The sequence below is a fragment of the Devosia sp. 63-57 genome (assembly GCF_001899045.1).
Lineage (GTDB): Bacteria > Pseudomonadota > Alphaproteobacteria > Rhizobiales > Devosiaceae > Devosia > Devosia equisanguinis.
The window spans coordinates 172,211-284,149 of sequence record NZ_MKUY01000003.1; the positions used below are offsets into that span (position 1 = coordinate 172,211).

General features: G+C 62.1%; 116 protein-coding genes, 5 tRNA genes and 1 pseudogene (1 of these 122 running past the window's edge). 34 read left to right on the forward strand and 88 right to left on the reverse strand.

Going from position 1 to position 111,939, the window contains the following annotated elements; all coding sequences use genetic code 11:
- The 8 genes from nuoE to msrA all read right to left on the reverse strand — a co-directional run.
- Positions 1–457 carry the 5' portion of an NADH-quinone oxidoreductase subunit NuoE gene (gene nuoE, locus BGO80_RS00805; protein ID WP_286718146.1) on the reverse strand. 851 nt of this gene lie to the left of the window's left edge, so only the first 457 of its 1,308 coding nucleotides appear in the window; it begins with the start codon at positions 455–457; its stop codon lies off the left edge, out of view.
- Positions 457–1,647 carry an NADH-quinone oxidoreductase subunit D gene (locus tag BGO80_RS00810; RefSeq protein ID WP_286718148.1) on the reverse strand — a complete coding sequence of 397 codons (1,191 nt, stop codon included), beginning with the start codon at positions 1,645–1,647 and terminating at the stop codon, positions 457–459. The genes nuoE and BGO80_RS00810 overlap by 1 nt, the downstream gene beginning before the upstream one ends.
- Positions 1,647–2,264: an NADH-quinone oxidoreductase subunit C gene (locus tag BGO80_RS00815; protein ID WP_126151864.1), complete on the reverse strand. Its 618-nt coding sequence runs from the start codon at positions 2,262–2,264 to the stop codon at positions 1,647–1,649. The genes BGO80_RS00810 and BGO80_RS00815 overlap by 1 nt, the downstream gene beginning before the upstream one ends.
- Before the next feature lie 8 nt (positions 2,265–2,272).
- A complete protein-coding gene (locus BGO80_RS00820) occupies positions 2,273–2,854 on the reverse strand; it encodes a NuoB/complex I 20 kDa subunit family protein (protein WP_126151865.1) in 582 nt (193 codons plus the stop codon).
- Positions 2,845–3,210, reverse strand: a complete 366-nt coding sequence (locus BGO80_RS00825) for an NADH-quinone oxidoreductase subunit A (protein WP_126151866.1) — start codon at positions 3,208–3,210, stop codon at positions 2,845–2,847. Before BGO80_RS00825 ends, BGO80_RS00820 begins: the two co-directional genes overlap by 10 nt.
- Before the next feature lie 342 nt (positions 3,211–3,552).
- Positions 3,553–4,092, reverse strand: a complete 540-nt coding sequence (locus BGO80_RS00830; RefSeq protein ID WP_126151867.1) for an outer membrane protein — start codon at positions 4,090–4,092, stop codon at positions 3,553–3,555.
- Positions 4,093–4,413: 321 nt separating this feature from the next.
- Positions 4,414–4,959 carry an outer membrane protein gene (locus BGO80_RS00835; protein ID WP_126151868.1) on the reverse strand — a complete coding sequence of 182 codons (546 nt, stop codon included), beginning with the start codon at positions 4,957–4,959 and terminating at the stop codon, positions 4,414–4,416.
- Between the two features lie 233 nt (positions 4,960–5,192).
- Positions 5,193–5,927: a peptide-methionine (S)-S-oxide reductase MsrA gene (msrA, locus tag BGO80_RS00840; RefSeq protein ID WP_126151869.1), complete on the reverse strand. Its 735-nt coding sequence runs from the start codon at positions 5,925–5,927 to the stop codon at positions 5,193–5,195.
- A 567-nt stretch (positions 5,928–6,494) separates the two neighbouring features.
- On the opposite strand from msrA, the gene BGO80_RS00845 reads away from it, so the two are divergent.
- Both BGO80_RS00845 and BGO80_RS00850 read left to right on the forward strand, forming a co-directional pair.
- Positions 6,495–6,920, forward strand: coding sequence for a hypothetical protein (locus BGO80_RS00845; RefSeq protein ID WP_286718160.1), 426 nt, complete (start codon positions 6,495–6,497; stop codon positions 6,918–6,920).
- On the forward strand, positions 6,920–7,603 hold the full coding sequence (locus tag BGO80_RS00850; protein WP_286718163.1) for an SOS response-associated peptidase: 684 nt from the start codon (positions 6,920–6,922) through the stop codon (positions 7,601–7,603). The genes BGO80_RS00845 and BGO80_RS00850 overlap by 1 nt, the downstream gene beginning before the upstream one ends.
- Here BGO80_RS00850 and BGO80_RS00855 read toward each other — a convergent pair.
- Together BGO80_RS00855 and BGO80_RS00860 are read right to left on the reverse strand one after the other, a co-directional pair.
- Entirely contained in the window at positions 7,600–8,151 is a 552-nt protein-coding gene (locus tag BGO80_RS00855; RefSeq protein WP_286718166.1) for a hypothetical protein, read from the reverse strand. The genes BGO80_RS00850 and BGO80_RS00855 overlap by 4 nt on opposite strands.
- Positions 8,152–8,154: 3 nt before the next feature.
- A complete protein-coding gene (locus tag BGO80_RS00860) occupies positions 8,155–8,304 on the reverse strand; it encodes a hypothetical protein (RefSeq protein ID WP_286718168.1) in 150 nt (49 codons plus the stop codon).
- Positions 8,305–8,356: 52 nt separating this feature from the next.
- Between BGO80_RS00860 and BGO80_RS00865 the strand changes: the two genes are divergently transcribed.
- Positions 8,357–8,611: a hypothetical protein gene (locus BGO80_RS00865; RefSeq protein ID WP_286718172.1), complete on the forward strand. Its 255-nt coding sequence runs from the start codon at positions 8,357–8,359 to the stop codon at positions 8,609–8,611.
- A 317-nt stretch (positions 8,612–8,928) separates the two neighbouring features.
- Here BGO80_RS00865 and BGO80_RS00870 read toward each other — a convergent pair whose 3' ends face one another.
- The 33 genes and pseudogenes from BGO80_RS00870 to BGO80_RS01030 form a co-directional block, all read right to left on the reverse strand.
- Positions 8,929–9,600 carry a response regulator transcription factor gene (locus BGO80_RS00870; RefSeq protein ID WP_286718175.1) on the reverse strand — a complete coding sequence of 224 codons (672 nt, stop codon included), beginning with the start codon at positions 9,598–9,600 and terminating at the stop codon, positions 8,929–8,931.
- Positions 9,601–9,801: 201 nt separating this feature from the next.
- On the reverse strand, positions 9,802–10,131 hold the full coding sequence (locus BGO80_RS00875; RefSeq protein WP_286718178.1) for a hypothetical protein: 330 nt from the start codon (positions 10,129–10,131) through the stop codon (positions 9,802–9,804).
- A complete protein-coding gene (locus tag BGO80_RS00880) occupies positions 10,118–10,477 on the reverse strand; it encodes a hypothetical protein (RefSeq protein ID WP_286718181.1) in 360 nt (119 codons plus the stop codon). The genes BGO80_RS00875 and BGO80_RS00880 overlap by 14 nt, the downstream gene beginning before the upstream one ends.
- A 92-nt stretch (positions 10,478–10,569) precedes the next feature.
- The gene (locus tag BGO80_RS00885; protein ID WP_286718184.1) at positions 10,570–11,079 is read right to left on the reverse strand and encodes a hypothetical protein; all 510 of its coding nucleotides are present in this window, start codon (positions 11,077–11,079) and stop codon (positions 10,570–10,572) included.
- 89 nt (positions 11,080–11,168) lie between these two features.
- Entirely contained in the window at positions 11,169–11,954 is a 786-nt protein-coding gene (locus tag BGO80_RS00890; RefSeq protein WP_286718186.1) for a peptidoglycan recognition protein family protein, read from the reverse strand.
- Between the two features lie 108 nt (positions 11,955–12,062).
- Positions 12,063–12,443 carry a hypothetical protein gene (locus BGO80_RS00895; protein ID WP_286718188.1) on the reverse strand — a complete coding sequence of 127 codons (381 nt, stop codon included), beginning with the start codon at positions 12,441–12,443 and terminating at the stop codon, positions 12,063–12,065.
- A 331-nt stretch (positions 12,444–12,774) separates the two neighbouring features.
- A complete protein-coding gene (locus BGO80_RS00900) occupies positions 12,775–13,287 on the reverse strand; it encodes a hypothetical protein (RefSeq protein ID WP_286718189.1) in 513 nt (170 codons plus the stop codon).
- A gap of 16 nt (positions 13,288–13,303) precedes the next feature.
- A complete protein-coding gene (locus tag BGO80_RS00905; protein WP_286718191.1) occupies positions 13,304–14,269 on the reverse strand; it encodes a DUF7483 domain-containing protein in 966 nt (321 codons plus the stop codon).
- Positions 14,269–14,946 (reverse strand): hypothetical protein, encoded by a 678-nt coding sequence (locus tag BGO80_RS00910; RefSeq protein WP_286718193.1) that lies wholly within the window; start codon positions 14,944–14,946, stop codon positions 14,269–14,271. The genes BGO80_RS00905 and BGO80_RS00910 overlap by 1 nt, the downstream gene beginning before the upstream one ends.
- A 10-nt stretch (positions 14,947–14,956) precedes the next feature.
- On the reverse strand, positions 14,957–15,403 hold the full coding sequence (locus BGO80_RS00915) for a hypothetical protein (RefSeq protein WP_286718196.1): 447 nt from the start codon (positions 15,401–15,403) through the stop codon (positions 14,957–14,959).
- 51 nt (positions 15,404–15,454) lie between these two features.
- Positions 15,455–16,915, reverse strand: coding sequence for a hypothetical protein (locus BGO80_RS00920; protein WP_286718197.1), 1,461 nt, complete (start codon positions 16,913–16,915; stop codon positions 15,455–15,457).
- Positions 16,916–16,920: 5 nt separating this feature from the next.
- Positions 16,921–17,322: a hypothetical protein gene (locus BGO80_RS00925; RefSeq protein ID WP_286718199.1), complete on the reverse strand. Its 402-nt coding sequence runs from the start codon at positions 17,320–17,322 to the stop codon at positions 16,921–16,923.
- 3 nt (positions 17,323–17,325) lie between these two features.
- On the reverse strand, positions 17,326–18,702 hold the full coding sequence (locus tag BGO80_RS00930) for a phage tail protein (RefSeq protein ID WP_286718202.1): 1,377 nt from the start codon (positions 18,700–18,702) through the stop codon (positions 17,326–17,328).
- A gap of 3 nt (positions 18,703–18,705) precedes the next feature.
- Complete coding sequence (locus BGO80_RS00935) at positions 18,706–20,259, reverse strand: hypothetical protein (protein WP_286718204.1); 1,554 nt, start codon at positions 20,257–20,259, stop codon at positions 18,706–18,708.
- Positions 20,259–24,431, reverse strand: a complete 4,173-nt coding sequence (locus BGO80_RS00940; protein WP_286718207.1) for a phage tail length tape measure family protein — start codon at positions 24,429–24,431, stop codon at positions 20,259–20,261. Before BGO80_RS00940 ends, BGO80_RS00935 begins: the two co-directional genes overlap by 1 nt.
- A 27-nt stretch (positions 24,432–24,458) precedes the next feature.
- Positions 24,459–24,731: pseudogene (locus BGO80_RS00945) on the reverse strand (phage tail assembly chaperone); the annotation flags it as partial.
- A gap of 29 nt (positions 24,732–24,760) precedes the next feature.
- Entirely contained in the window at positions 24,761–25,219 is a 459-nt protein-coding gene (locus tag BGO80_RS00950; protein WP_286718214.1) for a phage-derived protein YdaY family protein, read from the reverse strand.
- Positions 25,194–25,409 (reverse strand): hypothetical protein, encoded by a 216-nt coding sequence (locus BGO80_RS00955; protein ID WP_286718217.1) that lies wholly within the window; start codon positions 25,407–25,409, stop codon positions 25,194–25,196. Before BGO80_RS00955 ends, BGO80_RS00950 begins: the two co-directional genes overlap by 26 nt.
- A gap of 5 nt (positions 25,410–25,414) precedes the next feature.
- Positions 25,415–26,341 (reverse strand): phage tail tube protein, encoded by a 927-nt coding sequence (locus tag BGO80_RS00960; protein WP_286718220.1) that lies wholly within the window; start codon positions 26,339–26,341, stop codon positions 25,415–25,417.
- A 32-nt stretch (positions 26,342–26,373) separates the two neighbouring features.
- Complete coding sequence (locus tag BGO80_RS00965; RefSeq protein WP_286718223.1) at positions 26,374–26,784, reverse strand: phage tail terminator-like protein; 411 nt, start codon at positions 26,782–26,784, stop codon at positions 26,374–26,376.
- 2 nt (positions 26,785–26,786) lie between these two features.
- Positions 26,787–27,386, reverse strand: a complete 600-nt coding sequence (locus tag BGO80_RS00970) for a hypothetical protein (RefSeq protein ID WP_286718226.1) — start codon at positions 27,384–27,386, stop codon at positions 26,787–26,789.
- On the reverse strand, positions 27,383–27,709 hold the full coding sequence (locus BGO80_RS00975; protein WP_286718229.1) for a hypothetical protein: 327 nt from the start codon (positions 27,707–27,709) through the stop codon (positions 27,383–27,385). The genes BGO80_RS00970 and BGO80_RS00975 overlap by 4 nt, the downstream gene beginning before the upstream one ends.
- Positions 27,706–28,308 (reverse strand): head-tail connector protein, encoded by a 603-nt coding sequence (locus tag BGO80_RS00980; RefSeq protein WP_286718231.1) that lies wholly within the window; start codon positions 28,306–28,308, stop codon positions 27,706–27,708. The genes BGO80_RS00975 and BGO80_RS00980 overlap by 4 nt, the downstream gene beginning before the upstream one ends.
- Before the next feature lie 2 nt (positions 28,309–28,310).
- Positions 28,311–28,805: a hypothetical protein gene (locus BGO80_RS00985; RefSeq protein ID WP_286718233.1), complete on the reverse strand. Its 495-nt coding sequence runs from the start codon at positions 28,803–28,805 to the stop codon at positions 28,311–28,313.
- Between the two features lie 54 nt (positions 28,806–28,859).
- Positions 28,860–29,372, reverse strand: coding sequence for a hypothetical protein (locus BGO80_RS00990; RefSeq protein ID WP_286718236.1), 513 nt, complete (start codon positions 29,370–29,372; stop codon positions 28,860–28,862).
- 75 nt (positions 29,373–29,447) lie between these two features.
- Complete coding sequence (locus BGO80_RS00995; protein ID WP_286718239.1) at positions 29,448–30,932, reverse strand: phage major capsid protein; 1,485 nt, start codon at positions 30,930–30,932, stop codon at positions 29,448–29,450.
- A gap of 99 nt (positions 30,933–31,031) precedes the next feature.
- A complete protein-coding gene (locus tag BGO80_RS01000; RefSeq protein ID WP_286718242.1) occupies positions 31,032–31,775 on the reverse strand; it encodes a head maturation protease, ClpP-related in 744 nt (247 codons plus the stop codon).
- Entirely contained in the window at positions 31,723–33,024 is a 1,302-nt protein-coding gene (locus tag BGO80_RS01005) for a phage portal protein (protein ID WP_286718245.1), read from the reverse strand. The genes BGO80_RS01000 and BGO80_RS01005 overlap by 53 nt, the downstream gene beginning before the upstream one ends.
- Positions 33,021–34,736 carry a terminase large subunit gene (locus tag BGO80_RS01010; RefSeq protein ID WP_286718247.1) on the reverse strand — a complete coding sequence of 572 codons (1,716 nt, stop codon included), beginning with the start codon at positions 34,734–34,736 and terminating at the stop codon, positions 33,021–33,023. Before BGO80_RS01010 ends, BGO80_RS01005 begins: the two co-directional genes overlap by 4 nt.
- Positions 34,736–35,209, reverse strand: coding sequence for a helix-turn-helix domain-containing protein (locus BGO80_RS01015; RefSeq protein ID WP_286719585.1), 474 nt, complete (start codon positions 35,207–35,209; stop codon positions 34,736–34,738). Before BGO80_RS01015 ends, BGO80_RS01010 begins: the two co-directional genes overlap by 1 nt.
- Positions 35,210–35,293: 84 nt before the next feature.
- On the reverse strand, positions 35,294–35,653 hold the full coding sequence (locus BGO80_RS01020) for an HNH endonuclease (RefSeq protein ID WP_286718250.1): 360 nt from the start codon (positions 35,651–35,653) through the stop codon (positions 35,294–35,296).
- Positions 35,654–35,747: 94 nt separating this feature from the next.
- Positions 35,748–36,350, reverse strand: coding sequence for a hypothetical protein (locus BGO80_RS01025; RefSeq protein ID WP_286718252.1), 603 nt, complete (start codon positions 36,348–36,350; stop codon positions 35,748–35,750).
- Positions 36,351–36,756: 406 nt separating this feature from the next.
- Positions 36,757–38,601 carry a DNA primase family protein gene (locus tag BGO80_RS01030; RefSeq protein WP_286718255.1) on the reverse strand — a complete coding sequence of 615 codons (1,845 nt, stop codon included), beginning with the start codon at positions 38,599–38,601 and terminating at the stop codon, positions 36,757–36,759.
- Between the two features lie 10 nt (positions 38,602–38,611).
- On the opposite strand from BGO80_RS01030, the gene BGO80_RS01035 reads away from it, so the two are divergent.
- A complete protein-coding gene (locus BGO80_RS01035; protein WP_286718256.1) occupies positions 38,612–39,352 on the forward strand; it encodes a hypothetical protein in 741 nt (246 codons plus the stop codon).
- Between the two features lie 2 nt (positions 39,353–39,354).
- Here the strand turns inward: BGO80_RS01035 and BGO80_RS01040 are convergent, their stop codons facing one another.
- Genes BGO80_RS01040 through BGO80_RS01065 form a run of 6 tightly spaced genes read right to left on the reverse strand, consistent with a single transcriptional unit; the run spans position 39,355 to position 44,059 of the window.
- Positions 39,355–40,533, reverse strand: coding sequence for a DUF7146 domain-containing protein (locus BGO80_RS01040; protein WP_286718258.1), 1,179 nt, complete (start codon positions 40,531–40,533; stop codon positions 39,355–39,357).
- The gene (locus BGO80_RS01045; protein WP_286718261.1) at positions 40,533–40,712 is read right to left on the reverse strand and encodes a hypothetical protein; all 180 of its coding nucleotides are present in this window, start codon (positions 40,710–40,712) and stop codon (positions 40,533–40,535) included. Before BGO80_RS01045 ends, BGO80_RS01040 begins: the two co-directional genes overlap by 1 nt.
- Positions 40,709–40,927, reverse strand: a complete 219-nt coding sequence (locus tag BGO80_RS01050) for a helix-turn-helix domain-containing protein (protein WP_286718264.1) — start codon at positions 40,925–40,927, stop codon at positions 40,709–40,711. Before BGO80_RS01050 ends, BGO80_RS01045 begins: the two co-directional genes overlap by 4 nt.
- Positions 40,924–41,103 carry a hypothetical protein gene (locus tag BGO80_RS01055; protein ID WP_286718267.1) on the reverse strand — a complete coding sequence of 60 codons (180 nt, stop codon included), beginning with the start codon at positions 41,101–41,103 and terminating at the stop codon, positions 40,924–40,926. The genes BGO80_RS01050 and BGO80_RS01055 overlap by 4 nt, the downstream gene beginning before the upstream one ends.
- Positions 41,104–41,111: 8 nt before the next feature.
- Positions 41,112–41,423, reverse strand: a complete 312-nt coding sequence (locus BGO80_RS01060; protein WP_286718269.1) for a hypothetical protein — start codon at positions 41,421–41,423, stop codon at positions 41,112–41,114.
- On the reverse strand, positions 41,420–44,059 hold the full coding sequence (locus BGO80_RS01065) for a DNA methyltransferase (RefSeq protein ID WP_286718272.1): 2,640 nt from the start codon (positions 44,057–44,059) through the stop codon (positions 41,420–41,422). Before BGO80_RS01065 ends, BGO80_RS01060 begins: the two co-directional genes overlap by 4 nt.
- Positions 44,060–44,127: 68 nt before the next feature.
- Between BGO80_RS01065 and BGO80_RS01070 the strand changes: the two genes are divergently transcribed.
- Positions 44,128–44,919 (forward strand): hypothetical protein, encoded by a 792-nt coding sequence (locus tag BGO80_RS01070; protein WP_286718274.1) that lies wholly within the window; start codon positions 44,128–44,130, stop codon positions 44,917–44,919.
- A 17-nt stretch (positions 44,920–44,936) separates the two neighbouring features.
- Here BGO80_RS01070 and BGO80_RS01075 read toward each other — a convergent pair whose 3' ends face one another.
- The 8 genes from BGO80_RS01075 to BGO80_RS01110 all read right to left on the reverse strand — a co-directional run bounded on the left by BGO80_RS01075 (position 44,937) and on the right by BGO80_RS01110 (position 48,606).
- Positions 44,937–45,176, reverse strand: coding sequence for a hypothetical protein (locus tag BGO80_RS01075; RefSeq protein WP_286718282.1), 240 nt, complete (start codon positions 45,174–45,176; stop codon positions 44,937–44,939).
- Complete coding sequence (locus tag BGO80_RS01080) at positions 45,173–46,309, reverse strand: hypothetical protein (RefSeq protein WP_286718285.1); 1,137 nt, start codon at positions 46,307–46,309, stop codon at positions 45,173–45,175. The genes BGO80_RS01075 and BGO80_RS01080 overlap by 4 nt, the downstream gene beginning before the upstream one ends.
- Positions 46,306–46,605: a hypothetical protein gene (locus tag BGO80_RS01085; protein ID WP_286718288.1), complete on the reverse strand. Its 300-nt coding sequence runs from the start codon at positions 46,603–46,605 to the stop codon at positions 46,306–46,308. The genes BGO80_RS01080 and BGO80_RS01085 overlap by 4 nt, the downstream gene beginning before the upstream one ends.
- Entirely contained in the window at positions 46,602–46,802 is a 201-nt protein-coding gene (locus BGO80_RS01090) for a hypothetical protein (RefSeq protein WP_286718290.1), read from the reverse strand. The genes BGO80_RS01085 and BGO80_RS01090 overlap by 4 nt, the downstream gene beginning before the upstream one ends.
- Positions 46,799–47,281, reverse strand: a complete 483-nt coding sequence (locus BGO80_RS01095) for a phage regulatory CII family protein (RefSeq protein ID WP_286718292.1) — start codon at positions 47,279–47,281, stop codon at positions 46,799–46,801. The genes BGO80_RS01090 and BGO80_RS01095 overlap by 4 nt, the downstream gene beginning before the upstream one ends.
- Before the next feature lie 349 nt (positions 47,282–47,630).
- Positions 47,631–47,795, reverse strand: coding sequence for a hypothetical protein (locus tag BGO80_RS01100; protein WP_286718295.1), 165 nt, complete (start codon positions 47,793–47,795; stop codon positions 47,631–47,633).
- A complete protein-coding gene (locus tag BGO80_RS01105; RefSeq protein ID WP_286718297.1) occupies positions 47,792–48,382 on the reverse strand; it encodes a hypothetical protein in 591 nt (196 codons plus the stop codon). Before BGO80_RS01105 ends, BGO80_RS01100 begins: the two co-directional genes overlap by 4 nt.
- Positions 48,379–48,606 (reverse strand): transcriptional regulator, encoded by a 228-nt coding sequence (locus BGO80_RS01110; protein ID WP_286718300.1) that lies wholly within the window; start codon positions 48,604–48,606, stop codon positions 48,379–48,381. The genes BGO80_RS01105 and BGO80_RS01110 overlap by 4 nt, the downstream gene beginning before the upstream one ends.
- Positions 48,607–48,702: 96 nt before the next feature.
- On the opposite strand from BGO80_RS01110, the gene BGO80_RS01115 reads away from it, so the two are divergent.
- The 8 genes from BGO80_RS01115 (at position 48,703) to BGO80_RS01150 (ending at position 52,774) form a co-directional block, all read left to right on the forward strand.
- Positions 48,703–49,023: a helix-turn-helix domain-containing protein gene (locus BGO80_RS01115; RefSeq protein WP_286718302.1), complete on the forward strand. Its 321-nt coding sequence runs from the start codon at positions 48,703–48,705 to the stop codon at positions 49,021–49,023.
- 288 nt (positions 49,024–49,311) lie between these two features.
- The gene (locus BGO80_RS01120) at positions 49,312–49,638 is read left to right on the forward strand and encodes a hypothetical protein (RefSeq protein WP_286718304.1); all 327 of its coding nucleotides are present in this window, start codon (positions 49,312–49,314) and stop codon (positions 49,636–49,638) included.
- A 79-nt stretch (positions 49,639–49,717) separates the two neighbouring features.
- A complete protein-coding gene (locus BGO80_RS01125; RefSeq protein ID WP_286718306.1) occupies positions 49,718–50,167 on the forward strand; it encodes a hypothetical protein in 450 nt (149 codons plus the stop codon).
- Complete coding sequence (locus BGO80_RS01130) at positions 50,167–50,367, forward strand: hypothetical protein (protein WP_286718308.1); 201 nt, start codon at positions 50,167–50,169, stop codon at positions 50,365–50,367. The genes BGO80_RS01125 and BGO80_RS01130 overlap by 1 nt, the downstream gene beginning before the upstream one ends.
- Positions 50,367–50,522 carry a hypothetical protein gene (locus BGO80_RS01135; RefSeq protein WP_286718310.1) on the forward strand — a complete coding sequence of 52 codons (156 nt, stop codon included), beginning with the start codon at positions 50,367–50,369 and terminating at the stop codon, positions 50,520–50,522. Before BGO80_RS01130 ends, BGO80_RS01135 begins: the two co-directional genes overlap by 1 nt.
- A 91-nt stretch (positions 50,523–50,613) precedes the next feature.
- Positions 50,614–51,186, forward strand: coding sequence for a hypothetical protein (locus BGO80_RS01140; RefSeq protein ID WP_286718312.1), 573 nt, complete (start codon positions 50,614–50,616; stop codon positions 51,184–51,186).
- A gap of 144 nt (positions 51,187–51,330) precedes the next feature.
- Positions 51,331–51,588, forward strand: a complete 258-nt coding sequence (locus BGO80_RS01145) for a hypothetical protein (RefSeq protein WP_286718314.1) — start codon at positions 51,331–51,333, stop codon at positions 51,586–51,588.
- Positions 51,581–52,774, forward strand: a complete 1,194-nt coding sequence (locus BGO80_RS01150) for a site-specific integrase (RefSeq protein WP_286718316.1) — start codon at positions 51,581–51,583, stop codon at positions 52,772–52,774. Before BGO80_RS01145 ends, BGO80_RS01150 begins: the two co-directional genes overlap by 8 nt.
- Positions 52,775–52,836: 62 nt before the next feature.
- Here BGO80_RS01150 and BGO80_RS01155 read toward each other — a convergent pair.
- The 7 genes from BGO80_RS01155 to BGO80_RS01185 form a co-directional block, all read right to left on the reverse strand.
- Positions 52,837–52,913: transfer RNA gene (locus tag BGO80_RS01155), tRNA-Asp, on the reverse strand.
- 213 nt (positions 52,914–53,126) lie between these two features.
- Positions 53,127–53,202, reverse strand: a tRNA-Val gene (locus BGO80_RS01160).
- Between the two features lie 133 nt (positions 53,203–53,335).
- Positions 53,336–53,608: an HU family DNA-binding protein gene (locus BGO80_RS01165; protein WP_035079006.1), complete on the reverse strand. Its 273-nt coding sequence runs from the start codon at positions 53,606–53,608 to the stop codon at positions 53,336–53,338.
- Between the two features lie 206 nt (positions 53,609–53,814).
- The gene (gene tet / locus BGO80_RS01170) at positions 53,815–55,014 is read right to left on the reverse strand and encodes a Tet(A)/Tet(B)/Tet(C) family tetracycline efflux MFS transporter (protein WP_286718325.1); all 1,200 of its coding nucleotides are present in this window, start codon (positions 55,012–55,014) and stop codon (positions 53,815–53,817) included.
- Positions 55,015–55,170: 156 nt separating this feature from the next.
- Entirely contained in the window at positions 55,171–56,640 is a 1,470-nt protein-coding gene (locus tag BGO80_RS01175; protein ID WP_286718327.1) for an NAD(P)H-hydrate dehydratase, read from the reverse strand.
- Between the two features lie 219 nt (positions 56,641–56,859).
- The gene (gene glnA / locus BGO80_RS01180; RefSeq protein ID WP_126151872.1) at positions 56,860–58,269 is read right to left on the reverse strand and encodes a type I glutamate--ammonia ligase; all 1,410 of its coding nucleotides are present in this window, start codon (positions 58,267–58,269) and stop codon (positions 56,860–56,862) included.
- 54 nt (positions 58,270–58,323) lie between these two features.
- Positions 58,324–58,662, reverse strand: a complete 339-nt coding sequence (locus BGO80_RS01185; protein ID WP_126151873.1) for a P-II family nitrogen regulator — start codon at positions 58,660–58,662, stop codon at positions 58,324–58,326.
- Between the two features lie 218 nt (positions 58,663–58,880).
- Between BGO80_RS01185 and BGO80_RS01190 the strand changes: the two genes are divergently transcribed.
- The 3 genes from BGO80_RS01190 to tig all read left to right on the forward strand — a co-directional run bounded on the left by BGO80_RS01190 (position 58,881) and on the right by tig (position 60,809).
- A complete protein-coding gene (locus BGO80_RS01190) occupies positions 58,881–59,237 on the forward strand; it encodes a nuclear transport factor 2 family protein (RefSeq protein WP_286718329.1) in 357 nt (118 codons plus the stop codon).
- Between the two features lie 61 nt (positions 59,238–59,298).
- A tRNA-Leu gene (locus BGO80_RS01195) sits at positions 59,299–59,383 on the forward strand.
- 46 nt (positions 59,384–59,429) lie between these two features.
- The gene (gene tig / locus BGO80_RS01200; RefSeq protein WP_126151874.1) at positions 59,430–60,809 is read left to right on the forward strand and encodes a trigger factor; all 1,380 of its coding nucleotides are present in this window, start codon (positions 59,430–59,432) and stop codon (positions 60,807–60,809) included.
- A gap of 100 nt (positions 60,810–60,909) precedes the next feature.
- Here tig and BGO80_RS01205 read toward each other — a convergent pair whose 3' ends face one another.
- The 4 genes from BGO80_RS01205 to BGO80_RS01220 form a co-directional block, all read right to left on the reverse strand.
- Positions 60,910–62,199 (reverse strand): DUF2254 domain-containing protein, encoded by a 1,290-nt coding sequence (locus BGO80_RS01205; protein WP_286718331.1) that lies wholly within the window; start codon positions 62,197–62,199, stop codon positions 60,910–60,912.
- Between the two features lie 67 nt (positions 62,200–62,266).
- Positions 62,267–62,356: transfer RNA gene (locus tag BGO80_RS01210), tRNA-Ser, on the reverse strand.
- 62 nt (positions 62,357–62,418) lie between these two features.
- Positions 62,419–63,390 carry a quinone oxidoreductase family protein gene (locus tag BGO80_RS01215; RefSeq protein ID WP_126151876.1) on the reverse strand — a complete coding sequence of 324 codons (972 nt, stop codon included), beginning with the start codon at positions 63,388–63,390 and terminating at the stop codon, positions 62,419–62,421.
- Complete coding sequence (locus BGO80_RS01220; RefSeq protein ID WP_126151877.1) at positions 63,387–64,337, reverse strand: TerC family protein; 951 nt, start codon at positions 64,335–64,337, stop codon at positions 63,387–63,389. The genes BGO80_RS01215 and BGO80_RS01220 overlap by 4 nt, the downstream gene beginning before the upstream one ends.
- A gap of 268 nt (positions 64,338–64,605) precedes the next feature.
- Here BGO80_RS01220 and BGO80_RS01225 point away from each other — a divergent pair, with 268 nt between their 5' ends.
- Positions 64,606–65,772, forward strand: a complete 1,167-nt coding sequence (locus BGO80_RS01225; RefSeq protein ID WP_126151878.1) for an FAD-dependent monooxygenase — start codon at positions 64,606–64,608, stop codon at positions 65,770–65,772.
- A gap of 58 nt (positions 65,773–65,830) precedes the next feature.
- Here the strand turns inward: BGO80_RS01225 and BGO80_RS01230 are convergent, their stop codons facing one another.
- The 3 genes from BGO80_RS01230 to BGO80_RS01240 form a co-directional block, all read right to left on the reverse strand.
- Positions 65,831–66,589, reverse strand: coding sequence for an invasion associated locus B family protein (locus BGO80_RS01230; RefSeq protein WP_126151879.1), 759 nt, complete (start codon positions 66,587–66,589; stop codon positions 65,831–65,833).
- Positions 66,590–66,740: 151 nt separating this feature from the next.
- Positions 66,741–70,223, reverse strand: a complete 3,483-nt coding sequence (gene mfd / locus BGO80_RS01235) for a transcription-repair coupling factor (protein WP_286718335.1) — start codon at positions 70,221–70,223, stop codon at positions 66,741–66,743.
- Positions 70,220–70,510: an FAD assembly factor SdhE gene (locus BGO80_RS01240; protein ID WP_206437879.1), complete on the reverse strand. Its 291-nt coding sequence runs from the start codon at positions 70,508–70,510 to the stop codon at positions 70,220–70,222. Before BGO80_RS01240 ends, mfd begins: the two co-directional genes overlap by 4 nt.
- A 150-nt stretch (positions 70,511–70,660) precedes the next feature.
- Here BGO80_RS01240 and BGO80_RS01245 point away from each other — a divergent pair, with 150 nt between their 5' ends.
- Positions 70,661–71,173 (forward strand): ClbS/DfsB family four-helix bundle protein, encoded by a 513-nt coding sequence (locus tag BGO80_RS01245; protein WP_286718338.1) that lies wholly within the window; start codon positions 70,661–70,663, stop codon positions 71,171–71,173.
- Between the two features lie 75 nt (positions 71,174–71,248).
- Positions 71,249–73,354, forward strand: a complete 2,106-nt coding sequence (gene recG / locus BGO80_RS01250) for an ATP-dependent DNA helicase RecG (RefSeq protein WP_286718340.1) — start codon at positions 71,249–71,251, stop codon at positions 73,352–73,354.
- 131 nt (positions 73,355–73,485) lie between these two features.
- Here the strand turns inward: recG and glmS are convergent, their stop codons facing one another.
- On the reverse strand, positions 73,486–75,312 hold the full coding sequence (gene glmS / locus BGO80_RS01255) for a glutamine--fructose-6-phosphate transaminase (isomerizing) (protein WP_286718343.1): 1,827 nt from the start codon (positions 75,310–75,312) through the stop codon (positions 73,486–73,488).
- A gap of 3 nt (positions 75,313–75,315) precedes the next feature.
- Positions 75,316–76,668, reverse strand: coding sequence for a bifunctional UDP-N-acetylglucosamine diphosphorylase/glucosamine-1-phosphate N-acetyltransferase GlmU (gene glmU / locus BGO80_RS01260; RefSeq protein WP_286718346.1), 1,353 nt, complete (start codon positions 76,666–76,668; stop codon positions 75,316–75,318).
- 139 nt (positions 76,669–76,807) lie between these two features.
- Here glmU and BGO80_RS01265 point away from each other — a divergent pair, with 139 nt between their 5' ends.
- Together BGO80_RS01265 and BGO80_RS01270 are read left to right on the forward strand one after the other, a co-directional pair.
- Positions 76,808–77,602 carry a hypothetical protein gene (locus BGO80_RS01265; RefSeq protein ID WP_286718348.1) on the forward strand — a complete coding sequence of 265 codons (795 nt, stop codon included), beginning with the start codon at positions 76,808–76,810 and terminating at the stop codon, positions 77,600–77,602.
- Between the two features lie 75 nt (positions 77,603–77,677).
- Positions 77,678–77,752, forward strand: a tRNA-Lys gene (locus BGO80_RS01270).
- A 10-nt stretch (positions 77,753–77,762) separates the two neighbouring features.
- On the opposite strand, the gene BGO80_RS01275 is transcribed toward BGO80_RS01270, so the two are convergent.
- Positions 77,763–79,487 carry an ABC transporter ATP-binding protein gene (locus BGO80_RS01275; protein ID WP_286718351.1) on the reverse strand — a complete coding sequence of 575 codons (1,725 nt, stop codon included), beginning with the start codon at positions 79,485–79,487 and terminating at the stop codon, positions 77,763–77,765.
- 179 nt (positions 79,488–79,666) lie between these two features.
- On the opposite strand from BGO80_RS01275, the gene BGO80_RS01280 reads away from it, so the two are divergent.
- Positions 79,667–79,834, forward strand: a complete 168-nt coding sequence (locus BGO80_RS01280) for a hypothetical protein (protein WP_286718353.1) — start codon at positions 79,667–79,669, stop codon at positions 79,832–79,834.
- Between the two features lie 59 nt (positions 79,835–79,893).
- Entirely contained in the window at positions 79,894–80,421 is a 528-nt protein-coding gene (locus BGO80_RS01285) for a hypothetical protein (RefSeq protein WP_126151887.1), read from the forward strand.
- A gap of 22 nt (positions 80,422–80,443) precedes the next feature.
- Here the strand turns inward: BGO80_RS01285 and map are convergent, their stop codons facing one another.
- The 3 genes from map to tgt are packed head-to-tail and all read right to left on the reverse strand — an operon-like array spanning position 80,444 to position 84,027.
- Positions 80,444–81,199 carry a type I methionyl aminopeptidase gene (gene map, locus BGO80_RS01290; RefSeq protein ID WP_286718358.1) on the reverse strand — a complete coding sequence of 252 codons (756 nt, stop codon included), beginning with the start codon at positions 81,197–81,199 and terminating at the stop codon, positions 80,444–80,446.
- A gap of 4 nt (positions 81,200–81,203) precedes the next feature.
- The gene (pgi, locus tag BGO80_RS01295) at positions 81,204–82,844 is read right to left on the reverse strand and encodes a glucose-6-phosphate isomerase (RefSeq protein WP_286718361.1); all 1,641 of its coding nucleotides are present in this window, start codon (positions 82,842–82,844) and stop codon (positions 81,204–81,206) included.
- Positions 82,845–82,899: 55 nt separating this feature from the next.
- Entirely contained in the window at positions 82,900–84,027 is a 1,128-nt protein-coding gene (gene tgt, locus BGO80_RS01300) for a tRNA guanosine(34) transglycosylase Tgt (RefSeq protein ID WP_126151890.1), read from the reverse strand.
- A gap of 134 nt (positions 84,028–84,161) precedes the next feature.
- Between tgt and BGO80_RS01305 the strand changes: the two genes are divergently transcribed.
- The 4 genes from BGO80_RS01305 to folK all read left to right on the forward strand — a co-directional run bounded on the left by BGO80_RS01305 (position 84,162) and on the right by folK (position 86,505).
- Positions 84,162–84,593, forward strand: coding sequence for a hypothetical protein (locus BGO80_RS01305; protein ID WP_286718365.1), 432 nt, complete (start codon positions 84,162–84,164; stop codon positions 84,591–84,593).
- A 207-nt stretch (positions 84,594–84,800) separates the two neighbouring features.
- Complete coding sequence (gene folP / locus BGO80_RS01310; RefSeq protein WP_286718367.1) at positions 84,801–85,694, forward strand: dihydropteroate synthase; 894 nt, start codon at positions 84,801–84,803, stop codon at positions 85,692–85,694.
- Complete coding sequence (gene folB / locus BGO80_RS01315) at positions 85,691–86,074, forward strand: dihydroneopterin aldolase (RefSeq protein ID WP_286718370.1); 384 nt, start codon at positions 85,691–85,693, stop codon at positions 86,072–86,074. The genes folP and folB overlap by 4 nt, the downstream gene beginning before the upstream one ends.
- Positions 86,074–86,505: a 2-amino-4-hydroxy-6-hydroxymethyldihydropteridine diphosphokinase gene (gene folK, locus BGO80_RS01320; protein ID WP_286718372.1), complete on the forward strand. Its 432-nt coding sequence runs from the start codon at positions 86,074–86,076 to the stop codon at positions 86,503–86,505. Before folB ends, folK begins: the two co-directional genes overlap by 1 nt.
- Before the next feature lie 366 nt (positions 86,506–86,871).
- Here folK and BGO80_RS01325 read toward each other — a convergent pair whose 3' ends face one another.
- From BGO80_RS01325 to crcB, 4 genes are read right to left on the reverse strand one after another with little or no spacing between them, the layout of a single operon-like run.
- Positions 86,872–87,651 carry an ATP12 family chaperone protein gene (locus BGO80_RS01325; RefSeq protein ID WP_286718375.1) on the reverse strand — a complete coding sequence of 260 codons (780 nt, stop codon included), beginning with the start codon at positions 87,649–87,651 and terminating at the stop codon, positions 86,872–86,874.
- Between the two features lie 2 nt (positions 87,652–87,653).
- Positions 87,654–88,319: an HAD family hydrolase gene (locus BGO80_RS01330; RefSeq protein ID WP_286718377.1), complete on the reverse strand. Its 666-nt coding sequence runs from the start codon at positions 88,317–88,319 to the stop codon at positions 87,654–87,656.
- On the reverse strand, positions 88,316–89,305 hold the full coding sequence (locus BGO80_RS01335) for an RluA family pseudouridine synthase (RefSeq protein WP_286718380.1): 990 nt from the start codon (positions 89,303–89,305) through the stop codon (positions 88,316–88,318). The genes BGO80_RS01330 and BGO80_RS01335 overlap by 4 nt, the downstream gene beginning before the upstream one ends.
- Positions 89,302–89,685, reverse strand: coding sequence for a fluoride efflux transporter CrcB (gene crcB, locus BGO80_RS01340; protein ID WP_126152242.1), 384 nt, complete (start codon positions 89,683–89,685; stop codon positions 89,302–89,304). Before crcB ends, BGO80_RS01335 begins: the two co-directional genes overlap by 4 nt.
- A 106-nt stretch (positions 89,686–89,791) precedes the next feature.
- Here crcB and BGO80_RS01345 point away from each other — a divergent pair, with 106 nt between their 5' ends.
- Positions 89,792–90,916: a patatin-like phospholipase family protein gene (locus BGO80_RS01345; RefSeq protein WP_164550490.1), complete on the forward strand. Its 1,125-nt coding sequence runs from the start codon at positions 89,792–89,794 to the stop codon at positions 90,914–90,916.
- Between the two features lie 531 nt (positions 90,917–91,447).
- Here the strand turns inward: BGO80_RS01345 and BGO80_RS01350 are convergent.
- On the reverse strand, positions 91,448–92,770 hold the full coding sequence (locus tag BGO80_RS01350) for a replication-associated recombination protein A (RefSeq protein WP_286718383.1): 1,323 nt from the start codon (positions 92,768–92,770) through the stop codon (positions 91,448–91,450).
- 649 nt (positions 92,771–93,419) lie between these two features.
- A complete protein-coding gene (locus BGO80_RS01355) occupies positions 93,420–94,874 on the reverse strand; it encodes a DegQ family serine endoprotease (protein WP_286718384.1) in 1,455 nt (484 codons plus the stop codon).
- A 273-nt stretch (positions 94,875–95,147) separates the two neighbouring features.
- Between BGO80_RS01355 and BGO80_RS01360 the strand changes: the two genes are divergently transcribed.
- Positions 95,148–96,329, forward strand: coding sequence for a type III PLP-dependent enzyme domain-containing protein (locus tag BGO80_RS01360; RefSeq protein WP_286718385.1), 1,182 nt, complete (start codon positions 95,148–95,150; stop codon positions 96,327–96,329).
- A gap of 181 nt (positions 96,330–96,510) precedes the next feature.
- Here BGO80_RS01360 and BGO80_RS01365 read toward each other — a convergent pair whose 3' ends face one another.
- The 3 genes from BGO80_RS01365 to BGO80_RS01375 all read right to left on the reverse strand — a co-directional run bounded on the left by BGO80_RS01365 (position 96,511) and on the right by BGO80_RS01375 (position 101,672).
- A complete protein-coding gene (locus BGO80_RS01365) occupies positions 96,511–98,619 on the reverse strand; it encodes an SPOR domain-containing protein (RefSeq protein ID WP_286718386.1) in 2,109 nt (702 codons plus the stop codon).
- Between the two features lie 74 nt (positions 98,620–98,693).
- Positions 98,694–100,439 (reverse strand): arginine--tRNA ligase, encoded by a 1,746-nt coding sequence (gene argS, locus BGO80_RS01370; protein ID WP_286718387.1) that lies wholly within the window; start codon positions 100,437–100,439, stop codon positions 98,694–98,696.
- 30 nt (positions 100,440–100,469) lie between these two features.
- Positions 100,470–101,672, reverse strand: coding sequence for a deoxyguanosinetriphosphate triphosphohydrolase (locus tag BGO80_RS01375; RefSeq protein ID WP_286719587.1), 1,203 nt, complete (start codon positions 101,670–101,672; stop codon positions 100,470–100,472).
- Between the two features lie 72 nt (positions 101,673–101,744).
- Here BGO80_RS01375 and erpA point away from each other — a divergent pair, with 72 nt between their 5' ends.
- Genes erpA through xth form a run of 4 tightly spaced genes read left to right on the forward strand, consistent with a single transcriptional unit; the run spans position 101,745 to position 105,196 of the window.
- Positions 101,745–102,098 carry an iron-sulfur cluster insertion protein ErpA gene (gene erpA, locus BGO80_RS01380; protein ID WP_126152201.1) on the forward strand — a complete coding sequence of 118 codons (354 nt, stop codon included), beginning with the start codon at positions 101,745–101,747 and terminating at the stop codon, positions 102,096–102,098.
- Between the two features lie 54 nt (positions 102,099–102,152).
- On the forward strand, positions 102,153–103,259 hold the full coding sequence (locus BGO80_RS01385) for a serine hydrolase domain-containing protein (protein ID WP_286718393.1): 1,107 nt from the start codon (positions 102,153–102,155) through the stop codon (positions 103,257–103,259).
- A 37-nt stretch (positions 103,260–103,296) separates the two neighbouring features.
- Positions 103,297–104,400 carry a serine hydrolase domain-containing protein gene (locus BGO80_RS01390; RefSeq protein WP_286718396.1) on the forward strand — a complete coding sequence of 368 codons (1,104 nt, stop codon included), beginning with the start codon at positions 103,297–103,299 and terminating at the stop codon, positions 104,398–104,400.
- 16 nt (positions 104,401–104,416) lie between these two features.
- Positions 104,417–105,196 (forward strand): exodeoxyribonuclease III, encoded by a 780-nt coding sequence (gene xth, locus BGO80_RS01395; RefSeq protein WP_286719588.1) that lies wholly within the window; start codon positions 104,417–104,419, stop codon positions 105,194–105,196.
- Positions 105,197–105,683: 487 nt separating this feature from the next.
- Here xth and BGO80_RS01400 read toward each other — a convergent pair whose 3' ends face one another.
- On the reverse strand, positions 105,684–106,493 hold the full coding sequence (locus tag BGO80_RS01400) for a tetratricopeptide repeat protein (protein ID WP_164550458.1): 810 nt from the start codon (positions 106,491–106,493) through the stop codon (positions 105,684–105,686).
- A gap of 649 nt (positions 106,494–107,142) precedes the next feature.
- Between BGO80_RS01400 and BGO80_RS01405 the strand changes: the two genes are divergently transcribed.
- On the forward strand, positions 107,143–108,987 hold the full coding sequence (locus BGO80_RS01405) for an ABC transporter ATP-binding protein (protein WP_286718399.1): 1,845 nt from the start codon (positions 107,143–107,145) through the stop codon (positions 108,985–108,987).
- 41 nt (positions 108,988–109,028) lie between these two features.
- Here the strand turns inward: BGO80_RS01405 and BGO80_RS01410 are convergent, their stop codons facing one another.
- A complete protein-coding gene (locus BGO80_RS01410) occupies positions 109,029–111,905 on the reverse strand; it encodes a valine--tRNA ligase (protein ID WP_286718402.1) in 2,877 nt (958 codons plus the stop codon).
- Between the last annotated feature and the right edge of the window lie 34 nt (positions 111,906–111,939).

Consider the following 111,939-nt stretch of genomic DNA (forward strand, 5'->3'; position numbering starts at 1 on the left):
AGATCATGATCATGGGTGCATTGACGCAGGCGCCAAGGCACTCGACCTCTTCCCAGCTCATGGTGCCATCTTCATTGCGATGGTGCGGCTCAGGATGGATCTTGTTCTTGCAGACCTCGATGAGTTCGCCCGCGCCGCGCAGCATGCATGGCGTGGTGCCACAGACCTGCACATGCGCACGCGTGCCGACCGGTGCCAGCTGGAACTGGGTGTAGAATGTTGCCACCTCGAGGACCCGGATATAGGGCATATCCAGCATCTGGGCGACCTTCTCAATGGTCGCGCGGGTGACCCAGCCATCCTGATCCTGTGCCCGCATGAGCAGAGGAATGACAGCTGATTGCTGCCGTCCCGCCGGATAGAGCGCAATGCGCTTTTCGGCCCAGGCCAGGTTTTCAGCATTGAAGGCGAAACTTGCCGGCTGCACCGACTCGTCTGCAAGGCGTCGCGTAGACATCAGCGATCCACCTCTCCGAACACAATATCAATCGACCCAAGGATTGCCGTGACGTCAGCCAGCATGTGGCCGCGGCACAGATGATCCATGGCACTGAGGTGCGCAAAGCCCGGAGCGCGGATGTGGCAGCGATAGGGCTTGTTGGTGCCATCGGAAACCACATAGACGCCGAACTCGCCCTTCGGCGCTTCCACGGCGGCGTAGATTTCGCCAGCGGGCACCTTGTAGCCTTCGGTGTAGAGCTTGAAGTGATGGATAAGCGCTTCCATCGACTGCTTCATCTCACCGCGCTTGGGCGGCACGACCTTGCCATCGCTCGAAGCAACGGGGCCCTTGCCGTCAGGCGCATTCAGCTTGGCCACGCACTGCTTCATGATCGCATTGGCCTGGCGCATTTCTTCCATGCGGATCAGGTAACGATCGTAGCAGTCGCCATGCGAGCCGACCGGCACGTCGAATTCCATTTCGGCGTATGCGTCATAGGGCTGGCTCTTGCGCAGGTCCCAGGCCGCGCCCGAAGCGCGAACCATCACACCCGAAAAGCCCCTGCCCCACGCTTCTTCCAGCGAAACGACACCAATATCGACATTGCGCTGCTTGAAGATGCGGTTCTCGGTCAGAAGCCGATCGATATCGGCGAGCGCCTTGGGGAATTCCTCACAGAAAACGCCAATGTCGTCGACCAGTGCCTGCGGCAGGTCCTGATGGACTCCGCCGGGCCGGAAATAGGCGGCATGCATGCGCGCACCCGAAGCGCGCTCATAGAACACCATCAGCTTTTCGCGCTGCTCGAAGCCCCAGAGCGGAGGGGTCAGCGCGCCGATGTCCATGGCCTGGGTGGTCACGTTCATCAAATGCGCCAGCAGACGACCGATCTCGGAATAAAGCACGCGGATCAGCTGACCACGGCGCGGCACCTCGATGCCGAGCATGCGCTCAACGGCCAGGGCAAAGGCATGCTCCTGGTTCATCGGCGCCACATAGTCGAGGCGATCGAAATACGGCACGGCCTGCAGATAGGTCTTCGCCTCGATCAGCTTTTCGGTGCCGCGATGAAGCAGCCCAACATGCGGATCGACGCGCTCCACCAGCTCGCCATCGAGCTCGAGGATCATGCGCAGCACGCCGTGCGCGGAGGGGTGCACGGGGCCGAAATTGATGGTGAAATTGCGAACGTCGACTTCAGACATCAGTTCTTCGCCTTTTCGTCGCCCGGCAGCACATAGTCGGTGCCTTCCCATGGCGACAGATAATCGAACGAGCGGAATTCCTGGGTCAGCTTGACCGGCTCATAGACTACGCGCTTGCGCTCTTCGTCGTAGCGAACCTCGACAAAGCCCGTCATCGGGAAGTCCTTGCGCAACGGGTGACCGTCAAAACCATAGTCGGTCAGGATGCGGCGCAGATCCGGGTGACCGGAAAACAGCACGCCGTAGAGATCGTAGGTCTCGCGCTCGAACCAGTTCGCACCGGGATAGACGTCGCAGATCGATGGGACTGGCGTCGTGTCATCGGCCTCGAGCTTTATACGGATGCGATGGTTCAGGTGCGGGCTGAGGAAATGATAGACCACATCGAACCGCTGTTCGCGCGCGGGATAGTCCGCACCACAGACGTCGACAAACGCGATGAACCGGCACTTCGGATCGTCGCGGAGGAATGTCGCCACAGAAACGATCGAATCGCGCTGCACGGTCACGGTGAGGTCGCCATACGCCACCTCGAACCCGACGACTGCATCGCCAAGGGCGGATGCAACGTGCTCGCCCAGGGTCACCAACGGATCAACTACTAGTGCTTCGTCCATGACCGGCCCTATCGCTCAATGGTTCCGTCACGGCGAATCTTCTTCTGCAGCAGCAAAATGCCATACAGAAGTGCTTCGGCCGTCGGCGGGCAGCCCGGAACATAGACGTCTACCGGCAGCACGCGATCGCAACCACGCACCACAGAATAGGAATAATGATAGTAGCCGCCGCCATTGGCGCAGCTACCCATCGAAATGACGTAACGCGGCTCTGGCATCTGGTCATAGACCTTGCGCAGCGCGGGAGCCATCTTGTTTGTCAGCGTACCAGCGACAATCAGCACGTCGGACTGGCGCGGCGATGCGCGTGGCGCCGTGCCGAAGCGTTCGATGTCGTAACGCGGCATCGACATCTGCATCATTTCCACGGCGCAACAGGCCAGACCGGTCTGCATCCACATCAGCGAGCCAGTACGGGCCCAGGTGATCAGTTGCGAAACCGTGGTCACGAGGAAGCCCTTGTCGGCCAGCTCGTTATTGACGCCCGTAAAGAACGGATCGTCCGCACCAAAAGGCTTGCCGGTCGCCGGATCAATGGCACCGGTCGGACGCGGGGTAACCAGCGTCGAAGAAGACGGGCTCAATCCCATTCCAGAGCTCCCTTGCGCCATTCATAGATAAAGCCGACGGTCAGCACGCCGAGGAAGATCATCATCGACCAGAAGCCGAACCAGCCCACGTCGTGGAACGCCACGGCCCACGGGAAAAGAAAGGCAACTTCGAGATCAAAGATGATGAAGAGAATCGACACCAGGTAGAACCGGACATCGACCTTCATACGCGCGTCGTCGAACGCATCGAAGCCAGCCTCGAAAGCTGAGACCTTCTCAGGGTCGGGACGTCGGAAAGAAACCAGGAACGGCGCAATCAACAGCGCCAAGCCAATAACGGCAGACAACCCAATGAATAGAACTATGGGCAGGTAATCGCTGAGCAAATCAGTCATGCGGCAGCCTAACGTTCGGTCCAGCAAGGAGCCGGAAGCGCGTGAGCAAAGCAAGCAATTGGGGCGAGCGAGCCGACGCACAGGTGATGCGAAACGGCTTAGACCTTCCCCCATGACGTTTCAAGGGAAAGAAAATATGAGCAAAATAATCATATAACAACTACAGCGGTTCGGCACGGGTTTCCCACAATTGGCTCGCAGGAAGCACATTCTGTTTCGCCACAAGCGCTGTTTTTGGAACGGACAGAAGAATCAACACCCCAAAACCAAAACGGCGAACCGTTGCCGGTTCGCCGAGTTGGGTTGCAAGATTAGACGCCCCGTGTTCCGGGGCGAAGAACCTTAGAAGTGGAAGCTGACGCCCACGGTCGCCTTGGTGGCGTCGAAGAAGTTAGCGTTGTTGTAGTAGCCGAGGCCAACAACCTGACCGCGAACCGAGATGGAATCGGTCACGGCGAATTCAACACCACCACCGAGCTGGTAGATGCCGTTCGAAGCGCCGCCGGTGTTCTCGATGCCGGTACCGCCGATGGCGTACACGAGCACGGAGTCGGTGACGACAGCACCGATACGGGCGTTGATCAGGAACTCGCTGCCGGAGACAGCATTGTTCCACCAGTATTCGCCGGTAGCTTCGACGCCGAGCAGGATCGGGTCAGCCGGGATGAAGTTCACGCCGACATGGCCGCCGATGACGCCATAGGTGGTGCCGTTGAAGAACTCACCGCCGCCCTGGACGCCTGCATAGAGGCCTTCCCAGTTGAAGCCAGCCGGAGCGTAGATCGGCTGCGGGGTGGTCGGGATGATGAGGTCAGCGGCCTGAGCGCCACCGACCATGAGAGCAGCGGCTGCAACGCCGAGCGACAGAGAACGTACAAACATATCTTGCACTCCCAATAGAGTTAACCGTAGTCGGCCGATAGATGCCCCACAGGCGCGCGGCTGACAAGGTGGCAGAAAGCCATTTTCCATAGTGCGGATAAGATTTGATGACCATTTCGGGGCAGGTGTTGCGCGAATGCCCCGCAATTGGTTCAATTTGAGACAAATGCCACTTGCGAGCCGGCGAAATGCGTGCGCCCGGAGGGCCAAGGCGCCCGGATTCCCACCGTCGGCAAACGGAAATCGGGAATCACCACCAATGCAAAACGGCCCCACGAGAATACTCGCGGGGCCGTCTCAGGATGAGAATGACGGTCAGGACTAGAAGTGGAAGTTGGCCCCGACAGTGAACTGATTCTTCGGATTGCCACCCTGATTGGGGAATCCATGCAGATATTGTGCGCGCACCGAGATCGCATCCGTGACGGCGACTTCCACGCCACCACCGAGCAAGAAGTCTTCTTCCGCGGGCGGACCCAGATCGATTCCATAACCACCGGCTGCATAAACGACGACATCGTCTGTGACCACCAGACCGGCACGACCAAGGATCTGGCCATAGCTGGTATCGAGTGCCCCTCCGGTGAGACCATGCACGGCCACTTCGGCGCCAAGCAGATAGAAGTCAAACTGGGCATTCACGCCAGCCTGGATACCCAAGCCATATTGCGTGCCACCTGCGGCACTATCCTGAACGCCACCATAGACACCGGCATAAAACCCGTTCCAGTCAAACCCCGGCTCTTCATAGATCGGCATTTCGACAGGTGTGGACGTTGGGACCGTGATGAGATCGGCTGCCGTGGCGACACCCATGGTTGCGATAGAGGCAATCGCCGATGCGGCGACAATCTTGAACATGCGCATTGCTGTTCTCCTTCGTGCTGGGCCATCTGTTGGGAGGAACGCCGCGCCTCAGCACCAGTTCCCCCCAGGCTTTCAGCGCCCGGAGCGGCGAAATATGGGGTCTCCCCCTGCCCTCGCCATCCGAGCACAGGCCCGGTTTGCCTGGGCTTGCCGGCCAAAAACGGTCTTTGGGAAGGCCATAATATGACGCCAGGCAAGCGTTGCCGGATGGCAACACCTAGACATCGCCTATCTCAAAGCGTCCCGACTAGCACCGGATCAGCGCGGTATTCGGCTGGGAACATGCGCTCGAGCGAATAGATTTTCGGCAGGTCGTGGACCACGATATAGGGCCAGTCCGGGTTCAGCGTCAGGAAGTCCTGATGATATTGCTCAGCCGGATAGAACGCCTTGAAGGGCTCAAGCGTGGTGACGATCGGGCCTTCGAATAGTCCGGTGGCGTCGAGCTGGGCGATATAGGCCCGCGCTACGTCCTCCTGATCCTTGTTCAAAGGGAAAATTGTCGAACGATACTGGGTGCCGTGGTCCGGGCCCTGGTAGTTCAGCTGCGTCGGGTTGTGAGCGACGGAAAAGTAAATCTGCAGCAGCGTGCCGAAGCTGACGACAGAAGGATCGTAAGTGATCTCGACGGTTTCGGCGTGGCCGGTGTCTCCGCGCGTCGTCCGATCATAAGTGGCGGTCTCGGCTGCTCCGCCGGAGTAACCGGACACGGCATTTGTGACACCCTTGACCCGCTGAAACACGCCTTGCACGCCCCAGAAGCAGCCACCGGCCAGCACAGCGACGGCAGTCGGGCCCTTTTCGACCAGGTCCTGATCAGGCGGTGGAATCTCGACCGGCTTTTCCTGGGCAAACGCCGGGCGCGCCAGAAGCGGCATGCCGAGAATCGGCAGAACCGCCATGCCCAGCAGCAATTTGCGTCGGCCCGTAACCAGTGTTGTAAGGGATTCGGAGGAAGCCTCGGCCATGATCAGCACCTTCTGCTCAAACTCAGTTACAGCAGATACGGTAGAAAGGCGTCAAACGTTACAGCGCAACGTGCAGATCACGAGGATATGAAAGTAACAATGACCGCTCGGTCAAAAGCCAACCCGAACCGGAAACTTCAACGGTGAAGGGTGGCGCGAGAGACGGGGCTCGAACCCGCGACCTCCGGCGTGACAGGCCGACACATTCTATTTTGAAGACTATGAGCGGTTTCAACTCACGCTCATACATTATTGGCCTGGCAACGCCTAAAGTTGAAACCGCATTTGCTACCAAGGAGCCTTTGGCACAACTGGCTGTGGTTGCGCTGTCTTGCCCTTGCCAACGCATACCGGGCGCCCGAACTCCCAACCGCAATAATTGACCCGGCCGTCAGCGCGAGCGATGCCGAATGCTGCGTTCGGAGCATTGCACTCAACACAGAAGTAGATTGGAAAGAACGGCCCTGCCCCGGCATTGGTCGGAACGATCTCGCCTGTGGTCATCTGGTACTTGGTGGTCATGTCGTCAGTAGCAATCTGTAGCGGGTGGGAGAATCGCGTGTAATTATGCTTGGCATGGCCCGCGTCCCGAATACAGCAGGCAGCGACCTGACCAATACCCAGCTCGATCGCATGGTTGATGCGCGCTGGGCTGCGGCCCAGCGTAAGCGTATCTACCGCTGGACAACCGACCAGGACGAGACCTCGTCGGATTGCATAATGGTTGGGATAGGCGGCACCAGCGTCGACATGCTGACCGCTGGCCCCTCCTACGTTGAGCCTCAAGCAAGTATCTATTGGTGCTCGCAGATGACTAGGCTGGGGTTTTTCGAAGCGGGCGGCGATAGCGGTCCCTACCCCGTGCTCGAAGCGCTCCAGCAAGCCGACCTCATCGCCAGCCTCATGGGCTATGCGGGCGTGGTGATCCTGCTCAACGAGGCGGGGATATGGCGTCCCGAGTGGGGCATCTTGGCAGAAAACGAGGGTTTGTGATGTGCGGTCGGTTCACCAATGAGATGACCTGGGCGCAGATCCACGCGCTTTATTCGATCCACGACGCGCCGCCGGCAGCAACAAACTCCCGGCCGCGGTTCAATATCGCGCCGACGCAAGAAGTCGATTTCGCGCATCTGGACAAGACCGGCAACATAGAGCTCGATCGCGGCCGATGGTGGTTGGTGCCGTTTTATGCAAAAGAGCTACCAAAGAACGCGATGTTCAACGCTCGGATTGAGAGCGTCGACACCTCTGGCGCGTTCCGGGAGGGCTTCAAGTCGCGGCGCTGCCTTATTCCGGCCGATGGCTATTTCGAATGGACCGTCAGCGAGGAAGACGGCAAGAAAGACCCTTGGCTACTGCAGCTTCCGAGCGCCTTGCCCTTCAGTTTCGCCGGCATATGGGCGCACAACGACAATCTTGGCGTGACCAGTTGCACAATCATCACGGCGCCGGCGGTGCCTGAGATTGCACACATTCATAAGCGCATGCCAATCATCCTCGCTCCAGAGGCCTACCGCACATGGCTCAATACCGAGATCCAGGGCAAGGATGCGAAGACCCTGCTGCTGGACGCGCAAATAGATAGCCAGCTCGAGTTCCACCGAGTGGGCCGAGACGTTAACTCCAGCCGGTACGAGGGGACGGACACCAAGAAGCCGCTCCTCAATTCGCTTTAACGGCGCCGCCGGCGGCGGTATCCGCCCGATATGGCCTCACCCTTTGGCTGGTCTGGTATCTCGCCGCTCTCCCGTCTTCGCGCAAACTCGGAAGATATCTGACGGTAGAGGTTGGAGAGCACAGGATGCTCTGCAGCTATCTCTTCGCCATAGGCTCGGTGGAGGTGCCACATCACCTTGCGAAGGAATTCAGCATCCTCTGCAAAAAGGCTATTCGGCACCGGCTGCACAGGCGCACGCGCCACTACCATCGCCGCCTCTAAGTCGATGTTTCGCGGCGGCTCGGTTTGGACACATCGCCACCATGCGTCTGTGGCCTTGTCCGCAGCGCCTTGCTTGTCGGGCCAGAAGCCATGCTCTGCAAACCATCCATCCCAACGGACGCGCCAAAGCCAGTGCTGAGTGGGCCCATAAGGCAACACGTCGGTGTTGTAGCCGGTGCTGTGAAGGCGAATCTCTGCATAACGCTGCTCATGATCCGTCGCGGTTGGATAGGCGACAAATCTGTCGACTTCCTTGCGCCACTTTAGGCGTTGCAGCTCGCCCATAGGTCACTTCTTTATCGGGCGCTCGACGGACAGCGCTTCTCGCACGACGGCCGGCGGCCAGCCCGTCAGCTTGGCAATGTCCTTTGCATCCAGCCCGGTTTGATGAAGGCGACGTATCCGAACAGCGCGCGGGACTTTGATGGCGATTCCCATTGCGATCTCCACTTGAAAATGTGAGAACGAAATAGGAACACGGAGACCACTCATGTCAACTACCACCACCACCAGATTGATCGTGATGCTGGCGTTTGTCCGCGACGACGAAGGCGAACTGCAGCCTGCTTTTGAAGCGCGAGAATGCCAAAGCGAGGGGCAGGCCAAGCAGCAGGCTCTGCTGGCCAAAAGCAGTGGAAAATACGCTGGCGTAATAGCCTGGTCGCGCGAAGCTAACCTTGTAAATGGAGAGTTTGGTCCGCCAGAACCGATCTTCCAATGGGGTGAAATCCCTCAGATGGAATAGGCCATGAGCGGTTTATTGCCCGCTCAAGACACCTTGCGGAGTCCGCGCCTCAGCACTTCAGATTGAAGCCGCTCAATCCAGTGGGTTGCGATCAGGCTGGGCGAGTGGAGCCGATCAAACGAGTATAGCAGTTGCTCATCCGTCATTTCGGCAACACGTTTGGCCGCCGTGATGTCATCGACGCCAGCGCCAAGGAAATAGCTAACATACTGGTCAACACCCTGATCTGTCATATGCGGACCCGCGAGCAAGAAGGAGTGGGGCACAAGTACAGTACCCGCGGGGTCACAGCAACGTGAAACGAGGTGCCGGCACACTCACATCGTTAATGCGATACGCATGAGGTCGGCTGTGTTGCGCGCGCCAAGTTTTTCCATAACGTGGGCCCTGTGGACTTCGACGGTGCGCGGTGAGATGCCGAGCTCCTTTCCTGCCTGCTTATTGGACCTTCCATTGACCACGCACTGCATTACTTCGCGCTCTCGCGGAGTGAGTTTCTTAAAACCCTTCACTTCGACAGTTACATCGCCACCGGCGACTGCCGGCACAATGTGAACGTCCTTTCGAAGTTCATTACATACTGAGTTCACCAGTAGCTCGCCATCAATCGGCCTTACGAATACGTCCCGAGCTCCCATTTTCATGGCCGACACGGCCAGGCCGATGTCAGACGGGCTGGCCAGCATGATGACTGGCGTTCCAACTTTTAGGGAACGCACGCGGTGAAGAAGGTCTAGGCCACTTTGTTCGCCCACCGACAAGTTAATTATCGCAACATCTGGCCGAAGCCGCTCAAGCGATGCCACGAAATGCGCAGCATCGAGCGAAAACGTAGTTTGAAACCCCTCGAGACGGAACAGTACACTCAACGCCTCGCAGATGCGTGCATCAGGGTCGACTATATGAATCAATCGCTTGGCTAAATCGTGTTTCCGGATTGCACCGTAATAGCTATCTATCCTCTTTGCGACATTCGCTTCCAACCGCATTATTGTCACCTTTCTCAGACCTGAATCAGAAAAGACGAATGAGGAAGATACTAACAGCTATTCTGCGGTCAGAATTTTATCTATCACTAGGGATTTATACTGAGAGAGCTCCCATTTAGAGACTAGTCAGCAGCGGGCTTATGAGCGGCTCCCCAGCAATAGCCTACCCGAGATAAGCAAAAGCGTGCATCAACCGGGCCGCTAGCGCCGCAATTCCCGATCCAGGCGCATCTCTTCGCGGATGCGGTCAATGCCCTTGGCCAGCGCGGCGTGACCTTCGGCGATCTCTTCGCCGGTGCGGCGCAGTTCGCGCAGTTCGCCTGTCAGCTCATCGACAGCCTTGGTCGCCAGCTGCAGCGCTGTCGGATCGACGATGACGGCCGCCACCTGGGCCGACGACTGCGACGAGGCCGGACCTGCCGCCTTGCCGCGCCGCTCGCCCAGCCAGGCGAGGCCGATAATGATGGCGAGGCTGATGCCAAAGGCAATCACGGCCAGGGGCGGCAGCTGGGAGAGATCAGGAAGTGCCACGGCTCTCTCCAGCGTCATGGGATGCGCGATAGATATTGACCAGCTCGAGCACGGCAAAGGCCGGATAGATCGCAAGCCAGGTAGTGACGACGCCCGAAGCCGCGAAGGCGAAGGTCCAGCCCACGAACAGCAGAAAACCGCCACCGGCCGAGACTTGGCGAATGCGCGGCGTGACGTGACGCCGGGCCCCATTGATGATCAGCCCGACAATGCGCATGAGGCCGATGAGCACCATGAACCAGCCGAGCAGGTTTTCGTCTCCGAAAATGGCCCGGAACCCGGCCCATGCGGGCTGGTCGAAGGTTTCGTCGGGCAGGAGCAGGACCATGCCAAGCGCCAGGGTCACGAAGGCCAGAAACCATTCCGGGATGCGAGGGCCGAATCGGTGGGTGATTTGCACCCACAGACCCGGCCCCGCATATGGCGCTTGGCCGCCGGTCATTTCGCCCGGCCGATCAGCGTGTCGCCATTCGGCAGGACAACCGGCAGCTTCGGCGTCAGCAGGCGATCGAGCGCCGCCTTGCCGGCTGCTGTCGCCGGATCGATGCCGAACGTCTGCAGAGCTTCAGGAACAGAGCTTTCGACATAGCCCCTGGCCGTCGAGAGGATGGCTTGCGAAATGACGTTGCCGGGCACCCAGCCCGCCTTCTGCAAGGCATAAAGCACACCATTCATCAGCGCCGATTGCAGCGCCTCACGGTGGCGAGCCTCGATGTCGATGCCGGTCTTGGCCTTGAGCATGGCCACGCCCCAGCCCACCAGCGCTGTAATGAAAAGGCCAAAGGCCGGAACCAGGGCCGTGACCACCTGCTGGATCATCGTCAGCTCGGACGTGACCGTGACGAGCCCATCCTGCGCAAAGGCCGCCACCGGCGCCAGCATGACCGCGCCGATGACGAGGCCGAACATGAGGGCAGCGAACATCGCCGCCTGCTTGAGCAGTCGCATTGTAGTCTCCTGTGATGTTGAGAGGGGTGACACTTCAGTTTTGCGGCCAGAACGACCGCACACTTCAATCGACCTTCGCGGTCGGTAGGCTATGCAGCCAGCTGGCCGAGCGGATCGGCCGGTACGCTGAAGCAGGGGCAGGCCTTGGCGGCATATTCGTTGTGGCCGCTGATGCGGCGGACGCCCTTGTGCCTGGCCACAAGCTCGCGGACCAACCACAGCAGCGAAGCCTGCTGCGCAGCCGTGCGGGTATCCTTGGCCGCCTTGCCATCGGCCGAGGTGCCGCCGATATAGCAAATGCCGATCGTGCCGGTATTGCGGCCGGCGACATGGCTGCCCACCTGGCCCACCGGCCGGCCAAGCATCACCCGACCGTCGCGATAGACGACATAGTGATAGCCGATATCGCTCCAGCCGCGCTGCTTATGCCAGGCGCGGATATCGGCGACGGTGAAATCCTTGCCTTCCGGCGTCGCCGCGCAGTGGAGGATGATTTCAGAGATCGGTCGGGCCGTAACCAGCAGCTGCAGCGTCATTGCATTGGGCGGCAGGTCGCCGCCGTGCGGCCAGGCCGGCACAGCGTTCGGGTCAGGCTGAACGGCTGCCGGCGCCTTCCCCATGGCCGCCTTGTCCGGCTCTGCCCGGCCCGGCTTGGCCGCCTCGGCCGCACGCTTGAGCGCGGTCATGGTCTGCGGCCCGGCTTTGCCATCGACGATGAGGCCAAGCCGCTGCTGCGCCGCGCGCACCGCCTTGTCGGTTTCCCGGCCGAAATGGCCATCGACGGCAATGGGCGGGTCGCCGGATACCTGGTTGATGAGGATCTGCAGAGCGCGCACGGCAGCGCCCCGCGCCTCGAGCTTGAGGAGCGTGGTCAAAAGATTTCTCCAATTTTACGTTTTAGAAGGTCACCTATCGGCGGCGTTTTTGGCGCTGGCACACAAACTGGATAAGTTCGTGCATCTCAGCATCACTGGGCTCGAAGCTCATCGTTGCGCAGGCATCGAGGACCGCAGCACGAATGCTTGTCCCTTCGAGATTTTCGCAATCGTATCGAAGAGCCCGCTCGGATACTTCGCGAAGATGCATGCGGCGCACATAGTATCCCGCCACTGACGAGCCCGGCGCTTGGGCCCGAACACGAACGGCAGGATGCCAACGGTCGAAACAACGAACAGCGCCGGCAGGGCCAGCCACCAGAGCCCGGCGTCCCAGACGCAGTGAGCGAAGGCGACATTGGCCTGGTCGAAGATGGACCAGTCCGTGGTGTCGAACAGGGTCACATCGTGGATATCGCAGCAGTGGCGGATCGAGATGCCGGCGATGATGTCAGGGATGCCGGTGCAGCCGTCCATTGCGGTCAACATGGGCTACTCGACTCTTTGCAAGCACAATGCAAATAATCGGAAGCAAAATAGCCTTTGAGGGACGCTATGCCATCAAAACTGATCTTCGTTATTATGCTTTCTGCATCACTTCTGGGGTGCGCCCACAATAAAAACCAGCAAGTCATGGTGTCACCGCCTGACAAGGTATGCACCGACCCCATCACAGATTGCCCGGTGGTTACCGGAAATGGGGCGGCCGGCAAGTCGACCCAGGCCACGACGCCTCCAGACAAATACTGCTCCGACCCAATCACAAACTGCCCAGACGTGAAGAGCACGAAACCAACGAAGCAGTAAGCGCAGCTCAGCATCACAAAGCCGCCGCGTAAGCCCAGAGATCGTCGAGCTCGCTGGCCTGGAGACCAAGCGCCAGGCGCGCGGCTTCGACCAGCGGGTGATCGCGGCGGTATTCCTGCGAAAATTCCAGCATGGCCGAGGCATGGGCCCAGGCGAGCGGATCATAGGCCTCGGCCTCCGGATCGTTGAGGCTATCCACCCAGGCGCGCAGCGGGACCTCGTGGCCGGTGGCGCGGAGGACGCCCCAAAACTGATAGGGCTTCAGCGTCGGCAACGGCTGCGGTTCGGGCTCTGGAGCGTCTGCCAGATCATGCACAAACTTCACCGCACCGCCGACCCGCTTCACGGTCTGGCCGGTGCTGACCTTGCCGTCCGGCACCGGGTCGGCCGGGGCCGGATTGTAGAGCCCGATGGCATTAAGATCGGCTTCCGGCCAGAGGCTGGCAATGGCGCGAGGGTATACGACGCCGGATATAGCTTCGCCGGCCCAGGGGGCGAACCCCTGAGGTGTTTCGAGATAGGCCATGATGTGATCCTATGGGTTATGCGGGGGCGCGAATGGCAATGCCACAAACGCGGTCTCCTGTGGCTGTAAACCCAAGTAGGTTCACGCCGTCAGAGCGGTTGGAAACGATATCACCTGATAACTCTGCTGCAGAAGAGTTCGCTTGTAGTACAGCTTCACTTCCTGACCACGCTGGAGTGCGGACTCTGTCGACGATGTACCAAGGCCCAACCCGCGAAATGTATTTCAAGATAATAAATTGCACGGGCCAACCTGTAATAATGGGGTCATTACCGGACCCACTGCATGTGACATCAAATGCCTGAATAACCCCATCCGGGTCAGGGTCGTGAGCCCATGCGTAAAGTATGTAATTGCCGCTCGGTGCGCTGGCTAAAAACGTGGCCACATTGCCAATCATCACCAAATTTGCACCCGAACTATATCGTGCATCGGTCGTATTGAGTTTAAGGTTGAAACCATAGGCTAGACCCCGAACCCAAGTTGCCCAATCTGAATTCGTGTCCAGTCGCTTAATAGTTACTAGTCCAACATTTCCTAAGCCTGAAAGATCAATCGAAGTGTCGGCACCATTTGTATGGGTGAACGTCACAACCTTGAAAAAGCGGTCCTCATCAACAAATGACCACGAGACGTAATTGTTTAAATTTCCGTTCAGCCCACCGGCATTTGATCCAAGGAAGTACCCATTATTGTTAAATGCGGTAAGTCCATATTCAAGACCCTGTTGCGCATCGCTAGAGCTTGTTTTTAACGCCCCAGCGCCAACCCCCCTCAGGCCATCGATGAGAAAATGGTCGAACGGCTGATTTCTCACCTTGGTCCAGACCAACCCTCGCGCACCGGAGAGGTCGATACCATTGACAATAGTCTGCGTTGCGCCATTTCCAATATAGCCCTTTGTGGCGAAGACCTTAGAAACATCCGGGGCAGCCCCGCCGGCCCCACCCATCAGCATCGCTGAACTCAGCCCCGGCAACATCAGCTCACCTTCTTTCCGGCGAGGCTGATCAGCACCTTGCCACTGGAGAGAACCGTCCCCACCACCACATTGAGCGCATTGGCCGTGGTGTCGATCGCCAGCGCCGCCCCACCGGCCGTTTGCCAATAGGTTGCGTTGTGCGCCAGCGTCCGGCCACCCGTCGCGTCCTGCAGCAGTTCGAGCACGAAGGTCTGCCCCACCTTGAGATTGCTGGTGGCGCCCAGCGTCACCGCCCCGGTCATGGTGCCCTTGGCCGAGCCGAGGAAGTTGGAGAAGTTGATGCCGACGGTCCCGGTCAGATTGCCGAGATTGACGTTCGCCGCTGCCAGCCAGAGGTCATCAGCGACAATAACCTTGTCCGCAGCAGCGGCCCGGATTTCAGCTGCCGTTGCAATCGCCGCCGCCTGCAGCGCTGTATCGGCTTTTGCCAAGGAAGCAAGAGCTGGCGCAGAAAGTGCCAGCTCTCGATTAGTAGACAAATCCCCCCCTCCAGCGAGGCCGGAGCCGGCGGAAATAACCCGGGTTGACAGAACCGGACCATCCTCGGCCATGACCGCGCTATCCGCCAAATCCTTCACCCGCTGGCGGACATAGGCTTCGGTGATGTCCCCGCCGGCATTGTCGGCGAGGTATGTTTCGGCGTCAGCGTTGAGCTGCGCTCGCGTGCGGACGGTCATTGCGGCCTCCTCAGGCGTTCAGGATGCGATAGACGCCAAGTGCATTGACGGTGATCTTGAACGGCGTGCCCTCATTGGCCGTGCGCGGCGCGTCGAGATCGATGAACCAGAGCGGCCGCGAATTGGTCTTGTCGATGATGATATAGGCCTCGGTCGGCCCGATATCGCCGCCGGTGGCCGTGACCTCGATATCGGTGCCGTCCAGCATGGCGCCGGAACCTTCAACCGTAGTCACGGTCACCGCGAAGGCCTCGCCACCCTCATCCCAGCCATTGCCATAGACTTCACGCGGACGGTGGCCGCCGGAGACGGCGCCGGCCACCTGGTCAAGGGTGGTGTTGGCCGCGTTGAAGGTCGCCGCGCCGGTCAGAAGCATGATGGCGAGATTGTTGAGATCGACCCCGCCATTGAGGAACAGCGCAGACGTGTGGTTATAGCGACTGATGGTGTCAGCCATGGTGCATTCCCTTCGAATGTAAGGATGGGCTCTCGCCCGGAGGTATCGGTCCTAGCGGAAGCCGAAATTGAACCCGGACGAGAAGGCCGGGATGCGCGGCGCGGCGTCATCCGCCGCCGCATTATCGACAGGCACGGTGAGCACCGCGCCGGTCAGGATTGTTGGGGCGAACTCGACCTGATCTGTCACATCGACCGGGATCGCCACCGAAGCGCCACCACCCGCCTGGGCCAGATAGTCATGGGCGAAGGTCGTGTCGGTCGGGATTTGCAGCACCACGGCCTGGCCGGTGAACGGCGCAATATCGACCTGCACAGTTGCGTCCATCGGCATTGCCAGGATGACGCCAGTCGCAATGGTTGGGGCAATGTCGAACTGCTCGAGGATGTCGGGCGGCAGGCTCATCGCCGCCCCGCCGCCGCCCATGGCCGGGAAGTCGTGGCCATAGGTCACGTCGACGGGGATCTGAAGTGCCACGCCACCACCGGCCTGGACCAGATAGTCGTGGGCGAAGGTCGTATCGGTCGGCAGGGCAAGCGCAACGCCGGTCAGTACGCCCGGCACGAATTGATGAATGGCGCCGCTATCGGTCGGAATTTCCAGCGTGGCGCCGGAACCGGTCAGGATCGGGTAGTCACGGTCATAGGCCTTGTCGAGCGGCAGGACGAGCACCACGCCAAAACTGGTGGCGGGCGCCGGACCCATGATTTCCTGAATGGTCAGCCCTGCCCCGCCCCGCGCGAAACTGGTTTGCGATAAGCCGTCGCGCTCGGTGACGCGGCCGAGAAAGGCCATGCGTTGCAGCAAGGCAGGGGCCGCGCCCGGGTCCGCGATGAACAGCACCCGGCTGCCGCGCTTGGCCGACCGCAGGAAATCATAGCCTGCGCCGAACAATTCGGCTTCCGGAAGGTGATCGAAAGAGCCGCGCCAGGCCCGAGGCTCCGCCCGGCTGCGCACCAGGTCCTCGCCATTCAAGCTGGTCGCGACAACTGCGCGATCGATGAAGCGCAGATTGTTGCCCTCGTAGCCATAATTGATCGAGGGCTGGAAGAACGGGCCGACGAAAAAGCTGGCGATGTCGAGATAGCCGCTGGGGTTGAACGGGTCTTCGATTTCGATCCGAACGGCGCGGGCGGCAACCGCACTATCGAGAATGATGTAAATTGACGGCGATCGATCCTCGTCAGCCTCGGCCGGCACTAGCCCTTCCAGCCATCCTGTCGTCACGGCGGGCGGCGCGGACATGTCCAGCGTCGGCCAGAAGCTGGCGCGCACCCGCGCAGCCGGCGTGCAGTTGGTCCACCCTATATAGACCGCTGCCAGATCGGTGGTCTCCGCCAAGGCCGCATCGAACCTTGTATCGAGCGGCGAGACCGTGCGCGAGCGGGCGATGAACTCCATGCGCTCTTCGAGCAGGTTTTTCAGCGGCAGTTCATCGATCCAGTCGCCACCCGAAAGCGTCATGGGCGGCGGCGAATGAACGAACAGCGCGCGGCGGAGGCTGGTGGCCATTGCGGTCAGGTCCAGTGTTCTTCGGATCGATAGTCAGGAGGAATCGGCACCATGGCCTCCAGCCGATCAGCAGCGGCGCGCAGGGCAGCGCGCTCGGCAAGAACGCTCTCCGGCACCGGGCGGCCATCGGTCGGGTCGGCGGCGCGCGTCACATACCAGTCGGTATATTTCAGCCGGCGGCCGGCCTCGCGCTTCACCATCTCGACAGTGACGGGCTCCGGTGGTGGCGGCACGAATTCACCATCGACGTAGCGCCATCCCGGCATGATCTCGATACCGGCATGGATTTCATGGCCTTCCGGGCAGTAATCGAACTGGGTCTGCAATTGCAGGTCGGACCCGGCCTGGCCGGAGCTGGTCACAAGACCATCCTCGCTGCGCACGATGGTAAAGGCGAAATCGCTCATGGCTCACCGCTTGAGGTTCATGATCGCGAAGGTGGAGCCGGGCAGCATTTTCCAATAGGCAAGCCCGCTCTCATTGTCCGCGTGGAAGGTGAAATTGTAGGTGCCGGGATTGATGTTCTGCCCATGCACCACCGAGACGCCAAAGGCGAAATTGTCGTCGTAGAAGGCCCGATACGACTTCATCTCGATACCGTTGTACTTCAGCGAATACCGGATATAGCCGGTCACTTCAGCGCCCGAAGTTGGACGATCGAGGAAGCCCGCCGCGATGATAACAACGCGGCCCGTGGTGACGGTGAAATTGCCGGAGGCCAAGATGCCTTGCTCGCCATTGCCGGTGAACACGGCCATGTCGGTGATGGCGTTTGCTTCAACCGAACCGGTCGCCACCACCGGAACGCCGTTCACAAACAGGGCCTTCGTGTCGATCACACCTGCTGAAAGCCTCCCTGGCAGAAGCAATCCGTTTTGATCGAAGACGGAAATAGGGCTGCCGCCTGCGTCGAGGAACTTGAAGCGACCGGCCTGGAACCGCATTTCGTAATTGGTGCCGACGCGAGAGATTTCCATGCCAGCGCCCGCAGCCACGCCACCTGAAACGCTGCGAACCATAAGCTGAAAGTTGGTAGCGGCGCTCGTCGGCCCGGCATTGGCCAAAAACTGTATCCGACCGTTAGCACTATTGCCGTTGGCTAGAGCCTCAACTTCTGTGGTTTTGGACGACAGTGACCCAAACTGATCGGCGCGGGTCGTCTCTTCTATCAGCAGCCGCGCCCTGGTTGCGGCAAGGCCGGTGGTGCCATTGTTGACACTGCTTTCCAACGTACTGGTGCGATTGGCGAGTGCGCTGTCCGCACTCACCCGAGCGCTTTCTTCTGTGCTGATCCGCGACGACAGCGCAGCGAAGCCGGTCGATGGGTTGGTTGCAGATGCCTCCAAAGACGAGGTGCGCGTGGCCAGAGCGCTATCCGCTGTGACCCGCGAATTCGTCTCGTTGGTGATCTTGGTATTGTAGTCGAGTTTGATCGCGTCGAGATCGCCCTGGATCGGCGCCGTCGTGGCCGAAACCACATAGCCGCCGCTCGCAGACGCCGGGAACCAGACCCCTTCATTGCCCGAAGGATCAATCGCGCGCACCCACACATACCGAGCCGTCGTCGTTGTCAGCCCGGCGCGCGTATAGACAGGCAGAACCGTCTCAGCGATCTTCGTGGCGGCCGCGCGGTTATTGGTCGTCGCCTCCCAGATCTCGAACTTGGCCGGCTGCATATAGCTCCGACAGCCCTGCCCGCTTGGGGCGGCATAGGAGATGTTGAGGATGTAGCCGCCCACCACGCTCGCAACGCCGAGCGCGGTAACCGCAATCAGCGATGTCGCCATGAACTAGCCCCAGAGCGTGAGAATGACTTTGTCGTCCTTGGCCACTTCCTGGCGGCCGATGACGACCATCGGCTTGCCAGCCTGGTAGCCGAGCCGTGGCAGAGTGAGCGTGCCGGTGGAGCCCAGCAGCATTGATGTTGCGTCTTGCCAGTTCACAGAGACCTGCAGAACGTCGCGGCGAACCTTGTAGAGCGCCAGATAACGGGCCGCTTCGGCTGCAGCGTCGGCCGCCGAGGTGAGGCAGGTTTCGATGACCAGCTCACCGGCCATCGGATGCTTGATCTTGATCGACGCGTCTTCGGCAATCGCCTCACGCCACTCGTTTTCGACGAAGCTGACAAATGGGTTGCTAGCCTCATCGAGCACGCAAGGCGCGATCTCGCTGCGACTATGGACCCGGTAGCAGCGCGAATGGCGCACCACCACCCGCCAGACAGGCAGGCCGTTTTCCGTGTCGCGCGACAGCTCGCGCGCAATGCTTGACCCTTCGGTCAGGATGAAGGGCTCCGTCAGCGACCAGGTTGGCACCCCGACACCAACAAACCGGCCAACTTGAAGCACGCCGGTCGGGCTTGGCACAATCCAGCCCTGCACCGATTGCAGGATCTCAGACACAACCGAAAGCGCTGTCCGCTCCTGCGCGATGTAGATACCCAGCACGAATGGCGCGGCCGCATTGAGGGCTGCAATCGAGGCCATGTCCAAGGCTGGCGACGTGATGCCAATCTTGGCCAGGATACGCTGCACCAAGGCCCCTGCCCGCTGGTTCGAGCCTTCAACCACGTCACAGGTCAGAACGTCATCGGTGATGTGGCCCAGGCGGAACAGCCCCAGCGACAGACACGTCAGATAAGTGCCCGGCGACGGCGAGGCTGCAGCCAAGGCCGCCAGAGTGGCAACATTGCCCGCATTGGTCAGCGCCACCCCACCATCGAATGCCGCGATGCTCACGACTGCACCGTCATGGGCCTGGTAGATTTCCTGTGGCCGGTTTACGCAAATCGGCTCGATGCGAAAGGTCCAGCCGAAGTTCAGCGGCTTGAGCTGATCCTTCAGGTTCTCATCGCCATCAGCCTTGTTGACGCTGGATGCATCGATTGTGGTGCCACCATATCGATTGGCCTGCACCGGCTTGTCGAGGTCGAGCAGCTTGTCGTAGAGGTGAACGCGCACATCGTTGTACGCATCGCCCGACGACACGCCGGTCATGGTGGTCCGAAACAGCACCGTCGACGAGGCATAGCTGGCCCGCGCATTGGCGAGCCGCCGCACCGTGAAGTCCCGGCTATCGACCCCGAAGGCAAAGAGCCCATCGAGCCACCCATCGACATTGACCAATGTGGCCTCGCCTGGGTCGCAGCTCGACGGCCCAAAGGTCCGGCCCGGCTGGAACAGTGTACGCTCGAGCGTACCGGGATCAGCCACCCGGCGCGTATAGATCGCATTGGCCGCGCTTTCGGTCGGCCGCGTCACCAGCCCATGGCTCGAATAACGCAGCGTCTCGACGGAGGCCCCGTTGTGGGCCCCCATCTCGATGAGGTATTCGCAGGCATCCATCAGCTGGCCTTTCGCATCGCTGCGAGGCGAGCCGCCTGCCCATTGTCGCTGACAGCCTTGGCCACCGAGCGAGTGGCCTCGACATTGCTCGATGCGATCTGATCGCCCTGCCGCCGCTCTGCCCGAAGTTGGGCCAGCTCCTGCCGGAGTTCATCCCTGAGCTGCTGCAATTCACGCACCACGTCGGCCGAGCCATTGCCGTTGGCCGCCGCCATCTGCATCGATGCGCCGGTCGGATAGACCTGAGCGCCGCGCGGCAGGTTGAGCAGTTCCGGCCCGCGCTCGCCAACCCAGGCCAAACCGCCGGGATGGAAGCTGGTGCCGTCCGCATAGCCCGGGACACCCCACTTCATCGCCGCCGAGGTCAACGGGCTTTCGCCAGCACCAAGAGCCGTGCCTATGAACTGCCGATAGAGTTCAGAGCCGGTCATCCCGCCTGCGATCTTGCTCTGCCAATAGGCGGCGCCCTCAGCATCCGGAGCCCGGCCCAGCACATCCCGATAAAGCCCCAACACGTCCTGGCTGTAGCCGGAACCAGTGTTGTAGTTATCGTTTGCCGCCCGCTGCAGCGCCATGACGTTGGTGAGGTTGGCAATGGCCTGTGCCACCGACATCACACCAGAGTTCAGGTCGATCAGCAGGCCAACCTGCTTGTCGAGCGCGGCAAGCTGCTTTTCGGCTTCGGTGAGCTGACCATCCGATACCGCCAAAGCTTGGTCGAGGAGGGTCTCGACCTCCTTGAAAATGGCGAAATAGGTCTCGCTATTCCGGTAATAGGCACGGGCCTCGGTGAGATAATCCCGGCTCACATTCTCCAGATCAGCAAGAGCATTGGCATCGCCGCCGAGCGCCTTCTGGCTGACATCGGCGAACTTGCGCTGCACCTCCTGGAACCGCTCCCACTGAGACAGCGGAGAGAGGTTACTGTCGAGCCGCAGCCCGTCGCGGAACTGCTGCAGCGAACCGATATAGGCCCGCGTCCGATCGATCACTTCATTGAGCGAGCGCGCCTCTGCGTCATAGGCCGTGCGCAGGTCCGACCGCGCACTTTCAACCGCACGATTGGCCTCCTCGACCATGGCGAACAGTCGTTCTGGCGACAGCCCGTTTACGAGCTCGTCGATATACGGCTTCACCATGCCCAGCGCGTTCGCCAGGTCAGGGAACCGCACCGCCAGATCGCTGATCTGATCGGCCGTCAGCTTGCTCTCGTCGATGATCTTCTGCAGCGTCAGGGTGAGCTCTTCGCCGGCCTTGGGGGCATCGGTGAGCAGGAACGCGGCATCCTTCATGCGCATGTTGAACTGGTCGAGCGCATCGGCTGCCTGGTTCACATATTCCATGCCGCTGAGGGCGAGGATATTGCGCTCGATCTCGTCATTGAGCGCTCTGCCCATCGTCCCCTGCAGGCGCTCGAAGCTGTCCTGCAACTTGCGGGCATAGTCACCGTCGCCGGCCGCCCAGGCGAGCGCGCGAGCCTCGATCACCTGCTTCTCGTAATCGGCAAAGGCTGCCGCATAGGAGGAGATTTTCTCTCCATCCATCGCCGCCATCATCTTCTCGAGCGCCGGCCGGGCTTCGTTGAGCTTCTGCTTGGCCTTTTCCAGTTCGGCATTCATGCCGAAAAGGCCACCGACCACACCGGCAATGCCGCCGATGACGGCGCCAAGAGGATTGCCACCCATGGCGACAAAACCCTGCAACGCGCCGCCAAGCCCGCCCATCAGCGGGTTTGCCGATTGATAGCCGAGCCCCAGCCCGCCAAGGCCAGCCGAAATCGCCCCGCCCTGCCCCTTCAGCGCGGCGAAGATGCCCCCGGCAGCGCCCGCCTGTGTGCCTTCCTTGGCGCCGGCCTTCACCGCATCGCCGATCAGGCCAAAGCCGTTGTCATTGGCGGCCAGGCTGCCGCCGGTCAGTAGCCCATCGAACACCTTGCCGAGATTGGCCTGCCCGATCTGCGCAAAGCCGGAAAACACCCGGTCAAGGAAGTCGTCGAGGTCCGAAATCGGCTTGGAGAACAGGTCCGACAATACCGAGCCAAGCGTGCTCTCGATCGCTTCCGCCGCCTGCCGTCCGGCGCTCTTGGCATCGTCCGACAGCGACCGCAGGCCCAGCGAAGAGGCCTTGAACAGGTTCCCGATCTCCGCCTCGACCGCGCGGCGCTGAAAATCATCGAGCTTGCTGCCATACATGTCGAGCGCGGCCTGCAGCTGCTGCGCCTCCCGCATCGCATATTCGCCGGGAAACAGCGCTTCGGCCAGCTTGTCGGCCGTCGAGATGAAGCTGTTGAAATCCTTCTCTGCCGCCCTGAGCGCCTTGCCTGCCGCGCCGGAACTGGCCTCGGTGCGGTCGAACTGCGCATTGGTATTGCCCAGCGCCACGGCCAGCTGTTCATTGTTCAGCGCCAAGAGCCGGTCGACATCGGCCTGCGCCGCGCCATTGGCCAGCGTGGCCGAAATGGTCTTGGCCTGTTCGGCATATTGCTGGTTCACCCGCGCCAGCGCCTGCTGGCGGCCGGTCAGCGCGTCGATACTGTTCTGCGCCGTGACCGTCGAAAGCTGCTGCTCGGCAGCAGCCAGCCCGGTCACTTCGGCCTTGGCCTTCTGATAGGCTTCGGTCAGCGCCTCGGTACGCTGGACATATTCGTCACGCGACAGGCCCGCCGCGCGCATCGCCTCCAGGCTTTCGCGACCCTTGTCATAATCGATGGTAGCGGCAGCAAGCCGGTTGCCGGCTTCCTGCGCCGCCGCAACCGCTGGAATGAGCGCCTGCAGCCGCTGCAACGAGCCAGCATAGATATTGGCCGCGCCGGCCGCCTCGCCATAGCCGCGCGCCGCCTGCAGGGCAGCAGCCTTGGATGCGTCGATGGCTGCAGCCGTGCGCCGCGCCTGTTCTTCCAGCCGCCGTTGCTGATCGACCAGCTCCTGGACGCCAGGTCGGATGTCAGCGAAGCTCTGAAGCTCGAGATTGAGCGCCACCTGCGCCCGCTCAGCTTCGTTGGCGCGCTCACGTAGCCCCATGAGCTGACGAGCCAACTTGAACACATTGTCAGCAAGATCGGAGATGATCGAATTACCTGTCTCGAAGAACAGCCCGCGCGCGGCCTCCGCAGCTGCATCGAGTTCTTCGCGCGTATTTGACGTCGAGAGGCCAAGCTGCAGCATGTAATCGACCTGCTGTCGAATACTATCCAGCTGATCGCCATCGACGCCGAATATGCTCGGCGCACTTGGACTATTGAGGTCTGCAAGGACGGTCGACAGGCTGTCATGGACAGCGTCCATATTGGCCTGCAAGACCATGGTCTCACCGGCTATCTCCCTTATCCCCGCGGCAAGCTCCAGAGCAACGACGCCCTTCGGCAGGCGCGCCGCCGCCTCCCCTGCGTCATTCGCGGCCTGACGAACACTCTCATAGCCGCGCAGAATGTCGTCGAGCCACTTATCATGTTTTTCAAGCGCTTCTGCCGCCCTGTCAGCTTCACCTTTGGCGGACGCGAACCACTGAATGGCGGCCGCTCCCAAGGCCACAAACCCGATCGTCAGCAGGCTCACCGGATTGATGATCGACACGAAAGCCGTCGCCAGCCCGCGCAGCGGGTTCTGCATCGTGTTGAGCACGGCCGAGAGCTGCGTACCCTGTTGCAGCGCGATCATGATGGGGTTCATCCCCATGGCGGCCGTGACGCCGATATCCTGGAACTGCGCCGCGATATTGGCGGTCGAGCCAACAGCATTGTCGTTCGCCGCCGCCACCCTGTGCATGGATCTGGCGAGATTGTCATTGGCCGAGGCCAGGCCATTGGCATTGGCCCGCGCCCGCTCCTCCGCCGCCACCAGCCGCTGATATTTCGTCTCCAGCAAGCCCACTGCGTTTGCATGTTGCATGGCATCGATGGCGCCCTGCTCGAAGGCCCGACTGACCACAGCCGCTTCGCGGGCCATCTGCGCCTGCAGCGCGATCATGCGGTCGTTGCGCTCCATCACCCGCTGGTAGTCGCGGGCGGCCGAAACCTGCCGGCGCGTGCTGGTTTCGGTCACCCGGGCCGCGGTCTCGCCCGTGGCTGCCACCTTTTCCTGCGCCGCGCTGACCTTGTTAAGATCGCGCTCGACCTTGTCCAGGCCCTCGCTCTGGCCGCGCACGGTCACCGAGCGGACGACATTGACCTGCATCGCAAACTCCTGGTGGCGGGAAGCCGTCTAGCGGCCAGATTGAGGTTTGGTTTTGGATCGCTCTGCGACCCATTTGAGATAGACCCCATCCAGGCTGCGGATGAGGAACCGGAAGGCCTCGAAATCATCGGTGCCGGTCACACCGAAACGGGCGGCATAGGCGTCGAGCGCAGTGAAAGGCACCGGCCCGACGCCCATGCCCATCGGCCGGTCGGTATGGACTTCCCACCACGCCGACCAGGCGAATTGCAGATGCATTTCCATCTCGGGGCGGTTGGCCAGCGCCTTTGGCGTCTCGCCAGTCTCCGCCTCGAGGTCTTCAAGCCATTCTAGCTTGTCTGCCCAGTCGAGCTGCCAGACGAGCGCGGCTTCGAGTTTTTTGCGTCATCCTCCAGGGAGACGCGGGCCTCTTCTTCGGCGACGCCGGCAGCCCAGACCACGGCATCGCGCAGCGCCTGCATATCCACTTCGCTCAGCAGCTGCTTAGCCAGCTCAGGCGAATAGGCCAGCGGCTTGTTGTCGTCGTCCTCGAACCCCTTCCAATCGACGAGAATGGTATCGGCAAGGCAGCGTCCATCCACCTGCGCCTTCATCTCGGGATCGGTGATGGCGCCTGCCCGCTTCTTGCCGCGGGGCACCGTCTGGATCAGCCGCTGGTAGAGCACGCGGTAATCCGGATTGCCCTGCGGGCGCACCTTCAGTTCGACACCGGGAAAATCCGGTATGTCGCCGATCCAGATGCCCGCTTCGGCCTTGGCCAGATCAGTCTTGAGGCTGTTCATTTTCATGGGAAGTGTCCTTTTCGCCGGCCCCTTCGGCCGGCTCGTTCTGTTGCTCCGGCCGGATGGCGCCATGCCCCTTGCCGACCACCAGGTCGGCATAGGCATCGGCCAGGATCGGCGTTTCGCCCTTGGCGAAATGCCGTCTTTTGCCGTTGGGATAGCCGGTAAACCCGACGGCAATTTCGACGCGTTTCATGGCCGTCAGGCCACTTCGCGGGTGATCATCAGCGTGCAGTCATCAGCCCCAAGCAGGCCGCGATAGGGGATCGACACCATGATGTCGTCGTCATTGCCCCCAGCCGTGACATTCCCATCGCCAAGCCGCAGCTTGTCGATGTCGAACTGGTACTTGTCGCCGCTGGCATTGCCGACCTGCAGCGTCAGGTCGGCAAGGCCATGGTCGAGGCAGGCCTGGTACAGTGCCTTGCTCTGGAAATAGCATTCCAGCGTGCCGCTCACGTCGAACCGGCCGGCCCCGAACTCATGGCTGAACTTGGTGCCGACCGCAGGGCGGGTGCGCAGATTGTTGCTGATCTCCAGCGTCAGGCTGCGCACCACCGGGGCCGGCGTGATGCTGCCGATCGACAGGGCCGCCACATTGGCCGAGGCGGTCGAGACCGGCGTGTCGGTCGGGTCGAGATAGGTCGCACCCGCAACAATCGCTTCCGCCACCGTTTCTGCGCGGCCCATAATGCCGAACGAGCCGGTAATGGCCGCGCGCGCGCCGATCGACAGCGACATCGTATTGATCATGCAGCCGGCGAAACGGCGAAACACATCGGTCGCGCCCATCTCATAGGTTTCTTCGAAGGTGAAGGATTTTGGCGTGATGCCGTTCTTCAGCACATCATTGTCCCAGGCGCCGAACATCAGCCCCTCGAGCAGAAAGTCGAAGGTGCCATAGGTCAGCTCGAAATCGTAGGAGCCGGTCACGTCCTGGCCCAGTTCGAATTCGTCGCGCACATTGCGGTCGGCCTGGCGCTCATTGCTGGTGCCGGTCGATTTCTGCGTGCGCAGACCGCCATTGCTGCTGCGGATGGTCTGGAAGGCCGGCGTGGCCGGGGTAACACCGAAGGCGGTTTCGGCAATGGCAGCAACGCGCACACCGCTTCCCGACGCAAAAGCCATGTCAATTCTCCTGAGATGAAGGGTTTGCCGGCTCAGCCGGTGATGTCGAACCTGTAAGGAACCGCAATCGCCACCACGAAATAAAGGCCATTGCTGTTGCCGCTATCGGCGGAGCTGGGAGCGAAGGTCTCGACCCCGTCGAAGTGTTTGCCGCGAAAATGGCTGGCAAGGCTGTCAGCCCAGGCGCGCGCCTCCTCGGTGCCGCTGCCACGCTGGACATGCAGCACCAGCCGCGCCGCTCCCTCTTCGCGATAGATATTGTTGCCCGGCGCCCCGAACGACGCGCGGACCGATTCCGAGAACGGAAACTGCATCACCATGTATGGCGAGCCATCGGCCGGCACCTGGCCACCTGTATTCTCGTCGATGATCGGGCAGAGGCCGATCTGCGCCCACGAACTGAGCCTGGCCGCAAAGGCGGCCACCACGGCAGCTTGCGCCATCCCTACCTCCCCAGCCGCACGATAATCGCCGGCTGCCGCTCGGCCGACTTGTTGGACCGGCTTCCGGCAACCGTCCGATAGCCGAACAGCACCCGCGCAACATTGCCGAACCGCCGCGCGGCCACCACGGCCACGGCCTGATAGACGCCATCGGGTGCCTGATCGGACAGCCCGGCTTCGATCTTGCGGGCATAGGGCAGCATGTTGACGAAGATATACTCCGCCGCATCCGGGATCTTGCTGGTCACTTCAGTGCCATCGGCAAACATCACATGATTGCGCGCATAGGCGCCGGTCAGGACCGGCGATGTCAGCACCAGCTGCCGGCCGATCCACTCGAGCGCGTCATTGACCAGGTCGAACTCGGCCACGATCACGCCATCCGGCCGCACGCTGGTCAGTGCGGCCGCACGCCGCCCATCGACGAACACTTCCCGATGCACCGCCGTGCCGAGCGCCGCCCGGTTCTGCCGATCGGCCTCGGCAATCTGCTCGCCGGCATAGTCTGCCAGCGCCCGGCTGCGCGCCTCCGGCGACAGGTCTTGGGCAACGATGAAAGCGATGTCGCGCGCAATCGGCTCGACCTTGGTCGAAACTCTCATCCGCGCACCTGCATATTGAGCCGCACCAGCACGTCGGCCACATAGACCAGCTCGACATTCTCCACATGACGGCGCCGGCCGAACATCACCACGAAATCGCCCCGATGCGGCGGCTCCGCTGCAAATGCCGAGCCGACAAGACCACTGGGCGAAATCACCACCTGACTATCGCCCTGCATGATCCCCTCGCTGATCTCGTCCGGCTTGTACTGGCGCGGGAACCCCCGTACCTCGTGCGGCACCCCGCCACGCTCAATCCGCACCGCGCTGCCATGACGGTCAATCTGCCGATCCAGCATCCCGATCGCTTGGTCGGGGGTCATATCCAGTACACCCTAAGCGGCTGCAGCAGCATGTCGGTTGCAGCCTTCACCGCTTGGGTGGCCGCCTCGGACACCGTGTAAACCGTAGAGCCGACGCCCTCGACATCCTCCTGGCGAAGATAGAGGCTTTGCGCGCCCATGGCCTTGAGCTGCTGCACACCAATGATCACGGCCTGCTTTGCGTTCGCCGGAACATCTTCGGCTGCATAACCAGCCTTATAGGTGATCGTCACCGCATCGGCCGAGCATTCGGTTTGAGGCAGCGCAAAACCGGTTCCGAACTGGCACCGGTTTCCACCCGACAGGCGATAGTGGCTCTCATCCACCACCTGCTCGACACCATCTGCGTCTCGATAGACGACGCTGACAATATCGATGACTGGCTCATAGGGCAGTCGAATGACGCGTGAGAACCGAGGCAGCGAATACTCCAGCTCCTGCTCGCCCAGCGACCGCCCCAGCCATCCGGTCGGTCCATCAATCCCAGCCTGCACGGCGGCGATCAGCGCAATCACCCCTGCGTGGGATGCGCCTTGCTCGCTGGGGACATCGTCAGACGTGACAATAGGTGCGGGACCGGAGAGGCGACGAACGGCCATAATTAAGCAGCGGCCTTAAGCGCGGCCAATATGCCAGCCACATCGGTAGCGGAAGAGATGTCGATGGACTTTTTCGCAGCAAAAGCCTTGAGCTCGTCCACCGTCATGTCGTCAAGGTGCTTTTCCTTCATATCGGCAGCTATCAGGGTAGCGATCACATCACCCTTGTTGCGGGCCGCAGAAACATCCACCCCTCGCTTGGCGGCCAGAGCGTCAAGCTGCGGGCGGGTAAGCGCACCAAGCTCCGCTGCAACATTGCTGTCCGCCGCCGAAATGTCGTCCCCCACGGGATCATCATTGGACGCATCAACTACAACCGCCACGCCACGCTGCAGCCAGCGATTCATGAAGGCCTGAAGCCATTCGTCGGTCGGATCCTGCTGCAGGCCGAGTTTTTCGCGGACATCTTCGCTGGCGAGAATGGAACCGGCCTCAAAGGTCGGGCCCTTGCCAGGCGCGGCTTCATAAATCTGGGTAGAAAGGAACCGGATGCGCATGGCGCCAACCTCAATGAATGAGAAAAGGGAAAGCGGGGCCGGAGCCCCGCCCTATCAGTCGACGATCGCGCTTGCGGCAGCAGCGCCAGCGAACTTGGCGCCGCGCAGGATGTAGAGTGCGGCGATCAGCTGCGAGCCCGCAGAACCAGTATCAGGAACCTGGAGCTGAATGCAGTCGAAGCCATTGTTGACGTCGAGATCTTCAGCATCGAACTCGATCAGGAACAGCCCCTGAGCCTCAGCACTGGCCGCGTCGGTATAGGTATTGGCCGCAGCCTGCGTGACGGTCGTGAAAGTGCCGATACCAGTCTGGACACCAACCTTGGCGTCGATGCGGGTAAAGTTCAGCGCCTTGGCATCGGTGCCCGACACATCCTTGGCCTGACGCACTGTGATAACCGGGTCATCGCCGGCCACACCGGCCGCCTTCATCAGCACGATGGTGCAGCGCTCGTAATTCTTGAGCGACACCCAATCGCCATTGTTGGCAGCAGCCTGAGAATCGACCGGGACGATTGCCGTCACGATCTGCGTATCCTCCGCGAGGAGGTTGTTGAGGTAACCCATGATGGAAAACTCCAAGCGCCCATTAGGCGAGGGTGAAAGGGGAGACGCGCCGATTCATCCCGGCGCGCTGATCGCTTAGCGGGAAGCGAGGGTGATGTAAGGCGACTGGGCGTTCGCGCCGTCGCGCTGCGCGATAGCCGACGGCCACCACGGCTGGCCGGCAACCCGCATGGTGAAGCGAAACGCCACCATGTCCTGGTCGAACCAGAGATGGATCGACACATCGGACTTGATGCCGTTGGCATCGCGGCCGCCGCCGGTCTTGGTGACCGTCAGATACTGGGCGAGGTCAACCAGCATCACATCGCCAAGATCGCCGATGGTTTCCGCAACCTGATGCGGGATCACCGGACGGCCCCAGAGGGTGCCATACATGTTGCCGGAGACGCCGCCGGGAGGCAGATAGACCGGCTGGTTGGCCAGGCTCATCAGCGGCAGGGTAGCTTCGACGTCCGGGTGCATCAGCCACACCGCAGTGCGGCGCGAGGACACGGGCAGACGGCCCCACATCTTCGCCAGATTGGTCACATTGACGGTGTCGGCCGTCTGGCCGGCCTCGGCGGCAACGGTCACCAGAGCGGGCGAATTGAGGAACCCGAGCGGCATGCCAACGCCAGTACCGCGCACGATCGCGTCGGATACCTTGAAGTCCATCTTTTCCGGAGCTTTCCGGTTCAGATAGGCGCCCATTGCAGGCGCATCTTCAAGCAGTTCTTCGGTGACCGGCACGAGAGTGGCCAGAGTGTGCAGCTTCAGCGTGGTTTCGCCGAGAGCAGGCTTGCTCTGCTGCTTCACACCAGCTTCGGCCGTCCAGTAGGACTGGATGCCGCCGGAGGTCTGCCAGGGAGTGGTCGAGTCTGTCGGCAGCGTGATCGTGTTCGAGCTCGACTGCAGACGATCGGTCATGGCCAGAAGGCTGTCTTCATTGAAGACCGGAGCCAAGATTTCGGTGCGGAAGTCGGCCGGAACTGCGAAACCGCCGTCGGCACCAGTGCCTTCATTGCCATAGGTCGATACCGCAGCATTACGCAGACGGGGGTCCATGTCGCCACCACGCTGGGACGCCTGGCGAACTGCATTGGCGAATTCGCCGAGGTGACGGAAGCCATTGGTGCCGCGAGCAGTAGCCGCCGGCTGAGCCGGAACAGGGCGCGCGGTGCCACGCGTAGCCGCATTGCTCGGCCGCTGCCCAGCGGAATTGTTCGGCTGGTCGACAGTGTCCGCATTGTCGTCGGGATCGGTCTGACGGCCACGCGGAGCAGTCAGCATCGCATTCTGGGTGTTGACGCGATTGCGCAGTTCGATCTGGCGCTCGAGGTCGTCGAACTCGTTGGTCAGACCTTCGATTTCGGTCTGCTCCTGGTTGGTCAGATCGCGGCTTTCGCTTTCCGCCCGGGCCAGAATAGCCTGGGACGATTCCATCAGCGCCTGCTGACGATCGCGATGCGCATCAATGGTCGCGTCGGTCGGGCCATCGGCAAACATGCCGAAGCCGTAGGGAAGTGCGCCAATGGCCAGCACGGCCAAGACGCTGGACGGCACCGTGAAGTGCTTACCCATGTCTATACTCCTAAGAAAATGGCCCGCCGAAGCGAGCCGTTGGCCGTGGCCGGTTGGCCACCTCACTGCCGGCACCGTGCCAGCAGAATCTCTATGTGATCAGGCGGCTTTGCCTGCCTGATGCTTGAGCTTCATCGTCGCGATCCGTGACCGCGCCGCATCCATGTTGGGCGTCCCGGCCAAAGCTGCCGGCGCCTTGTTGAACCGATGCTTTGCCGGGTCGAAACGCGCTGCGAGCCGCATATTGTCGGCCACATCAGTCGCAAAACCATTGTCAACGGCTTCCTGCGCAGTGAACCAGGTCTCGACGTCCATCCAGTTCTTGATCTCAGCCTCGGTCTTGCCGGTGCGGGCGATGTAGACGTCACGGATGCTCTGTGTGGTGCGATCGAGCAGCCCAGCCATGGTCCGCATGTCCTCGCTGTCGCCCATGGCGAAGCCCCAGGCATTGTGGATCATCAGGAAGCCGGATTCGCTGATGTGGATTTCCTCACCGGCCATGGCGATTACCGACGCAATCGAAGCGGCAAGGCCGTCGATATGCACGATGACCTTTGCCTTGTGGTCGACGAGAAGCCGGTAAATCGTCAGGCCATCAAAGACATCACCGCCAGGGCTGTTGATGCGCAGGCGGATCGTATCGACGTTCCCGGCCGCCTTCAGATCATCAGCAAACTGCTTCGCCGTGACGCCGCCGAACCATGAATCTCCGACATCGCCGTAGAGCATGATTTCGGCTTCTTTGCCCTTGGCCTTGATACTGAAACCGCTTGGCACTTTCGTGCCAGCGTCATTCAGAACGAGGCTGAGCGCGGTTGAGGACGATGCCATGCGGAACTCCATTGGCTTGCGGCTGCGGGCTTGTGTCGGAGTGGTCGGTCGGCTGGTCTGTGCTGGTGGTGGCTGGGTCTTCGCCACGGATGAGACGCCCCAACACCTGAACCTGCTGGGAAACGAGGCTGACATCGCCGTCGGGGCCAATGCCGTTCATGTCCTCGAGCGCCAGAATGCGGTTCAGCGGGACGCCCAGATCGAGCAAGCCCTTGTAGAATTTCATGCGGCTGTCATTGTCGCCGCGCATCAGCGCCTGCACCGAAACCTTCGTGTACAGTCCCTGACGATTGGCGCCGAAAAGCTTGTAATCGGCTTCCTGCTCGAAAACTCTGATCCAAGGCGTGATGCTGTCGACGACGACTTCGATCGACTGGTGTTCGATGTTCGAGAAGGTCGAGCGCAACAGGTGCATGACTTTGTGTGGGGGCACCCCGAACCAGCGGCAGATCTCTTCGACCTGATGCTGGCGAGTTTCGATGAACTGAGACTTGTTCGCCTCCAGCGTCAGCGGCTTGAAGTCCATGTCAGCATCGAGAATAACCGTCCGGTCGCCCTTGGGTCCACTATATAGCCGCTTGAAGCTGGCCTTGAGCTCTTCGAGCGCCGGAACTGACAGTGCCTTCTTCGTCGTGACTACCCCACTGGGGTTCATTCCCTGGCCAAAGAACGTTGAGCCGAAAACTTCCGTCGCCTTTGCCCAGCCAATCGACTGTGCAGCATACGAGATCACGCTGTAGCCAACAGGGCCATCACCGAGACCGCGGACATGAAACATGTCTTCGGCGTTCAGGATGGTCGACCCTGCCCGGCCGGTGACCTCATACTGAAGCGCCCCATCTTCTGCGCGAAGCACCGTCACCCGATCGGGATGGATCGGCCAAAGCGCATACGGCATGTTTCGATTGTCGCGCTCGATTTCTGCATACGCGTTGCCGCGCAACAGGATATTCATCAGCATCGACTGGCGCCAAGAGAACGCGCTCATATCTGGGCACGGCCGGGTGTTCAGCAGCCGGTCAACCTGATGGCCAGAAGAGACGACCGCATTGCCGTTCGCGTCCTTGGTCATAACGTGCCAAGGCAGTTGCGCTACCGTCCGGGTTAGGTACTGAACGCAAGCCCATACCGTCGCATTCTTCAGGGCATTGTCGGCATCGACATAGATGCCTGCATCCGTCTTGCCCAGCGAGTAGACGCGGGTTTCCGAGGGGCGATCCCAGCCTGTGATGCGGTTGAGGACACGACCGAACCAATTCATTGCGCCTCCTCAGCAGCTCTTTGCAAGGCAAGCTGCTCGTAAACAGACACGCCGCCACCCATTGCTTCCGGGTTCCGGCTCATCAACTGGGCCGCATTAAAAACCGCAATCAGCGGATCGATCTTGGCCTTGCCGGCCGCCTGCTTGGTGATCAGCACCGCATTACCGCGCTGCTCGGTCTTGGCATTGCCGACAGCCCAGGCCATCAGCTTCTGACCGCAATGCCAGAACGTCCCATCCTTGAGCTTCCGCTCGACGCCCCATACCGCTCCGGAGAGCTTATAGCCCTGGGAGACCGCCGCCATCTGCTCGTCGCCGATGCCCCGACCCGATAGCTCGTCGACCATGGCGGTCACGCCCATCGGGTCCAAACCAACGGCGCCCTTTTCCGGCAGCAGGCCGGCATCCTTCAGCCGCTCGACGATGTCGGCGACCTCTTGGATATCCTGCGTCGGGTGCTGACAAATGGTCAGTTCCCCGCACGCCTCGAAATCGCGAAGCAAAGTCACGATTTCCTTGCGCTGTTTGAGAGCATCGGTCTGTGCCCAGGCATGGCCCCAATGCAGCCATTCACGGGTGTTCCTGTCCCGGCCGATCACACCCAGGCCCAGCAGGTCGTCGAGGCCGCCCCCATCAATACCGACGACAGCGACATCCGATCGCTCGATGATCTCATCGAGGTCCAACCCGGACTGTTCTGCAGCCTCCCAATAGGCCGCACCGGCCCAGCGATCCCGCCGCAGCTTCAGCCCGATCTGGACATTGAGGTGCTTGGCTAGAAATGTCTGCTTGTCTTCTCCTACCTCCCCTTCGCCGCGCAAAACCTTGCGTAGCTTGTCCTCGAGCCATGATCGCCGAACCGAGCGACCAATATTGGGGTTGGTGACATAGAAGTTTTCGGGGTCGAGATAGGCTTCGCTGTCGAGCATGGCCTGCGGCCACTCGAACAGCATGCCAAAGGACCGCTTGTCCGCGATGACGCCATCACGAACGTCGCGAAAATATTCCAGCCGATCCTTGAACACCCCGGATGGTGCCTCGTCGCTATGGGTCGAAAGGTAGATCACGAACCCTTCCGACTTTGACACCAGCCCACCGGTGGCCTCTTCCAGCATCGCTGCAGCGCCGGCCATTTTGCCGAATAGCCAAAGCTCGTCGATCAGCACAAATCCCGCCTTCTTGCCGGCGACTGTGTTCGTGTCCGCCGCGACAACTTTCAACTCAGCCCGCGTCACCAGGTGCTTGATCGTTTTCTGGTGGTCGACAGGCTTCAGGATCTTGGACAGTTCAGCATCTGCCCGGATCATTGCAGCCGCGGGCTTATAGCTATTGTTCGCGACTTCCAGCGTCGGCGCCAAGATCAGGAGCTCCGCATCGAACCGCCAGTTTCGGATCAGCGCCGTCACCATGATGCCGGCGGCGATGGTAGATTTCGCGTTCTTCTTGCTGATCAGGAGGAAGAACTCGGCGATATGACGGGTCATCTCCGCATGCTCATAAGCGCCGAAGATCGCCCGCACGAAATCGAAAACGAACGGCTCGCATGCCTCCCCGAAGGTCGGCATACCGGGCACGTCCACGATACGCAGCGACTTGAACACGGCAAGCGCAGCGTCTGCCTCGTCGGGAAACAGCGGCTCAAACGGCACCAGCGATTGCCGCTCGACGATCCGGGTCTCCCAGTCCGGGCAAGCCGTCGACCAGTCCAGCATCAGTTCAACCGCTCCGGCGGTGACGGAGGAGCGAAGAGCCCGGTTACACCGGCCGCGACCTCTTCCGCCATCTCCTTCTTGCCCTTCTTCACCTCTGCTGGCGGCCGGGTCTGATGACCACGGTTCTTGATCACCTCGGCCAGCTGGTCCAGGTCGTGCTTGTCGAAGCGCCGCGACATCTCCTTGATCGCGGCGACGTTGCCGGCATCGACCTGATCGAGCAGGGCGGCGATCAGCTTGGCATCCGCCCTTGCTCTTGCCTCTGCCCGCGACTTCAGCTCGCGAAAATAATTCTTCCGCAAAGTGGGTGGCGTGATCGACAGCGCGGCGGCAATCTTCTCTATCGACCAGTCAAACGCCTGTAAGGCCATGACAAGCCTACGTTTTTCGTCGGTCGGCACATGCGCCGGCCGCCCGCGCTTGCCAAATCCTTCCGGAATTGGATCGCCGAGCAGGTCAAAATCCTGCGCCATCAAAAAAAAATCTCCACATGACCCCCAAGCCGGTCAGCGGCCCCAGGCGGGTCCAGACTTCCGCCCCCCCCTCCCCGTCGCTGGTCAGTCCCAGCGGCCGGTGGGGATGGACTGCTCTTCGGCCTGGATGAGCTTGTCGTGGACCGACTTGGCCACGGTCTCGATGTTGTTCATGTCCCAGAACAGCGCCGGGTCACCGCGATGCGGGCGCTTGTGGTTGGCCACAGGGCTGTCGGGCGCAGGGTGCTTGCCGATGACCAGCTGGCCGGTCCGCTGGCACTTGAAGCCGTCACGGGCGAACACCGCGATGCGCAGGTCTCGCCAGCGTTTGGTGCGATACCAGGCGCGCCACGGCGCGGCATCGTTGCGCGCCTTGTCACCGGCCTTCTCGTCGCCACTGGCATAGCCAATGCGCGGCGCCATCGGCTGGACGCGCGCGGGCAACGTCTTGAGCCTGCCCATCCCGCACCCCAGAAACGCAAAAGGCGCTCCGGTTGCCCGATGCGCCTGTCTCAAGACCTGATTTGTTGTGGTGAAGCTACGTCAATTTTTGCGGAACCGTCAATGCCCCTTCTGCAAATTCCCACGGCCGGACCGCAACGGCTGGCAAAAGCGCCTCGTGGTCGACCATTTCGGCATTGAGCAGCGGCACCAGATCGACAAGCGCATAGCGCCAGACATCGTAAGCCCGACGCGCCTCCTCGACTTCGGCCGGATCGTTCCCCTCGAGCACCGGCCGCGCATAGCCTATGAAGCCGCGCTTGGCATGCGGGTCGATATAGAGCTTCTTGGGGTTGCCAGCCTTGTCGACCTGGCAGACCCAGCGGCCAGGACCATCCTCGATCCAATCGGGCCGCGTCCCGTTTCGACCATGGCGGATCAGCAGCATGGTCGCCTCTGCCGGCAGCGCCATCACCGCGTCATAGATGACCGCCGCATCCTCGTGACATTGCACCGCCATATGCATCGCGCCGGCCGACGATGTCTGCACCCTGCACCCCAATGCCAAGACCTGCGCCAGATTGCTCTCCGGCGACGGCTGCAAGCCGCTTGGCCCTGCCAGCCGCGCCGCCACCGCCTCGATCTTCTGGTCGCGGAAGGCCCAGACCACCAAGTCCTCTACATCCACGGCCTTTGGCATAGCCAAATCTCCCTTGGGACAGTCCGTAGAGGTTTGAATGGGAACCTCTATCGGAGAAAGCGAAGCGAAATGAGTGTGTTAGAGAGGGTGGAACAGTTGGGAGGGTTGCCAATAGCACATGAGCTGCTTTTCCCGCCGCGATCCACCATCCTACACCCCACACCCCTTCCCCCTTTACTATACGTGCGCGAGACAGTCCCGACCCTCTAAATTTCAGGCCAAGACATTGATTTAGCTATTGAATTGAGAACGGGAGTTTTGCATTCACCCTCCCGCAAACCTCCCAACCCTCTATCGCGCCGCGTGAGCGGCGGGAGGGTTGGGACTGCCGCTTCTCTGTAAAAAGGGGGTGCGGGGCGCGGGGCGAAGGCTCTAACCCTCTGCCCCGCTTCAGGCCGTTGGCGGGTCAGTACCCCGGGTCGTCCGGGTCGCGCTGCGGCGGGGTGTTGGCGTAGCCGGTGCCGGCCAGGCCTTCTTTCAGCTTGATGTCGGTGTAATAGTAGAAATTGGAACGCTTCTTCTGGAAGCCCAGATCGTTGAGCCGGTCGCCAAAGCTGCGATTGCTGGCCGGCTTGAGCTGGTTGACCTCGCACCAGCGCAGATAAGCCTTGTAGAGATCGCCGGCCTGCACCTTCATATTGAGCGCAGGATCGACCTTCTCGATGCCGACATCGGCAAACACACCGACATTGTCGCGCTCCTCCCGGTGCTCCTGGGCGAACTGCTTGGCCTCGGACGGCGTATAGTAGTTCAGCCCGTTGCTGAGATACATCACGGCGCCCTCGAGCAGCCAGTTGAGCACCCCTGCCCGCTCCGCATCGAGCCGCGCCGCCAATTCTGCCGGGTCCATCCGCTCCTCGGTCGGGATATAGACGCCCCAGAGCACGAACAGGAAGCGCCGCCAGATGCCTTCATCCTGCCCCGTGATCGCCGGCTTGTTATTGCCGGAGAGCATCGGGGTAAACTTTGGCATGAACTCGAAGAAGTCCTTGTTGAGGAAACGTGCAAGGATCTTGGTGCCGCCGGTCAGCGCCTTGATCAGCTCCTCCTTGAGCGGCGTGTTTTTCGGCAGCTCTTCGATGGTCACCAGGCGCGCATTGTGCAGGCGCGCAATGTCGGGATTGGCCTGCTGGCCAGCGCGCTGCCCGTCGCCGGTGATCGATTCCGGCGAGGCGATCTGCCGGTAGCTGCCGCCGAGGCGGCCGATCAGCTCGAAAAAGGCCGACTTGCCGTTCGCACCCTTGCCATAGTGATAAAACATGACCTGCGCCGCATTGCCGCCGAACAGCAGCGCCACCGCCGTCGACACCTGAATGAAGGTGCGCCAGTGCTGTTCCGGCTGCACCTTGGCGAGAAAGGTGTCGTGGAAGAATGGCGCCTTGGCGCCCGGGTCATAGGACACATCGGCCATCTTGGTGATGAGATCGTCGCGATCATGCGGCTCGAAACTATAGCCCCCGATCATGCGCGTGCCGCCCTCCGGCTGGTCCGGGTCGAGTTCCTTCCAGAAGCGGATCGTGCCGTTCGCGACATTGAACTTCATGTCGTCGGCATCGAGCCGGTCGATCGGCAGGGATTTGAGCGATTGCGCCTGCTCCAGCATCGCCTTGGTGCGGCCGGCATTGCCCGAGGTTACCGCCCAGGCGATCCGCGACGAGCGGCGCTTGCCCAGGGCCGCCATGACTTCGGTCGCGGTCTTGATGATCCGCTCCTCGGCCGCGCTGAGATCGTCCTTCTTGCGCAACAGCTCGTCGGCGCGGGCGCAGATCTTCTTCTGCTTTTCGCTGGCCTCCAGCTCGACGGCCTCGAGCTTGATCTTGTCGACGATCATCTGCGCCAAAAGCCGCACATCGAGGTCTGCCTCGTCCCGCTGCCAATGGGTGCCGCGCCAATAGAGCCAGCCGAGGCCGGTCACATAGCGCAGGTTTTCGCCGAACCAGGCTACCAGGCGCCGGCCATTGTCGCGATCGTTCTGGTCCAGCCCGGCGCACCAGCGCGACACGATGCGAGACGCTTCGTCCAGCCCGTCATTGCTGCCGAAATCGTCGGCATCCATGAAATCGGCATCGCTCGGACCAGGGTCGTCGGCATCAGCCGGCGGCGGACCTTCTTTGGCCTTGGCCTTACGCGCCGGCTTATCGGCCGATGCCGCGCCCTTGCCACCCTCGATAACACCGAGTTTGACAGTGCGTTTCTTGGCAGCCGCCTTCTTGACGGCATCGGACTTGTCGTCTTCGGTATCGTCAGACATGGAGGCTACATTGCATTGGCGTGAACACTGGAAGGCTATCGCAATCTTTGCCGCTTTTACTTGGTTGATCGCCTATATCGTGGTGTGGGTTCACCGATCTAGTTGCGACAGCTTGCAGCAAGCCGCATGTGCAGCCCGAGCCCTGATGACGGCGGGCGCAGACGTGGTCACCTTTCAATGGGTGTGGGACAATCAGACCCTGGCGGCGGGCATGTTCACTTCCGGGGCCGCAGGGATCGCCCTCGTGGTGCTCTTCATTCAGCGCCAGTGGCAAATCGATAGCGAAAAGAAAGCCAAATACGCAGAAGCTCTCAATGCTCTGAATTGGACCAAGATCCTGCTGCGCTCGATTGCAGATACCGCGGGGCGAAAGGAACGGCAGGCGACAATCGGCGAAATCGACAAGCTTGATGACCATCTGGTCGCACTTGCGACTGTATCTCCCATGCTCGCAGAGACCGTTAGGGATATGATCCAACGCCTCAAAGCTTACGCAAAAAATCGCGAAGACAGCTTTGCCCTTCCATCTCTCGACGACGATTTTGGCTTTGAAGTCGACGGCCTGGAATGGGCATTCGTGATGGCCACCTGTTTCACAGCATTTTTCCGCGAACCGGAAAGACTGCTCGATAGCGATGCCAACTTCATATTCAAGCGACAGAAATTCGCGGCAGTAGCTGGCGATCTCACCAACTACCCCAATCTCGCCTTTTGGGAATGGAGGCATGTGCGCGACTTTTTCGAAATCTGACCTCACAAAATCACCCGTACCAAATCATTGAGGTCTTTGCCGTCGCCAATCGGCTCGACGAATGAGCAGTCCAGCACCGACAGCGCCGGGTTCTCCTGCAGGCGGCGTTCACGCCAGGCCTGGGCGCGCAGCAGGCCGCGCGTCACCTTTTCCACAGTGCGCTTGTCCGGCTCGTCGCTGTCGCAGAGATAGACCAGCTCTTCGGCCCAGTCGGGCGGCAAGAAACAGTCCCAATCCGTGAGGTCCGGCAGGCCATGCTGCTGGCGCCCTTCGGCATCGCGGGCGGCCTTGCCGGCCATATTGCCGAGATCGACCCCGGCCCAATAGGCCGTATCAGCCTCGAAATTGTGGGCCAGCGCGGTCAGCGTGGTTTCGATGCCTTCACCCATGACGATGCGGCGCGGTCGATCCGGGGTGTAGAGCCTGATCGCTCCGCCCTTCTTGGCCCCGCGCACCTTCTTGGAGGGAATGGCTTTGCCGGTGTCGGTGTTGTTGCCCGGCACGGCCTTGCCTTTCGGCTGGTCGAGGTCGAGCCAGGTAGCATGGCTGGCGCCGAACCTGTCGTCAGGCTGCTGCACCGCGGCGATCATGGCCGGGCCGGTCCATGCCGTTTGCCAGGCCCCGCCCATATGCTCGACCAGCTTCAAATGCGGATGCTCCCAGAGCTTGATCGCATCGATCGGCACATGCCGGCCGATCAGGTCAAAGCCGATGCCGCGCAAGGCGAGATAGCGGCCGAGAGTGTCGCGGCCATGATTGGCCCGGGCCTCGGAGAATATCCGCCAGCCATCCCGTCGCGCCTCTTCCCGGTAGCGTGCCGCCTCGTCGGCCCGGCGCTGCTCATCCCTGGCATTCTGTTCGGCAATCTGCCGCGCCCGGTCAGGATCGAGCGGAGCCGAGGCCTTGCGGCCGGTGACGATCTCGCAGGCCTCGACGAAGCCGACGCTTTCCGTCGCCTCGACCAGCTTGATCACGCCCGACCCGCTGATGCCGCAACCCCGGCACAAAAAGGTGTTCTTCTTGGTGTGGATGGCAAAGCGATCGGTGCCACCACAGACCGGGCAGGGTCCGGCCCGGTCGATCCCCGGCGCCAGCTTCCAGCGTCTGCGGATCGCCCAGCTTTCACAGCTGGTCTGCATGGCGTCGTCGCGCAGCGCGATCAGTTCGGGCGATAGGGTCATCACCGCCCTCCCCACTTCGACAGACCGGCCATGGCCGCCTTGATATCGGCCATGCAGGCAGAGGCGCCGCGCCCTTCCTCATAGTCGCGGATGATCTTTGCCACGGCGGCCAGTGCGCGCTTGCGCGATGCCCCCCGGCGCCCGGCCCGCTCCGCCTCGATGCGACCGATATCGCTCACAAGACTGCCCTCACCTTGGGCTTTGGCCTGGCCTTGCCCAGCATCCGCTGCAGCGTGCGGCGGTGAATGCCGAGGCGGCGAGCCGTGGCGGAAATGCAGCCGCCTTCGGCCGCCAACGCGGCGCGGACATAGTGAAACGCCACTTCATTGGGCGAGAGGTCGAGCAGGTCGATGGCCTGCTGCAGGGCAGCGTGATGGGCATGGGAGACTGTCACGCCGCCACCCCGCTTCGGCGCGTGGCCAGGTCTAGTTCGTCGGCCGCCACGATATGACCCCGCGCCTTCAAGAAGCCGATCGCATCCTCATAGGCCTCGACCAGCCCATCAAGCCGCGCCGCCTCGATGCGCGCATCGATCTCGCTGCGCACCGACATGCCGGGAATGGTTTTCATGGGCAGTCTCATCGCTTGCACCACTCTGTGGCGTCGAACTCGACATAAAGCTCGGCAAACTCACCATCGGGATCATCCTGGACGATGTGAAAGCCGAACCATGGGCAGCCATTTTCGGCATGGTCGAGTGCGTCAGGGATATTGTCATCCTCGAAACACTCGCAGCCATCACGCATGTGCAAACGATAGGCGTTGAGATAGAAGCCCTCGACCTCGACGACTGCACTTTCACCTAGGCTCGTGCCACGCATTAGCACCGCCAGCTTCGTGCCTTCTGCGATCTGCGGCTTCTCGCCCGCATGCTTCCATGGCCCGGTCATGCCACTTCTCCCTTCTCTTCCTGATGTTCGATTTCCATCACGCCGAACAAATCCGGCATGGCCAGCTCGTCTTCCATGGCCTTCACATAGGCGCAGCCATCCACGAAATAGCCGGGGTTGAGCTCGACGGCCCGGCCGCGCCGCTTCAGTTTCAGCGCGCGATAGGGCACGCTCATGAGCCCCCCGAACGGATCGAAAACTGTCTCGCCCGGCTCGGAATATTGCGCGATGCAGCGGTCGATGATGTCGAACTGCAGCGGGCAGAGATGCATTTCGCGGCCAGCCTGGGCCTGCAGCGTGTTCATCGACAGCATGCGGGCCACGTCGGACCACACATCGTCATGCTTGGAATGGGGCGGCAGCAGCATGAAGGTCGAGGGCAGCGAACCGTGCTGCTCGAGCTCTTCGGCAATGGTCACATGATGTTCGAAGTCATAGACCGCGTTGAGCTGGTAGGCCTTCCAGAGCTTGTAGATGACATTGGCATCGAGGCTGCGCAGCTCGTCGCCGGTCAGCAGGCGATTGCCCGACACCGGCATATAGCCATGGGCATCGAGCTGCCAGCGTGCGCGGCTATAGCCGTCATTATCGGTCCAGTGCCCTGCCTTCCATTCGCGCTTGCCCTTGGCCACCGGCTTGTCGGCATAGCCATTGGAATTGTCGGTCGGGGGCTTGCGGAAGATCAGCAGATATTCGGGCAGGCCATTGCCCATGCGGCTGCCATCCTTGCACTGCTCTGTCCAGCCCAACCGATAGGTCTGGTTGTTCTCCCGCACCACGTCGGTGGTGATGGTCTTGCGACTGAGGAAGGCAAAGCCATGCTTGGTGAAGGCGCGGATGCAGTCGTCGGAGAAAGGATAGACCGATTGAAAGCCCAGCCCGGTCATGCCACCCGGCACGATGCGATCTTTCACATGGATGGCCGCCACCCGCCCCGGCGCCAGCACCCGCAGCAGCTGCGGGATCAGGTAATCCATCTGGGCCCAGAAGTGGCCATTGTCGTCGGTATGGCCGAAATCGGCATAGTTGGGGCTATATTCGTACTGGGTCGAGAACGGGATCGAGGTGACGATCAGATCGACCGCGTTTTCCGCCATGCCGGCGCATTCGGGCACGCAGTCGTTGTTGACCAGCACATAGCTATCCCCGCGAACCTCCACCCGCTCCACGCCCATCGCCCTGGTCAGGCTCTGCGCCATGGCCGCCGAGGTCAGCCCATATTCCTTGATGATTGAGGTCATGATCGCCACCTGCTCGTTATGGCGGCGCCATTTCGCTTCCAGGCTGTCGCGCACGGGACGTTCGGCCTCGGTATAGATGAGGTCGACGCGCACGGTTTGCGTCTGCAGGAATCGGTAGCACCGATGAATGGCTTGGATCAGGTCGTTAAATTTGAACCCGATCCCGAGAAAGATTTCCCAGGCGCAATGCCGTTGGAAATTGCTGCCAGAGCCGAGCATGCTGGGCTTGCCGGCCAGCTCGGCCCGGCGCCCATCGGCAAAGTCGGCCAACAGGGTTTCGCGGGCGTCGAGGTCCTGGCTGCCATAGACCGTGGCAATGCCGGGAATGGCCGCCTCGATGGCGTGCCGCTCCGCCTCGAGATCATGCCAGATGATCCGGTGCGCCTTCGGGTCGATGGCGCGCAACTCCAGCATCTTGGCGATGCGGATGGAAAGGCTGTCGCGCTTTTCGCGTGCCGCATCGCTGAGGCTGGCCGCCGCATTGCGCAAGAGGCGCCCCTGCCCGCTTTTCTCCACCCCGGCCGATGCATGATCGGCCGGCAATTCGTGCCAATGCACCTCGAGCGGCGGCAGGTCATAGCCTGCGTCGGAAAAACCGAGATCGCTGGGTTTCTGCACGAACAGGCCCCAGCTGGCCACCCACAGCCAGAACTCTTCCTGCTTGTGCGGGTGGATGGTGAGGCTGTCGGCCTTCTCGCTATTGCGCTTGAAGAACCGCGTCTTGGCCTGGCCGACATCCATGACTTCGAGGAAGGCCGAATAGGCCAGGAGCTCGATATATTCGTTCGGGCTCGGCGTGGCCGTGGCGACGAATTTGAACCGCACCCCGTCGAACAGCCGCATGAATTCGCGGAAGGTCTTGGTCCCGCCAAAACCGCGCAATACCGAAGCCTCGTCGAGGCTGGTGGCGGTAAAACCGCGCGGATCGAGCTTGCCGTCACGCACCGTCTCGTAATTGGCGATATAGAGCTGGCCATCGGCCGTGCCTTCGATGCCCCGGATAAAGCGCAGGTTGGGCACCCGCTCCGGCCGCCCATCCGCCCAGGCGCGCAATTCTGCCCGCTGCGCATCGCTCACCGCCGGGTGCTCGCCTGTCGCCAGCGCCCGCGCATCGGCCAAAAATTCGCGGCGCACACCCAAGGGCGCCACCACCAGGCCCTTGCCGCCAAAACGGGCGACGACAATGCGCAGGATTTCCAGCTGCACAAAGGTCTTGCCCAGCCCGAAGGCCGCGAACAGCGCCCGCCGCCCGCCCAGGCAGGCCCATTTGACCATGGCCTTCTGGTGCGGGCTCAGCAGCGGATTGATCTCATCGTTCTCGACGATGAAACCCGAAACCGGCGCCCTGGCCACCTTGGCGGCAAGAAAATCTTCGTAGCGGAGGGGCATATTCATGCTGCCGTCTCCATTGACGAAGACGCCGTATCGCAGCGAGTGTGTGCAATCAGCTGGGGGGTGCTGCTTTGAAGCCGAGGATTTTTGGCCTGCGAATAGAGCGCAGCGCTCTCTACCTTATGTTCTTCGCCTGCGGAATTCTTGGAGGCATAGCCATTATTGCTTTTGCTCCGGGCGCGCCTTGGAGCACGAACATTGAACCGACTGGCGCCACAACCGCCGAGGCTCTGGACCTGGCCACCCAACGCAGCATGGCTGCCTCTGCCTGGTGGATGGTCGTTGCAAGTGCCGCTGCGGCAGCCGTCGGACTGGCAACATTGGTGCTTGTCGCCAATACGCTCAATGAGGCCAGGCGAAGCGCAGACGCCGCAAGAGACGCGGTTAAGGCCACGCTCACCGTGGGCAAAAAACAAACCCGAGCCTATCTGGTGGTCGAGAATGCTAACCTGATCGCGACTGACCTCTTGCCTAGCCTCACATTCACAGTCGATGTTCGAAATACAGGTCAGTCGCCCGCGCAAAAGGTGCGAGCCCGTGGGACGCTTAAGATAGTGAAAACCAGCACAAATGCCGAAGGCGAAGTCGCAGAAACGATAAGACTTTCGATGGAAGGCAGCATGCAAATGCCAGACATTTCGGCCGCACAATCTATGCCATTTTCCTTCGGCGAATTGTACCTCAACGACGATCCTGGTCTGCATGAGCGACTGGACGATATTTTTCTCACGGCGAAGGCAAACATCTGGATCGATTACGAAGATGTTTTTGGTGACGAAGATACCGTAGAAGTCCGGTTTTCCGGAGGCATCCGGACACCTGAACACACCCGCCAGGGCGTCAAACTCAAACCCGTTGTGTAGCTCTCCCTGTGCAGCACTCATCGCCCCACCTCGATCGGCACGATCCTGCGATTGTGAAAATCCCTTCCGCCATCGGTGACGGTCACGAGCCGCTTGAACTGCTCGATGGCCCTTTCCAGCTGCTCGACCTGGCCCAGATCGTAATCGGCCAGCACCAGGCTGCCCTCGTTCTCGACCAGGAGGCGATGATCGCCGGAGGGGTCGAGCTGCGCGCGCGGATGGATGGACGGCGAATGATATTGCGGGGCGCGTCTCATGCCTCGCCCCCGAAGCGCTTCTGGTTGGCGAGCATGCGGGCGGCATTGGTCAGGCCGAGCCGATTGGCCCAGCCGGCAATCGTGCCATGCGGATGGCCGAGGTCTTGCGCCATCAGCACCAGCGGCACTTCGGCCGCATAGCCGGCGCGCATCGCCGCCTCCGCCTCTTTCATGCTCAGCTTGCCCTTGCGCGCCGCCAATAGGGCCACTTCACCCTCATAGGCCTCTCGCAGGGCGAGCTTAGCCGCGAAATCGGGTGCGGATGGCGGCTGCTCCACCATAGCTTCAACATGCCCGCCATCCGCTGCGGCGTCCGGTGAAGGTGCCGCGCTCTGTTCAGCCGCTTCCGGCAGAATTGGTGAGACGTTTTCAGTCACTACGGTTAGCCTGCGGCCGTCTCGGGCCTGATCCTGTTCCTCGCCACCATCCAGCGCCCGCAGCGCCGCCATGGCGAGGCTCCCCATCGCCTCGATGGCTTCCTTGGTGAAATCCACCGTGTCGCCATCGCGCTCGAGAATGCCGGTGAATTCGCCCAGCTTGAGAATGGCCTCGCTGCCGACCCGGTCGCTGGCCATGCACAGGGCAATCACCGAAAACGCGAACTGATGCCATTTGCGGGGCGGCAGCGGCTCCAGCGCCTTGGCCTCGGCAACCGGCTTGACCACTTTCGGCTTGGGCGGGCTGACCACTGGCGCCTCGGCCGCAAGGATCTTCTCGCGCGTGTCGCTGACAGCGCTTTCGAATGTCTCATCATCCAGCGCCGCCGCCTTTTGCGCGCGGCTGGAGAGTTTCTTGTCGACACCGATATCGGCCAGGGTGAAGGGCGTATTGTCGAAAACCGGTTCCGCCTCGGCACCGGTTTCGGGCTCGCTCACATTCGAGCGCTCCGCCGACGGCCGCCCGCCCTGGCTCATCAGCCCATCATCCTTGGCGGCGCGCAGCATGATGCCCAGCTTGCGTTCGGCGCGCGCCACGATTTCGGCGGCGTCGGCCTGCAACTTGCGGTCCCGGGCAATGCGGGCATAGGCCTTGGCCTGTTCGGCGGCGCTATGGATGCGCGTCACCTCGTCGAAGCGCACGGCAGCGGCCAACGCTTCCTTGGCATGCTCATAGACAGCGAGCTGCTGGGTCATGCCGGCTCTCCCACCGTGTCGAGGTGGTGGGTGAAGAGGGCGACATCGTCGGACTGATCAACAAGCGGGCGAAACCAGACGCAGTTGAACAAGCACTCGCCATAGCCATCGATAGCTGAAGAATACGGTTCGTTGATGATTTCTGCGAAGGTTAAACCAGTGCCTCCGGACACCGTTTCGACAGTGCGGACCGTCAAAACCTGCCCATACCCCGGCACCTTTTCGCCAGGAGAAGAGCCCCAGCCACCATCTTTGACGCACACGCACTTTGCCCCCGGCCGCGCCCAGCTGCTCATTGCGCATCTCCCGACTGGAGAGCGGCGATCTTCTCGCGCAAAGCCGTCTTGAGCTCGCCCATGGGCAGGTGCCCAAAGCCACGCAGCACCAGACCTTCGAGGACTGCGGTAAAGTTGAGGCTTTTGCCTGCACCCCAAATCTCCCGCGCCACCGCGTCGATCGCTATCGACAGCGCGATATTCCCGCCCGTACTCATTCCAACCCCTCCACGCTGGCCTGCACCTGGAAGCGCAGCGCCATGAGCTTGATGATGGCTTCTTCGATTTCACCCTCGACGCGCGCGGCATCGGCGGCGCAGAGCCGGCCGTCGCCCCAGCCTTCGGCCAGCGCCACGAACACATCGGACGTTTCCTTGAGCGCCCTGGCGGTGATCGCCCCCAGCGCCGTGCCGGATTTGACCACGCTCGGCTCCGGCACCAGCAGGTGCCCGCTGAGCTTGGCCAGCGCCCGTGTCAGCACCGGCTGGCCGCATTCGCTTTCGAGATCGGCAATCACATCGGCGGGCATGAAGCGCTCGCCATCGTCGGGCTGCGCCGAACCATAGCGGCCGATATTCTGGTGCCCGCCCCGCGTCACGGCCGAGGCGGCCACGGCGCCGCCGGCATGGGTCACCAGCTGGCGCGTGGCGGCCTTGAGCGCGGCATAATCGTTGGCGGGCAGCTGGCGGCCGGTCATGGCGCAGCCCGCCCGAACTCTGCGCCGTGACAAACTGCGGCGAAAGCCGCAAACCCATTGCGACCAGCCGGAGAAGACAGGTGACCCGACGCTTTCCCGATTACCGCCCCAGCACTGCCCTGCGCCAGGCCATCGCGGCGCTGCGAGAGGCGCGCGAAAAGCGCCGGACAGCGGAAACGGCGCGTCAATCCGCTCCACCGTCCGGCCAAGTTCAGGGAGGCCCCGACCTCACCACAACGCCGGGGCGGGAGGACACCGAAACGGCCCTTAGGCCCGATCCGCACCATTGCGAACCGATCCCTCGTTTCGATGCCCTCTCGTCCAGACGCAAGCAAGATGATTGATCCGCTCATGCTGGCCGCCGCACGATCTGGCCCTTGCGGGCCCTGGCGCCATGGCCGACGCCACCCAGGCGCACCAGCTCGCGATAGCCGACACCCTGCCGGCCCATATGGCGCAGCGCATCGGCCAGGGCGGCCCGCTCGGCTTTGCTCATATTGCGCGGGGCGGTCATTCGACTCTCCCCCGCAAAACCGCTCTGATGCGGGCGAAGAACCCACGGAGAATCACATGCACGCTGCGAACAGTGACACCCAGACCGAACTGGTTGCCGAACAGACGGCGACCATGATCCTGGCCGACGCCATTATCGACCTGGCAACCGGCCTCGCCGAAAACACCGATGACCCCCGCATGGTCGATGCCGTGGTGGGCGCCGTTCATGACGCGATTGAGCGGGCGAGCGCTTCCTTCGTTTTTCCCGGCCAGGCGCCTCTGGAGCGCGCCGATGAAGAACGAGCCCTCGTTATGGCCCGGAACCGCGCCCGGGTCATTGCTGAGATGATCAAGCAGGCGTGCGAAAGTCGACTGACTGCGAAGATGGGTCCGAAGCACTGATGGTCGGCGATCGAGACCATTCGCCCGGCGCCATTGCAGATAGGCATCATGCAGAGCCGCGGCCTCCGCATGCATCGACAGCATGGGACGGAACACTGGCGCATGATCGAACGCACCGGGATGCAGAAATCGAGCCCGGCGCTTCGCTGCGATACGCCCATAGCTGCCAGCCAACCGCGCCAGGAACATGCGGAACGCGCTCATGGCTGGGCCTCGAGCGCTGCGGGCGCGGGCCCATACACGTCCGGCCTGAGGATGTAGCGCGACACGCCAGTAAGGCGCTCGACTTCAAGGCATCGCTCCGCAGGGATCTTGCGCCGACCATTTTCCCAACGGCTCCACATTGCCGCCGTAACACCAATAGCCCTTGCAGCACTTTCGACACCGTGCCGCGACTTCTCTCGCCAATCTTTAAGGGGACTGTTCATGCGCTATGATTTCCATATCGGAAATCACACGTCAACGCCAAAAATTCCACATTGGAAATTTTGACTTTCCAATGTGGAAAATGATAGAAGTTGCAAATGGTTGAGCGAATTCATCCCAGAACACCACCACGCATTTTCATCCGCGAATGGATGGAAAGAGTGCCCGGGCTTGACCAAAAGCGGCTGGCCGAACGAATGGGTAGAACTCCGGGAGCCATCTCCAAGAAGTTAAACTCGCCCGGCAAAATCGATACCGAATGGCTCGCTGAGTTCGCCGATGCTCTCGGAGTGCAGGTGCCCGACCTCTTCCGCGATCCAATGGCACCAACTCCCGCCGACTTGCTCAAAGGTTTGTCGGACGAGCAGCGTAACGAAGTCCTGCATTTTGCTGACTTTGTACGAAGGCGCGCTAGCTAATCCCGCAAGACTCCATTGATAGATCTGACGTACAAGCATGTGTTCATTTAGGGGGAACACATGTCTTGGCTTAATATTCTCGCTTGCACATCGTTATGCGCGATCGCACTATCCGCTTGCGCCTCAACATCTTCTACACCTCAGCATAAGGCCCCTCCACCGATATCGGAGGGAGAAGTGTCGGCCAGCGGCTTTATCACAACTAGGCATCCCGACGGCTCTGGCGGCCTCCGGCTAGCATCTGACAGCGGAGGCAATGGATGGTCTGTCGACTGTCGAAAAGACGCCATGACAGACCGCCGAACCTGTCAGTTTTCCAATCGAGGAATTTTTGTATACTACGGCGTATCTTCTACCCCTCAAGAAATTTGCGCTTTTGGGCACAGCTTTCCCGGCCGCATTGCTCAAATTAGGATCGACAGCAATGCGCCCGTTTCCACCAACGGAGATGGCTGCGCCCCTGCGTCCAAGCTGCTTGCTCAGATGACGGGAGCCAACCAGGTCACTACTCGCGTCTACACTTGGCCCTACGATTACCCGGTCGACAAGGTGTTCACACTGGCTGGTTTTAAGGAAGCGATCGCTCTAGCCGATGACCTGAGAAAGCTGCCATAATTTCCATTTTGGATATTTTGCATTGACATTGTGATTTCCATATCGGAAATTCCCTCCAGTTTCACCGCTGGAGGGCATCATGCCTCATTCCCAAACCACCCGCGTCCAGGCGCAGGCCAAGATCGCGGCTCTTGCCGCCGCCGACGACCGGCCGTTGACCCACGAGGAGCAACTGTCCCGCTTCGTCGAGGACATCATCACCCTCGACACTGAGGGCGGCGCGACTGAGGGCAGGCTTTATGAGCTTGGCTGGCCGCCACTCTTCATCAAGACCAATCTCGAAAAGGCCGCACAACTGGCCAATAAGCGCGTCGTGCGCGATATCCAGACCCCGAGCCAGAAATCGCTCGAGGAAATCGCCGGTGACATGAGCGACGCCATCGCCTCGCTGCTGCCGCCCACTCAGCTGCTCGTGGCCGAGCTGCAGGGCCGCGGCTTTGCCAGTGGCGAGATCGACCTGCTCCTGCCCAAGGCCCGCGCCAAGGCCGCCCTCAGCTTCGCCGAAGGCCAGACCGGGTGGACCAACTGATGGAAACCACCTTCAAACCGGACGCTATGGCGGCTGAGGCCGTCGCCCGCATCGCTCGCGTCATCGACCTGGCCGAAAGCAGCTGCGTCAACTCCGCCACCAATCACCAGCGTATTGCCGAGGCGCGCGCAGCGCTGGCCGATGTCGCCGGCATTTTCGATGTCGACGTGCCGGCGGCCAACCCGGTGGAGCGCAACTGATGGAGCCCCAGACCGAAAAGCGCGTGGCGTCTACCCGCACCAAAAAACGCAGCCGCTCCGGCGCCCAAACGCCCTGCCCGCATTGCGACAAGAAGCTCCGCGGCGAAAAAGGCCTCAAGGCGCACATCGCCGAAGCCCATGGGGACGGCAAATGACCGAACGCCTCTGCACCGCCCTCAACTCCGATGCTGGCCAGCTCTGCGCCGGCATCCTCGTTCTCATCCTGATGATCGGAGGGCTCGGCACATGAGCCTTCCCCCATTCTGCAAGACCATGCCCTCCGGCCGCGCCTTCGACTTTGCCGATCCGCGTCCGGAAATGATCTGCCTCGACGACATCGTGCATGTGCTCAGCCGCATCAATCGCTGGGGCGGCAATATCTGGCCTGTCAGCTTCTCGGTGGCCCAGCACAGCCTCGTTGTCGCCTCGGCCTGCAAGCGGCCGGAAGCCCGGGTCTATGCCCTGCTGCACGACGCGGCCGAGGCCTATATCGGTGACCTGCCGACCCCGTTCAAACTGTTCATGACCGAAGCCGGCTTCAACATCGTCAAGCTCGAGATGAAGATCCTCTACACGGCCATCTTCCCGGCCTTCGGCCTGGAGCCGCCTGAACCCAGCCTCACGGCCGATGTTCACGACGCTGGCCAGATCGCCCTCGCCACCGAATATCGCGACATCGTCGCCGGCCGTCATGCCGGCTGGGCTCCCACCGCCCCGCCGCTCAAGACCACGATCAAATTCATGGCTACCCCCAAGGTCGAAGAACAGTTCCGCCAGGCCCTCGAAGGCGTGCTGCCGGCCTTTGCGAGGGGGGAATGATGTCCCCCGATCTGCTCTTCGGCCTCGGCTGCATCGTCGCGGGCCTCGTCGGCATGGCCTTTGGGAGGGGCAAATGAGCCCCAAGCGGCTGCTGGAAATCGTCAATCGAGCCGAGGGAGCGGACGGCACCCCGTCCTGACCGCAATGCGCTACCGCGTGCAGCCCCGCTGCGTTCCAAAACCCATCGCCGCGCGCCGCCTTGGCCTCACCGAAGCCCGTTTCGCGGAAAGCGAGCCCCAACTGCGCCAGAACGGCTTCCCCCTGCCCGACGCCGTCACCGGCCATTACGATCTAGTCGCCATCGACGCCTGGCTTGACCGCAAGGCGGGCCTATCAAATTCTAGGCCAACGGCGATAGATGCCGCTGATGGTTTTGCGGAGAGGCTCGCCAGCCTTGGCTGAGATCAAGCTCAAACACTACGTGGTCCGCAAGGGCAAGCATGGCTATTGGTTGCCAACGGCCAAGATGAAGGCCATGGGCTTTCAGATCGTGCCCTGCGGCCATGACGGCCCGGATGCGTGGAAGATTGCCCAGGAGTGGGAGCAGCGTTACCAGCGGGCCCGCAAGGGGCTGGAAGAGGCACCCGCCGGACGCATTTATCCGCCCGGCAGCGTCGGTGATGGTTTCGCCCGCTTCCGAATGACCCATGAATGGCAGAACAAGCCCACACGGACCCGGGAAGACTGGGAAAGAGGATGGCGCTACATCGAGCCAGTCTTTGCCGCCTCAGCCCCTTCTACGGTCACCCTGGAGCTTCTGGATCGCTGGTATCACCACATGGTCGCCAAGAAAGGTGTCGGCGAAGCGGGCCGCGCTCTCAAGATTTGGCGAGCCCTGTATAACATCCTGGTCAGCTTCAAACTGGTCGCCGGCGAGGATCCGTCTCTTGGTATCCGCAAACAGAGCGTCAAGGGCCGCACGCAGACCTGGCGCGAAGGCGAAGTGATCCGGATGGTGAAACAGGCAATTCGCGACGGCTATCACGGCCTCGCATGCATCATCGCAATCTGCTGGGACACACAATTTTCGCCTGTCGATGCGCGCACACTGACGCCGGCCCAGGCGATTGAGAGCGAATCGGACATGGCGTTCACCATTGAGCGCGGCAAAACCAACGAGGCTGCCGTTGGCATCCTGTGCCGCCGCACGCGCCGACTGGTGGAGACTTATATTGCCAGCCTGCCTTTCGAGCTGCACGAGGATGCCCCGATCTTTTGGAGCCGGGGCTACCAGCCGGGCAAAAAGGGCGGACGCCCCCAGCCACCCAAGCCCTACACCAAGGATAGCCTGGTCGACGATTTTGCTGATCTGCGGGAGAGAGTATTTGGCCCGGACGAAAGGCGGCGCCTGATGGATATGCGGCGGACCGGCGCGGTCGAAGCCAATGCCGGCGGCGCATCGGTCGAATCAATTGCGGCGAAGATGGGCAATTCGATCGACGACAATCGGAAACTGCAAAAAACCTACATGCCGGTGAATTTCGCCGCCGTTCGCCAGGCCGATGAAGCCCGAAAAATCGGACGCCAAAAGCTGGCATCGGAACAGAACATGTTCAAAAAGTTGAAACTGCCCAACGTAAAAAGTTGAAACAGCGCAGAGCCATCCAGCGCCACCCTTACAAATTCTCTAACAATTTCATAGAGAAAGGGTGGCGCGAGAGACGGGGCTCGAACCCGCGACCTCCGGCGTGACAGGCCGGCGCTCTAACCAACTGAGCTACTCCCGCATCGGCGAACTGCTTGGCTGTTCGCTGAACGTGACGCTCATATAGCCAGCGCTTTTCGGCAGGTCAAGCGCTCGATCTGCGAATGTCGCAAAAACTTCTCACGACCCCCGTCACCTGTGGAAAACTCAAATAGCTCAACCCACAAGCTGAAAAAGCTCATGCGACGGATAAGAAATAAGGGCGGAGGGAGAAATCGGCGGGCAAACGAGAAAATGGTGGGCGATGACGGACTCGAACCGCCGACATCCTCGGTGTAAACGAGGCGCTCTACCAACTGAGCTAATCGCCCTTGCCAGACCCGGCCGGGATGGCGCCCTGATTAGGGTGCCCGATGCGCAACGTCAACAGACATTTCGCGAAACAAAAACGGCCCCGGCGTGAAACGCTCGGAGCCGATGGAGCCGCAAAGGCCGCACACGATCTTAGTTGATCGCGTCCTTGAGACCCTTGCCGGGCTTGAACTTTGCCTGGTTCGAGGCCGGAATCTGGATTTCAGCACCGGTGGCCGGGTTGCGACCCGTGGAAGCCTTGCGCTGGGAAACGGCGAAGGTGCCGAAACCAACCAGACGAACTTCGTCGCCGCTCTTCAGGGCAGCGGTAATAGCCTCGAACACTGCGTCAACCGCTTCGGCGGCCTGTGCCTTGGTGATCGTAGCCTTGTCGGCAACGACGCCAACCAGATCGTTTTTGTTCATAGCGTTTCCTCACAGTGAAAGCCCGCCTTCGCTGGCGAACCAGAATGCCGTCAACCTTTTTCGATTCTGCGCGATACGCAAGGAAATCCGGGGGTTTTCGGCGACCTGACGGTGCAAAGCTGTTAATGGACCGGAAAAATGGCCCCAGCAAGCCCACAAGTCTAGTTTCGCCCGGTTTTCCGGGAAATTGTGAACCAGATGCGGCCCTATGTCTCCGATACGCCCATGGCCGGGCGAGAGCGGCCGATGCCCAGCATGATTGGCAGGGCGAGCAGGTAAATCCCGATTGCTACCAGCCAGATCGCGCCTGGCCAGCTCCCGCGCACGCCATAATAGACGAAGCTGAACAGCAGCGGCCCGAATACCGAGGCCAGGCTCACAAGGCTGGCGAGAACCCCCTGCAATTGCCCCTGACGATCGGCATCGACCTGCCGCGTGGTCAGGGATTGCAGCGCCGGCATACCGATTCCGCCCAGCGCAAAAACCGGCGCCATGACGAACAGAACCCAGCCATGGGTTGCAAAAGCCAGTGTCAACATCGCACCGACCTCGAACGCCATGCCGACGACCAGCGCCCAGCGCTCACCCAGCCGCGCCACGGCCGGGCCGGTCAAAAACGCCTGGGCCAAGGCGTGGAAGACGCCAAAAGCACCAAGCGACAGGCCGATCATCAAGCCATTCCACTGGAAGCTGTCCTCGCTGAAAATGGCCCATGTCGTGCCATAGACGGTGCCGACGAGATTCATGATGAGATAAAGCGCCATCAGCGGAATCAAAGCCTTGAACGTCAGCGCCCAGCGCAAAGGCTTGAAGGGGTTAAGCGTATCCCAGGTGAAGTTGGCCTCCTTCCGTCCAGGCCGCGATTCGGGCAAGACGAACAGCGCCAGGGCAAAATTCACCGCATTGAGCGCCGCAGCCACGAGAAATGGCGAGCGTACCCAGATGTCCCCCAAAATCCCGCCAAGCACCGGCCCGATAATAAATCCGATGCCGAACATTGCATGAAACAGGCCAAATCGCTTGGCGCGCTCATCTTCGCTGGAGATGTCAGTGATGTACGCAGTGGCCACCGCCATATTGGCGCTGGTGATCCCGGCAATCGCCCGCCCCACCACCAACATCCACAACTGTGGCGCAAACGCCATGATCAGATAGTCGAGCGCCGCGCCAGCCAAGGAGACCAGCAATACGGGCCGCCGACCAAACCGGTCACTGAGCACGCCGAGAATCGGAGAAAACAGGAACTGGCACGCCGAGTAGAGCGCCAGCATGATCCCCAGCAATGTCGCAATTTCAGTGGTGTGCCCGACATCGCGCAATAGCGCCGGCAGAATGGGGAAGATGAGGCCGATGCCCACGGCATCGAGCATCACTGCGGCGAGAATGACGACAAGCGCCTTGTTCATCTTGGGCTCCGAAGGGAAAACGGCGCGCTGCACGCAGCGCCAAGGGGCGGAAGCGCATCAGCGGCAGAACTTTGCTGGTCGCCCACCGGCAACCTTAAAAGGAAAATGGATGCGCCATGCGACAGTCTCTGACAGCAGACAGGTGCTTGCCGTCCATCAAAGGCTGGCAAGCACGCCGGGGAGCAGTAGCGGCAAATCCTCGCTCATGAGACCGGGACCGCCGAAGCGGTTGGCTGCCTCGGCATGCAGCCATACACCGGCACAGGCGGCCGAAAAGCCGTCCATGCCCTGCCCCATAAGCCCGGCGATGATGCCCGCAAGGACATCACCGGAACCCGCTGTGCCAAGCCATGCCGGCGCATTGACGTTGATGGCGGCGCGACCGTCCGGCGACGCAATGACGGTGTCACTGCCTTTGAGCACGATCACCGCCCCGGAGTGAGCGGCTGCCGCCCGCGCGCGTTCCAGCTTGCCACCTGGCACCTGCCCGAACAGCCGAGCGAACTCACCGTCGTGCGGCGTCAGCACCACCGGGCGATTCTTTGCCTTTATCGCAGTGAACAGACGCTCGCTGGAACTGGCGAAGCTGGTGATCCCGTCGGCATCGAGCACCACCGCGGCCCCCGACGCGAGCACGGCCAACACGCCCTGGATAGTGGTGTCACCGACCCCGGCAGCCGGGCCGATGACGACACTATTGATACGCCTATCCTCGAGCAGACTGGCCAGGTCTGCTGGCGATTCGGCGGGTTTGAGCATGATGGCAGTCACATGCGCCGCATGCACAGCAAGTGCCTCACGGCTGCCGACCAGCGACACCACCCCTGCCCCCGACCGAAAAGCGCCGAGCGCCGACAACCGCGCCGCGCCGGTTTCCAGCGGCCCACCCGACACCACGGCGACGTGGCCACGGTCAAATTTGTGCCCATCGGCCAGCGCCGTTGGCACGGACCAGCTGCCCTGGCTGTTCTGCCAAGCCTTGGCGTCAATGCGCTCGAGGACCGATTCGGGAATACCGATCTCGGCCAGCACCACTTCGCCGCAATGCTGTCGACCCGGCAACAGGAGGTGGCCGGGCTTGAGGCGGAAGAACGTGACGGTCATATCGGCGATCATGGCTACGCCGCGCACGTCGCCCGTCGCACCATCAATGCCACTGGGGACGTCGACGCTGACCACCGGCAGGCTCGAAGCGTTCACTGCCTCGATCATTTCAGCGAATTCACCATCCACGTCGCGGTCCAGGCCCGCGCCCAGCAACGCGTCGACGACGAGATCGGCGTTCTCGATATCCTTGGCGGTCGGCGGGTCTGCCCGGCCGGTCCACTGTGCCGCCGCAGCAGCGGCATCGCCCCGCAGCGATTCGCGCTCACCGATCAGCCGAAGCTGCACTGGCCAACCTTTTTGCTTGAGCAGGCGCGCAATCACAAAGCCATCGCCGCCATTGTTCCCCGGACCACACAGCACCAGCACCGAACGCTGGTAGTAATGCTCGACGATCGCGTCGGCGACCGCCTTGCCGGCCGCATCCATCAAACGAAAGGACTTGATGCCGCTTTCCACCGCCAGCCGGTCGGCTTCCGCCATCTGCTGGGGGGTAAGGAGAATATCCGGCTGCACAGTCATCGATCGGCCTCACAAGCACCGGCGCTACGGCACGCCGACCATCCCAGTTGACGCAATTGCGCGCTCAACTCAAGCATTTGGTGACGATGCAGGCGCTGTTCCATAGGCTCCTGGGGAGAAGCGCATACTTGGCGGCGCTACCAATTCACCGCAGGGACAAACAACGCCTCAAAACAAAAAGGGGCCCCGCAGGGCCCCTTCTCTTTTCCGCTCTCGCGATTAGGCGGAGTAGTACATTTCGTATTCGACAGGATGCGGGGTCATTTCGACGCGGTGAACTTCCTGCATCTTGAGCTCGATATAGGCATCGATGAAATCATCGTCCATCACGCCGCCAACCTTCAGGAAGTCGCGGTTCTTGTCGAGGTTTTCCAGGGCTTCACGCAGCGAACCGGAGACGGTCGGGATTTCCTTGAGCTCTTCCTTGGGCAGCTCGTACAGATCCTTGTCCATCGGGTCGCCCGGGTGGATCTTGTTCTTGATGCCATCGAGACCAGCCATCAGCAGCGCCGTGTAGGCCAGGTACGGGTTGGCCAGCGGATCCGGGAAACGCACTTCGACGCGCTTTGCCTTCGGCGACTGGCCGAAGGGGATACGGCAAGAAGCCGAGCGGTTGCGGGCCGAGTAAGCCAGCAGCACCGGCGCTTCGAAACCTGGCACCAGACGCTTATAGGAGTTAGTCGTCGGGTTGGTGAAGGCGTTGATCGCCTTGGCATGCTTGATCACGCCGCCGATGTACCACAGGCATTCCTGCGACAGACCGGCATACTGGTCACCGGCGAACAGCGGCTTACCGTCTTTCCAGATCGACATGTGGCAGTGCATGCCCGAGCCATTGTCGCCGTAGACCGGCTTGGGCAGGAAGGTCGCGGTCTTGCCGTAGGAGTTGGCAACCTGCTGCACAGCATATTTGTAGATCAACACGTCGTCAGCCGACGCGATCATCTGCTTGTACTTGAGGCCGAGTTCGTGCTGGGCGGAAGCCACTTCGTGGTGGTGCTTCTCGATGATGACGCCCATCTGGCCCATGGCTTCGAGCATTTCACCGCGCATATCCTGCGCACTGTCCAGCGGCGGAACCGGGAAATAACCCTTCTTGAGACCAATATGGTGACCGTTATTGCCGCCTTCATAGGAAGCGTCATTATTGGTCGGCAGCTCGGCGGCGTCGATCTCGAAACCGACCTTGTAGGTGGTGGTGGAGTACTTGACGTCGTCGAAGATGAAGAATTCGGGCTCGGGACCGAATACGACGGTGTCGCCGACACCGGACGACTTCACCAGGCCTTCGGCCTTCTTGGCGATCGAGCGCGGGTCGCGGTTATAGGGCTGGTAGGTCGACGGCTCGAGAATGTCGCAGTTGATGGCGAGGGTCGAGGCGGCAAAGAACGGGTCGATATAGGCCGAGTTCGGATCGGGCATCAGAACCATGTCGGACTCATTGATGGCCTTCCAGCCGGCAATCGATGAACCGTCGAACATCACGCCATCTTCGAACAGGTCGGCGTCGACGACGGAGGCATCCATCGTCACGTGCTGCAGCTTGCCGCGCAGGTCGGTGAAGCGCACGTCGAGATACTTGATGTTCTCGTCCTTCATGCGCTGGATAATTTCGGCTCCGGTGGTCATTAGGTCTTCCCCTGTCTAATTCGGAGTTTGTTTCTGGTTGTGCAGTGCCGGCGCCTAGAGCGCGTCGTCACCGAATTCGCCCGTACGGATACGGATGGCCTGCTCGATGGAATAGACGAAAATCTTGCCATCCCCGATGCGGCCGGTTTGCGCAGCGGTGCGGATGGCCTCGATGGCCTTTTCGGCGAGCTCGTCGGGGCAAACCACCTCGACCTTCACCTTGGGCAGGAAATCCACCACATATTCAGCGCCGCGATAGAGCTCTGTATGGCCCTTCTGGCGGCCGAAACCCTTGGCCTCGGTCACGGTGATGCCCTGCAGGCCAACTTCCTGCAGCGCTTCTTTGACTTCGTCGAGCTTGAACGGCTTTACGATAGCCTCGATTTTTTTCACTTGCGCCTCCACTGGCCGTTTTCGGCAGTTACCGCCAATCGGTATGCACAGCCTATGCCAGGGTGCCAAAAATAAGAAAAGATGTTATATGAGAAAGTCTTAGCGCCAAGCACTGAGCAACAGGAAACGGCGCATACCTATGTGAGTGTCCAATTTCCGTGCGTAATGCACATTATTGAGGCAAAACATGCGAGACTTGGGTTGGAGACGGGCCAATTATGACGCTTATGACGCCACTTGAGGCGGTTCAGCTGCAATTCGATGCCTACAATCAGCGCGACTTGCCGCGCTTCCTTTCGGCTTTCGCAGAAGAGGTCCGGGGCTATAGCCTTCCGGAGATGACATTGCTGCTGGACGGCAAACCGGCATTCGCCGACTTCTATGCCAACCGCCGCTTCGTGCATGAGGGCCTGCGCGCAGAGCTGGTCAGCCGTATGGAGGTTGGGGACACTGTGATCGATCACGAGCTCATCCACGGCCTGTCGTCGGAGCCGCTGGAGACTGCGGTTATGTTCGTCACGAAGGGCGGGCTCATCACCACGGTGTTCTCAATCGCCGCCAAATCGCCAAGCTAGGCTTTGACTGGCCTGCACTCTTCATATAGATGCAACCCCAACCCGGCCAACGGGGACCCAAGCGGGTGTGGCGGAACTGGTAGACGCACTGGATTTAGGTTCCAGCGCCGCAAGGCGTGGAGGTTCGAGTCCTCTCACCCGCACCATCGTGGCCCCGGCCCATAAGATCAATCATTACGGGAATAGACCCCCATGCAGGTTACCGAAACCCTCAACGAAGGTCTGAAGCGCAAGCTCAGCGTCACCATCCCGGCCCAGGATCTCGCCTCGCGCCTCGACGCCAAGCTCGAAGAGCTCAAGGGCCAGGCCAACATTAAGGGCTTCCGTCCCGGCAAGGTGCCGACCGCGCATCTCAAGAAGATGTACGGCCGTTCGGCGATGTCCGAGGTCATGACCGACGCGATCAACACCACCGTGTCCGATACCCTGGACAAGCGCGAAGAGCGCGCTGCCGCCCAGCCCAAGGTCGACCTGCCTCAGGACCAGGCCATCATCAACGACGTCCTGGACGGCAAGGCCGACCTGGCATTCGAAGTCGAATATGAAGTCCTGCCGGCTGTCACCCTGATGGACGTCAAGGGTGTCAAGCTGACCAAGCCAGTCGTCGACATCTCCGACGAAGAACTCGACGCCGAAGTAAACCGTGTCTTCGCCCAGAACCGTGGCTACACGGACAAGGGTGATGGTGCTGTCGTCGAAGACGGCGACCGCCTCGGCCTCAGCTTCGTCGGCAAGATCGACGGCAAGGAATTCGACGGCGGAAAGTCCGACCACGCTCACCTGACCGTCGGCTCCGGCGAATTCATCCCCGGCTTCGAAGAGCAGCTGGTTGGCATGAAGAAGGGCGAGACCAAGACCATCGAAGTCACCTTCCCGGCCGACTACGGCAATGCCGAGCTCGCCGGCAAGGCCGCAACCTTCGACGTCACCATCTTGCACGCCGACGGCCCGAACCAGGGCGAGCTGGATGACGATTTCGCCAAGCGCCTCGGCCTCGACAGTGTCCAGGCGCTGCGTGACGCCGTGAAGTCGCAGATGGAAGCCGCTCTCGACTCGATGAGCCGCCAGCACATCAAGCGCCAGATTCTCGATGCTCTCGATGACGGCCACAAGTTTGACGTTCCGGCTCAACTGGTCGAAGCCGAGTTCAACACCATCTGGCAGCGCGTTCAGCACGAAGTGCAGAGCCACGGCCGTTCCTTCGAAGACGAAGGCACGACCGAGGAAGAAGCCAAGGCGCAGTATCAGCGCATCGCCGAGCGCCGCGTGCGCCTGGGCCTCGTGGTCGCCGAAATCGGCAACCAGAACGAAGTCAACGTGACCGACGAAGAGCACCAGCAGGCGCTGATCGCCGAGGTTCGTCGTTTCCCGGGCCAGGAACAGCAGGTTTACGACTACTACCGCAAGAACCCGCAGGCCCTGGCTTCGCTGCGCGCTCCCATCTTCGAGAACAAGGTCGTTGACTACGTGGCCGGTCTTGGCGACATCAGCGAAAAGAAGATGAGCCGCGACGACCTCGCCAAGCTGATCCAGGCCGACGAGGACAATGTCCCCGAGGAACACCACCACTAAGGTCCAAAGGATCTGGCTGGAAATTCAAAAGCCGCCCTTTGGGGCGGCTTTTTTATTGGGCCGGCATCGGCGTGCTGTAGGCTGCGCCGCTGGCGTCTGATCAGGAATCAATCCAGTGGGCGGCGCGACGCATGGCGGCAAGGTCGCTGTCCGCCTCCATCGCCTTCTCCGCCCTTCTCACCAGGTCTCGCGCCACTGCAATTGCCGCATCGGCGAAGCCCGGCTTGCAGGCGGCGACGGTCTCGAGGCTTTTCAACATCCGCGCCACGACCTCGATGATGTGCGCGCCATCGCGGGCTATCGGGCGATAGAAATCTTCGAGCACGTCGCGCGGCAGCAGTGGAGCCACAAGAACGCGATCATTCTCGCCGCTTTTGGTTTCGTCTTCCCATTCCAGCAGCAGCCGCGTCACCGTGTCGATGACCACGATTGCCGTGCCCGGATCGTTGATACTCGCCGACATCGCCTTGTCGGCGATCTCGCCCAGCACGATGAAACCGAAACGTGGATCGGTGTCATAGGCGCGCTGATCTCCGAGGACGAAGCAATCGAGCAAAGCATCCCGCAGCTCTTCGTCGACCTGTCCCTGCACCCGCATCAATGCCCTTACCGGGGTCGCATAGGTCCCCGGACGCGCCAGAACCGCCACCGTCAATTCGTGCTCCTCGGCCAGCTTCTGGATGGCACGAGCATCACAATGCTGCACATAGCCCGGTCTAGCGGCGCTGATCGGCTCCCCCTCAGCGTCGCCCTCGAGGCGTCGGCAATCTAGCAACGGGTGCTCGCTCATGCTGAGAAGCGAGCGTCGCGTCGCCGTCTCGACCACGCCGATCGTGTGTCCGACGCGACCAATAGCCGAAATATGGCCGATCCAGCGGATCAGGGAAGTCACCACCAGCACCAGCACGCCAATGGTCATGACGAACAGGAAAAGCCGGCCTGCGTCGCTGTAGAGACCAGCGGACAGCCCGATGATCCCGACGATTGAATAAAGAAACGCCCCGATGAATACAGAGATTGAAGTCTGCGCCTGCAGGTCGCCGGCAATCAGCGGAACGGCGCGTGGCGTGGTGGCACTTGAGGCCGCTGAGAACGCCCCAACCACCGTGGAAAGCGCGAACACAGCCACAGTTAGTAGGCTAGACGCCAGAATTTGCAGGATCGACTGCACCGCATTCGACGGCAGAACGAACGGCAATTCGTCGGGCGCAAAGCGCGCCAGTACATAGGCAACCACCACTGTCAGCACGGCGGCCAGGGAAAAGGCGGCGGGCAAGAACCACATGCGCTGCAGCAATTGACCAAGCTTAAATCTAAGATAGCTCACTCGCCGTCCTGGCTTGTTGAACGAGGCAAATAGGGTGAAGTGTGAGATGAACTGCCAGCACACACCGATCGTTGCATGCGGCGCTGTGAAAGCCCACTACAATCGCTGAGGAAGTGTACCGATGCGGGGATGGCGGGTAGGGAGGGATTCGAACCCCCGGAAGGCTTTCACCTTCGCCGGTTTTCAAGACCGGAGCAATCAACCGCTCTGCCACCTACCCGTTGGTGTGGCTTTAGACGTGTGCGGTGCGGCTGTCCAGAGGCAGGGCCGCACCCCACACATTTATGGCAAGAGCACCACCGAGCCGGATGTCTCCCGACCTTCCAGGGCGCGATGAGCGTCGGCAGCGTCTGACAAGGCGAAGCGGCGGCTTATCTCGACCTTGATCGCACCACTCTTGATCGCGTCGAACAAAGCTGCCGCTCCCTCAAGCAGATCTTCGCGACGAGCATAGTAGTGCACGCCGGTTGGTCGTGTGACGAATAGCGAGCCCTTGCGCGCCAGAATGCCGAGGTCGGGCACGCTTACAGGCCCCGAGGCATTACCGAAGCTGGCAAGCAGCCCCCGCGGCCTGAGACTGTCCAGAGACCCCTCGAACGTGGCCTTGCCCACTCCGTCATAAACGACATCGACGCCCCTGCCCCCCGTCAGGTCGCGGACACGAGCGGCAAAATCTTCCTGACGATAATTGATCACATGGTCGCAGCCATGCGCGCGAGCCATATCGGCTTTTTCGCTGCTGCCCACCGTTCCGATCACCGTTGCTCCAAGCGCCTTGGCCCACTGCGTGGCAATCAGACCGGTGCCGCCGGCCGCAGCGTGCCAGAGAATGGTCTCACCACGCTGCACCGCCCAGGTTTTGAACAGCAGGTAATAGGCCGTAAGGCCCTTGAGCATGACGGCTGCAGCCGTCTGTTCATCCACGCCGTCCGGCAGCGGCACCAGCTTCTCGGCCGCGATCAGCCGTTCGCTGGCATAAGCGCCGGGCACGCCCTGATAGGCCACGCGATCGCCCGGCCGGAACTCGCTGACGCCCTCGCCCACAGCATCGACAATGCCTGCGCCTTCATTTCCGGCAACAAAGGGCATTGGCAGAGGGTAGAGGCCCGAGCGTTGATAGGTGTCGATAAAGTTCAGCCCGATTGCGGTTTGGCGTAGCCGCACCTGCCCCGGACCGGGCGCAGCGACGTCCCAGTCTTCAAGCGACAGAACCTCGGGGCCACCGGTCTCGCGAACAACTATAGCTTTGGTCATTTAGGGCTCCTGGGCTTGCGAGGCGCCGATTTGGGGCGCGACTGCGCGCCGCCCGTCGGCTTGGGTCGAGGCTTGGGGCCGACAGGCGCAGGCGTCGCGAGGGCGCCAGACGTTGCCGGGGAAACGCCCCGGCCGCTCACCGCCGCGATGGCGACCTCCGGCGACACCGAGCCGGTATCCCCGGTAAATGGCGTAAAGCCGGGTTTCTGCGCAACAGCACCGGAATGACTTAGCTTGCGCTGCTTGGCGAAGATGTTGACCGCCTCGACCAGCACCGAAAAAGCCATTGCAGAATAGATATAGCCCTTGGGAATGTGGAAACCCAGACCATCGGCCACCAGGGTCACACCAATCAGCAGGAGGAAGGCGAGCGCCAGCATTTTGGTGGTGGGATGGTCAGCCACGAAGCGGGCAATCGGGCCGGACGCCACGAACATGACACCAACGGCAACCAGCACGGCGGCGATCATCACCGCGACCTGATCCGCCGGCACCATCCCCACCGCTGTGATGATGGAATCGATCGAGAACACCATATCGATGATCACGATCTGAATGAGAATGGCCTGCAGCGTCGCCTTGGCGGCATCAGCAAGCCCCACCTCGTGCGGCTCCTCGATGGCCGCATGCATTTCATGCGTGGCCTTGTAGATCAGGAAGCCACCACCGGCGATGAGGATGATGTCCTTCCAGGAAAAGTCATGCCCGAAGGCGGCAAAGACAGGGTCCTTCAGCTGTACGATCAGGCTGATCAGGAACAAAAGAATGATCCGGAAGACCAGAGCCAGACCAATGCCCAGCTTGCGGGCAAATTCGGCCTGCTCGCGGGGCAGTCGCGAAACCAGCACTGATATGAACACGATATTGTCGATGCCCAGCACGATCTCCATGATCGTGAGCGTGGCAAAGGCTACCCACACATTCGGGTCGGCCAGCAATTCCAGCATGGATAGCTCCAATTCCGATTCTCGGATCCGGGTTAATTTAGGAAGCACGCGTCAGGCGGTGAAGAGGCGCAGCAGACAAATTCGCTGCCTGCGGCAGGCCGCGGAATGGCGCTCGATCCACCCCGCTGCTATGCCGAGAACAACACATCCCGGAATCTGGTTCCTTGAGATTGGAGGCGCGCCATGAATTCCTCAAACCTTCTCCGTCTGGCAATCTCGGCCATTCAGCGCCGTTCTGCGCAAACCAATCCGGAAAGGCGCTGACGCCATGGACGAACAATCGGATGTCATCGTCGTCGGCGGCGGGCTGGCCGGGATTGCCGCCGCGGTCTGCCTGGCTCGTGCCGGGCTGGAGACTCTGCACCTCGCACCGCCTTCCCCGCCGGATCGACGCACCTCGGCGCTGATGATGCCCAGCGTCGATTTTCTCGTGGCGCAGGGGTTGATCAGCGCACCGGAAGATATCGGCCATGCTCTCACAGCCATTCGGATCATCGACGCGACGGGTCGGCTGATCAGGGCCCCGGAAACCCTGTTCGATTCCACAGAAATCGGCATGAACGCCTTTGGCTGGAATTTTGCGAACACCGTGCTGCTCGAACAATTCCAGAAGGCAGCGCCCACAACGGGCCTCACCACCGTCGATGGCGTGGTCAACACCCTTCGGCGCGAGGACGGCTTAGGCGTGGTCACCCTGTCATCGGGAGCCACTTATCGTGCCAAACTGGTCGTGGGCGCCGACGGCAAGAAATCGCTGATCCGCGCCGCCTCGGCCATAGGCACGCATGAGCACCAGTTTGAAGAGGCGGCGCTCGTCTGCGACCTCGAACTGTCACGACCAATCGGCGGGACCTCGGTAGAATTTCATTATCCGCATGGTCCTTTCACCCTCGTACCGGCGGGCGGACGAAAGGCAAATCTGGTCTGGATTGACGAAGAACCGGTATTGCGGCGCGTGCAGGCCGGCGGCCCGGAAGCACTCATCCAAGCCTTGCATCAGAAGTCCCAGCGGCTCTTCGGCAATATCTCTTTGCTGTCCCCCAGCGTCGTTTTCCCGCTTAGCTCGCTCAGCGTCGACGTCGCCGGCAAGGACGGCGTGGCCCTGGTGGGCGAAGCCGCCCACGCTTTCCCACCGATTGGCGCCCAGGGCCTCAATCTCGGCCTGCGTGACGTGTCTGATTTGGTCGACGCCGTGACCAGATCAGACCGCCGGCAACCCGATTGGGCACGGGAGGCGAGCCAAACCTATGCCGAGCTTCGCGCCGACGATCTCGCGCGCACCGGTGGCTTCGTCGACACGCTTTTCCGCTCCCTTTTGACCGAGATGATCCCCAGCCAGACTGCTCGCGCCAGCGGTCTTTGGGCGCTAAAGCTGCTTCCGCCCTTGCGGCGAAAGGCCTTTGCCCTCGGCATGGGCGAACGCAAGCTGCTCTAGAATACGAAAAAGGCGCGGTCTCCCGCGCCTTTTGGTTGTTCTGCCGTGGCAGAAGCTCTTACTGAGCCGGCGGCGGCGCAGGCTGTTCGCCAGCGGCAGGCGCAGGGGCATTCGGGGTGGCGGCGCCATCGCCGGCACTCAACTGCTGACGCAGCTGCTCGGCTCGATCCTGGAGCACCTGCTCCAGAGCATTCTCACCCGAAGTTTCCTGACGGAACTGCTCGAAAGTAAGCGCAGCTTCACCATCATAGGTCGACGTGAAGCCAGAGAGGTTGATCTCGATGGTGAGATCCTGGTTCTGGCGATTCTTGGCGGTGAGCTTGAGCACGTTGCCGCGCTTAAGCGAATTCACATACTGTTCGTTGATCACCAGCTGCGTGGCGCAGGAGGTCGGGTCGCAGAGCATGTAGGGCACGCGCACCGGCTTGGCACCGTCGATCTGCCAGGTCAGGCCGAATGGCAGCAGCACCCCGAGCGGCACGGCGGCAACGGCGAGCAGGCGGCTTTCCTGGCCCGGATCATCACGCAGCAGGAACGAGCCTAGGAACTGGCCATTGGCCAGAACCACCTGGCGCATGATGCAAGCCTGCTGGCCATCGGGCAGCGGATCGCAAACCTTGAGCCAGTTCTGCGACGCCACGCCGCCCGGTGCGGCAGCTGCTGGCGCTGCGGCGCCATCGGCAGCGGGTGTTGCCGGCGCTTCGGCGGCGGGAGCGTCGGGGGCTGGTGCAGTGGTATCCTGGGCATAAGCCGACAGCGGCGACATCATCAGCGCAGCCACCGTAAAACCGGCGACGAGGGGTTTCCTGAAATCCATTGAGTGTCCTTGCCTTCCTTGGCGGTCCAGGCGGCGTTCCGCCACCCTAGAAACTGTAATGCCCTTCAAGGGCGCAATTCGGGCAATAACATGACCGGAACCCCTTGCCAAAAGATTATGCTTTCCTGCGGCAGAGCTGCATCTGCCGAGCCTATGCTTCCGCCAGTTTCGCCAGCTTTGCCAGGATTGCCGCCGTTCCCTTCAGCCGCGCTTCCGGGGTCGGCCAGTTGCGCACGAACACGAGTTTCTGATCGGGTTTGACGCGCACCTGATTGGCCAGATCGCTCACGAGCTTCACGAGACCCGCCGGATTGGGGAACTGGTTGTTGCGCAGCGTCAGCACGGCACCCTTGGGGCCGGCATCGACCTTTTCGACATTGGCCTGGCGACACAGCGCCTTGACCAGAATGACCTTAAGCAACGCTTCGACCTCCTCCGGCAAAGGGCCGAAACGGTCGATCAACTCGGCGCCGGCCGCGTCGATATCGCGAATATCCACGAGATCGCCGAGGCGTCGATAGAGCTGCATGCGCAGCTGCAGGTCCGGCACATAGTGTTCCGGGATCATCACTGGCATGCCGAGCGAGATATTCGGGCTCCACTCGTTGCGGTCCTCGTACTCTTCCTCGCCGTTTTTGAGATTGGCGACCGCCTCCTCGAGCATGGCCTGGTAAAGCTCGTAGCCCACCTCGCGAATATGGCCCGACTGCTCGTCGCCCAGGAGGTTCCCTGCCCCGCGAATGTCGAGGTCATGGCTGGCCAGCTGGAAGCCGGCACCCAGGCTTTCGAGCGATTGCAGCACGCCCAGGCGGCGTTCGGCCGTGTCGGTGAGCTTGCGATCTGGCGGCACCGTAAAGAGCGCATAAGCGCGCGCCTTGGCCCGGCCGATGCGACCGCGGATCTGATAAAGCTGTGCCAGGCCGAAATTGTCTGCCCGGTGCACGATCAGCGTATTTGCGTTGGGAATATCGAGCCCCGACTCCACGATCGTGGTCGCCAAGAGCACGTCGAACTTGTTGTCGTAGAAGGCGTTCATGATGTCGTCGAGCTCGCCCGGCGGCATCTGGCCATTGGCCACGACGAAGCTGACTTCCGGCACCTGTTGACGCAGGAACTCGGCGATATCGGCCTGATCCTTGATGCGCGGCACGACATAAAAACTCTGCCCACCGCGATATTTCTCGCGCAGCAGAGCCTCGCGGATGGAGAGCGGATCGAAGGGCGAGATGAAGGTACGGATGGCCAGGCGGTCGACCGGCGGCGTTGCCAGGAGGCTGAGATCGCGCACCCCGGTCAGCGCCAGCTGCAGCGTGCGCGGAATTGGCGTCGCCGTTAGCGTCAGCACATGCACATTAGCCTTGAGTTCCTTGAGGCGCTCCTTGTGACCGACACCGAAATGCTGCTCTTCATCGATGATCAGAAGGCCAAGATCCTTGAACTTGATCGACTTGCTCAGCAGGGCATGGGTGCCGACGACAATATCCACCTGCCCGTCGGCCATGCCCTCCTTGGTCGCCTTAAGTTCGGCCGCAGGCACCATGCGCGAAGCATGGCGCACGCGAACCGGCAATCCTTGGAAGCGTTCGGCGAAAGTCTTGAAATGCTGGCGCGCCAATAGAGTGGTCGGCACCACCACGGCAACCTGCTTGCCGCTGAGCGCCACCGCAAAGGCGGCGCGCAGGGCCACTTCGGTCTTGCCGAAGCCCACATCGCCGCAAACCAGCCGGTCCATGACCTTGCCCGAGGTCAGGTCGTCGAATATCGCACCGATGGCGTTAAGCTGGTCCTCGGTCTCCTCATAGGGGAAGCGCGCCGCAAATTCCTCGTAGGCGCCGGGATTGAGATCGACCACATCGGCCTTGACCAGGAGACGCTGCGCCGCAAGCTTGATGAGCTGCTCGGCCATTTCGCGGATGCGCTGCTTGAGCTTGCTCTTCTTGGCCTGCCAGGCGACGCCGCCCAGCTTGTCCAATGCTACCGAAGAATCGTCCGAGCCGTAGCGGGTCAGAAGCTCGATATTTTCGACAGGCAGATAAAGTTTGGTGTCGCCGGCATATTGCAGTTCGACGCATTCATGCGGCGCACCACCGGCTTCGATCACCTTGAGCCCGATAAAGCGGCCGATGCCGTGATCGACGTGGACCACAAGATCGCCAGCATTGAGCGACGCCGCCTCGGTCAGCGCGTCCGACGCCTTCTTCTTGCGCTGTGGACGCAGGATGCGCTCGCCAAGAATGTCCTGCTCGGACAGGACCAGGAGGTCCTTGGTCTCGAAGCCGGTTTCAAGCGGCAGCACCACGAGCGAGGTCGTGGCGGCGCTGGTGGTCTCAGCGTCACGCCAGTTTTCCGCAAGGCGCGGATTAGTAAGACCGTGATCCTTGAGCACCTGCACCATGCGATCGCGTGTGCCCGCGCTCCAGCAGGCGAGAATAGCTCGACGACCATCGCGACGCTCGGCCAGCAATCGATCCACCACCGCCTGGAACAGGTTGATGTCGGAAGCCTGCCGTTCGGCCGCAAAACTGGGCGCGATACGCCCGCCAACGTCATCTGCTTTGCCGGCCTGTGGCGAAAGGAACGGCGAGAGCTGGACGACGCTGGCACCGGCCAGCGCATAGGGATGTTGCTCCAGGTCGTAAAGCAGATCGGGCTTGATCGGCTTGTAAGGAGCGCCACTGCCCGCGACAGGCGGCGCGAGGCGTGCTGCCTCACGCGCCTGATAGTAGTCACGGATTTGCTCGACGCGTTCGGCATAGGCCTCTGCCGCCTGATCGTCGAACACGAATGGCGCGTCGCCAACATAATCCGACAGCCGATCCAGATGGTCGTAGAAGAAGGGCAGCCAGTGCTCGGTGCCGGAATAGCGGGCGCCACCGCTGACAGAGGCGTAAAGCGTGTCATCGACGGTGTTGCCGCCAAAGGCTGCCGTGTAGTTCTGGCGGAAGCGCCTGATCGTTTCCTCGTTGAGCATCACCTCGCTCATCGGGGTCAGATCAACGCGTTTCAGTGTGCCCGTGGTGCGCTGACTGTCCGGATCGAATGTGCGAATGGATTCCAGCTGACTGCCAAAGAAGTCGAACCTCAAAGGCGAATCGAAGCTGGCCGGGAACAGGTCCACCAACCCGCCACGCACCGCGAATTCCCCGCTCTCGCGAACAGTGGGCACCCGCAGATACCCATTATTCGCAGCCCAGGCCACGAGCTTGTCGCTGTCCACGACCCGCCCAACAGCCGCAGAAAACGACATGGTTTCCACCATGTCGCGCGGCGGTAACTTCTGGATCAGCGCATTGACCGCAGTCAGTACAATCGCGCCCTTGGTAGCGCCGGCAAGCGCAGCCAGCGCATTCATGCGCGCGGCAATGGTCACGTTGTTCGGCGAGACCCGGTCATAGGGCAGACAGTCCCAGGCCGGCAGCGTCAGGATGGTGTGGCCGGGCAGCATGGCGCCAAGCACCTCGGCCATGCGCTGCATGCGCCGGCCGTCGCGCGCCACGAAAACCAATGCCGCGGCATCTTCCGGCGCGGCCTTCAGCCGCTGCTCTACCAGCCGTGACAGCACCAGGGGCTGCATTCCGTCCGGCACATTGGACAATGTGCGGACGGGCGGAACCATTGCGGAATGCTCAGTCATTTTTCGATCCGCGCCTGATGGTCGGCAATCACCAGATCAAGAAATTCGCGGTCGACATGGGCGGGAGGCTCGTCCTGCCGCATGACCCATTTGAGCAATGGGGGGTCTTCCTCGTCCATCAGCGCTTCCAGCCGATCCAGCGTCGGCGTATCGAAACCCTCGATATTGGCGTCGCAAAATGGCCCCAGCACCAGGTCCATTTCCTTGGTGCCACGATGCCAGGCCCTGTAGCGCAAGCGCTTGCGGCGAATAGCGATATCCTCACCGGCCGTCATTTTGACACCCATGATGCAAGTTTGTTCTCGATTTGGACATGTCTCTTACGCGCATGCGGCCCGCTTGTCAGCCCTTTGTGCCAAAGCCCGGCGAAGTTGATTTCGATCATCCCTCCGGCGTTCCGCCTGCGCTAAGGACGAGAGCGAACCAGGAGACGAAACATGGCGGTGCCGCAAAACAAGTCAGAGCTTCTCGAGGCGATCAACAAGAACTATGCGCGGCTTGCCGCTGACCTCAGGGCCGTCTCCGCCGAGCGCACCGGCGAAAAAGCGCTCGAGGGACACGCCAAAGGCACGATGATGAGCGTGCACGACCTTGCCGCCTATCTCCTGGGTTGGAACGAGCTGGTGCTCAAATGGTGCCGTGCCAAGGCCGCCGGTCAGCCGGTGGATTTTCCGGAAACTGGATACAAATGGAATGAGCTGGGGCGCCTGGCGCAGAAATTCTACGACGACTATGCGGCCCTTCCCTATTCGGATTTGCTCGACCGACTGGACAGCGCAAAGGCCGACATCGTCGCCCTCGTTGAGGCAGAGAGCAATGAGGCCCTTTATGGCCGGTCCTGGTATGAACAATGGACTCAGGGCCGCATGATCCAGTTCAACACCGCTTCACCTTATGCCAATGCGCGCACGCGGCTGCGCAAATGGGTGAAAAACACCGCGACGGCTTAGCACCAGAAGCCAGCGGGCTCTGCCCTGTTCTTCTCCTGTTCTTTTTGTGCCACCTTCCGGCCAGGAGAATCATCGTTGCGTCCAGAAAACCTCCAGCCGCTGTTTCGCTCGCTTCATGCCATCAAGGGCGTCGGTGACAAGCTCGCTGCGCTCCTGACGCGCTTCTTCGGCGCACCCGATGGACAGGAAGCTATTGTCCTCGACGTGCTGATGCACATGCCCTCCGGCGTCGTCGATCGGCGGCGCCAGGTCGGCATTGCCGAGGCCTATCTCAACCAGATCGTGACGCTGCGGCTGCACATCGATCGGCACCAGCCCCCGCCACGCGGCAAGCCGCACATCCCGCACCGCGTTTTTGCCCATGATGAAACTGGCGAGATCAGCTTGGTTTTTTTCCGCGCCCAAGGCGGCTGGGTCGAAAAGGCACTCCCGGTCGGCGAGGAGCGCTATGTCTCTGGCAAGATCGACTTCTTCAACGGCGAGAAGCAGATCACCCATCCGGACTATATCGTCGAGCCGGACAGATTCGCCTCGCTGCCATTGGTAGAGCCGGTCTATCCGCTGACCAATGGCCTCAGTTCCAAGGCCCTTGCAAAACTGGTCCGGCAGGCCGTCGAAGCCATCCCCACCCTGCCGGAATGGATCGATACCGCAACGCTCGACCAGCGCAAATGGCCCGACTTTGCCCGGGCCATGCACATGGTGCACCTGCCTGATAATCCCGGAGAGGCCGAGCTCTGGGCGCCTGCCCGACAACGCCTGGCCTATGACGAATATCTGGCCGGACAGATCACGCTGCAACTGGTGCGCTCGACCATGATTGCCGACCGCGGCATTGCTCGCCAGTTCACCGCTGACATCACCGCGCGCGTCGCGGCGGCGCTGCCATTCTCCCTCACCGAGGGCCAGAAACTGGCGCTGAACGACATTTATCGTGATCTGGCCTCCGAGGATCGTATGTCGCGCCTTCTGCAAGGCGATGTGGGCTCCGGCAAGACCGTCGTGGCGCTGATGGCGATGGCAGCCATGGCCGAAAGCGGCGCCCAATCCGCCTTGATGGCGCCGACCGAGCTTCTTGCGGCACAGCATTTTCGCACCATAGCGCCGCTGGCAGAAGCGGCCGGCCTGCGCTGCGCCTTGCTCACCGGCAAAATGCCGGCAGCTGAACGGCGAGAAATCCTGGCAGATCTCGCCGATGGCGGCATCGACATTGTCATGGGCACTCATGCGCTCTTCCAGTCCGGCGTCGCATTTCATGACCTCGGCCTCACCGTCGTGGACGAGCAGCATCGCTTCGGCGTGCATCAGCGCCTCGCCCTGTCCGACAAGGGGAAGCATGCGGACCTCCTGGTGATGACGGCAACGCCCATCCCGCGCACGCTGGTGCTCACCCATTTCGGCGACATGGCAGTCAGCGTGCTCAAGGAAAAGCCGCGCGGACGCCAGCCCATTGACACCGCAGTACTATCGATTGGCGACTATCACCGGGTCATTGGCCGCCTAGAGGCTAAACTCGCTGAAGGCGCACAGGCCTATTGGGTATGCCCGCTGGTCGAGGAGAGCGAGACACTGGAAGTGGTGTCGGCCGAAGACCGCTTTGCCGAGCTTCGACAGGTTTTTGGCGACCAGGTGGCGATCATCCATGGCCGCATGTCCAGCGCCGCCAAGCAGGAGGTGATGGAGCGGTTCAAAGCCGATGGGATCAAGCTCTTGGTAGCGACAACGGTCATCGAAGTGGGCGTCGACGTCCCCAATGCCACCATCATGATCATCGAGCATGCCGAACGCTTCGGCCTTGCCCAATTGCACCAGTTGCGCGGCCGTGTCGGTCGCGGCTCGCAACGCTCGGCATGCCTCTTGCTCTACAAGGACCCGCTAAGCGAGACGGCCAAGGCGCGGCTCGACACCATCAAATCCACCGAAGACGGCTTTGAGATAGCCGAGCGCGATCTGGAACTGCGCGGACAAGGTGACATCCTGGGCACGCGGCAGTCGGGCATGCCCGGCTATCGCCTCGCCGTGCCCGACGTCCACCGACACCTGCTCGAATTCGCCCATGACGACGCCAAGGCGCTCATGCAACGCAATCCCGGACTGACCGGTCCAGACGGAGAAGCCGCGCGAACGCTGCTCTATCTGTTCCGGAAAGACCTCGCGATTCCGCTGATCCGGGCTGGGTAGCGCACTTTGCCGCCACACCCACCTGCGTCATCCTCGGGCTTGACCCGAAGGCCCTTCATTTGCTGATCGCCTGTCAAGTGCAGTACCATCGAGTCAGGCCCGAGGGTGACGGTCGATGGAGGAAGATGCCTCTACTCCACCGTCACCGATTTCGCCAGGTTGCGGGGCTGATCGACGTCCGTGCCCATGAATACGGCCGTATGGTAGGCCAGCAGTTGCACTGGGATGGTGGCCAGGATCGGTGCCACGAACGAGTGCACATGCGGGATTTCGATGATGTCGGCGACGCCGTGGCCGACGGTCTTGGCGCCTTCCGGGTCGGTGATCAGGATGATCTTGCCGCCGCGCGCCGCCACTTCCTGCATATTGGAGAGCGTCTTGTCGACCAGCTCGTCCGATGGCGCGACCACGATCACCGGCATGGCTTCGTCCACGAGGGCAATGGGGCCGTGTTTGAGTTCGCCGGCAGCATAGCCTTCGGCATGGATGTAGCTGATTTCCTTGAGCTTCAGCGCCCCTTCCATCGCCACCGGAAACATCGGTCCGCGGCCGAGATAGAGCACATCCTTGGCCTTGGAGAGACGCTTGGAAATGTCGACGATCTGCGCTTCCGCACCAAGTGCCGCTGACACTGCCGATGGCAGCGCAGTCAGCGCCTGGACCAGTTCGGTCTCCTGCTCGGCGCTGAGGGCGCCGCGCGCACGGCCCGCGGCAATCGCCAGGCTTGCCAGCGCCGTAAGTTGTGCCGTCAAAGCCTTGGTCGATGCGACGCCGATTTCCGGGCCGCAGAGGATCGGAAACACCACGCTCGATTCACGTGCGATGGTGGATTCAATAGTATTGACTAGGCTCGCCACATGTTGGCCCTGCCCGGCGCAATAGCGCAAAGCGGCCAGCGTATCGGCGGTTTCGCCCGACTGGGATATGAACAGCGACAACCCGTTCTTTTCCAGCGGCGGCTCGCGGTAGCGGAACTCGCTGGCCACGTCGATATCGACCGGCAGACGGGCATAGCGCTCGAACCAGTATTTGGCGATGGCGCCGGCATAGTAGGCAGTGCCGCAGGCGCTGATCGTAAGACGCGACAAGTCGCCGAAGTCAAAGGGCAGCTTTTCGCGGATCGCGACCTTTTCAGCGCCCATATCCACATAGTGGCTGAGCGTGTGCGAAATGGTCTCGGGCTGCTCGTAGATTTCCTTGGCCATGAAATGGCGGTGATTGCCCTTGTCCACCATCAGCGCCGCCGTCTGCGACAGCAACTGCTCGCGCTGGACAAGCGCATCCTTGCCATCGCGGATGGTCACCCCCTTATGGGTGATCACAGCCCAGTCACCGTCTTCCAGATAGGTCAGGCGCGAGGTGAACGGTGCCAGCGCCATCGCGTCGGAGCCGAGATACATTTCAGTCGTGCCATAGCCGATGGCCAGCGGCGCCCCGTGGCGGGCAGCAATGAGCAGGCTTTCTTCGCCCCGGAACAGGAAGGCCAGCGCAAATGCACCCTTGAGCTTCTTGAGCGTCCGCGCCACCGCCAGTTCCGGATCGGCGCCGTTGTCCAGCTCACGCGTCACCCACAGCGCCACGGACTCGGTATCGGTCTGCGTCTTGGGCAGATAACCATCCGCCGCCAGATCCGCCAGGAGCTCGCGGAAATTCTCGATGATGCCGTTGTGGACGATGGCCACCCGATCCGTGGCATGCGGATGAGCATTATTTTCGGTCGGCGCGCCGTGGGTGGCCCAGCGCGTGTGGCCAATGCCGATATTGCCGCCCAGCGGCTCGAAATTCAGCTTCTGCGCCAGATTGCCGAGCTTGCCTTCGGCCCGGCGCCGGGAAATGGCGCCCGCTTCCAGCGTCGCCACCCCGGCGCTGTCATAGCCGCGATATTCAAGCCGCTTCAGCGCGTCCACCAGCCGGCCGGCAACGGGCGCTTCGCCCACGATACCTACGATGCCGCACATATCCTATTTCCCTTTGGCTGCCTTCTTGGCCAATGCCCGCTCGCGCAGCTTCGGCGCATATCCGTCCTTGTTTTCCTGCCGCGCCCGGCCCAGGGCCAGCGCGTCGGCGGGAACATCCTCGGTTATGACGCTGCCCGAGGCAGTGTACGCACCATCGCCAATGCTTACCGGCGCCACCAAGGAGGCGTTGGAGCCGATGAAGACATTGTTGCCGATAATGGTCTTGTCCTTGTTCACGCCGTCATAATTGCAGGTGATGGTCCCTGCCCCGATATTGGTCTTCGTGCCGATCTCGGCGTCCCCAAGATAGCTCAGGTGACCGGCCTTGGTGCCATCGCCGATCCGGGACTTCTTCACCTCGACGAAATTGCCCAGATGCACATCCTTGCCGAGCACGGCGCCACCGCGAATGCGCGCGAAAGGGCCGATACTGGCCCCCTCCCCGATCATAGCATCCTCGATGTCACAAAAAGCGCGAATTTCGACCTTGTCGGCAATGCTTACGCCGGGCCCGAACACGACATTTGGAAAAATGGTGACGTCCTTGCCAATCTCGGTGTCCCATGAGAACCAGACGGTCTTGGGATCGCGCAAGGTCACGCCGGCCTTCATGAAGTCCTCGCGCCGCACGTCCTGGAACAGCGCCTCGGCACGCGCCAACTGGCTGCGATCGTTGACACCCATGACATCGTTCTCGGGCGCCAGGCCATAACCGACCTTCTTGCCGGCCGAATTGGCGAGACCCACGAGATCGGTGAGATAGTACTCGCCTTGCGCGTTATTGGTTTCGACCTTGTCGATGAGGTCGCGGAACACCTCGGCCCGGAAAGCCAGGATACAGGCATTGCAAAGGCGAATGCGCCGCTCGTCCTCGGTGGCATCCTTGTGCTCGCGGATGGCAAGGAGCGTATCCCCGTCGGTGATAAAGCGGCCGTATCCAGTTGGGTCCTTGGGTTCGAAGCCAAGGATCGCAACATCAAGCCCGGCATCCAACCGATCGAGCACGGCGCGGAAATTGATGCCGCGCAGCAGCGGATGATCACCATAGACCACAGCGATATAGCCCTGCGCATCCTGATACACAGCATTGGCCATTGAGGCAGCATGCGCGGTACCCTTGGCCACGCTTTGCTCGAAATGCAGCACATTGGGTTCGAGCGCGGTGACGGCGTCACGGATCATCTGATGCCGGGGCCCCGTCACTAATGCAATGCGGCTGGACCCGGCTTCGCGCGCCGCACGGGCGACATGGCCGATAATGGGCAGGCCACCGACCGGATGCAGCACTTTCGGCGTCGTCGACTTCATGCGGGTGCCTTCGCCCGCTGCCAGAATGATCGTGGTCAGGTCAGTCATGTCGGTCCCTTAGCATGCCTTCATGTCGACGGGCATTTTTGCGAATTTATGGCAGGCAAGAGTTGGCGAAATGACAACAAAAGCGGCACTGTGCAAAAGATGACACCGCGATTCGCGCGTGTATTCGAAGGATTTATGCTTGGCGCGCGCATCGGAGCAATTCAGGCAGTCGGATGTCAGGCTTTGGGGCATGGTTGCTCTGGCCTGCGGCGGCCTGGCCGTGTTCGGCGCCAATGTCGCCGCGCTCCTGCCCAATTCCGTGCTGGGCGGCCTCCATCAGCCGCGGCTCGCCGGCACCGCATCAATCGAATCGCTGCGCAGCCAAGTCGCCAGTCTGCGCGATGAAACCGTGCTGCTGCGGCGTGAAACCATGTTGCTGACCTCGCGCTTCGCCATCCAGGAGCAAAGCGGCAGCGATATCACGCGGCGCGTCGGCGCACTCGAAGTGACCCTGCCGCGCGTACTCGAAGGCCTGCCCAATGGCGTGGCGGTGGACCGCTCCAACCTTACCGCCTCGGTCGACGTGCCGGGAACGACCAGCTTTGATACCGAAGGCGGCAGCGTGGTCGTGCGCCAGACGCCCTTGCCTGCATTGGTTAGTCCTGCGGCCGCCACCCAGCCTCTGCCGGCGCCGATCGACACACAGACCGCCGCGGCGCCAGTCGAGCAGACCATTTACGGCATTGCCCTGGGCGGCCCGGTGAGCCGGGCGGATGCCACGGGGCAATGGAACGATCTCAGCCTCAAGATCGGGCCCTTGCTGATTGGGCTAGAGCCCAAGCTCGGCAACACCGACGCCGCTGGTGCGCAGCGCATTATCGCCGGGCCGATCGAGAATTTGAGCGACGCCAGAGTGCTCTGTGAACGGCTTGAACGCGTCTCCATCGCCTGCACCCCCACCAGTTTCAGTGGAACCGAGCTGAATCTGCTCTAGTTCTACCGCCAAGGCGGTTGACAGCCGGAGAAGTCCGGCTATGTTCCGCCGCGACGCCAAGAGCGTCCGAGACGGGCGCCGGTAGCTCAGTGGTAGAGCATTCGACTTTTAATCGAATGGTCGAGGGTTCGACCCCCTCCCGGCGTACCATCTTCCCTTCTCAGCCCACCAGACCCAGTTGCTGTGCCGCATGCAGGCGCGCATAGACGCCGTTGTGCTCGAGCAATTGCTGGTGCGGGCCCTGCTCCACTATGCCGTCCCCTGTCAGCACCACGATGCGGTGGGCATGTCGGATGGTGGCGAGGCGGTGGGCGATCACCAGCGTGGTGCGGCCGTCCGAGAGCTCGGCGAGCGACTGCTGGATCGCTGCCTCCGTTGCCGTGTCGAGGGCTGAAGTCGCTTCATCCAAGACCAGGATCGGCGGATTCTTGAGGAAGATGCGCGCAATGGCGACGCGCTGCTTCTGTCCGCCCGAGAGCTTTACGCCGCGCTCGCCTACAATGGTGTCCAAACCGGCGGGAAGCCCGGCAACCACGTCTTCGAGCCGCGCGCGACGCACTGCGTCCATGATCGCCGCGTCGTCTGCTACGAGGTCGCCATAGGCGATATTGTCCCTGAGGCTACCGCCGAACAGGAAAACGTCCTGCTGCACCACCCCGATATGCCGGCGCAGCGACACCTGCGTCATGTCGGAGATATCGATGCCGTCAATGGTGATCCTGCCGGCGTCACGCTCGTAGAAGCGCGGCAACAGCGAGCAAAGTGTGGTCTTGCCTGCGCCCGACGGCCCGACAATGGCGATCGTCTCGCCGGCCTTGATATCGAGATTGACATTGCGCAGCACCGAGCGTCCGTCCTCATAGGAGAAAGAGACTTCGTCGAAACGAATGTCACCCTTCAGCCCGTTCACGGCGACAGCGCCGGGCTTGTCGGCAATGTCGGGATCAGTATCGATGAGGCGGCAGAACCGGGCAAAACCGGCAATGCCCTTTGGATAGCTCTCGAGCACGCTGGTGATCTTGTCGATCGGGCCGATAAACACTTCGACCAGCAGCAGGAAGCTGACGAAGCCGCCATAGCTGAGATCGCCGCTGACCACGAGCCAGGCCCCCGCCATCATCACCACGAGCTGTACCAGGCGCGTCGACAGGAAGCTGATGGCGATGCTCGCCGTCATGATGGCATAGGCCTTGAGCTTGGTGGCGCGATAGGCCTGGTTGCTATCGGTGAAAAGCCCGGTCTCGTGCCGCTCATTGGCAAAGGCCTTGACCACACGGATACCGCCAATCGCCTCTTCCACCCGCACATTGAACTCACCGACCCGGCCGAACAATTCCTGCCAGTTGGTGGTCATGCGGGCGCCATAGCGCCCAACCAGCAGCGTCGCCACCGGCACCAGCATCGTGGTGATCATCGCCAGCTGCCAATTGGTCAGGAACATCAGCACAAAGGCGCCGATAAAAGTCATCACGGCGATGAAGACGTCCTCGGGGCCGTGATGGGCGACCTCCCCCACATCCTCGAGATCCTTTGTGACATGGGTGATGAGGTGGCCGGTCTTGTTGTTGTCGAAGAAGCGAAAGCTCAGCTTCTGCAGGTGCTCGAACACCTCCTGGCGCATATCGGTCTCGATCGACACACCGAGCACATGGCCAAAGTAATTGACCACCGCCTTGAGCACCGCGCTCGTAAGATAAACTGCCAGAAGCCCCGCGCCGGCAGCCATGATCAACGAATAATTCGATGTCGGCAGCAATTGGTCGATGACATAGGCGACGGCGAGCGGGAAAGCCAATTCCAACAGGCCGGCAATGACGGCGCAGCCAAAATCGAGGATGAAGAGCCCGGTATAAGGCCGATAATAGGAGAAAAAGCGCCGCAACATCATGTCAACCTGAACCAAACCTATGCGCGTGATTGCCCCCGCAATCCCCGCACGTATAAAACCCCACTCTCGTAGTCATGTTAATTATCAAAGGCAATGGCGGCGTGCCATCATCTTGACGCGAACCATGGGCACAGGCAGGCCAGTTCTCCCGAGCCGCCGCCGACAGGCCTATCCTGATGACCGATTCGACCCTCGACCCCGATCCCTATGCAGAACTCGACACTCGCTCGGACGCAGGCGAGCTGTCGGAGGAATTCCGCAAGCCGGCCCGCATCCGCCGCCGAGCCCGGCTGGCATCAGCATTTCCGGTGCATCGCCGCACCTGGCCCAGGATAGTTCTGTGAGAATCGCGCGGGCTTCGTAATATCGCCCGCGAACGGCAGAAACGACCAAGGGGGCCGATGTGTCGCAGGATATGACCGACCTCATGAAAGTGCTGGCCGCCACCTTGCTGGTGTTCGGCGCCTCCACGCTGGCCATGCTTTATGTGATCTTCCTGTTCGCGCAATACGGCGCCAACCTGCCAATGGTCGGCGCGCTGCCGCTGACGGCGCCGCCTGAACTCATCCCCTTGCTGGCTGAAAGCCAGATCTTTTCGACCCTCGCGGCCGTTCACGTCACGGCGACGGGCTTCGCCCTGCTGCTGACCAGCAATACCATCGACATGGCCCTGCTGATCGCGGCCAAGGCCGGAACAGTCATCATTACCGCCCTGCTCGGCTTTGCTGGCGGTCACATGATCTATTTGCAGCTGAACGAAAATACCCCGCTGGCCCTGGCGCCGCTGACGCCGGCCCTGATCGCCCTGGCCGGCTATCTGGTGCTCTCCAGCGTGCTCAGCGTCCACGCCATTCGCCGGCTGGGCAATTTGCGCTTGGTCATCGGTCTCGGCATGATCGTGCTCGGACCGCTGCTGATTATCTGGCTCTAACAGCAGCGAAAAGCTCCGGACATCAGGCGGATAGGGTTACCACCACCGCGCCGCGCGGCGTCGCTACCACGGTATGCTCATATTGCACGCACGGCGCGAGCGGCTCGGCGGTGAGCGTCCACTCGTCGTCTTCATACATCTGCTCGGCCGAATGGCCTCCCAGCGACAGGAAAGGCTCGATGGTGAACACCAGACCATTGCCAATGCGGCGACGCTCGGAGCGATCCGGCCAGGTGGGGATTTCACCGGGCTCGTCATGCAGGCTGTCGCCCACGCCATGGCTGGCGAGGTTGCGGATCAGCGTATAGCCACCCTTCCGAGCCACCTTGCCGATGGCGTCGCCTATATCGGCCAGCGGCGCGCCGGCCTTGACCGCGCGGATGCCGGCCCACATCGCCTTTTTGCCGTCACGGCAGAGCGCTTCGAGCCGCTTGTCGCCCAATCCCAGCACGTAGGAGGCACCGCAATCAGCGAAAACGCCGTCTTTCTCGGCAGAAACGTCGATATTGACGAGGTCGCCTTCCAGCAGGATGCGGTCGCCGGGAATGCCATGGGCGATCTCCTCGTTGACCGAAATACAAGTGTGGCCTGGGAAGTCGTAGGTGATGATCGGGGCCGAAAGCGCGCCGTTTTCGGCCAGGATTTTTGCTCCGATCTCATCCAGCTCCAGCGTCGTCATGCCCGGACGCATGGCCGCAGCCATGGCGTCGCGCGCCACGGCACAGATGCGGCCAATGGCCTTGAGTTTCTCGAGCTGCTCGTCAGTCGTGATAGTCAAGCGATCAGGCCTTGTTGGCGAGGTAGTAGTTGAGCAGACCTTGAGTGGAGCTGTCATGCCCCTCTCCGCTGGCCTGGCCCTGCACCTTGGGCAGCAGGGCCTTAGCCAACTGCTTGCCCAGTTCCACGCCCCACTGGTCATAGGAATTGACGTTCCAGATCACGCCCTGCACGAACACCTTATGCTCGTAAAGCGCCACCAGCGACCCCAACATTTCCGGGGTAAGCTTTTGATAGAACAGAGTATTCGAAGGACGGTTGCCGGGGAACACCTTGTGCGGTGCCAGCGCCTTAATCGCGTCCTTGGACAGGCCCTGCGCCTTGAGTTCCTCGACGACCTCATCCTCGGTCTTGCCCAGCATCAGCGCTTCCGACTGCGCCAGGACATTGGCCACCAGCTTGTCGTGATGTGGCGGCAGCTGCTCTTGCGGCTGCGCGGCGATGAGGAAATCGCAGGGGATGACATCGGTGCCCTGGTGGATCAACTGATAGAAGGCGTGCTGGCCATTGGTGCCGGGCTCGCCCCAGACGATGGGACCGGTGGACCAGCCGACGGCCTTGCCGTTGAGCGTCACAGACTTGCCGTTGCTCTCCATATCCTGCTGCTGCAGATAGGCAGGGAAACGGGAAAGGCGCTGGTCGTAAGGCAGTACGGCATGGGTCGAGAAGCCCCAGGCGTTGCGATACCAGACACCCAGCAATCCCATGATAACAGGCAGGTTTTTTTCGAGCGGCGTTTCGAGGAAGTGCCGATCCATGGCGTCGGCGCCGGCCAGGAATTTCGCAAAATTGTCGTAGCCGATGGCCAGCGCGACCGGCAGGCCGATAGCGGACCAGACGGAATAGCGGCCGCCGACCCAGTCCCAGAAGCCGAAAATCCGGTCTTCGCGGATGCCGAACTTGGCGCAGGCCTCGATATTGGTGGAGACGGCGGCGAAGTGATTGGGCACTGCTTCTTCGCCCAGCGCCGCCGAAAGCCAGGCGCGGGCGGAGTGCGCATTGGTCATCGTCTCGTCGGTGGTAAAGGTTTTCGAGGCGACGATGAACAGCGTCTTCTTGGGGTCAAGCCCTTGAAGCGTATCGTGAATATGCGCGCCATCGACATTGGACACATAGTGGGCGCGCAGATCGGGACGGGTATAGGGCGCCAGCGCCAGTGTGACCATGACCGGACCGAGGTCGGAACCGCCAATGCCGATATTGACGATATCGGTGAACGGCTCGCCGCCATGGCCGCGGATCTCGCCCGAGCGCACGGCATTGGTGTAATTCTCGATGGATTTCAGGACGTTACGGACATCGGGCATGACATCCTGACCATCGACGTCGACCGGCTTGTCGCCCTGATAACGCAGCGCCATGTGCATGACAGCGCGGTTTTCGGTGATGTTGATGTGCTCGCCCTCGCACATCTGGCTGCGGCGTTCCTCGACTCCGGCGGCGCGCGCCAGATCGAAAAGCGCAGTCATTACTTCTTCGTCGATGCGATTCTTCGAGTAATCCAGGAGGATGCTAGCGCCGCTGGCTGAGAAACGCTGGAAGCGGTTGGGGTCTTCGGCGAAGAGCAGCCGCATCGGCTGGTCTTCCATGCTTTTGCGCAGCTTGCCGAGGGTCTCGAAGCCCGCCTTGCGTCCAGCCTTTGCCATTTACCTGACCTCACTATGAACGAATTCTGAACGAATTCCGAAATTGTGTTGCGTGCTACAGCGCCGCGATATCGCCGGCGGCCCAGGCGGCGCGCGTTTCGGCGGCGAAATCTGTCATGCGTCCGGCCTCGATCGCCGCGCGGGCGCCCGAAGTCAGCTCTTGATAATAGGCGAGATTGATCTGCGAAAGCACCATGGCCCCCAAAATCTCCTCTGCCTTAACGAGATGATGCAGATAGGCGCGGCTCCAGCGGCGGCAATTCGGATTGGGCGATGCCTCGTCCAATGGCCGGTGATCATCCCTATGCCGGGCATTCTTCAGATTGATGACGCCGAAGCGCGTATAGGCATGGCCGTGGCGGCCGGCGCGGGTGGGATGGACGCAGTCGAACATGTCGATGCCCCGCTCGATGCCACCGAGAATGTCGTCGGGCTTGCCCACGCCCATCAGATAGCGCGGCCGATCCTGCGGCAGTTCCGGCGTGACCTCGGATAGGACGCGGAACATCACCTCCTGCGGCTCGCCCACGGCGAGGCCACCTACGGCATAGCCATCGAAGCCGATGGATTTGAGGCCGGCAGCGGAACGGGCGCGCAATTCGGCGTCGTCGCCACCTTGCACGATGCCGAATAGGGCACGATTGAGCTGGTTGTTGAAGGCGGTCTTGGACCGGTCGGCCCAGCGGATGGAGAGCTCCATGGCCCGTTCCATCTCCTTGCGCTCGGCCGGCAGCGAGATGCACTCGTCGAGCTGCATGATGATGTCGCTGTCGAGCAGCGTCTGGATCTCGATCGAGCGCTCGGGCGTCAGCTCATAAGACGAGCCATCGATATGGGATTTGAAGGTGACGCCCTTCTCGGTCAGCTTGCGCAGCTTGGCCAGCGACATCACCTGGAAGCCGCCGCTATCGGTGAGAATGGGGCGTTGCCAATCCATGAAGTCGTGCAACCCGCCCAAAGAGGCGACCCGCTCGGCCCCGGGGCGGAGCATCAGGTGATAGGTATTGCCCAAAAGGATATCGGCGCCGGTCTCGCGGACCTGCTCGGGATACATGGCCTTGACCGTGCCGGCGGTGCCGACAGGCATGAAGGCTGGCGTGTTGATCTCACCACGCGGCGTGTCGATGCGACCACGGCGCGCCATGCCGTCCGTGGCGAGAAGGGAGAAATTGACGAGTTTCATGCGCGCGGTTCTAGCCAATTGCGCCCCGGTGGACAATGCGTCTCGCACAGCGAAGTCTCGTGGTCGATCCGATTTCCGCCACGGTTTGCACTAGAGGTTGTCCTATTCGGTTTTTTCAACTGCATGGTTTTGACATGATCCGCACATTGCTCCTCGCCGCCGTCCTCACCACAACAGCCTTGCCCGCCTTCGCGCAGGAGCATCAGGGCCACTGGTTCGGCGAGGGGGAGGGCAATATTACGGCCGACCTCACCCATGTCGAAAACGACATCTACAAGATTTCTCTGTCGACCATCGTGCCCATCTCCGACCAGGGCGGCGGCTGTGCGGGCGGCATCGACGGCGAGGTGCTGCTCGACAAGAAGGGCGGCAATTTCTTCGTCGAGAACGAGGATTATGACCCCAAAGGTGAGAGCTCGCCGCTCAACGCACGCTATTGCGAAATCGGCCTGACCTTCAACGAAGACGGCACCCTGACCACGGAAGAGCGCTCCGGCTGCCTCTACTACCACGGCGCCGCCTGCGGCTTCTCCGGCACGCTTGAACACGACGCGGCCGGGCTGTAGGGACGCGATCTGCGCGCGGTGCGCAGGCTTTGAGGGCGTGGCCACACACGAAGCGTCAGCCGCGGGCCTGACCCGACGGCGCCTTTTTGGGCGATCGACCGGTAAAGTGCAGAGCCCTCGGGTCTTCGCCCGAGGGTGACGGCTGGTGGGTGGGGTGGCTCTGTGTGCTGCCTTTGGGTCAGGCGCCCGGTATGCTAGAGGCGCACCATGACAGCGCAAACCACAGGCACCACCATGCACAGCACTCAGACAATTCCCCTGGCGCGTGGTGGAACGCTGGTGCTTGGGCGGCGGGCGCTGGTGATGGGGATCCTCAATGTCACGCCGGACAGTTTTTCCGATGGCGGGCGGCATGACCATGTCGCGGCGGCGGTGGCGCATGCGCGGCGCATGATCGCCGAGGGCGCCGATATCATCGATGTGGGCGGGGAAAGCACCAGGCCGGGTGCCGAGGTCGTCGGCGTGCAGGCGGAGCTGGACCGGGTGATCCCGGTAATCGAGGCCATCCGCGCCGCCGGGATGACCGCGCCGATCTCCATCGACACATACAAGCCCCTCGTCGCAGACCAGGCGCTGCAAGTGGGAGCAGACATTATCAACGACGTGCACGGCCTGCAGGGCGCGCCCGAAATGGCGCAGGTGGCGGCGCTGCATGACGCGCCTGTGATCGCCATGCACTGGGACAGAAGCTGGACGGCTGAGACCGACATATTGCCGGCAATGACGGGCTATTTCCGCCGCACGCTGGAGATTGCGACGGCGGCCGGCGTGCCGGCCGAGCGCATAGTGTTGGACCCCGGCCTCGGCTTCAGCAAAACCCTGACTCAAAACTACAGCATCTTGCGGCAACTGGCTGATTTGACTAGCGCCTTTCCCGAACAAGGCCTGCTGGTGGGAACGTCGCGCAAATCGATGATCGGCAAGCTCCTTGGCAACCAGCCGGACGAGCGGCTGCCGGGAACGCTGGCGACGACGGTGCAAGGCTATGAGCGCGGCGGGCATATCTTCCGCGTGCACGATGTGGCGGCCAATGTGGATGCGCTTCGCGTTGCCGAGGCCACGGTATATGGTCCGCCCGAACCAGCGGGGCAGACGCCATGACCACACCCTTCACCGGCGACCGGATCATTTTGAAAGATCTGGGCTTTTATGGATATCACGGCCTGTTCAGCGAAGAGGCAAAGCTGGGCCAGCGATTCTTCGTCGATCTGGAATGCGGCGTCGACCTCGGCGCGCCGGGCGAAACCGATGCCATCGGCCATACCGTGTCCTATGCCGATATCTATGACGTGGTGAAAGCGACGTTCGAGGGTAAGCGCACCAAGTTGATCGAGGCGCTGGCACAGAACATCGTCACCGCCCTGTTCGCGGCCTTTGCCGATATCGACTGGATCGTCATCCGCGTCCGCAAGCCGGAAGCGCCGATCGCCATGGTGCGCGGGGAAGCGGCGATCGAGCTGCATCGCGCGAGGACGCACTGATGGCCAAAGCCTGGCTCAGCCTGGGCGCCAATATCGGCGACCCCAGCGCGCAGCTGGCCGAGGCGATAAGCCGGCTGGACGCGCATCCCGATATTACCGTTGTGGCCCAATCGCAGGTGATCCGCACCAAGGCCTGGGGCAAGACCGACCAGCCCGATTTCGCCAATATGGCGGCGGCGGTGGAAACGGCGCTGGAGCCCATCGACCTGTTGCATGTGGCGCTGGATATCGAGCGCGACATGGGCCGGGTGCGGCACGAGGTCTGGGGCCCGCGGCTGATCGATATCGACATCATCGCTTATGAGCGGGTGGAAATGCAGACCGGTCGGCTCACCCTGCCCCATCCTTTCGCGCATCAACGCGACTTCGTGCTGGTGCCCCTGCGCGAAATCGCGCCGGATGTGGCAGCCTGGATCGAGGGGCGGACGTAGGGTTTTGCAGGTGTCCCTTGGCAGAGACGGGCGACCGGCGGACTGATGAACTTGGACATGTGTGGGTGGAGCGTGGCCCTCGGATCAAGTCCGAGGGCGGGATGTGCTTGTGGTGAGTATCGAGGAAAAGGCCTTGCGATGCTGGCTTGATAGTCCTCGAACACACCGACGTGCCTCCCTCCCCCTTGAGGGGAGGGATTGAGGGAGGGGGTCCATCAGTGAATCACTGCACTACCCCCCACCCCAGCCCACCCCCTCAAGGGGGGATGGAGCGCTGGAGCCGCAAAACCGGCGCCTTCGCATACCGCCATTTTAAGTACCACCCCTCAACAGGAAGGGCGGGCACGAACCGGTCCGACCAGCCCGTCACCCTTTGAGCGCATCCACGACTGCAATGGCGGTGTCGAATTCGACGCGGCGTTTGGCGCGGCGGTCCATGGCTTCTTCGTCTTCGCCCCAGAGGCGGATTTGGTGGTCTTCATCGACATGGGCGGCGGCCCAGACGGCGTCGGCGGAGAGGAGGTCGTGGAGATAGGCGATGGCGAGGAGGCCCGAGCCGGTAATGCCGGTGATCGAGACCAAGGCGGTGAGCGCCAGCAGCCCCTGCCCTTCAAGCGCCGCGTCGAGCTTGCTGAGCGTCGTGGCGGGCTGCGGCTGGTGGATGATGCCGATGGTGGGCTGGAAGGCAATGTCGAAATGCCGGGCCAGCGCCACCAGCGCCCCATCCCAGTGTCTTTCCTGCTCAGCCACCAGTTCCTGCGGCGCGTCAGCGCGATAGAGAAGCAAGTCATTGCCGGCGAACTTGCCGATTTCGGCGCGGAAAGCCGGGACCATCTCGTCGCCGCTTTCCACGGCCGAATTGATCAGCCGCACCATGGGCATGGTGCCGGGATCGATGAATTCGCCCTGCGCCGCCCATTCGGCCGCCAGCGCCTGGGCGATGGAGAGGGCCGGAACGACGATGGGCAGCTTGTGGCCGGGCGTGCGGACCTGGCGGCCGTCGAGGGTAACGGCATAGCCATCCTCGAGGCGGGCGACGTCGACCGCCTTGTAGAAGCGCTTGGGCAGCTCGACTTTGTTGAGATGCTGCGCCCGGCCATAGCCGTCGTCGCTGTGGCGGTGGGCCTCTTCGAGTTGGTCGCGCATGCTCAGGACTCCAGGATGCTGTCGATCGCGGCGGGCAGATCGGCATAGGTCTCGACGATGCGGTCGGCACCGGCGGCGCGCAATTCGTCGGGGTGGTGATAACCCCAGGTAACGCCGATGGCGCGCGTGCCGGCAGCCTTGCCCATTTCAATGTCGAAAGTGGTATCGCCGATGATGACGGTGTCGCGGGCATCGGCACCGGTTTCGGCCATGGCGCGCAGCATCATGCCGGGATGGGGTTTTGAGGGATTGTGGTCGGGCGTCTGCAGGGTGACGAAGTGATCCGCGATGCCATGCAGTTGGGTCAGGCGATGCACGCCGTTGAGGCCCTTGCCCGTGGCGATACCGAGTAACGTGTCGGCGCGGCTGCGGAGCAGGTTGAGAGCCTCGCGGGCGCCCGGGAACAGGCCTTCGCGGCCCTCGGCGGCAACGAGAGAGGCCCGATAATGGCCGCGATAGTCTTCTGCCAGCTTTTCGGCCAGCGCCGTGTCGTCAGTGCCGAGCAGCCTGGCCATGGCCTTGGGGAGCGACAGGCCGATGACCCGCCGCGCCTCGGCTGGAGTGGGCGGCCTGAGGCCGGCGCCGGCAAAGGTGGTCGCCATGTGTTCCGAAATGAGGGCCTCAGTGTCGATCAGCGTGCCATCCATGTCGAACATGACGAGCTTCATGCAGCGTCCTCCGGATCGACGCTTTGCGCATCGTAGCGATTGGCGTCGAAGCCCAGGGCCTCGAAACTCTCCAGCATATGCGGCGGCAGCGGGGCGGAGACGTCGAGCTTCTTGCCATTGCGCAGCGGCAGGACGAGGCGCCGGGCATGCAGATGCAGCCCCTCGCCGAGGCCGGGAGCGGGCATCCAGTTCTCGATGTTGAAATAGCGCGGGTCGCCGATGATCGGGGTGCCGAGCTGGGCCATGTGCACGCGCAGCTGATGGGTGCGGCCGGTCACCGGCTTCAGCGTCACCCAGGCGAAGCGGCGGCTGGCGGTGTCGGTGGTGGAATAATAGCTCGAGGAATGCACGGCACCGGGCGTGCCATTGCGCACGACGACCATCTGTTCGCCATCGGTGGTCGACTGCTTGGCGAGGAAGCATGAGATTTCGCCCTGGCGCGGGGTCGGATTGCCGGCGACGATGGCCCAGTAGATCTTGCGGGCCGAGCGCGAGCGGAACACCGAACCAAAATGGGTGGCGGCGGCGGAGGTCTTGGCAACGACCAGGCAGCCGGAGGTGTCGCGGTCGAGCCGATGCACCAGCTTGGGCGTCTCGCCCTTCTTGTTGGGCAGGTTTTTAAGTAGACCATCGAGATGGCGGGTCGTGCCGCTGCCACCCTGTACGGCCAGGCCATGGGGCTTGTTGAAGACGAAGATGTCGTCGTCCTGGTAGAGGATCAGGTCCTCGAGGAAACGCACATCCTCTTCGTTGATGCGCATGGGACGAACGGCGCCGGGATCGTCCACCGGCGGAATGCGGATGACCTGGCCTTCGCTGAGGCGGGTGCTGGTCTCCACCTTGGCCTTGTCGACGCGCACTTCCCCGTTGCGGATCAGCTTCTGCAGCCGTCCGAATCCAACCTGTGGGAAATGCCGGGCAAACCAGCGGTCGAGCCGCATGCCCTCTTCGTCTGCGCTTACTTCGCGATGTTGAACAGCGCTCATGCCGGTCCGCCTCTTGTCATCAGAAGGCCGAGATAAAGCCCCGCGAGGCAAACCACAACCGACAACACGACATAGAGACCTGCTTCGATGAGCGCACCGCGCTCCATCAACACGATCGTATCGAGCGAAAAGGAGGAAAAAGTGGTGAACCCGCCCAGTATACCCACCGCCACGAACAGCCGCGCTTCCGCCTGCCAGGCCGGGAGCAGCCGCGCCATCAAACCGACGAATACGCCCATCGCCAGCGAGCCCAGAATATTGACGAGCAGCGTGGCGAGCGGAAAGCTCATCGGCAGCAACCGTCCGATCAACTGGGAGAGGCCATAGCGCCCCATGGCGCCAATGGCGCCGCCGATCCCAACCAGGGCAAAAGCCATCATGGTGAATGAACCTTTGGTGCGAAACCGCGAAATTGCATCTGTTTGTTTCTTGAACGCTAGGGCCGGGCCGCTATCACAGGAGCATAGCAAGATTTGGGGGCCTGCGATGCGGCGTCTGTTGAGAATTTCGATTCTGGTGCTGGCGGCAGCAACGCTGGCCGGCTGCGCCAATTTCGCGCCAAAACGCCCCGATATCCCGGTGGCGCTGATCAATGATGCCGCCGTCGGCCCCCTTACCACGGCCAAGCTGCGCTATTGGGGCGACGATCCCGAATTTGCCGCCGGACACACCAGGGTCAAGCCGGGCTCGGACGGGCGCGTGGATTTTCTGACCCTGTCGGGTGGCGGCATCAATGGCGCCTATGGCGCGGGCTATCTGGTGGGCTGGTCGCAATCGGGCAAGCGGCCGGAATTCGAGGTGGTCACCGGCATCAGCGTCGGCGCCATCATCGCGCCGCTGGCGCTGCTCGGCCCAAAATACGATGGCCGACTGCACCAGGTGTTCGAATCGCTGAGCCAGGCCAGCAATCCCAAGGCCAATGTGCTGTCCGCCGTGTTCGGCGCGCCCGCCATGCTCGACAATGCCCCGGTGCGGCGCGCCATCGCGCTTTCGGTGGACGAACAGGTATTGAGCGAAGTCGCCGCCGCCCATCGCGCCGGCAGAAGGCTCTATGTCGGCACGACCAATCTCGATGCCCAGCGCCCCGTGGTCTGGGATATCGGCGCCATCGCCAACAGCACCCTGCCCGACAAGCTGCAATTGGTGCGCGAAATCATCCTCGCCTCGACGGCAGTGCCGACCGTCTTCTCGCCGGTGCTGATCGACGTCGACGCCCAGGGGGTGAGCTATAATGAAATGCATGTCGATGGCGGCGTCACCGAACAGGTGCTGCTCATGCCCGGTGGCTGGGGCAAGGTCGGCAATGCCAGCAGCGCCCGGCTTTACGTGATCTTCAACGGCGTGGTCGATGCCTCGCCCACCACCGTGCAGATGACCAGCATGCGGCTGCTGGAGCGCTCGCTGCCGACGCTGCTCAAGTATCTCGGCCGCGCCAACCTGGCTGAACTGGCCAATTCGGCGCGTCGCAGCGGCGTCAAATACAACATCACCGCCATTCCCGGCAGTTTTCCGGAAAGTGACAGCCTCTTCGGCTCGCCGCAATGGCTGGCGCAGCTTTACCAGTATGGGCTCGACAGCGGCAAAATGGGCTCCTGGCGCGAACAGGGGTAGAGGGCTCGCCAGGAGGTGTCGGCGTGATGCACGAGAGCCGCCTTGCTCCGATCCGCCCTCAGGCTTGACCCGGGGGCTGTACGGTGGGTGGGCGGCATCGTGGTTTGCAGGAACATTTCGGCCCCTGCTGCCACCTCCACCGCTCCCGGCTGTCTCGCGGCGAAGGCGCGGGCCATCCCCCAGACCTCGTGATGGATCCCGACCGGAGTTTGTCCTAGATCATTTCAAACTGAAGTGGACTCTGGGCGCTTTCGCCTCCCTCCCCCTTGAGGGGAGGGATCGAGGGTGGGGGTGTATCGGTGGATCACTGAACCACCCCCCACCACGGCCCTCCCCCTCAAGGGGGGAGGGGGCGATGGAGCTGCATCAACAAGACCGTGAAAAGCTCTAGGGCGCGAAGTGACCCGGGGGCCGCGCAGAGAGCCCCTCACTCAGCATTGTCCGCGCGGCGGGCGGCCCTCGGGTCGAGCCCGAGGGCGGCACCGAGGTTGCGAAGAGCAACGGCGCTCGCAGGCAATGGCGGGAGAAAGGCTAGTCCTCGTCCCGCTGGCGCGATTTTTCGGCGCGGAGGCGGGCGAAGTAGTCGATGCGTTTGCGCAGGTCGCGTTCGAAGCCGCGCTCGACGGGGTTGTAGAAGTTCTGGCGGCCGATCTTTTCGGGGAAATATTCCTGGCCGGAAAAGGCCTCCGGCGTGTCGTGATCGTAGACATAGCCGTCGCCATAGCCCTGCCCCTTCATCATCTTGGTGGGGGCGTTGAGGATGACCATGGGCGGCATGGGCGAGCCGGTGGATTTGGCGACCGACACGGCGGCCTTATAGGCGGTGTAGACGGCGTTGGATTTGGGCGCCAGCGCCAGATAGACCACCACCTGCGCCAGTGACAGCTCACCCTCGGGCGAGCCCAGCATCTGATAGGCGTCGCGGCCGGCAATGGCCAAGGGCAGCGCCTGCGGATCGGCAAGGCCGATATCCTCGGAGGCCATGCGGATAAGACGCCGCGCCAGGAACAGCGGGTCTTCGCCGGCATCGAGCATGCGGGCGAAATAGTAGAGCGCCGCATCGGCGTCGGAACCGCGAATGGTTTTGTGCAGCGCGGAAATCAGATTGTAGTGGCCGTCCTGCGCCTTGTCGTAGATCGGGGCACGGCGCTGCACCACGGTGAGGAGCGCGGTGGGGTCGAGCGTCTCCTCGGAGCGGGCGGAGGCAAGGATTTCCTCGACCAGGCCCAGCAAGGCCCGGCCATCGCCATCGGCAAGACCCAGAAGGGTGGCGCGGGCCTCGTCGGTCAGCGGCAGGCGGGCGCCGAGCAGGGTTTCGGCGCGCTGCAGCAGATTTTCAAGGTCCTCGGCATTGAGCGATTCGAAGCGCAGCACCTGGCTGCGCGACAGCAGCGCCGCATTGAGCTCGAAGGATGGGTTCTCGGTGGTGGCGCCGATCAGCACCACGGTGCCGTCTTCCATGACGGGCAGAAAACTATCCTGCTGGGCCCGGTTGAAGCGGTGGATTTCGTCGACGAAGAGCAGCGTTCGGTGGCCGGACAGGCGCTCGAACCGGGCTTTTTCGAACACCTTCTTGAGATCGGCGACGCCGGAGAAGATCGCCGAAATCTGCTCGAAACGGAAACCGATCTGGTCGGCCAGTAGGCGCGCCACAGTGGTCTTGCCGGTGCCGGGCGGACCCCAGAGAATGAGCGAACCGAGCCGTCCCGAGGCCAGCATGCGCCGCAGCGTGCCATCGGGACCCAGGAGATGGGTCTGCCCGATCACCTCATCGAGGCTGCGTGGGCGCAATTGATCGGCCAGCGGGCGGGCCTTGTCGGTTTCAGCGGGATCGGCGGCAAAGAGATCGGACATGACGGCTTCTTACGCCAGAAGCGCGGGAATGGCATCAGTGTTGTGGTGGAGATCGAAGATGGGCGAGCCCCCTCACCCGTCGCGGCTGCGCCGCGCCACCCTCTCCCCGAGAGGGAGAGGAATAAGAGGCGCTCTGGCCCACCCACCGGTAGTCACAATCGGGTTTGACCCGGGGGGCTGGACTTGGGGATGTTTCGGCAAGTGCAACGCCCTCGGGTCTTCGCCCGAGGGTGACGCGCGGTGGGAGGAGCGGTCAGCGGATTACTGCACCATCCCTCCTCACCCGTCGCGGCTGCGCCGCGCCACCCGCTCCCCGAGAGGGAGAGGAATAGGGACGGCTCTTCACCAACCCACCGGCCGTCGCCCTCGGGCTTCACCCGAGGGGCCTGAACTTTGGGATGTTTTGGCAAATGAAACGCCCTCGGATCTTCGCCCGAGGGTGACGCGCAGTGGGAGGGCGGCGCAATTTGCCCTGCGGGACGGCTCTTGCCCGCCATTCGAGCGTAGCTCTCTTGGCCTGATCGCCTCAAATTGCGCCACTGGCGCAATCTGCCCTGCGGGACGGCCTGGCCCGCCATTCGAGCATAGCTCTCATGGCCTGATCGCCTCAGATTGCGCCACCGGCGCAATCTGCCCTGCGGGACGGCGATCAGCCACTCACAATGGCGCGGCTGACGCGGCCGGCGCGTTGGAGGATGATCTGCCAGGTGCGGACGCGTTGGCTGGCGAGTTGGGAGAAGCCGGCGGCGTCCTTGATTTCGGTGTCGTTGAGGGCAAGGATCACGTCATCGACGCGCAGCCCCATGGCCTCGGCAGGCGAGCCCGGCTCGACCGCAGTGACGATGACGCCGGTGGCATCATAGGGCAGCCCCTTGGCTTCGCTGAGCGCGGGATCGAGCTGGCGGATGCTGACGCCGGCAAAGCGGGTATTGCCCGAGATCGTCGCCAGTGCAGTGTCGGCGGGCGAAGGAGCGGCTTCGAGCGGAAAGACCACGGTATCGCTGGCGCCGCCGCGCAAGCGTTCGAGGCTGGCGGTTTCGCCCAGGGGCCGGGTGGCCAGGCGGAAATTGAAGGCGCTGGGATCATCGACCTGGCGGCCATCGACCGCAACGATGACATCCCCGGACTTGAAGCCGGCGCGGTCGGCCGGGCCGCCGGGCGCCACTTCGGTGATCATGGCGCCGTGCGGCGCGGCCATGCCCAGGCTCGAGGCGATATCGGAGGTGACCGCCTGCATCTTGGCACCGAACCAGGGGCGCACGATCTCGCCGCCGGAAACGCCTGCCTCGGCCACCAGGCGCGCCATATTGGCGGGAATGGCAAAGCCGATGCCCACCGAGCCGCCGGACTGGGAATAGATGGCGGTGTTGATGCCGACGAGATGCCCCTGCATGTCCACCAGGGCGCCGCCGGAATTTCCGGGATTGATGGCGGCGTCGGTCTGGATGAAGAACTCATAGTCCGACGCCTCGACGCCGGTGCGTGCCAGGGCGGAGACGATGCCGCTGGTGACGGTCTGGCCGACGCCGAAGGGATTGCCGATAGCCAGAACCAGATCTCCGACAAGCAAATCGTCGCTATTGGCGAAGGTGATGGCGGGGAAGCTGGTGGCGCCGGGATCGCGCACGCGCAGCACGGCGAGATCGGTCTGCTGATCCTCGACCACCAGATCGACGGCGAATTCGCGGCCGTCATTGAGGGCGATGCGGATATCGGTGGCGCCGTTGATCACGTGACTATTGGTGAGAATGACGCCGCCGGCATCGACGATCACGCCTGAACCAAGCGAGCGGGATTCGCGCGGGCGGGTCTGGAACTGGCCCTGCCCGAAGAAACGGGAAAAGAACGGGTCACTGGCGAAGGGCGAAATCGCCTGCTGCTCGATGCGGGTGGCATAGACATTGACCACCGATGGCGACACGGTCTGCACGATCGGAGCGAAGCTGAGTTGCACCTGCCCCTGCCCCTCGGGCACGACGCGTTCAGGAGTGGGCGCGACGGCGAGCGCGGCAGGTTCGGGCGCGTTCTGGGCGTGGGAGGGCGGCGTGCCATTCCAGGGCGCCAGCGCCAGCGTGCCGCCCAGCCCGAGAGCGACCAGCGCCACACACGAAATCATGAGAGTTCGCAACGACATAGACCCACCTGCGGATTCAGAGTGTCAACCCGAAAACCACATTCGGGCGCGCTGAGAAAAACGCCTCGAATCTGTCACGAAAATGACGTTTCCGCATTGTTGCTATTGTGACCAAATAAACGTTTGCGCGAGGGGTCTCACGGCCCTATATGCAGCGCTCACTTTGATGCGTATCCGCCAGAGGAAAACCGGGGCGCATCCAAGAATTCCGCACCCCTCGAGCCCTGAAAGGCCTGTTGTCCAATGACCGACGAGCCGAAGACCGTCCATGCCAATACTTCCGCGCTGATTGCCGCCGAAGCGCCGGACTATCCCTCCTTCCTGTTTTCGGAGAAGGAATTTCACAGGGCCATCAAAGTCTTCAAGAAGGGCTTTGACGGGCTGCTGACCTATGCGGTCAAGTGCAATCCCTCCCCGCACATCATCGCGCAGCTGCATGCCGAGGGCCTCAAGGCCTTCGACGTGGCCTCCAATGTCGAGATGGAACTGGTGCGCGACCATGCCCCCGGCGCGGTCATGCACTATAACAACCCGATCAAGAACAAGCGCGAGATCGAGCGCGCTTATGAAGAGTTCGGCGTCCGCAGCTTCACCATCGACCACCCGCAGCAGCTGGACCAGCTGGCGGCTGTGGTATCGCCGTCGCGCGATGTCGAGGTGACCACCCGCTTCAAGGCCGGCAAGGCGCTGAAGAGCTATGACTTCGGCATCAAGTTCGGCGTCATGGAACAGGGCGCGGCCGAAATCGTCACCGCGGTCGAGAAGATGGGCTATACGCCCAGCCTCTGCTTCCATGTCGGCAGCCAGTGCGAAGACGCCTATGCCTATGAGCGCCACATCGCGGCGGCCGCCCGTATCGTCGAGGAAGCCGGGATCGAGCTCAAGCGCCTCAATATCGGTGGCGGCTATCCGGCCCCCTACCCGACCAGCGAAGCGCCGCCGATGGACACCTATTTCGACACCATCGGCCAGGCCGTGGACGACCATTTCGGCAAGAAGAAGCCGGAACTGATCATCGAGCCCGGCCGGGCGCTGGTGACCTCTTCGACTTCGCTGCTGCTGCGCGTCAAGCACCAGCGCGGCGGCCAGTCGGTCTATGTCAATGACGGCGCCTATGGCGCGCTGATGGAAGTGAAGTTCATGCACTTCACCCCGCCGGTGCGCGTGTGGCGCGGCCCGCGCCTGCACGATAATAATGGCGAGTTCAGCGAATTCACCATCTGGGGCCCGACCTGCGACAGCTATGACGTGCTGCCCCAGGTCTTCACCCTGCCCGCCGATATCGATGAAGACGACTGGATCGAATTCGGCTTGATGGGCGCCTATACCCAAGCCTCGCTGACCCCGTTCAACGGCTTCGTGCGCCGCGACCAGTACTGGGTCGACGAGGTCTATACCGGCAAGGACATGGCCCCCGCCGAGTAGGGTCTTATCAGGTTTGACGCTTTTAGCCGGTCCCTTTCGAGGGGCCGGTTTTTTGTTGGTGGTGGATGGAAAGAGCCCTCGGCTCAAGGCCGAGGGTGACGCGCGGTGCGTGTGTCGAAATGAAAACGCCACTGCCGGGTTTCCCTGGCAGTGGCGTTGATATTTCGATGGACCTTTAGGACTACATGGTGAAGCAATCGCCGCCGGCGGCCTTGATATTGTTGCAGAGCATGTTGGCGCTCTGCAGGGAATCGGCGGGCGCGCGGACCCGGTAGAAGATGCCGCGTTCGCCAAGGTCGACACGCTGGACTTCAAGGCTGGTGCCGCCAAAGACCGGGCCGAAGCGACGGACGATGTCGGCGGCCGACTGGCGGGCGGCTTCTTCGCTGCGCTGCGAAGACAGCTGCACATAGGCGGGAGCCGAATTGACCGTCGAGGCAACGCCGCTGGGCTGCGTCACCGGAGCGGTGGTGGTGGTCGTAGCCGCAGGCGTCGTGGTCTGCGTTACCGGGGCGGTGGAAGCCGCGTTCTGCAGCGCGGCGACGCGCTGGGCGAAATCGGCGGGACGCTGGCGCGGAATGGTCGCCATCTTGCCCGGAATCACATTTCCGGCCGGGTCGACGGCCTGAACGCTGCTGCCCGGCGTCACCGGGGTCACAGTGGGCGTGGGCGCCGGGGTCGGATCGACGGCGGCAACAGCCTGCGTCGTGCCGTTGGCGGGATTGGCCAAGAGATCAGGCGTCGAGAAATCGGCGCCGGGCACGTCGGGCACGTCCGGTCGATCCACCGGCAGCATGGAGGTGCCGGCGACATTGTCGGTGCCGCTGACAATGGTGCCATCGGGACGCACGGTGACTGTGCGCACCTTGCGGTTGACGAGGCCATCCTGGTTCGGATCGAAATTGGCTTCCTGCGTCACCGCGGCAACGTCGGTCTGGTCGCGGGAAACGATCTGCTCACCCTCGCCATTATTGCCGCCGGCCATCTCGTTGAAAACCACCGACTGGGCGGTAGTGGCTTCGGGATCGACGGCAGGAACTTCCTTGACGGCATTGCTTTCGGCCACAAGGAGCGGCGCGGGACCGGATGGGGCGGACGTATTGCCCAGCACCCAGTAAAGGCCACCGCCCGCGACGGCGAGCAGGGCAACGGCGACCAGGGGACCGGCAACGGCACGATTGAAGCCAAAACCGGCGCCGAAGCGACGACGTGGGGCGCGGACCCGCTCTTCGGCCTCGGGCTCATGGGTAGGCGATTCAACCCATTCGATCTTGGCGCCGGTGGCGGCAGCCGCGGCGAGAATGGCCTCATCGACCGACAAACTGTCGGCCGGAACCGGCTTCCCGGCGACCGGCTCGGTGCGCGGCGGCAGCGTCGGCGTGGCAAGGCTGCGCAGAGCGGGGCTCGGCGTTGACTGCTGCTGAGGCGGCGGCGGATTTTCGAGATGAACGGCAGGGCCAACCAGACGCTCGATTTCTGTCAGGGCGTCGGGGTCCACCTGGGCAAATGTAGGCTCGGGCGCTGCCTCGGCCATCGGGGTCGGATCCGGCAGGACTTCGGGCTCCACGAACACCGGCTCAGGCCGGGGCTGCGGTTCGCGCGTCATGGCGGGCTCGACGCGCGCGGGAGCTGGCGGAACCGGGCTGGAGGTGGCGAGACCGAAGACCGGCGGGACGCCGAAAACGTCCTCGCCGCGGGCCGGGCCATTGACCACCGGAATGGCCTGCTGCGGTTCGCTGCGCTCGTCCGGCAGATCGGCAGCCAGCTCGGCAGCGATAAGGTCGGCAATGCTATCGTGATCGAACGCATCGACCTGCGGTTCTTCCGCCCGACTGGCCGGTGCGGCCTGGACAGGACGCGACACAGCCTCTGGCTGCGCGGCGGGCGTGGGCCTCGGCTCCGGCATCAGCGGGGAGGCCGGGCCGGCCTTCTTGGCACCGAGATTGAGATCGAAATCGAAACGGAACGGGTCCGGCTCGGTCGCGGGATTGGCGGCCGGCTTCGGCGCGGGAGCAGTTTCACCCGGGATGCGGACGCTGGGCGCACCCATGACCGGCTCATTGCGGGTCGGCTGGGGCGCTGGCGCCGGCTGCGGGCTGGGCGCGACAAAGCGCGGCGCAGGCCGTTCGACTGCGGGTGCATCGGCACCGGGAATGCGCACTTGCGGTGCGGCTGGCTGCGCGGGCGTATCTGTCCGCGCATCATCAGCCATCAACCTGGCCAGTTCAGCAATCAGATCATCCGGTGCTTCTGTTTGTCCGGCCATCGGCTTCGGTTTCGCTGACGTCATCAGGCAGCGCCCCTAGAATGCTGTAAAAATCCAGAATGGAATTTTCAGCGAATGTTCACACCAATGCGCCGGAATTATGAAAGCTCCTCCGGCGCAGTGACCCCAAGTATACCCAATCCATTGCTGATAACTTGACGGACAGCATCGACGAGAGCGAGTCGAGCCAACGTCAACTTCGCGTCGGATGGGTTAACAAACCGCAAAGACGGATCATCCTTACCCTTTGCCCAGAAGCCATGGAAGGCCGCGGCGAGGTCATGGACATAGAAGGCCAGGCGATGCGGCTCGTGCGCGATCGCTGCAGCTGCGACTGTGCGCGGCCAGGTCGCGACCATGCGGATGAGCTCGAGATCGGCAGGCGAGGACAGAAGTTCGACCTCGGCACCCGCCAGTGCGGCCGCCGACAGATCGAGATCGGGCATGTCACGCCGCGCCGTGCGGAAGATTGAGCAGGCCCGGGCATGGGCATATTGGACATAGAATACCGGATTGTCCCGCGTCTGTTCCTTGACCAGGGCGAAATCGAAATCCATCGAGGCGTCATTGCGCCGGAACAGCAGCATGAAGCGGGTAGCATCGGACCCCACTTCCTCGACCACATCCGACAAGGTGACCAGATCGCCAGAGCGCTTGGACATCTTGAATGGCTCGCCGTTCTTGAGCAGGCGCACCAGCTGACAGATGCGCACATCCATGTCGGCCTCGCCATGGGACACCGCCTTGACGGCGGCCTGCAGGCGCTTGACATAGCCGGAATGGTCGGCACCCAGCACATTGATCATGTGCTTGAAACCGCGCAGATACTTGTTGCGGTGATAGGCGATGTCGGCGGCGAAATAGGTGTAGGAGCCGTCGGACTTGATCAGCGCCCGATCGGTATCGTCGCCATAATCGGTGGCGCGGAACAGGGTCTGTTCGCGGTCTTCCCAATCCTCGGGGGTCTTGCCCTTGGGGGCTTCGAGCCGGCCCTCATAGACCATGCCCTCTTCGCGCAGCCAGGCCAGCGTCGACTCGATATCGCCGCCGACGCCATGCAGGGTGCGCTCGGAGAAGAACACGTCGTGATGGATGTTGAGCTGGGCCAGATCGGCGCGGATCAGGTCCATCATCACCGCAAGGGCGGCTTCGCGGGCGATGAGAACAGCCTCCTCTTCCGGTTTGTCGAGCAGGCTGGTGCCGTATTCGGCCTTCAGCGCCTCGCCGACCGGAATGAGGTAGTCGCCGGGATAGAAGCCTGACGGAATTTCGATGGTTTCGCCCAGCGCCTGCCGGTAGCGCAGCAGCGCCGACCGGCCCAAGATGATGGTCTGGCCGCCGGTATCGTTAATGTAATATTCGCGCGTCACGTCATAGCCCGACCAGGCCATGAGCGAGGCCAGCGCATCGCCGAACACGGCGCCGCGCGTATGGCCCACATGCATGGGGCCGGTCGGATTGGCCGAAACATATTCGACATTGACCTTCTCGCCCTGCCCCGCATTGGAGCGGCCGAAATCGGCACCCTCGGCGGCGACGGAGCGCAGCACCTGGTGCCAGATGGCATTGGCGAGGCGGAAGTTGATGAAGCCGGGACCGGCCACCTCGACGCTGGTGACGTCGGCATCGGCCTTGAAGTGCTCGACCAGGGCGGTGGCGACTTCACGCGGGTTCTTGCCCAGCGGCTTGGCCACGACCATGGCGGCATTGGTGGAAAGATCGCCATGGGCGGCATCTCGCGGCGGCTCCACCACGACGCGGGCCAGCAGGCCACTATCCAGACCGGGATAGAGGGCGTGCAGGGCATCGATGACCCGGGTGGTGAAAAGCGCGAAGATATCCATGTCGAACCTTCTGGAAAAGACTGCGCCCGGTTAACGGAATTCCGGTCGAGCGTCAAACAGGCGCTGGTGTTCGTCGAGGGCATAGGGGTCGGTCATGCCAGCGATGAAATCGGCAACGATGCGGGCGCGATCGGCGCCTTCGGCACCCCTGCCCGCCTCGCCCCAGCGACCGGGCATGTCGGCGGTCTGCATATAGTGGGCGAAGAGTCGCTCCACCACCGCCTCGCTTTCGCGCACCGGCACCATCACCGATTCATGGCGATAAACGCGGGCGAAGAGGAAGGTCTTGAGGCCCTTTTCTGCCGCGGCGGTTTCGGACGAAAAGCCGACCAGGGTGCGCCCGGCAAGCCGCACATCCTCGGCCGACGTGACACCGGAGGCCGAGATGGCGGCGGCGCTGGTGCGGATCACGTCCTCGACCGCGCGGGTGATCATGCGGCGCTGTACTTCATGGGTCTGGCGATTGACGGCTATGTCGGGATAGCGGGTCAGTACTTCCCCGACGATGGGCCCGGCCATGGGCACGCCGGCAAAATCCTCGAGCGTGATCAGTTCGGCCCGCAGGGCATCGTCGATGTCGTGGGCATTATAGGCGATGTCATCGGCAATGGCGGCGACCTGCGCCTCGAGGCTGGCATGGGTGGCGAGCCGCAGATCGGCTGGCACCGGCATGGCGTCGAGCCCCGATGGCAGCCCCTCCTCCGCATAGCGGCCATAGGGCCTGCCATCGGCATGGATCAGCGGGCCATTGTGCTTGAGAATGCCCTCGAGCGTCTCCCAAGTGAGATTGAGCCCGTCATGCTCGGCATAGCGGTTTTCGAGCTGGGTAACGACGCGCAGCGCCTGCACATTGTGGTCAAAGCCGCCAAAGCCGGCCATGGCCCGATGCAGGGCCCGCTCACCGGCATGGCCGAAGGGGGTGTGGCCGAGATCGTGGCTCAGCGCCAGGGCCTCGGCCAGGTCCTCGTTGAGGCCCAGGGCCCGGGCGATGGAGCGAGCGATCTGGCTGACCTCGAGCGTATGGGTCAGCCGATTGCGGAAATGCCGGCCTTCGTGATGCAGAAAGACCTGCGTCTTGTGCTGCAGGCGGCGGAAGGCGGTGGAGTGGATGATGCGGTCGCGGTCGCGCTGGAATTCGGAGCGCGTGGGGCTGGAGCCGGTGCCATAGAGCCGGCCCAGAGTCTGGTCGGGCTTGCTGGCATAGGGTGCGGTCTCGCTCATGTGTGTTTGCAGGCCTTTGCAACGGCGCTTGGAGCGCCTATCTTAGCTTCAGTGTTATGACATTACGACCGTCCGGATCCCTCCATGACAGACGCTGCACTCGCTGATCGCCCCGCCGTAACCCTTTCGGATCGCGCCGCCAAGCGCGTTGCGCGTATCGTCGCCAAGGAAGCGCCGGGCACGGTGCTGCGTGTTTCCGTCGCCGGCGGAGGCTGCTCGGGCTTCCAGTACGAATACAATCTCGTGCAGGAAACGCCCAATGAGGACGACCTGGTTCTGCAAAAGGGCGAGGCCACGGTGCTGATCGATTCGCTCAGCCTCGAATTCATGGGCGGTGCCGAGATCGACTTCGTTGACGACCTGATCGGGCAGAGCTTCCAGATCAAGAACCCCAATGCCGTTGCCTCCTGCGGCTGCGGCACCAGCTTCGCCGTTTAGCTTTATCTGACTTCCGGGCGGCGCTAAGGTCCTGCCGCGTCCGGAGGAATCAGCATGACCAAGCATATCGAAGCCGTGATGGATGCCGCTATCGACAGCCAGTCGATCGTCGGCGCCGAACTTGTCGTGGCGCGCCATGGCGATATCGTCTGCCGCCGCACCGCAGGCTGGTTCGACCGCGAGGCCGGCGTGCCGATGATCGATAATGCCATCTATCGGCTGGCTTCGGTGACCAAGCCCATCGTTGCGGCGACAGCGCTGGCCATGGCCGACAAGGAGCTGATCGCTCTGGATGAGCGGGTGGCGCACTACCTGCCCTGGTTCACGCCGAAATCGCCGGACGGGTCCGAGGCGGCGATCACCATTCATCACCTGCTGACGCATACGTCGGGGCTGGCCTATGGCTATCCGCAGGACCCGGAAATCACAACCGGGCTCGACGCCACGGCGCTGAGTCTCGAAGAGAATTTCTCGCGAGTGGCAAAACTGCCGCTGGAATTTGCGCCGGGCACGGGCTGGCTCTATTCGGTGGCCATCGACGTGCTGGGCGCGGTGCTGGCTGCGGTGCATGGCGGCATGCTCGAGGACGCGGTGCGCGCCCATATTACCGGCCCGCTGGGCATGACGGACACCGGCTTTTTCGTCGCCGACAGGGCGCGGCTGGCAAAGCCCTATGCCGATGGTCGCCCGGCCACGCCGATGGCCGATCCGCAACAGGTGGTCGGCGCCGACGGCATGGGTCCGACATTTTCGCCCTCGCGCATTTTCGATGCCAAGGCCTTCCAATCCGGCGGCGCGGGGATGGCTGGCACCCCGGGCGATATCCTGCGCTTCCTCGAGGCCATGCGGAATGGCGGCGGCGGAGCGGTGCAGCACGAAACGGTGGCGCGTGCCTTCTCCAACCAGATCGGTGATATCAAGCGCGCCGATGCCGGGCAGCGCTTCGGCTATCTCGGCGCCATCGTCGATGATCCGGTCGCGGCCAATTCGCCTTCCGCCAAGGGCACGGTGAACTGGGGCGGCGTCTATGGCCATTCCTGGCTGGTCGACCCGGCCAATGGGCTGACCGTGGTGTCGATGAGCAATACGGCGCTGGAGGGCTGTACCGGGCAGTATCCCAAGGACCTGATCCGCGCCGTCTATGCCGATTTCGTCGGCTGAGTGTGATTGAATTTCTGGCAATCGGGGGGATATGCCAATGACTGACACGATCGACCGTGTGCTCGACGAGGCCGTGGCGAGCGGCAAGCTGGTGGGCGCGGTGGTGATGGTGGCCAAGGACGGCCAGACGCTCTATCACCGCGCACTGGGTCTTGCCGACCGGGAGGCCGGGACGCCGATGGCCGAGGATACGGTATTTCGCGCCGCTTCGCTGACCAAGCCGATGGTCGCGTCCACCCTGCTTGCCATGGCCGACAAGGGGCTGGTGCGGGTGGATGATCCGGTCAGCGCCTATCTGCCCTATTTCACCCCGAAATTGCCCGACGGCAGGCAGCCTGATATTACACTCAAGCATCTGCTGACCCATACGGCGGGCCTGCTCTACGACTATTCGGCCAAGAATCCGCGGCTGACCAATGGCCTGGTCAATGCCAATATCCATCTCGACGAGCTGCTGCCGCTGATGGCGGAGCAGGAACTGTCCTATGCGCCGGGCACGGGGTGGTTCTATTCCATGGCCATCGACGTGTTGGGCGGGGTGATCGCCAAGGTGCATGGCGGGCCACTGCGCGATGCCGTTTCCCATTACGTCACCGGCCCGCTGGGCATGAACGACACGGCATTCACGGTGGCCGACCGCAGCCGGCTGGCCGTGCCCTATGCCGATGGCGTGGATCAACCGACCCGCATGGCCGAACCGCAGCCGGTGAACAATCCCTGGGGCGGGGTGACCACCTTTTCGCCCGAGCGCATTTTCAACGAGAATGCGTTTGAATGCGGCGGTGGCGGCATGGCCACAACAGGCCCAGACTTCATGCGCTTCCTCAACGCCATCCTCGCCGATGGCGGGCCCATCCTGGCGCCAGAAACGGCACGTGCAGCGCTCAAGGACCAGATGGGCTATGAGCGCGAGCCGGGCCAGGCCTTCAGTTTCCTCGGTAGCTACACGGTGGACCCCGTGCGCGCCGATCTCTACTGGCCGGCCGGCACCAATAATTGGGGCGGCATTTACGGGCATATCTGGTCCATCGATCCGGTGAACCGGATCACCATGGTTTCGCTCAGCAACACAGCGTTCTATGGTGGCGAACTGGCCTTCCCGCGCGCCCTGCGCAAGGCCGTTTATACCGACCTCATCTAAGGAGCCGAGCATGGCCCTGCGCATCGCGACCTGGAACATCAACGGCATCAAGGCGCGTATCGAACTGCTGCTGCGCTGGCTGGACGAGGAAAAGCCCGACATTGTCGGGCTGCAGGAAATCAAGAGCATCGACGAGGCCTTCCCGCGCGCTGAAATCGAGGCACTGGGCTACAATATCGAAACTCACGGCCAAAAGAGCTGGAACGGGGTGGCGCTGCTGTCGAAACTGCCCTTCGACGAGGTGCATCGCGGCCTGCCCGGCGACGAAACCGACGAGCAGGCGCGGCTGATTGAGGGCGTGTTCTCCACCAGCGCCGGCGTGGTGCGGGTGTGCAATATCTACCTGCCTAATGGTAACCCGGTGGATACGGAAAAATTCCCCTACAAGCTGGGCTGGATGGACCGGCTCAACCGCTTCGTCGCAGAACGGCTGGAGCTGGAAGAACCCTTCGTGCTGATGGGCGACTTCAACCTCATTCCCGCCCCTATCGATGCGCACGACCCCGACGCATGGTGGGGCGATGCGCTCTATCGCCCCGAAAGCCTCTCGCGTTTTCGCGCCCTAACCAATCTGGGCATGACCGACGCGCTGCGCGCCGTCACCGCCGAACAGGCTTTTACCTTCTGGGATTTCCAGGCCGGCGCCTGGCGCCGCAATGCCGGCATCCGCATCGACCACCTGATGCTGTCGCCGCAGGCTGCCGACCGATTGGACGATGTCGTCGTGCACAAGGACGTGCGCGGCTGGGACAAGCCCAGCGACCACGTCCCGGTCGAGGGCGCGTTTAGCTTGTAGGGGGTTTGGGGTTGGGGTGGCCATTTATTCCCCCATATCCGTCGCTCTCGGGCGAAGACCCCAGGAACGGCCGGTGGGAGAACAAGCCGGGCGGCCAGCTTGGACCGTACGTCGTGTCCCGGGCCTTGCCATTTTCGATCATTCCAAACTGAGATGAACTCTGGGCGCTTTCGCCTCCCTCCCCCTTGAGGGGAGGGAATGAGGGTGGGGGTCCATCAGTGGATCGCTAAACGACCCCCTCCCCGGCCCTCCCCTCAAGGGGGAGGGAGAGCAGGAGCCGAAGCCTCAGCGCCTCCCGACGCGCTCAAAGTGAACGCGTCCCCTAGAGGGAGGGCGAAAGCGCCCAGAGTCCAGCTCCGATTGAAATGATCTCAGTCGTCACCCTCGGGTCAGGCCCGAGGGTGACGGTCGGTGGGGTGGGTGACGGCTGGTGGGTGGGCGAAAGGTAGGGAACACCCCGGAGGACAGCACGCTGCGCCACCGCCCCTCAGAAATTGGCGAATTGAGGCGCGATGGATTCGGCGAGGGCCGCGGCGTTGGTGCGGTCTTCGGGAAGCGCTATGGAGCTGGCGCGGTTGAGGAGGTCATCGACTTGTGCCTGATCCACCGTGCCCTGGCAGCGGATATGGGAGAGGTTGAGCCACATCAGCCCTTCCACCGGCTGCGCCTCGATGCCCTGCACGCCATTGAACAGCATGTCGCCGAGACGGGCCTGGGCCAGGCAATGGCCCTTGCGGGCAGCCAGCGAGAACCAGCGGGCGCTCTGGATAGCGTTGACGCCAAGCCCGCCTTCTTCGGTGTAGAGTAGCCCAACGCGATATTGGGCATCGGCATCGCCGAAATAGGTGGCGGCATGCAGTAGCAGCGCATGCGAGCGATCGATATCGGCGGGAATGCCGGCATCGGGTACGCCTTCGCGGTAATAGTCGCCGACCTTGACGAAAGACTGGGCGACGATATCAGCCTCGACGCCCTTGGGCGCCGCATCGGCATGCTGATTGGCGATCTGGGCGAAATAGCCGAAGGCGCGCGCCGGGTCCTTGTCCACGCCTTCGCCGTTTTCATACATGGTGCCAAGCTGCCAGAGAGCGAGCGGCTGCCCGGCCTCGGCGGCGTTTTCGAGCGCCGAAATATAGGCATCGCCCGACACACCGCCGCCAGCGCCGTCCAGCATATTTGCCAGATCGAGCGCGGCATCGGCTGCCGTCTGGGCCTGGGCGGGGATCACCGCTGCCAAAAAGGCAAGGGCGAAGCCAGCCGCAGCGGAAGCCAGGGAGTGTTCCCGTATGGTCCGCATGATTCTCCTTTTGCCCGCCGGAAGCTGGGCAGATGACAGATCGGCAGCTGGGCCTTCCAGAACTGCCGTGGGCAGGCCTGTGGCCATGCTCGGAATTTCTCGTCTCAAGCTTGCACCGCAAAACCGCGCGGAAAAAGCAAAGTATGAATTTTGGGTAAACCGGCATTGTGACAGCATTTCAGCCATGCCCATCACAAGCGCGCGCTTTGCGAATGCCGCCCATCGGGCCGGGGTCCGCTCTGCAGTCAAAAACGCAAGGTCACGCACATGCTCACCATAATCCGGCGGAGTCCCGCCCATTCCGTGGCAAAGGGAGCAGAGCACGACAGACCAAGGGCCCGAACATGGCACCCCATCATCGTCGCCAGCACCCGCCCCCGAATGCCTTGGCGTCTCGTTTAAGATGAGATTGTGGCGACAAACATCGCCAATTCCTTGCCGTCTCGCCGCTGAAACCGGATTCACCATCCATGTTGCCGAATCGTCACAGCCACACCGGTTTCCCCGTCCAATCACGGATCCGCGATTGCCCACACTCTCCTCGCTGGCGATAGTTGCGGCGTTATCGCGATGCGCGACCGGGAGACCGAAATGAAAAAGATCATGTCCAGCACGACCCTTTCCCATTTCCAATCGGACATGATCTCTCATGCATCGGACTTGTTCCCGGGGAGCGCGGCCAGCCAACCGACGCCGTAACCCGCTTTTCCTCCGCTTTTTCGGATCGACCGAAGCGCCGCAGCACGCTGCGCGCAAACCCACACGCTTTGCCCGCTTCCTGGGCTATTATCGGCCGCACATAAAACTGCTGGCAGCAGTGCTTTCGGCTGCCGTGCTGGTGGCTGGCACGGCCATCACCCTGCCCTTGCTGGCCAATTCCATCGTCTCGCAGCTACAGCATCTGCAGGACGCGCCTGACGCCACCTGGCAGCTGCTGGCCATAGGCGCGTCTATGGTCGCTGTGTTCATCGTGCAGGCGGTTGCGACCTATTTCGTCGATTATCGCGGCCATGCCATGGGCGCCAAGATCGAGGCACAGGTGCGACGCGACCTGTTCGAGCACTGCCAAAAACTCTCATTCACCTTCTATGACAGGCAGCGCACCGGCCAGCTGATGAGCCGCATCAGCAATGACTCGTTGTGGCTGGGCGAGCTGTTCCACCACGGACCCGAAGACCTCACCATCGCGGTGCTGAAGTTTATCGGTGCCCTGACCATCATCGCGCTTATCGATCCAATCGTCGCGCTGGCGATCCTGGCTCTCCTGCCTTTAGCAATCGCTTATGCGCTGCATTTCAACAATCGCATGAGGCTGGCGATGACCCGCAGCAAGGAGCGCATTGCCGGGGTGAACGAGCAGGTTGAGGATGCGCTGGGCGGCATTCGCGTGGTGCAATCCTTCGGCACCGAGGCGGCGGAACTGGGTCGGTTCGACGTAGAAAACCAGCGCTTCGTGCGGAGTCGCGAGGACGGCTATCGCAGTGAGGCCCTGCTCTGGAGCGGCATGGACGGCTTTGGGCAGCTGGTCACCATCGTGGTGATTGTGCTCGGGGCGCACCGCATCCTGACCGCCAACCTGTCGGCCGGCGATCTGCTGACGCTGCTGCTGTGCATCGGAGTGTTTCTCGATCCCATCAAGCGGCTCGATAACTTCATCCGCCTCTGGCAGGAGGGTTTTACCGGCTTCACGAGGGCCATGGAGTTGCTCGAGATCGAGCCCGATATTGTCGATCGGCCCGGCGCGATTACCCTGGAGCCGGTACGCGGGGCCATCAGTTTCAAGGATGTGCGCTTTGGCTATGAGGGCGCGGCGCGGCCGGTGTTCGACCGGCTGACCTTCGACATCATGCCAGGGCAATTCGTGGCGCTGGTGGGCCCTTCGGGCGTGGGCAAGACCACGCTCTGCAGCCTCATCCCGCGCTTCTATGACGTGCAGGGCGGCAGCATCAGCGTAGAGGGGGTGGATGTGCGGGGTTTAAGCCTGGCCAGCCTGCGGCGGCAGGTCGGGCTGGTACAGCAGGACGTCTATCTCTTTGCCGGCTCGGTGGCCGACAACCTGCGCTATGGCCGTCCGGACGCCACCGAAGACGAGATCGTGGCCGCCGCCCGCGCCGCCAATGCGCATGATTTCATCATGGGCCTACCGGACGGCTATGGCACTGATATCGGCCAGCGCGGAGTGAAGCTGTCGGGCGGGCAGAAGCAAAGGCTGACCATCGCCCGCGCCTTCCTCAAAAACCCGCCCATTCTGATCTTCGATGAAGCCACCAGCGCGCTCGACAATGAAAGCGAGCGAGCGGTGCAGGCGGCGCTGCTTGAGCTGGCCAAGGGGCGCACCATGCTGGTGATCGCCCACCGGCTCTCCACCATAAGGCATGCCGACCGCATCCTTGTGCTGACGGAGGAGGGAATCGTCGAGGACGGCACCCATGAGGCGCTGATGGCGGCGGGCGGGTTTTATGCCGGGCTGCATGCGATTGGAGGGCGGATTTAGGACTTACAAAAAAGGCCCGGCATTGCTGCCGGGCCGTTTGATCAGCTCAAGCGCTGGAGTGCTTCGCGGATTTTGCTGCGGCGCTCGAGGGCGGCGTCGCGGCGGGCCTTTTGCTCCTCGATCACCTCTTCGGGCGCCTTGGCGACGAATTGCTCATTGCCGAGTTTCTTGTCGATCTGGGCGATTTCGCCGTCGAGTTTTCCGACTTCCTTTTCGAGGCGGGCCTTTTCGACGGCGATGTCAATAACGCCGGCCAGCGGCAGCGCATAGGTGGCTTCGCCCACCACGAACTGGGCGGACTCGCCGGGCACGTCATTGCTGGGCGTGATCTCTTCGAGGCGCGCCAGACGGGAAATCAGCGAGGTGCCGGCAACGAGGCGACGGAGGGTCTCCGCCCCTGCCCCTGTGACCACCAGCTGCAGCTTGGCGCTGGCCGGCACGTTCATTTCGGCGCGCACCGAGCGGACATTGGAAATGACATCGACCAGCCAGGCCAGTTCCGCATCGGCGGCCGCATCTTCGAGGCCGGAGAGATCGGGCCATTCGGTGAGCACGAGCAGGTTCTCGCGCTTGGGACCGAATTCCCCGGTCTTTTCCCAGAGCTCTTCGGTGACGAAGGGCATCATCGGGTGCAGCATGACCAGGATCTGGTCGAGGACCCATGCGGCGGTGGCGCGGGTCTCGGCCTTGGCGGCTTCGTCCTCGCCCATGAAGACGGGCTTGGCGAACTCCACATACCAGTCGCAGAACGTGCCCCAGACGAAATCATAGGCGCTGTTGGCGGCTTCGTTGAACTTGTAGTCCTCGATGCCGGCGCGCACGGCGGACAGGCCACGGGCGGTGGCGCCGACAATCCAGCGATTGAGCGGCAGCGTGTTGGCCTTGGGATCATAACCCTCGACGCGGCGGCACTCGTTCATCTCGAGGAAGCGCGCGGCATTCCAGATCTTGGTGACGAAGTTGCGATAGCCCTCGACGCGCGAAATGGCGAGCTTGAGGTCACGCCCCTGCGCGGCCATGGCGGCAAGCGTGAAGCGGGTGGCATCGGCGCCATATTCGTCGATGAGCTTGAGGGGATCGATGACGTTCCCCTTGGTCTTGCTCATCTTCTGGCCCTTCTCGTCGCGGACCAGAGCATGCATGTAGACGGTGTGGAACGGCTCCTCGTCGAGGAATTCGAGGCCCATCATCATCATGCGGGCGACCCAGAAGAAGATGATGTCGAAGCCTGTGACCAGCACGCTGGTCGGATAGTAGCGCTTCAGTTCGGGTGTCTCGTCGGGCCAGCCCAGCGTCGAGAACGGCCAGAGTGCGGAGGAGAACCAGGTGTCGAGGACGTCGGGATCGCGCCATATTTCAAACGCACCAGTTTCAGATCGAGCGTCAAAACTGGCAGGAGCCACGTTGTCATATGCGGGAGGACGGTCGACGACGACCACATCTTGGCCGTAATACTCACGTGCCATCTCAATAGCGCTAGCTTCGTCGAGTGCCACAAAGTCCTTTACTTGGAAGGCCTCAGTTCGCCATAGCGAACCGTCTTCGGACTTTTTCCGCCCGTACCAGACTGGTATGCGATGACCCCACCAGAGCTGGCGCGAAATGCACCACGGCTTGATGTTTTCCAGCCAGGCGAAATAGGTGTTTTCGTATTGTTGCGGCACGAACTTGGTGCGGCCTTCACGCACCGAAGCCAACGCCGGCTGGGCCAGCACGTCGGCCTTGACCCACCACTGGTCGGTCAGGAAGGGCTCGATGACGACGAGTTTGCTCTTCTCGTCATGCGGCACCATGATCTTCTTGTCTTCGATGTGATCGAGGCCGCGCGTCGGGTTTTCTTCGGCCAGCGCGCTGAGATCGGCAACGATAGCCTTGCGGGCGTCGAACCGGTCCATGCCGCGATATTTTGCGGGCACGAAATCGGCATCGATGATGGCGCCGCGGGTGGTGAAGACATTGATCGGCTCGACGCCGGCGCGGACGCCGACTTCAAAGTCGTTGAAATCATGCGCCGGGGTAATCTTCACCGCGCCGGTGCCCAGGGTCGGGTCGGCATACTCATCGGCAACAACGGGAATACGGCGACCAACCAGCGGCAGCTCGATGAACTTGCCGACAAGACCGGCATAGCGCTCGTCTTCCGGATGCACGGCGACGGCCACGTCGCCCAGCATGGTTTCCGGGCGGGTGGTAGCGACGATGATGTAGTCGCGCGTCTCGGTGCCGGTGACGTTGCCCTCTTCGTCATTGACGGGGAACTCGTAGGTCACACCATCGGCCAGCGGATAGCGCAGGTGCCACATATGGCCCTTAACCTCGATGTTCTCCACCTCGAGATCGGAGATGGCGGTCTCGAGGCCCGGATGCCAGTTCACCAGGCGCTTGGCGCGATAGATCAGACCGCGCTTGTGCAGCTCGACGAACACCTTGATGACGGCACGGACCATCTGGTCGTCCGGCTCGCCTGCTGCGCCCATGGTGAAACGTTCACGCGAAAAATCAGCAGAAGCGCCCAAGCGCTTCAATTGATTCATGATCGTGCCGCCGCTCTCGCCCTTCCACTCCCAGACGCGTTCGACGAATTTCTCGCGGCCCATTTCACGACGGCCCGGCTGCTGGCGCTCCATCAGCTGACGCTCGACAATCATCTGGGTGGCGATGCCGGCATGGTCCATGCCGGGCTGCCAGAGCACGTCCTTCTTCAGCATGCGGTTGAAGCGGACGAGAATGTCCTGAACGGTGTTGTTGAGCGCGTGGCCGATATGCAGCGACCCGGTCACATTGGGCGGCGGAATGACGATGGTGAAGGGCTCCGCGCCGGGCTTGGCCCCTGCCCCGGCCTTGAAGGCTTCGGCAGCGATCCAGGCGTCGAAAATGCGCTTTTCGACGGCGGCGGGTTCATAGGTCTTTTCAAGCATCACGTCACTCGCAACAGCAGCGACCCGCCCGGAG

Excerpts from the sequence above, each read along its gene's own strand:
- BGO80_RS01220 (WP_126151877.1), bottom strand. The coding sequence starts at position 64,337 with ATGCTGGAATTGCTGGCCGACCCGAATGTGTGGGTAGCCTTTGCCACG.
- BGO80_RS00990 (WP_286718236.1), bottom strand. The coding sequence starts at position 29,372 with ATGGGTTACCTCAACAACCTCCTCGCGGAGGATACGCAGATCGTGACG.
- BGO80_RS01015 (WP_286719585.1), bottom strand. The coding sequence starts at position 35,209 with ATGGCGCAGGATTTTGACCTGCTCGGCGATCCAATTCCGGAAGGATTT.
- BGO80_RS01385 (WP_286718393.1), top strand. The coding sequence starts at position 102,153 with ATGACCAAGCATATCGAAGCCGTGATGGATGCCGCTATCGACAGCCAG.
- BGO80_RS01125 (WP_286718306.1), top strand. The coding sequence starts at position 49,718 with ATGCCTCATTCCCAAACCACCCGCGTCCAGGCGCAGGCCAAGATCGCG.
- BGO80_RS01390 (WP_286718396.1), top strand. The coding sequence starts at position 103,297 with ATGACTGACACGATCGACCGTGTGCTCGACGAGGCCGTGGCGAGCGGC.
- BGO80_RS01130 (WP_286718308.1), top strand. The coding sequence starts at position 50,167 with ATGGAAACCACCTTCAAACCGGACGCTATGGCGGCTGAGGCCGTCGCC.
- BGO80_RS00925 (WP_286718199.1), bottom strand. The coding sequence starts at position 17,322 with ATGAGCGATTTCGCCTTTACCATCGTGCGCAGCGAGGATGGTCTTGTG.
- BGO80_RS00995 (WP_286718239.1), bottom strand. The coding sequence starts at position 30,932 with ATGGGTAAGCACTTCACGGTGCCGTCCAGCGTCTTGGCCGTGCTGGCC.
- BGO80_RS01175 (WP_286718327.1), bottom strand. The coding sequence starts at position 56,640 with ATGACTGTGCAGCCGGATATTCTCCTTACCCCCCAGCAGATGGCGGAA.
- BGO80_RS00860 (WP_286718168.1), bottom strand. The coding sequence starts at position 8,304 with ATGGGAATCGCCATCAAAGTCCCGCGCGCTGTTCGGATACGTCGCCTT.
- BGO80_RS01095 (WP_286718292.1), bottom strand. The coding sequence starts at position 47,281 with ATGACCGGCCGCCAGCTGCCCGCCAACGATTATGCCGCGCTCAAGGCC.
- BGO80_RS01345 (WP_164550490.1), top strand. The coding sequence starts at position 89,792 with ATGCGGCGTCTGTTGAGAATTTCGATTCTGGTGCTGGCGGCAGCAACG.
- BGO80_RS00850 (WP_286718163.1), top strand. The coding sequence starts at position 6,920 with ATGTGCGGTCGGTTCACCAATGAGATGACCTGGGCGCAGATCCACGCG.
- pgi (WP_286718361.1), bottom strand. The coding sequence starts at position 82,844 with ATGGCAAAGGCTGGACGCAAGGCGGGCTTCGAGACCCTCGGCAAGCTG.
- BGO80_RS01275 (WP_286718351.1), bottom strand. The coding sequence starts at position 79,487 with ATGTTGCGGCGCTTTTTCTCCTATTATCGGCCTTATACCGGGCTCTTC.
- BGO80_RS00830 (WP_126151867.1), bottom strand. The coding sequence starts at position 4,092 with ATGTTTGTACGTTCTCTGTCGCTCGGCGTTGCAGCCGCTGCTCTCATG.
- BGO80_RS01010 (WP_286718247.1), bottom strand. The coding sequence starts at position 34,736 with ATGCTGGACTGGTCGACGGCTTGCCCGGACTGGGAGACCCGGATCGTC.
- tgt (WP_126151890.1), bottom strand. The coding sequence starts at position 84,027 with ATGAAACTCGTCAATTTCTCCCTTCTCGCCACGGACGGCATGGCGCGC.
- BGO80_RS00815 (WP_126151864.1), bottom strand. The coding sequence starts at position 2,264 with ATGGACGAAGCACTAGTAGTTGATCCGTTGGTGACCCTGGGCGAGCAC.
- tet (WP_286718325.1), bottom strand. The coding sequence starts at position 55,014 with ATGAACAAGGCGCTTGTCGTCATTCTCGCCGCAGTGATGCTCGATGCC.
- BGO80_RS00865 (WP_286718172.1), top strand. The coding sequence starts at position 8,357 with ATGTCAACTACCACCACCACCAGATTGATCGTGATGCTGGCGTTTGTC.
- BGO80_RS01280 (WP_286718353.1), top strand. The coding sequence starts at position 79,667 with ATGACCGATTCGACCCTCGACCCCGATCCCTATGCAGAACTCGACACT.
- folK (WP_286718372.1), top strand. The coding sequence starts at position 86,074 with ATGGCCAAAGCCTGGCTCAGCCTGGGCGCCAATATCGGCGACCCCAGC.
- BGO80_RS01400 (WP_164550458.1), bottom strand. The coding sequence starts at position 106,493 with ATGCGGACCATACGGGAACACTCCCTGGCTTCCGCTGCGGCTGGCTTC.
- tig (WP_126151874.1), top strand. The coding sequence starts at position 59,430 with ATGCAGGTTACCGAAACCCTCAACGAAGGTCTGAAGCGCAAGCTCAGC.
- BGO80_RS01075 (WP_286718282.1), bottom strand. The coding sequence starts at position 45,176 with ATGAGACGCGCCCCGCAATATCATTCGCCGTCCATCCATCCGCGCGCG.
- BGO80_RS00915 (WP_286718196.1), bottom strand. The coding sequence starts at position 15,403 with ATGGCTGACACCATCAGTCGCTATAACCACACGTCTGCGCTGTTCCTC.
- BGO80_RS01080 (WP_286718285.1), bottom strand. The coding sequence starts at position 46,309 with ATGACCCAGCAGCTCGCTGTCTATGAGCATGCCAAGGAAGCGTTGGCC.
- BGO80_RS01190 (WP_286718329.1), top strand. The coding sequence starts at position 58,881 with ATGACGCTTATGACGCCACTTGAGGCGGTTCAGCTGCAATTCGATGCC.
- BGO80_RS01330 (WP_286718377.1), bottom strand. The coding sequence starts at position 88,319 with ATGAAGCTCGTCATGTTCGACATGGATGGCACGCTGATCGACACTGAG.
- BGO80_RS00960 (WP_286718220.1), bottom strand. The coding sequence starts at position 26,341 with ATGGCTTTTGCGTCGGGAAGCGGTGTGCGCGTTGCTGCCATTGCCGAA.
- BGO80_RS00900 (WP_286718189.1), bottom strand. The coding sequence starts at position 13,287 with ATGGCCTATCTCGAAACACCTCAGGGGTTCGCCCCCTGGGCCGGCGAA.
- BGO80_RS01215 (WP_126151876.1), bottom strand. The coding sequence starts at position 63,390 with ATGACCAAAGCTATAGTTGTTCGCGAGACCGGTGGCCCCGAGGTTCTG.
- mfd (WP_286718335.1), bottom strand. The coding sequence starts at position 70,223 with ATGACTGAGCATTCCGCAATGGTTCCGCCCGTCCGCACATTGTCCAAT.
- folB (WP_286718370.1), top strand. The coding sequence starts at position 85,691 with ATGACCACACCCTTCACCGGCGACCGGATCATTTTGAAAGATCTGGGC.
- BGO80_RS01410 (WP_286718402.1), bottom strand. The coding sequence starts at position 111,905 with ATGCTTGAAAAGACCTATGAACCCGCCGCCGTCGAAAAGCGCATTTTC.
- BGO80_RS01105 (WP_286718297.1), bottom strand. The coding sequence starts at position 48,382 with ATGAGCGCGTTCCGCATGTTCCTGGCGCGGTTGGCTGGCAGCTATGGG.
- crcB (WP_126152242.1), bottom strand. The coding sequence starts at position 89,685 with ATGATGGCTTTTGCCCTGGTTGGGATCGGCGGCGCCATTGGCGCCATG.
- BGO80_RS00970 (WP_286718226.1), bottom strand. The coding sequence starts at position 27,386 with ATGAGAGTTTCGACCAAGGTCGAGCCGATTGCGCGCGACATCGCTTTC.
- BGO80_RS00980 (WP_286718231.1), bottom strand. The coding sequence starts at position 28,308 with ATGGCCGTTCGTCGCCTCTCCGGTCCCGCACCTATTGTCACGTCTGAC.
- BGO80_RS01325 (WP_286718375.1), bottom strand. The coding sequence starts at position 87,651 with ATGCGCGACCAACTCGAAGAGGCCCACCGCCACAGCGACGACGGCTAT.
- BGO80_RS01365 (WP_286718386.1), bottom strand. The coding sequence starts at position 98,619 with ATGACGTCAGCGAAACCGAAGCCGATGGCCGGACAAACAGAAGCACCG.
- BGO80_RS00955 (WP_286718217.1), bottom strand. The coding sequence starts at position 25,409 with ATGAAACGCGTCGAAATTGCCGTCGGGTTTACCGGCTATCCCAACGGC.
- BGO80_RS00940 (WP_286718207.1), bottom strand. The coding sequence starts at position 24,431 with ATGCAGGTCAATGTCGTCCGCTCGGTGACCGTGCGCGGCCAGAGCGAG.
- BGO80_RS01225 (WP_126151878.1), top strand. The coding sequence starts at position 64,606 with ATGGACGAACAATCGGATGTCATCGTCGTCGGCGGCGGGCTGGCCGGG.
- BGO80_RS00950 (WP_286718214.1), bottom strand. The coding sequence starts at position 25,219 with ATGAAAATGAACAGCCTCAAGACTGATCTGGCCAAGGCCGAAGCGGGC.
- BGO80_RS01055 (WP_286718267.1), bottom strand. The coding sequence starts at position 41,103 with ATGAAAACCATTCCCGGCATGTCGGTGCGCAGCGAGATCGATGCGCGC.
- BGO80_RS01140 (WP_286718312.1), top strand. The coding sequence starts at position 50,614 with ATGAGCCTTCCCCCATTCTGCAAGACCATGCCCTCCGGCCGCGCCTTC.
- BGO80_RS00895 (WP_286718188.1), bottom strand. The coding sequence starts at position 12,443 with ATGTTGACCGCAATGGACGGCTGCACCGGCATCCCTGACATCATCGCC.
- BGO80_RS01145 (WP_286718314.1), top strand. The coding sequence starts at position 51,331 with ATGCGCTACCGCGTGCAGCCCCGCTGCGTTCCAAAACCCATCGCCGCG.
- BGO80_RS01100 (WP_286718295.1), bottom strand. The coding sequence starts at position 47,795 with ATGACCGCCCCGCGCAATATGAGCAAAGCCGAGCGGGCCGCCCTGGCC.
- BGO80_RS01230 (WP_126151879.1), bottom strand. The coding sequence starts at position 66,589 with ATGGATTTCAGGAAACCCCTCGTCGCCGGTTTTACGGTGGCTGCGCTG.
- BGO80_RS01030 (WP_286718255.1), bottom strand. The coding sequence starts at position 38,601 with ATGTCTGACGATACCGAAGACGACAAGTCCGATGCCGTCAAGAAGGCG.
- BGO80_RS01335 (WP_286718380.1), bottom strand. The coding sequence starts at position 89,305 with ATGAGCGCTGTTCAACATCGCGAAGTAAGCGCAGACGAAGAGGGCATG.
- BGO80_RS00870 (WP_286718175.1), bottom strand. The coding sequence starts at position 9,600 with ATGCGGTTGGAAGCGAATGTCGCAAAGAGGATAGATAGCTATTACGGT.
- BGO80_RS01240 (WP_206437879.1), bottom strand. The coding sequence starts at position 70,510 with ATGGGTGTCAAAATGACGGCCGGTGAGGATATCGCTATTCGCCGCAAG.
- BGO80_RS00820 (WP_126151865.1), bottom strand. The coding sequence starts at position 2,854 with ATGGGATTGAGCCCGTCTTCTTCGACGCTGGTTACCCCGCGTCCGACC.
- BGO80_RS01065 (WP_286718272.1), bottom strand. The coding sequence starts at position 44,059 with ATGAATATGCCCCTCCGCTACGAAGATTTTCTTGCCGCCAAGGTGGCC.
- BGO80_RS01245 (WP_286718338.1), top strand. The coding sequence starts at position 70,661 with ATGGCGGTGCCGCAAAACAAGTCAGAGCTTCTCGAGGCGATCAACAAG.
- erpA (WP_126152201.1), top strand. The coding sequence starts at position 101,745 with ATGACAGACGCTGCACTCGCTGATCGCCCCGCCGTAACCCTTTCGGAT.
- BGO80_RS01350 (WP_286718383.1), bottom strand. The coding sequence starts at position 92,770 with ATGTCCGATCTCTTTGCCGCCGATCCCGCTGAAACCGACAAGGCCCGC.
- BGO80_RS00845 (WP_286718160.1), top strand. The coding sequence starts at position 6,495 with ATGCTTGGCATGGCCCGCGTCCCGAATACAGCAGGCAGCGACCTGACC.
- BGO80_RS01040 (WP_286718258.1), bottom strand. The coding sequence starts at position 40,533 with ATGACCCTATCGCCCGAACTGATCGCGCTGCGCGACGACGCCATGCAG.
- BGO80_RS01090 (WP_286718290.1), bottom strand. The coding sequence starts at position 46,802 with ATGAGTACGGGCGGGAATATCGCGCTGTCGATAGCGATCGACGCGGTG.
- BGO80_RS01135 (WP_286718310.1), top strand. The coding sequence starts at position 50,367 with ATGGAGCCCCAGACCGAAAAGCGCGTGGCGTCTACCCGCACCAAAAAA.
- BGO80_RS00810 (WP_286718148.1), bottom strand. The coding sequence starts at position 1,647 with ATGTCTGAAGTCGACGTTCGCAATTTCACCATCAATTTCGGCCCCGTG.
- BGO80_RS00920 (WP_286718197.1), bottom strand. The coding sequence starts at position 16,915 with ATGGCCACCAGCCTCCGCCGCGCGCTGTTCGTTCATTCGCCGCCGCCC.
- BGO80_RS00935 (WP_286718204.1), bottom strand. The coding sequence starts at position 20,259 with ATGGATGCCTGCGAATACCTCATCGAGATGGGGGCCCACAACGGGGCC.
- BGO80_RS00905 (WP_286718191.1), bottom strand. The coding sequence starts at position 14,269 with ATGTTGCCGGGGCTGAGTTCAGCGATGCTGATGGGTGGGGCCGGCGGG.
- BGO80_RS01085 (WP_286718288.1), bottom strand. The coding sequence starts at position 46,605 with ATGAGCAGCTGGGCGCGGCCGGGGGCAAAGTGCGTGTGCGTCAAAGAT.
- BGO80_RS00885 (WP_286718184.1), bottom strand. The coding sequence starts at position 11,079 with ATGCGACTGCTCAAGCAGGCGGCGATGTTCGCTGCCCTCATGTTCGGC.
- BGO80_RS00825 (WP_126151866.1), bottom strand. The coding sequence starts at position 3,210 with ATGACTGATTTGCTCAGCGATTACCTGCCCATAGTTCTATTCATTGGG.
- BGO80_RS00910 (WP_286718193.1), bottom strand. The coding sequence starts at position 14,946 with ATGACCGTCCGCACGCGAGCGCAGCTCAACGCTGACGCCGAAACATAC.
- BGO80_RS01405 (WP_286718399.1), top strand. The coding sequence starts at position 107,143 with ATGCATCGGACTTGTTCCCGGGGAGCGCGGCCAGCCAACCGACGCCGT.
- BGO80_RS01165 (WP_035079006.1), bottom strand. The coding sequence starts at position 53,608 with ATGAACAAAAACGATCTGGTTGGCGTCGTTGCCGACAAGGCTACGATC.
- BGO80_RS01120 (WP_286718304.1), top strand. The coding sequence starts at position 49,312 with ATGACAGACCGCCGAACCTGTCAGTTTTCCAATCGAGGAATTTTTGTA.
- BGO80_RS00965 (WP_286718223.1), bottom strand. The coding sequence starts at position 26,784 with ATGGCGCAAGCTGCCGTGGTGGCCGCCTTTGCGGCCAGGCTCAGTTCG.
- glmU (WP_286718346.1), bottom strand. The coding sequence starts at position 76,668 with ATGACTGACCTGACCACGATCATTCTGGCAGCGGGCGAAGGCACCCGC.
- BGO80_RS00855 (WP_286718166.1), bottom strand. The coding sequence starts at position 8,151 with ATGGGCGAGCTGCAACGCCTAAAGTGGCGCAAGGAAGTCGACAGATTT.
- BGO80_RS01000 (WP_286718242.1), bottom strand. The coding sequence starts at position 31,775 with ATGGAGTTCCGCATGGCATCGTCCTCAACCGCGCTCAGCCTCGTTCTG.
- BGO80_RS01360 (WP_286718385.1), top strand. The coding sequence starts at position 95,148 with ATGACCGACGAGCCGAAGACCGTCCATGCCAATACTTCCGCGCTGATT.
- BGO80_RS01060 (WP_286718269.1), bottom strand. The coding sequence starts at position 41,423 with ATGACCGGGCCATGGAAGCATGCGGGCGAGAAGCCGCAGATCGCAGAA.
- BGO80_RS01110 (WP_286718300.1), bottom strand. The coding sequence starts at position 48,606 with ATGAACAGTCCCCTTAAAGATTGGCGAGAGAAGTCGCGGCACGGTGTC.
- folP (WP_286718367.1), top strand. The coding sequence starts at position 84,801 with ATGACAGCGCAAACCACAGGCACCACCATGCACAGCACTCAGACAATT.
- msrA (WP_126151869.1), bottom strand. The coding sequence starts at position 5,927 with ATGGCCGAGGCTTCCTCCGAATCCCTTACAACACTGGTTACGGGCCGA.
- glnA (WP_126151872.1), bottom strand. The coding sequence starts at position 58,269 with ATGACCACCGGAGCCGAAATTATCCAGCGCATGAAGGACGAGAACATC.
- BGO80_RS00835 (WP_126151868.1), bottom strand. The coding sequence starts at position 4,959 with ATGCGCATGTTCAAGATTGTCGCCGCATCGGCGATTGCCTCTATCGCA.
- BGO80_RS01005 (WP_286718245.1), bottom strand. The coding sequence starts at position 33,024 with ATGAATTGGTTCGGTCGTGTCCTCAACCGCATCACAGGCTGGGATCGC.
- BGO80_RS00985 (WP_286718233.1), bottom strand. The coding sequence starts at position 28,805 with ATGCGCATCCGGTTCCTTTCTACCCAGATTTATGAAGCCGCGCCTGGC.
- glmS (WP_286718343.1), bottom strand. The coding sequence starts at position 75,312 with ATGTGCGGCATCGTAGGTATCGTGGGCGAAGCGCCCGTTGCCGGCCGG.
- BGO80_RS01025 (WP_286718252.1), bottom strand. The coding sequence starts at position 36,350 with ATGCCAAAGGCCGTGGATGTAGAGGACTTGGTGGTCTGGGCCTTCCGC.
- BGO80_RS00975 (WP_286718229.1), bottom strand. The coding sequence starts at position 27,709 with ATGACCCCCGACCAAGCGATCGGGATGCTGGATCGGCAGATTGACCGT.
- BGO80_RS01115 (WP_286718302.1), top strand. The coding sequence starts at position 48,703 with ATGGTTGAGCGAATTCATCCCAGAACACCACCACGCATTTTCATCCGC.
- argS (WP_286718387.1), bottom strand. The coding sequence starts at position 100,439 with ATGGATATCTTCGCGCTTTTCACCACCCGGGTCATCGATGCCCTGCAC.
- BGO80_RS00930 (WP_286718202.1), bottom strand. The coding sequence starts at position 18,702 with ATGGCGACATCGCTGATTGCGGTTACCGCGCTCGGCGTTGCGAGCGTG.
- BGO80_RS01305 (WP_286718365.1), top strand. The coding sequence starts at position 84,162 with ATGATCCGCACATTGCTCCTCGCCGCCGTCCTCACCACAACAGCCTTG.